Annotated in this window: 113 protein-coding genes (2 of these 113 only partly in view); 64 read left to right on the top strand and 49 right to left on the bottom strand. The window is 67.6% G+C overall.

The window, feature by feature from the left end; translation table 11 throughout:
• The 9 genes in view from OG804_RS21000 to OG804_RS20960 are tightly spaced (at most 60 nt apart) and all read left to right on the top strand, a layout consistent with a single transcriptional unit that may run on beyond the window.
• A protein-coding gene (locus OG804_RS21000) for an acyclic terpene utilization AtuA family protein (RefSeq protein ID WP_328389067.1) crosses the window boundary here: on the top strand, positions 1–1,173 show its 3' portion. Its footprint begins 543 nt before the window's first position; 1,173 of the gene's 1,716 nt are visible here — the last part of the coding sequence; its start codon lies off the left edge, out of view; it ends in the stop codon at positions 1,171–1,173.
• The gene (locus tag OG804_RS20995; RefSeq protein ID WP_328389065.1) at positions 1,170–2,321 is read left to right on the top strand and encodes an acyl-CoA dehydrogenase family protein; all 1,152 of its coding nucleotides are present in this window, start codon (positions 1,170–1,172) and stop codon (positions 2,319–2,321) included. Before OG804_RS21000 ends, OG804_RS20995 begins: the two co-directional genes overlap by 4 nt.
• Positions 2,318–3,916, top strand: a complete 1,599-nt coding sequence (locus tag OG804_RS20990; RefSeq protein ID WP_328389063.1) for an acyl-CoA carboxylase subunit beta — start codon at positions 2,318–2,320, stop codon at positions 3,914–3,916. The genes OG804_RS20995 and OG804_RS20990 overlap by 4 nt, the downstream gene beginning before the upstream one ends.
• 8 nt (positions 3,917–3,924) lie before the next feature.
• Complete coding sequence (locus OG804_RS20985) at positions 3,925–6,060, top strand: acetyl/propionyl/methylcrotonyl-CoA carboxylase subunit alpha (RefSeq protein ID WP_328389061.1); 2,136 nt, start codon at positions 3,925–3,927, stop codon at positions 6,058–6,060.
• A gap of 3 nt (positions 6,061–6,063) precedes the next feature.
• Entirely contained in the window at positions 6,064–7,224 is a 1,161-nt protein-coding gene (locus OG804_RS20980) for an acyl-CoA dehydrogenase family protein (protein ID WP_328389059.1), read from the top strand.
• Between the two features lie 60 nt (positions 7,225–7,284).
• On the top strand, positions 7,285–8,097 hold the full coding sequence (locus OG804_RS20975; RefSeq protein ID WP_328389057.1) for an enoyl-CoA hydratase family protein: 813 nt from the start codon (positions 7,285–7,287) through the stop codon (positions 8,095–8,097).
• Positions 8,098–8,103: 6 nt separating this feature from the next.
• A complete protein-coding gene (locus OG804_RS20970; protein WP_328389055.1) occupies positions 8,104–8,709 on the top strand; it encodes a TetR/AcrR family transcriptional regulator in 606 nt (201 codons plus the stop codon).
• A gap of 14 nt (positions 8,710–8,723) precedes the next feature.
• The gene (locus OG804_RS20965) at positions 8,724–8,933 is read left to right on the top strand and encodes a hypothetical protein (RefSeq protein ID WP_328389053.1); all 210 of its coding nucleotides are present in this window, start codon (positions 8,724–8,726) and stop codon (positions 8,931–8,933) included.
• A gap of 25 nt (positions 8,934–8,958) precedes the next feature.
• Positions 8,959–9,159 carry a DUF397 domain-containing protein gene (locus tag OG804_RS20960; RefSeq protein WP_328389051.1) on the top strand — a complete coding sequence of 67 codons (201 nt, stop codon included), beginning with the start codon at positions 8,959–8,961 and terminating at the stop codon, positions 9,157–9,159.
• Between the two features lie 150 nt (positions 9,160–9,309).
• Here OG804_RS20960 and OG804_RS20955 read toward each other — a convergent pair whose 3' ends face one another.
• Both OG804_RS20955 and OG804_RS20950 read right to left on the bottom strand, forming a co-directional pair.
• Positions 9,310–9,645, bottom strand: coding sequence for a hypothetical protein (locus tag OG804_RS20955; RefSeq protein ID WP_328389049.1), 336 nt, complete (start codon positions 9,643–9,645; stop codon positions 9,310–9,312).
• Positions 9,646–9,836: 191 nt separating this feature from the next.
• Positions 9,837–10,235 (bottom strand): hypothetical protein, encoded by a 399-nt coding sequence (locus tag OG804_RS20950; protein WP_328389047.1) that lies wholly within the window; start codon positions 10,233–10,235, stop codon positions 9,837–9,839.
• Between OG804_RS20950 and OG804_RS20945 the strand changes: the two genes are divergently transcribed.
• The gene (locus tag OG804_RS20945; RefSeq protein WP_328389045.1) at positions 10,198–10,512 is read left to right on the top strand and encodes a phosphopantetheine-binding protein; all 315 of its coding nucleotides are present in this window, start codon (positions 10,198–10,200) and stop codon (positions 10,510–10,512) included. The two genes, OG804_RS20950 and OG804_RS20945, sit on opposite strands and share 38 nt — an antisense overlap.
• Before the next feature lie 156 nt (positions 10,513–10,668).
• Here OG804_RS20945 and OG804_RS20940 read toward each other — a convergent pair whose 3' ends face one another.
• On the bottom strand, positions 10,669–11,394 hold the full coding sequence (locus OG804_RS20940) for a hypothetical protein (RefSeq protein WP_328389044.1): 726 nt from the start codon (positions 11,392–11,394) through the stop codon (positions 10,669–10,671).
• A gap of 102 nt (positions 11,395–11,496) precedes the next feature.
• Here OG804_RS20940 and OG804_RS20935 point away from each other — a divergent pair, with 102 nt between their 5' ends.
• Positions 11,497–12,024, top strand: a complete 528-nt coding sequence (locus OG804_RS20935; protein WP_328389043.1) for a DUF1990 family protein — start codon at positions 11,497–11,499, stop codon at positions 12,022–12,024.
• A gap of 146 nt (positions 12,025–12,170) precedes the next feature.
• On the opposite strand, the gene OG804_RS20930 is transcribed toward OG804_RS20935, so the two are convergent.
• Positions 12,171–12,581, bottom strand: coding sequence for a PPOX class F420-dependent oxidoreductase (locus OG804_RS20930; protein ID WP_328389041.1), 411 nt, complete (start codon positions 12,579–12,581; stop codon positions 12,171–12,173).
• 209 nt (positions 12,582–12,790) lie between these two features.
• Positions 12,791–13,684 (bottom strand): oxidoreductase, encoded by an 894-nt coding sequence (locus OG804_RS20925; RefSeq protein WP_328398573.1) that lies wholly within the window; start codon positions 13,682–13,684, stop codon positions 12,791–12,793.
• A 263-nt stretch (positions 13,685–13,947) separates the two neighbouring features.
• Between OG804_RS20925 and OG804_RS20920 the strand changes: the two genes are divergently transcribed.
• Together OG804_RS20920 and OG804_RS20915 are read left to right on the top strand one after the other, a co-directional pair.
• Entirely contained in the window at positions 13,948–14,355 is a 408-nt protein-coding gene (locus tag OG804_RS20920) for a hypothetical protein (protein WP_328389039.1), read from the top strand.
• A 114-nt stretch (positions 14,356–14,469) separates the two neighbouring features.
• Positions 14,470–14,793 carry a hypothetical protein gene (locus OG804_RS20915; RefSeq protein WP_328389037.1) on the top strand — a complete coding sequence of 108 codons (324 nt, stop codon included), beginning with the start codon at positions 14,470–14,472 and terminating at the stop codon, positions 14,791–14,793.
• A 126-nt stretch (positions 14,794–14,919) separates the two neighbouring features.
• Here OG804_RS20915 and OG804_RS20910 read toward each other — a convergent pair whose 3' ends face one another.
• The gene (locus OG804_RS20910; protein ID WP_328389035.1) at positions 14,920–15,687 is read right to left on the bottom strand and encodes an MBL fold metallo-hydrolase; all 768 of its coding nucleotides are present in this window, start codon (positions 15,685–15,687) and stop codon (positions 14,920–14,922) included.
• A gap of 71 nt (positions 15,688–15,758) precedes the next feature.
• Here OG804_RS20910 and OG804_RS20905 point away from each other — a divergent pair, with 71 nt between their 5' ends.
• The 7 genes from OG804_RS20905 (at position 15,759) to OG804_RS20875 (ending at position 21,466) form a co-directional block, all read left to right on the top strand.
• Positions 15,759–16,718: a GlxA family transcriptional regulator gene (locus tag OG804_RS20905; RefSeq protein WP_328389033.1), complete on the top strand. Its 960-nt coding sequence runs from the start codon at positions 15,759–15,761 to the stop codon at positions 16,716–16,718.
• A 139-nt stretch (positions 16,719–16,857) separates the two neighbouring features.
• On the top strand, positions 16,858–17,355 hold the full coding sequence (locus OG804_RS20900; RefSeq protein WP_328389031.1) for a VOC family protein: 498 nt from the start codon (positions 16,858–16,860) through the stop codon (positions 17,353–17,355).
• 178 nt (positions 17,356–17,533) lie between these two features.
• Complete coding sequence (locus OG804_RS20895) at positions 17,534–18,088, top strand: dihydrofolate reductase family protein (protein WP_328389029.1); 555 nt, start codon at positions 17,534–17,536, stop codon at positions 18,086–18,088.
• A 358-nt stretch (positions 18,089–18,446) separates the two neighbouring features.
• A complete protein-coding gene (locus OG804_RS20890; protein WP_328389026.1) occupies positions 18,447–19,331 on the top strand; it encodes a helix-turn-helix domain-containing protein in 885 nt (294 codons plus the stop codon).
• Positions 19,328–19,534, top strand: coding sequence for a DUF397 domain-containing protein (locus tag OG804_RS20885; RefSeq protein WP_328389024.1), 207 nt, complete (start codon positions 19,328–19,330; stop codon positions 19,532–19,534). Before OG804_RS20890 ends, OG804_RS20885 begins: the two co-directional genes overlap by 4 nt.
• A gap of 251 nt (positions 19,535–19,785) precedes the next feature.
• Entirely contained in the window at positions 19,786–20,889 is a 1,104-nt protein-coding gene (locus tag OG804_RS20880; protein WP_328389022.1) for a class II histone deacetylase, read from the top strand.
• Positions 20,890–21,082: 193 nt separating this feature from the next.
• Positions 21,083–21,466, top strand: coding sequence for a nuclear transport factor 2 family protein (locus OG804_RS20875; RefSeq protein ID WP_328389020.1), 384 nt, complete (start codon positions 21,083–21,085; stop codon positions 21,464–21,466).
• A gap of 129 nt (positions 21,467–21,595) precedes the next feature.
• Here OG804_RS20875 and OG804_RS20870 read toward each other — a convergent pair whose 3' ends face one another.
• From OG804_RS20870 to OG804_RS20855, 4 genes are all read right to left on the bottom strand, one after another.
• Positions 21,596–23,830 carry a glycosyltransferase family 39 protein gene (locus OG804_RS20870; RefSeq protein WP_328389018.1) on the bottom strand — a complete coding sequence of 745 codons (2,235 nt, stop codon included), beginning with the start codon at positions 23,828–23,830 and terminating at the stop codon, positions 21,596–21,598.
• Entirely contained in the window at positions 23,827–25,080 is a 1,254-nt protein-coding gene (locus tag OG804_RS20865; RefSeq protein WP_328389016.1) for a bifunctional glycosyltransferase family 2/GtrA family protein, read from the bottom strand. The genes OG804_RS20870 and OG804_RS20865 overlap by 4 nt, the downstream gene beginning before the upstream one ends.
• A 641-nt stretch (positions 25,081–25,721) precedes the next feature.
• Entirely contained in the window at positions 25,722–26,561 is an 840-nt protein-coding gene (gene thiD / locus OG804_RS20860; protein ID WP_328389014.1) for a bifunctional hydroxymethylpyrimidine kinase/phosphomethylpyrimidine kinase, read from the bottom strand.
• 137 nt (positions 26,562–26,698) lie between these two features.
• On the bottom strand, positions 26,699–27,256 hold the full coding sequence (locus OG804_RS20855; RefSeq protein ID WP_328389012.1) for a TetR/AcrR family transcriptional regulator: 558 nt from the start codon (positions 27,254–27,256) through the stop codon (positions 26,699–26,701).
• A 39-nt stretch (positions 27,257–27,295) separates the two neighbouring features.
• Here OG804_RS20855 and OG804_RS20850 point away from each other — a divergent pair, with 39 nt between their 5' ends.
• Positions 27,296–28,537: a KasA/KasB family beta-ketoacyl-ACP synthase gene (locus tag OG804_RS20850; RefSeq protein ID WP_328389010.1), complete on the top strand. Its 1,242-nt coding sequence runs from the start codon at positions 27,296–27,298 to the stop codon at positions 28,535–28,537.
• A 49-nt stretch (positions 28,538–28,586) separates the two neighbouring features.
• Here the strand turns inward: OG804_RS20850 and OG804_RS20845 are convergent, their stop codons facing one another.
• Entirely contained in the window at positions 28,587–28,940 is a 354-nt protein-coding gene (locus OG804_RS20845; RefSeq protein ID WP_328389008.1) for a nuclear transport factor 2 family protein, read from the bottom strand.
• 118 nt (positions 28,941–29,058) lie between these two features.
• Between OG804_RS20845 and OG804_RS20840 the strand changes: the two genes are divergently transcribed.
• The 3 genes from OG804_RS20840 (at position 29,059) to OG804_RS20830 (ending at position 32,159) form a co-directional block, all read left to right on the top strand.
• A complete protein-coding gene (locus tag OG804_RS20840) occupies positions 29,059–29,838 on the top strand; it encodes a helix-turn-helix domain-containing protein (RefSeq protein WP_328389006.1) in 780 nt (259 codons plus the stop codon).
• 123 nt (positions 29,839–29,961) lie between these two features.
• Entirely contained in the window at positions 29,962–30,585 is a 624-nt protein-coding gene (locus OG804_RS20835) for an NAD(P)-dependent oxidoreductase (protein WP_328389004.1), read from the top strand.
• Between the two features lie 302 nt (positions 30,586–30,887).
• Positions 30,888–32,159, top strand: a complete 1,272-nt coding sequence (locus tag OG804_RS20830) for an MFS transporter (protein WP_328389002.1) — start codon at positions 30,888–30,890, stop codon at positions 32,157–32,159.
• 261 nt (positions 32,160–32,420) lie between these two features.
• Here the strand turns inward: OG804_RS20830 and thiC are convergent, their stop codons facing one another.
• Entirely contained in the window at positions 32,421–34,049 is a 1,629-nt protein-coding gene (gene thiC / locus OG804_RS20825) for a phosphomethylpyrimidine synthase ThiC (RefSeq protein ID WP_328389000.1), read from the bottom strand.
• Between the two features lie 907 nt (positions 34,050–34,956).
• On the opposite strand from thiC, the gene OG804_RS20820 reads away from it, so the two are divergent.
• Positions 34,957–35,511, top strand: a complete 555-nt coding sequence (locus OG804_RS20820; RefSeq protein WP_328388998.1) for a Uma2 family endonuclease — start codon at positions 34,957–34,959, stop codon at positions 35,509–35,511.
• Positions 35,512–35,518: 7 nt separating this feature from the next.
• Here OG804_RS20820 and OG804_RS20815 read toward each other — a convergent pair whose 3' ends face one another.
• The 3 genes from OG804_RS20815 to OG804_RS20805 all read right to left on the bottom strand — a co-directional run bounded on the left by OG804_RS20815 (position 35,519) and on the right by OG804_RS20805 (position 38,495).
• Positions 35,519–36,334: an exodeoxyribonuclease III gene (locus tag OG804_RS20815; RefSeq protein WP_328388996.1), complete on the bottom strand. Its 816-nt coding sequence runs from the start codon at positions 36,332–36,334 to the stop codon at positions 35,519–35,521.
• A gap of 552 nt (positions 36,335–36,886) precedes the next feature.
• A complete protein-coding gene (locus OG804_RS20810; protein ID WP_328388994.1) occupies positions 36,887–37,915 on the bottom strand; it encodes an N-acetylglutamate synthase, CG3035 family in 1,029 nt (342 codons plus the stop codon).
• Positions 37,905–38,495 (bottom strand): peptide deformylase, encoded by a 591-nt coding sequence (locus OG804_RS20805; RefSeq protein ID WP_328388992.1) that lies wholly within the window; start codon positions 38,493–38,495, stop codon positions 37,905–37,907. The genes OG804_RS20810 and OG804_RS20805 overlap by 11 nt, the downstream gene beginning before the upstream one ends.
• 247 nt (positions 38,496–38,742) lie before the next feature.
• Here OG804_RS20805 and OG804_RS20800 point away from each other — a divergent pair, with 247 nt between their 5' ends.
• The 5 genes from OG804_RS20800 to OG804_RS20780 all read left to right on the top strand — a co-directional run bounded on the left by OG804_RS20800 (position 38,743) and on the right by OG804_RS20780 (position 43,810).
• Entirely contained in the window at positions 38,743–39,090 is a 348-nt protein-coding gene (locus OG804_RS20800; protein WP_328388990.1) for a DUF3263 domain-containing protein, read from the top strand.
• 645 nt (positions 39,091–39,735) lie between these two features.
• Positions 39,736–40,290 carry a LytR C-terminal domain-containing protein gene (locus OG804_RS20795; RefSeq protein ID WP_328388988.1) on the top strand — a complete coding sequence of 185 codons (555 nt, stop codon included), beginning with the start codon at positions 39,736–39,738 and terminating at the stop codon, positions 40,288–40,290.
• A 125-nt stretch (positions 40,291–40,415) separates the two neighbouring features.
• A complete protein-coding gene (gene sodC, locus OG804_RS20790) occupies positions 40,416–41,108 on the top strand; it encodes a superoxide dismutase[Cu-Zn] (RefSeq protein WP_328388986.1) in 693 nt (230 codons plus the stop codon).
• 25 nt (positions 41,109–41,133) lie between these two features.
• Positions 41,134–42,279: a glutamate--cysteine ligase gene (locus OG804_RS20785; RefSeq protein WP_328388984.1), complete on the top strand. Its 1,146-nt coding sequence runs from the start codon at positions 41,134–41,136 to the stop codon at positions 42,277–42,279.
• 88 nt (positions 42,280–42,367) lie between these two features.
• Complete coding sequence (locus OG804_RS20780; RefSeq protein ID WP_328398571.1) at positions 42,368–43,810, top strand: phosphatase PAP2 family protein; 1,443 nt, start codon at positions 42,368–42,370, stop codon at positions 43,808–43,810.
• Here OG804_RS20780 and mnhG read toward each other — a convergent pair.
• The 9 genes from mnhG to OG804_RS20735 all read right to left on the bottom strand — a co-directional run bounded on the left by mnhG (position 43,776) and on the right by OG804_RS20735 (position 53,184).
• Positions 43,776–44,117 carry a monovalent cation/H(+) antiporter subunit G gene (gene mnhG / locus OG804_RS20775; protein WP_328388982.1) on the bottom strand — a complete coding sequence of 114 codons (342 nt, stop codon included), beginning with the start codon at positions 44,115–44,117 and terminating at the stop codon, positions 43,776–43,778. The genes OG804_RS20780 and mnhG overlap by 35 nt on opposite strands.
• A complete protein-coding gene (locus tag OG804_RS20770; RefSeq protein WP_328388980.1) occupies positions 44,114–44,374 on the bottom strand; it encodes a monovalent cation/H+ antiporter complex subunit F in 261 nt (86 codons plus the stop codon). The genes mnhG and OG804_RS20770 overlap by 4 nt, the downstream gene beginning before the upstream one ends.
• Positions 44,371–44,913, bottom strand: coding sequence for a Na+/H+ antiporter subunit E (locus OG804_RS20765; protein WP_442941895.1), 543 nt, complete (start codon positions 44,911–44,913; stop codon positions 44,371–44,373). Before OG804_RS20765 ends, OG804_RS20770 begins: the two co-directional genes overlap by 4 nt.
• Positions 44,914–44,930: 17 nt before the next feature.
• Positions 44,931–46,526, bottom strand: a complete 1,596-nt coding sequence (locus OG804_RS20760) for a Na+/H+ antiporter subunit D (protein WP_328388976.1) — start codon at positions 46,524–46,526, stop codon at positions 44,931–44,933.
• On the bottom strand, positions 46,523–46,903 hold the full coding sequence (locus tag OG804_RS20755) for a Na(+)/H(+) antiporter subunit C (RefSeq protein WP_328388974.1): 381 nt from the start codon (positions 46,901–46,903) through the stop codon (positions 46,523–46,525). The genes OG804_RS20760 and OG804_RS20755 overlap by 4 nt, the downstream gene beginning before the upstream one ends.
• 73 nt (positions 46,904–46,976) lie before the next feature.
• Positions 46,977–49,766 (bottom strand): Na+/H+ antiporter subunit A, encoded by a 2,790-nt coding sequence (locus OG804_RS20750; RefSeq protein ID WP_328388972.1) that lies wholly within the window; start codon positions 49,764–49,766, stop codon positions 46,977–46,979.
• Between the two features lie 161 nt (positions 49,767–49,927).
• The gene (locus OG804_RS20745; protein ID WP_328388970.1) at positions 49,928–52,180 is read right to left on the bottom strand and encodes an AAA family ATPase; all 2,253 of its coding nucleotides are present in this window, start codon (positions 52,178–52,180) and stop codon (positions 49,928–49,930) included.
• A gap of 269 nt (positions 52,181–52,449) precedes the next feature.
• Positions 52,450–52,914 carry a hypothetical protein gene (locus OG804_RS20740; RefSeq protein WP_328388968.1) on the bottom strand — a complete coding sequence of 155 codons (465 nt, stop codon included), beginning with the start codon at positions 52,912–52,914 and terminating at the stop codon, positions 52,450–52,452.
• Positions 52,915–53,022: 108 nt separating this feature from the next.
• On the bottom strand, positions 53,023–53,184 hold the full coding sequence (locus OG804_RS20735; protein WP_328388966.1) for a hypothetical protein: 162 nt from the start codon (positions 53,182–53,184) through the stop codon (positions 53,023–53,025).
• Between the two features lie 199 nt (positions 53,185–53,383).
• On the opposite strand from OG804_RS20735, the gene OG804_RS20730 reads away from it, so the two are divergent.
• A complete protein-coding gene (locus OG804_RS20730; RefSeq protein ID WP_328388964.1) occupies positions 53,384–53,836 on the top strand; it encodes an SRPBCC family protein in 453 nt (150 codons plus the stop codon).
• On the opposite strand, the gene OG804_RS20725 is transcribed toward OG804_RS20730, so the two are convergent.
• Complete coding sequence (locus tag OG804_RS20725) at positions 53,811–54,857, bottom strand: beta-ketoacyl-ACP synthase III (protein ID WP_328388962.1); 1,047 nt, start codon at positions 54,855–54,857, stop codon at positions 53,811–53,813. The genes OG804_RS20730 and OG804_RS20725 overlap by 26 nt on opposite strands.
• A gap of 259 nt (positions 54,858–55,116) precedes the next feature.
• Between OG804_RS20725 and OG804_RS20720 the strand changes: the two genes are divergently transcribed.
• From OG804_RS20720 to groL, 6 genes are all read left to right on the top strand, one after another.
• Complete coding sequence (locus OG804_RS20720; RefSeq protein WP_328388960.1) at positions 55,117–55,377, top strand: GlsB/YeaQ/YmgE family stress response membrane protein; 261 nt, start codon at positions 55,117–55,119, stop codon at positions 55,375–55,377.
• Between the two features lie 143 nt (positions 55,378–55,520).
• A complete protein-coding gene (locus tag OG804_RS20715; RefSeq protein WP_328398569.1) occupies positions 55,521–56,246 on the top strand; it encodes a phosphatidylserine decarboxylase in 726 nt (241 codons plus the stop codon).
• Positions 56,246–57,139 carry a CDP-alcohol phosphatidyltransferase family protein gene (locus OG804_RS20710; protein ID WP_328398567.1) on the top strand — a complete coding sequence of 298 codons (894 nt, stop codon included), beginning with the start codon at positions 56,246–56,248 and terminating at the stop codon, positions 57,137–57,139. The genes OG804_RS20715 and OG804_RS20710 overlap by 1 nt, the downstream gene beginning before the upstream one ends.
• 58 nt (positions 57,140–57,197) lie before the next feature.
• Positions 57,198–57,965 carry a Clp protease N-terminal domain-containing protein gene (locus tag OG804_RS20705; RefSeq protein WP_328388958.1) on the top strand — a complete coding sequence of 256 codons (768 nt, stop codon included), beginning with the start codon at positions 57,198–57,200 and terminating at the stop codon, positions 57,963–57,965.
• A gap of 142 nt (positions 57,966–58,107) precedes the next feature.
• The gene (locus OG804_RS20700) at positions 58,108–58,401 is read left to right on the top strand and encodes a DUF222 domain-containing protein (RefSeq protein WP_030524663.1); all 294 of its coding nucleotides are present in this window, start codon (positions 58,108–58,110) and stop codon (positions 58,399–58,401) included.
• 699 nt (positions 58,402–59,100) lie between these two features.
• On the top strand, positions 59,101–60,726 hold the full coding sequence (gene groL / locus OG804_RS20695) for a chaperonin GroEL (RefSeq protein ID WP_328388950.1): 1,626 nt from the start codon (positions 59,101–59,103) through the stop codon (positions 60,724–60,726).
• A 97-nt stretch (positions 60,727–60,823) separates the two neighbouring features.
• Here the strand turns inward: groL and OG804_RS20690 are convergent, their stop codons facing one another.
• Positions 60,824–61,870 (bottom strand): SMP-30/gluconolactonase/LRE family protein, encoded by a 1,047-nt coding sequence (locus OG804_RS20690; protein WP_328388948.1) that lies wholly within the window; start codon positions 61,868–61,870, stop codon positions 60,824–60,826.
• Positions 61,871–61,948: 78 nt separating this feature from the next.
• Between OG804_RS20690 and OG804_RS20685 the strand changes: the two genes are divergently transcribed.
• The 3 genes from OG804_RS20685 to OG804_RS20675 all read left to right on the top strand — a co-directional run bounded on the left by OG804_RS20685 (position 61,949) and on the right by OG804_RS20675 (position 66,718).
• On the top strand, positions 61,949–62,437 hold the full coding sequence (locus tag OG804_RS20685) for a MarR family winged helix-turn-helix transcriptional regulator (RefSeq protein ID WP_328388946.1): 489 nt from the start codon (positions 61,949–61,951) through the stop codon (positions 62,435–62,437).
• Between the two features lie 273 nt (positions 62,438–62,710).
• Positions 62,711–64,603, top strand: a complete 1,893-nt coding sequence (locus OG804_RS20680; protein ID WP_328388944.1) for a vWA domain-containing protein — start codon at positions 62,711–62,713, stop codon at positions 64,601–64,603.
• A gap of 42 nt (positions 64,604–64,645) precedes the next feature.
• Complete coding sequence (locus OG804_RS20675; protein WP_328388942.1) at positions 64,646–66,718, top strand: prolyl oligopeptidase family serine peptidase; 2,073 nt, start codon at positions 64,646–64,648, stop codon at positions 66,716–66,718.
• Positions 66,719–66,729: 11 nt separating this feature from the next.
• On the opposite strand, the gene OG804_RS20670 is transcribed toward OG804_RS20675, so the two are convergent.
• Together OG804_RS20670 and OG804_RS20665 are read right to left on the bottom strand one after the other, a co-directional pair.
• Entirely contained in the window at positions 66,730–67,590 is an 861-nt protein-coding gene (locus OG804_RS20670; protein WP_328388940.1) for an alpha/beta hydrolase family protein, read from the bottom strand.
• A 46-nt stretch (positions 67,591–67,636) separates the two neighbouring features.
• Positions 67,637–68,269: a TetR/AcrR family transcriptional regulator gene (locus OG804_RS20665; RefSeq protein ID WP_328388938.1), complete on the bottom strand. Its 633-nt coding sequence runs from the start codon at positions 68,267–68,269 to the stop codon at positions 67,637–67,639.
• 245 nt (positions 68,270–68,514) lie between these two features.
• Between OG804_RS20665 and OG804_RS20660 the strand changes: the two genes are divergently transcribed.
• The 4 genes from OG804_RS20660 to OG804_RS20645 all read left to right on the top strand — a co-directional run bounded on the left by OG804_RS20660 (position 68,515) and on the right by OG804_RS20645 (position 72,661).
• The gene (locus OG804_RS20660; RefSeq protein WP_328388936.1) at positions 68,515–69,201 is read left to right on the top strand and encodes a ZIP family metal transporter; all 687 of its coding nucleotides are present in this window, start codon (positions 68,515–68,517) and stop codon (positions 69,199–69,201) included.
• 65 nt (positions 69,202–69,266) lie between these two features.
• Positions 69,267–70,589, top strand: coding sequence for an MFS transporter (locus OG804_RS20655; RefSeq protein WP_328388934.1), 1,323 nt, complete (start codon positions 69,267–69,269; stop codon positions 70,587–70,589).
• 46 nt (positions 70,590–70,635) lie between these two features.
• Entirely contained in the window at positions 70,636–72,039 is a 1,404-nt protein-coding gene (gene lpdA, locus OG804_RS20650; RefSeq protein ID WP_328388932.1) for a dihydrolipoyl dehydrogenase, read from the top strand.
• A 196-nt stretch (positions 72,040–72,235) separates the two neighbouring features.
• Entirely contained in the window at positions 72,236–72,661 is a 426-nt protein-coding gene (locus tag OG804_RS20645; RefSeq protein ID WP_328388930.1) for a hypothetical protein, read from the top strand.
• 119 nt (positions 72,662–72,780) lie between these two features.
• Here the strand turns inward: OG804_RS20645 and OG804_RS20640 are convergent, their stop codons facing one another.
• From OG804_RS20640 to OG804_RS20625, 4 genes are all read right to left on the bottom strand, one after another.
• On the bottom strand, positions 72,781–73,326 hold the full coding sequence (locus OG804_RS20640; protein ID WP_328388928.1) for a carboxymuconolactone decarboxylase family protein: 546 nt from the start codon (positions 73,324–73,326) through the stop codon (positions 72,781–72,783).
• Positions 73,327–73,456: 130 nt separating this feature from the next.
• Positions 73,457–74,173 carry a polysaccharide deacetylase family protein gene (locus tag OG804_RS20635; protein WP_328388926.1) on the bottom strand — a complete coding sequence of 239 codons (717 nt, stop codon included), beginning with the start codon at positions 74,171–74,173 and terminating at the stop codon, positions 73,457–73,459.
• Between the two features lie 50 nt (positions 74,174–74,223).
• Positions 74,224–74,601, bottom strand: coding sequence for an ArsR/SmtB family transcription factor (locus tag OG804_RS20630; RefSeq protein WP_328388924.1), 378 nt, complete (start codon positions 74,599–74,601; stop codon positions 74,224–74,226).
• A 23-nt stretch (positions 74,602–74,624) separates the two neighbouring features.
• Positions 74,625–75,281, bottom strand: a complete 657-nt coding sequence (locus tag OG804_RS20625) for an SRPBCC family protein (RefSeq protein WP_328388921.1) — start codon at positions 75,279–75,281, stop codon at positions 74,625–74,627.
• Between the two features lie 542 nt (positions 75,282–75,823).
• On the opposite strand from OG804_RS20625, the gene OG804_RS20620 reads away from it, so the two are divergent.
• On the top strand, positions 75,824–77,095 hold the full coding sequence (locus OG804_RS20620) for a helix-turn-helix domain-containing protein (RefSeq protein ID WP_328388919.1): 1,272 nt from the start codon (positions 75,824–75,826) through the stop codon (positions 77,093–77,095).
• 18 nt (positions 77,096–77,113) lie between these two features.
• Here the strand turns inward: OG804_RS20620 and OG804_RS20615 are convergent, their stop codons facing one another.
• Complete coding sequence (locus OG804_RS20615) at positions 77,114–77,968, bottom strand: patatin-like phospholipase family protein (protein WP_328388917.1); 855 nt, start codon at positions 77,966–77,968, stop codon at positions 77,114–77,116.
• Positions 77,969–78,129: 161 nt separating this feature from the next.
• Between OG804_RS20615 and OG804_RS20610 the strand changes: the two genes are divergently transcribed.
• The 8 genes from OG804_RS20610 to ramB all read left to right on the top strand — a co-directional run bounded on the left by OG804_RS20610 (position 78,130) and on the right by ramB (position 85,646).
• Entirely contained in the window at positions 78,130–78,507 is a 378-nt protein-coding gene (locus tag OG804_RS20610; RefSeq protein WP_328388915.1) for a VOC family protein, read from the top strand.
• 173 nt (positions 78,508–78,680) lie between these two features.
• The gene (locus tag OG804_RS20605; protein WP_328388913.1) at positions 78,681–79,550 is read left to right on the top strand and encodes a nuclease-related domain-containing protein; all 870 of its coding nucleotides are present in this window, start codon (positions 78,681–78,683) and stop codon (positions 79,548–79,550) included.
• 169 nt (positions 79,551–79,719) lie between these two features.
• Positions 79,720–81,543: an acyl-CoA dehydrogenase gene (locus tag OG804_RS20600; RefSeq protein WP_328388912.1), complete on the top strand. Its 1,824-nt coding sequence runs from the start codon at positions 79,720–79,722 to the stop codon at positions 81,541–81,543.
• A 227-nt stretch (positions 81,544–81,770) separates the two neighbouring features.
• A complete protein-coding gene (locus tag OG804_RS20595; RefSeq protein WP_328388911.1) occupies positions 81,771–82,976 on the top strand; it encodes an inorganic phosphate transporter in 1,206 nt (401 codons plus the stop codon).
• Positions 82,977–83,244: 268 nt separating this feature from the next.
• Positions 83,245–83,526, top strand: coding sequence for a hypothetical protein (locus tag OG804_RS20590; protein ID WP_328388909.1), 282 nt, complete (start codon positions 83,245–83,247; stop codon positions 83,524–83,526).
• 1 nt (position 83,527) lies between these two features.
• Positions 83,528–83,881 (top strand): DUF3349 domain-containing protein, encoded by a 354-nt coding sequence (locus tag OG804_RS20585; RefSeq protein ID WP_328388907.1) that lies wholly within the window; start codon positions 83,528–83,530, stop codon positions 83,879–83,881.
• Positions 83,882–83,883: 2 nt separating this feature from the next.
• On the top strand, positions 83,884–84,171 hold the full coding sequence (locus OG804_RS20580) for a DUF3349 domain-containing protein (RefSeq protein WP_328388905.1): 288 nt from the start codon (positions 83,884–83,886) through the stop codon (positions 84,169–84,171).
• A gap of 68 nt (positions 84,172–84,239) precedes the next feature.
• The gene (gene ramB / locus OG804_RS20575; RefSeq protein WP_328388904.1) at positions 84,240–85,646 is read left to right on the top strand and encodes an acetate metabolism transcriptional regulator RamB; all 1,407 of its coding nucleotides are present in this window, start codon (positions 84,240–84,242) and stop codon (positions 85,644–85,646) included.
• A 33-nt stretch (positions 85,647–85,679) separates the two neighbouring features.
• Here ramB and OG804_RS20570 read toward each other — a convergent pair whose 3' ends face one another.
• Together OG804_RS20570 and OG804_RS20565 are read right to left on the bottom strand one after the other, a co-directional pair.
• Positions 85,680–86,624 (bottom strand): hexose kinase, encoded by a 945-nt coding sequence (locus tag OG804_RS20570; protein ID WP_328388902.1) that lies wholly within the window; start codon positions 86,622–86,624, stop codon positions 85,680–85,682.
• A 106-nt stretch (positions 86,625–86,730) separates the two neighbouring features.
• Positions 86,731–87,732 (bottom strand): XdhC family protein, encoded by a 1,002-nt coding sequence (locus tag OG804_RS20565; protein WP_328388899.1) that lies wholly within the window; start codon positions 87,730–87,732, stop codon positions 86,731–86,733.
• Positions 87,733–88,691: 959 nt separating this feature from the next.
• On the opposite strand from OG804_RS20565, the gene aceA reads away from it, so the two are divergent.
• From aceA to OG804_RS20540, 5 genes are all read left to right on the top strand, one after another.
• A complete protein-coding gene (gene aceA / locus OG804_RS20560) occupies positions 88,692–89,981 on the top strand; it encodes an isocitrate lyase (protein WP_328388897.1) in 1,290 nt (429 codons plus the stop codon).
• A gap of 345 nt (positions 89,982–90,326) precedes the next feature.
• Positions 90,327–91,196, top strand: a complete 870-nt coding sequence (locus OG804_RS20555) for a 3-hydroxybutyryl-CoA dehydrogenase (RefSeq protein WP_328388895.1) — start codon at positions 90,327–90,329, stop codon at positions 91,194–91,196.
• Between the two features lie 148 nt (positions 91,197–91,344).
• The gene (metE, locus tag OG804_RS20550; protein ID WP_328388893.1) at positions 91,345–93,657 is read left to right on the top strand and encodes a 5-methyltetrahydropteroyltriglutamate--homocysteine S-methyltransferase; all 2,313 of its coding nucleotides are present in this window, start codon (positions 91,345–91,347) and stop codon (positions 93,655–93,657) included.
• 89 nt (positions 93,658–93,746) lie between these two features.
• Positions 93,747–94,802 carry an NAD(P)-dependent alcohol dehydrogenase gene (locus OG804_RS20545; RefSeq protein WP_328388891.1) on the top strand — a complete coding sequence of 352 codons (1,056 nt, stop codon included), beginning with the start codon at positions 93,747–93,749 and terminating at the stop codon, positions 94,800–94,802.
• Between the two features lie 535 nt (positions 94,803–95,337).
• Positions 95,338–96,462 carry a S1C family serine protease gene (locus OG804_RS20540; protein WP_328388889.1) on the top strand — a complete coding sequence of 375 codons (1,125 nt, stop codon included), beginning with the start codon at positions 95,338–95,340 and terminating at the stop codon, positions 96,460–96,462.
• Between the two features lie 11 nt (positions 96,463–96,473).
• On the opposite strand, the gene OG804_RS20535 is transcribed toward OG804_RS20540, so the two are convergent.
• The 10 genes from OG804_RS20535 to OG804_RS20490 all read right to left on the bottom strand — a co-directional run bounded on the left by OG804_RS20535 (position 96,474) and on the right by OG804_RS20490 (position 104,914).
• Positions 96,474–97,040 (bottom strand): vitamin K epoxide reductase family protein, encoded by a 567-nt coding sequence (locus OG804_RS20535; protein ID WP_328388887.1) that lies wholly within the window; start codon positions 97,038–97,040, stop codon positions 96,474–96,476.
• On the bottom strand, positions 97,037–97,783 hold the full coding sequence (locus OG804_RS20530; RefSeq protein ID WP_328388885.1) for a DsbA family protein: 747 nt from the start codon (positions 97,781–97,783) through the stop codon (positions 97,037–97,039). The genes OG804_RS20535 and OG804_RS20530 overlap by 4 nt, the downstream gene beginning before the upstream one ends.
• Before the next feature lie 138 nt (positions 97,784–97,921).
• Positions 97,922–98,767 carry a polyphosphate kinase 2 family protein gene (locus OG804_RS20525; protein WP_328388883.1) on the bottom strand — a complete coding sequence of 282 codons (846 nt, stop codon included), beginning with the start codon at positions 98,765–98,767 and terminating at the stop codon, positions 97,922–97,924.
• A gap of 12 nt (positions 98,768–98,779) precedes the next feature.
• The gene (locus tag OG804_RS20520; RefSeq protein WP_328388881.1) at positions 98,780–99,520 is read right to left on the bottom strand and encodes an ESX secretion-associated protein EspG; all 741 of its coding nucleotides are present in this window, start codon (positions 99,518–99,520) and stop codon (positions 98,780–98,782) included.
• On the bottom strand, positions 99,517–100,086 hold the full coding sequence (locus tag OG804_RS20515) for a hypothetical protein (RefSeq protein WP_328388879.1): 570 nt from the start codon (positions 100,084–100,086) through the stop codon (positions 99,517–99,519). The genes OG804_RS20520 and OG804_RS20515 overlap by 4 nt, the downstream gene beginning before the upstream one ends.
• Positions 100,079–100,507, bottom strand: a complete 429-nt coding sequence (locus tag OG804_RS20510) for a hypothetical protein (RefSeq protein ID WP_328388877.1) — start codon at positions 100,505–100,507, stop codon at positions 100,079–100,081. Before OG804_RS20510 ends, OG804_RS20515 begins: the two co-directional genes overlap by 8 nt.
• 186 nt (positions 100,508–100,693) lie before the next feature.
• Positions 100,694–101,380 carry a class I SAM-dependent methyltransferase gene (locus OG804_RS20505; RefSeq protein WP_328388875.1) on the bottom strand — a complete coding sequence of 229 codons (687 nt, stop codon included), beginning with the start codon at positions 101,378–101,380 and terminating at the stop codon, positions 100,694–100,696.
• On the bottom strand, positions 101,377–102,618 hold the full coding sequence (locus OG804_RS20500) for a saccharopine dehydrogenase family protein (RefSeq protein ID WP_328388873.1): 1,242 nt from the start codon (positions 102,616–102,618) through the stop codon (positions 101,377–101,379). The genes OG804_RS20505 and OG804_RS20500 overlap by 4 nt, the downstream gene beginning before the upstream one ends.
• 37 nt (positions 102,619–102,655) lie before the next feature.
• The gene (locus OG804_RS20495; protein WP_328388871.1) at positions 102,656–104,059 is read right to left on the bottom strand and encodes an ABC1 kinase family protein; all 1,404 of its coding nucleotides are present in this window, start codon (positions 104,057–104,059) and stop codon (positions 102,656–102,658) included.
• 135 nt (positions 104,060–104,194) lie between these two features.
• Positions 104,195–104,914 (bottom strand): TetR/AcrR family transcriptional regulator, encoded by a 720-nt coding sequence (locus OG804_RS20490; RefSeq protein ID WP_442941894.1) that lies wholly within the window; start codon positions 104,912–104,914, stop codon positions 104,195–104,197.
• 667 nt (positions 104,915–105,581) lie between these two features.
• On the opposite strand from OG804_RS20490, the gene OG804_RS20485 reads away from it, so the two are divergent.
• From OG804_RS20485 to OG804_RS20465, 5 genes are all read left to right on the top strand, one after another.
• Entirely contained in the window at positions 105,582–106,934 is a 1,353-nt protein-coding gene (locus OG804_RS20485; protein ID WP_442941587.1) for a DUF445 domain-containing protein, read from the top strand.
• A 452-nt stretch (positions 106,935–107,386) separates the two neighbouring features.
• The gene (locus OG804_RS20480; protein ID WP_328388867.1) at positions 107,387–107,878 is read left to right on the top strand and encodes a helix-turn-helix domain-containing protein; all 492 of its coding nucleotides are present in this window, start codon (positions 107,387–107,389) and stop codon (positions 107,876–107,878) included.
• Complete coding sequence (locus OG804_RS20475; RefSeq protein WP_328388865.1) at positions 107,875–108,555, top strand: heparin-binding hemagglutinin; 681 nt, start codon at positions 107,875–107,877, stop codon at positions 108,553–108,555. Before OG804_RS20480 ends, OG804_RS20475 begins: the two co-directional genes overlap by 4 nt.
• Before the next feature lie 69 nt (positions 108,556–108,624).
• On the top strand, positions 108,625–108,921 hold the full coding sequence (locus OG804_RS20470) for a DUF2516 family protein (protein ID WP_328388863.1): 297 nt from the start codon (positions 108,625–108,627) through the stop codon (positions 108,919–108,921).
• A 92-nt stretch (positions 108,922–109,013) separates the two neighbouring features.
• A complete protein-coding gene (locus tag OG804_RS20465; RefSeq protein WP_328388861.1) occupies positions 109,014–110,057 on the top strand; it encodes an alpha/beta fold hydrolase in 1,044 nt (347 codons plus the stop codon).
• Positions 110,058–110,074: 17 nt separating this feature from the next.
• Here the strand turns inward: OG804_RS20465 and purU are convergent, their stop codons facing one another.
• Entirely contained in the window at positions 110,075–110,965 is an 891-nt protein-coding gene (purU, locus tag OG804_RS20460; RefSeq protein WP_328388859.1) for a formyltetrahydrofolate deformylase, read from the bottom strand.
• Positions 110,966–111,057: 92 nt separating this feature from the next.
• A complete protein-coding gene (locus OG804_RS20455; RefSeq protein WP_328398562.1) occupies positions 111,058–111,603 on the bottom strand; it encodes a GNAT family N-acetyltransferase in 546 nt (181 codons plus the stop codon).
• 92 nt (positions 111,604–111,695) lie between these two features.
• Between OG804_RS20455 and deoC the strand changes: the two genes are divergently transcribed.
• Positions 111,696–112,364: a deoxyribose-phosphate aldolase gene (deoC, locus tag OG804_RS20450; protein ID WP_328388857.1), complete on the top strand. Its 669-nt coding sequence runs from the start codon at positions 111,696–111,698 to the stop codon at positions 112,362–112,364.
• 35 nt (positions 112,365–112,399) lie between these two features.
• On the opposite strand, the gene OG804_RS20445 is transcribed toward deoC, so the two are convergent.
• Both OG804_RS20445 and OG804_RS20440 read right to left on the bottom strand, forming a co-directional pair.
• Entirely contained in the window at positions 112,400–113,122 is a 723-nt protein-coding gene (locus OG804_RS20445; RefSeq protein ID WP_328388855.1) for an LmeA family phospholipid-binding protein, read from the bottom strand.
• A gap of 108 nt (positions 113,123–113,230) precedes the next feature.
• Positions 113,231–113,489 carry the 3' end of a class I SAM-dependent methyltransferase gene (locus tag OG804_RS20440; RefSeq protein WP_328388853.1) on the bottom strand. The gene runs 560 nt beyond the window's last position, so 259 of the gene's 819 nt are visible here — the last part of the coding sequence; the start codon falls outside the window, past its right edge — the gene reads right to left on this strand; its stop codon occupies positions 113,231–113,233.

Here is a 113,489-nt window from a genome sequence, read left to right as displayed (position 1 = left end):
ACGGATTACGACCGGCTCGCCGGGGCGGTGGTAGCCGGTCATGTGATCGAATGCGGTACCCAGGCCACGGGTGGGAACTTCGCGTTCTTCACCGAACTCGCCGACCTGAGCCGCCCTGGGTTCCCGCTGGCCGAAGTACGCGCGGACGGCAGCAGCGTGATCACCAAACACGCCGGAACCGGCGGCGCGGTCACCGTGGACACGGTGGCGGCGCAGCTCATGTACGAGATCCAGGGCGCGCGCTACGCCGGACCGGATGTCACCGCCCGGCTCGACACCGTGGAACTCGCGGCCGACGGCGCCGACCGGGTGCTCATCCGGGGAACCGTGGGCGAACCGCCGCCGCCGGAGTTGAAGGTCTCGCTGACCACCCTGGGCGGTTTCCGTAACGAGATGGAGTTCATCCTCACCGGCCTCGATATCGAGGAAAAAGCCGCGTTGGCCCGGCGGCAATTGGAATCCTGGCTGCCCGAACGGCCCGCCGAACTGGACTGGACCCTGGCCAGGCTGGACCGCGCGGACGCCGCGACCGAGGAGCAGGCCAGTGCGCTGCTGCGCTGCGTGGTCCGCGATCCCGACCCGAAGAAAGTCGGCCGCGCCTTCTCCAGCGTCGCCGTGGAATTGGCCCTGGCCAGCTATCCCGGCTGCAGTTTCACCGCGCCACCCGGGAACGGGGCGCCCTACGGGGTCTATCGGCCGGGCTACGTCGCCGCCGCGGAGGTCGCGCACACGGCGATGCGCCCGGCCGGTTGCCGGATGCTGGTGGGCGCGCCTTCCCGGACGCAGGCATTGACCGCCGTTCCCGAACCCGAACTCCCCGAACCGCTTCCGGTGTCTCCCACGAAGCGCGTACCGCTCGGATCGATAGCCCTGGCGCGCAGCGGTGACAAGGGCGGTGATGCCAATATCGGCGTCTGGGTGCGCACCGACGCCCAATGGCGCTGGCTCGTGCACACGCTCACCGTCGACCGGCTCCGCGAGCTGCTCCCCGAGACGGCGCCGCTGGAGATCACCCGGCATGTGCTGCCGAACCTGCGCGCGCTCAACTTTCTGATCACGGGTCTGCTCGGCGCGGGCGTGGCCTATCAGGCCCGTTTCGACCCGCAGGCCAAGGGACTCGGCGAATGGCTGCGGTCCCGTCATCTCGACATACCGTTGGAGCTGCTGCCGTGAGCACTGTCTGGAACACCCCGGAGCGCCGCGAACTACGCGCCACCGTGCGCGCTTTCGCCGAGCGCGAGATCCTGCCGTACCTCGACGACTGGGAGCGTGACGGCGAGATCCCGCGGGAGCTGCACAAGAAGGCCGGGGCCCTGGGTCTGCTGGGTATCCAATTCCCCGAATCCGCGGGCGGGTCCGCCGGAGACGGGATCGACGGCGCGATCGTCTGCGAGGAACTGCACTACGCGGGGGTCTCGGGCGGACTGTTCGCCTCCCTGTTCACCTGCGGTATCGCGGTCCCGCATCTCATCGCCGCCGGTGACCCCGAACAGATCGAGCGGTGGGTGATCCCGACCCTGGCCGGCGAGAAGATCGGCTCGCTGGCCATCACCGAACCCGGGGGCGGCTCCGATGTCGGGCACTTGACGACCACCGCCCGCCGCGACGGCGACCACTACATCGTCAACGGCGCCAAGACCTTCATCACCTCCGGCTGCCGCGCCGATTTCGTGGTCACCGCGGTCCGCACCGGGGGCCCCGGCTCGTCCGGGGTGTCGCTGCTGGTGGTCGAGAAGGGCACGCCCGGTTTCACGGTCGGCCGCAAACTCGAGAAGATGGGTTGGCGGGCCTCCGATACCGCGGAGCTGTCCTACCAGGATGCACGGGTTCCGGTGACGAATCTGGTGGGCCCGGAGAACAGCGGTTTCCTCCAGATCGCGGCCGCGTTCGTCAGCGAGCGGGTGGGTTTGGCGGTGCAGGCGTATTCGAGCGCGCAACGCTGCCTGGACCTCACGCTGGACTGGGTGCGCGACCGAGAGACCTTCGGGCGTCCGCTCATCAGCCGGCAGGCCGTGCAGAACACGGTCACCGAGATGGCCCGGCGGATCGATGTCGCCCGCGTCTACACCCGCGATGTCGCCGCTCGGGCGGCCGCCGGGGAAACCGATCTGATCGCCGAGGTCTGCTTCGCCAAGAACACCGCCGTCGAGGCCGGTGAATGGGTGGCGAACCAGGCGGTGCAGCTGTACGGCGGGCTGGGTTATATGCGGGAATCCGAAGTGGAGCGCCAGTACCGGGATATGCGGATCCTCGGTATCGGCGGCGGCACGACCGAAATCCTCACCGGCCTGGCCGCGAAACGATTGGGGTACCAGTCTTGACGACATTGCGCAGCACCCTGGACACCACCGCCGACGGGTACACCGCGGCGGCCGAGGCCATGACGGCCAAACTCGCCGAGGTCGAAGCCGAATTCGAGAAGGTGATCGCGGGCGGCGGCCCGGAGAAGCTCGCCCGGCATCGCAAACGCGGCAAGCTGACCGCACGGGAACGCATCGAACTGCTCATCGACGAGGACTCGCCGTTCCTCGAGCTGTGCCCGCTCGCGGCCTGGGGCAGCGAGTTCCAGGTGGGCGCGAGCACCGTCGCCGGGATCGGCGTGGTGGAGGGCGTGGAATGCGTGATCGTCGCGCCGGACCCCACCGTTCGCGGCGGCACCTCCAACCCGTGGACCCTGCGCAAAACCCTGCGGGTCAACGACATCATCCGGGAGAACCGCCTGCCGGTGATCTCCCTGGTGGAATCCGGCGGCGCCGATCTGCCCACGCAGAAAGAGGTGTTCGTACCCGGCGGCCGGATGTTCCGCGACCTCACCCAGGCGTCGGCGGCCGGTATCCCCACCATCGCACTGGTATTCGGCAATTCCACCGCGGGCGGCGCCTATATCCCGGGTATGTCCGACCACGTCGTGATGATCAAGGAACGCTCGAAGGTATTCCTCGGCGGCCCGCCGTTGGTGAAGATGGCCACCGGTGAGGAATCCGACGACGAATCCCTGGGCGGCGCGGATATGCACGCCCGGGTCTCCGGCCTGGCCGACTACTACGCGCTCGACGAGCAGGACGCGATCCGGATCGGCCGCCGCATCGTCAAACGGTTGAACTGGAAGAAGCAGGGCCCGGCGCCCCGGCCCTCGGCGCCGGCACCGCTGTTCGATTCCGACGAACTGCTGGGGATCGTCCCGCCCGACCTCAAGATCCCGTTCGATCCGCGCGAGGTGATCGCTCGGATCGTCGACGGCTCCGATTTCGACGAGTTCAAACCGCTCTACGGATCCAGCCTGGTCACCGGCTGGGCCGAACTGCACGGGTATCCGGTCGGCATCCTGGCCAATGCCCGCGGCGTGCTGTTCTCCGAGGAATCGCAGAAGGCCACCCAGTTCATCCAGCTCGCCAACAAGACGAACACACCGCTGCTGTTCCTGCACAACACCACCGGCTATATGGTCGGCAAGGAGTACGAGCAGAAGGGCATCATCAAACACGGCGCCCAGATGATCAACGCGGTCTCCAATTCGAAGGTCCCGCACATCTCGGTGCTCATGGGCGCCTCCTACGGCGCCGGGCACTACGGGATGTGCGGACGCGCCTACGATCCGCGGTTCGTCTTCGCCTGGCCCAGCGCGAAATCCGCGGTGATGGGCGGCGCGCAGCTGGCCGGGGTCGTCTCCATCGTCGGCCGTGCCGCGGCCGAGGCCCGCGGACAGGCGTTCGACGAAGAGGCCGACGCCGGGATGCGCGCCATGGTGGAGGCGCAGATCGAGGCCGAATCGCTGGCGATGTTCATGTCCGGGCGGCTCTACGACGACGGGGTCATCGATCCCCGCGATACCCGCACAGTGCTCGGAATGGCGCTGTCGGCCATCCACACTGCTCCTGTCCAGGGCGCCGAATCCTTCGGCGTCTTCCGAATGTGAGGCCGGTCGTGTCGAATTCGCAGCAACTCATCACCAGCGTCCTGGTCGCCAATCGCGGTGAGATCGCCCGCCGGATCTTCGCGTCCTGCCGCCGGATGGGCTTGGGCGCCGTCGCCGTGTACTCCGACGCCGACGCGGAGTCCCCGCATGTGGCGGAGGCCGACGCGGCGGTCCGGCTGCCCGGCAACACTCCGGCGCAGACCTACCTGCGCGCCGATCTGATCATCGCCGCCGCGCGGGCCGCGGGCGCCGACGCGGTCCATCCCGGCTACGGCTTCCTCTCCGAGAACGCCGAATTCGCGCGGGCCGTGGCCGCGGCCGGGCTGGTCTGGATCGGACCGCCGGCGAGCGCCATCGAGGAGATGGGCTCCAAGGTCGCGGCAAAGAAGATGATGGACGCGGCCGGGGTGCCGGTGCTGGCCGAACTGGATCCGGACGAGGTCACCGAGGAGCAACTGCCCGTCCTGATCAAGGCGTCCGCCGGCGGCGGCGGCCGTGGCATGCGGGTCGTGCGCACGCTGGCCGAGCTCCCCGACCAGCTCGCGGGGGCCCGGCGGGAGGCCGAATCGGCGTTCGGCGATCCGACCGTCTTCTGCGAGCGCTACCTCGAAACCGGCCGCCATATCGAAGTTCAGGTGCTGGCCGATTCGCACGGCACGATCTGGGCGGTCGGCGAACGCGAGTGTTCGATCCAGCGGCGACACCAGAAGGTGGTCGAGGAGGCGCCCTCTCCCTTGGTCGAGCGGATCGACGCTGCGCTCGACCCAGTGCTGGAGGCGGGAGCGGTGCGTGAGCTTGCAGGCTCCCCGCGTGCGGTCGGGGAGGCCGCCGCATCGACACCGGAGGCGGTCCGGGAAACATCGCCTCGCCAGGGAATCGGGATGCGCGCCCGGCTGTTCGACGCGGCTCGGCAGGCCACCACCGCGATCGGCTACACCGGGGCCGGAACGGTCGAATTCCTCGCCGACGAGACCGGGGAGTTCTACTTCCTGGAGATGAACACCCGGCTGCAGGTGGAGCACCCGGTCACCGAATGCACCACCGGGCTCGATCTCGTCGCGCTCCAGCTGGAGATCGCCCAGGGTGCCCGGCTCGATCCCGAACCACCCGCCACGCACGGACATTCCATCGAGATCCGCCTCTACGCCGAGGACCCGGCGCAGGACTGGCAGCCGCAGAGCGGCACCGTGCAGCGTCTCGAAATACCTTCGGTAGCAACCGAATTCGATCTCTTACAACGTCCCGGCGTGCGGTTGGACTCCGGTGTCGTGGACGGGTCGGTGGTCGGCGTGCACTACGACCCCATGCTCGCCAAGGTCATCTCCTACGGCCGCACCCGCGCCGAAGCGGCCCGGCTGCTGGCCGCGGCCCTCGAGCGGGCCCGGATCCACGGGCTGGTCACCAACCGCGACCTGCTGGTCCGGGTGCTGCGCCATCCCGCGTTCCTCGCCGGTGACACCGACACCGCATTCTTCGCCACCCACGGTCTGGACACCCTCGCCGCGCCGTTGCTCGACCCCGACGACGAGAAACTGTCGGTTGTCGCGGCCGCGCTCGCCGACGCGGCCGCCAACCGGACAAGCGCCACCGTAGTCGCGGGCACGCCCAGCGGCTGGCGCAATCTACCCGCGCAGTCCCAGCGCAAGTCCTATGAGAGCCGCACCACCGGTACGCACGAGATCGACTACCGGTTCACCCGATCCGGTGTGACCGTGGCCGGTTTCGAGGGGATCGAGCTGATCAGCGCCACCCCCGATCAGGTCGTGCTCGCGGTTCCCAGCGCGCAAGGACCGGTGCGGCGGCAGTTCGCGGTCGCCAGCTACGGCGATCTCGTCTGCGTGGATTCCGCGCTCGGCCCGGTGTCCGTGCGCCGACTGCCCCGCTTCACCGATCCCGCCGACCAGGTCGCGACCGGGTCGCTGCTGGCGCCGATGCCGGGCAGCGTCATCCGGATCGGCGCCGAGGTCGGCAGCACCGTCACCGCCGGACAGCCGATTCTGTGGCTGGAAGCCATGAAGATGGAGCACACCATCGCCGCGCCCGCGGACGGTGTGCTCAGTGCCGTCAACGTCGAGGTCGGCCGGCAGGTCGAGGTCGGCGCAGTCCTCGCCGTGGTCGACCCCGCCGCCGAAAACCAGGAGTGAGCAATGAGCTTCATCGAAACCGACGAACAAAAAGAGCTGCGGGCCGCCGTCGCCGCCCTGGCCGCCAAGTACAGCTACCGCGATTACGTGCTGCCGAAGGCGCGTAACAACGAACCGCTCGACGAACTGTGGGACGAGGCGGGGCGGCTCGGTTTCCTCGGGGTGAACCTCCCGGAGGAATACGGGGGCGGCGGCGCCGGTATGTACGAACTCGCGCTGGTGATGGAGGAACTGTCCGCCCAGGGCGCCGGTCTGCTGCTCATGGTGGTCTCGCCCGCTATCTGCGGCACCATCATCACCAAGTACGGGACCGACGAGCAGAAGTCCGAATGGCTGCCCAAACTGTCCGACGGTTCGGCCAAGATGGTCTTCGGTATCACCGAACCCGACGCCGGTTCCAATTCGCATCAGATCACCACCACCGCCCGCCGCGACGGTGACGACTGGCTGCTCACCGGCCGCAAGATCTTCATCTCCGGTGTCGACCAGGCCGAAGCGGTCCTGATCGTGGCCCGCACCTCCGACCACAAGACCGGCAAGCTCAAGCCCGCCCTGTTCATCGTCCCCACCGACGCGCCCGGGTTCGAGAAGACCCCGCAGGAAATGGACATCATCGAACCGGACCACCAGTTCACCTTGTTCCTGGACGATGTCCGGTTGCCGTCCAACGCTCTGGTCGGTACGGAGGACGCCGCGCTCATGCAACTGTTCGCGGGTCTCAACCCGGAACGGATCATGGGTGCGGCCATGGCGGTCGGGGTCGGCCGCTACGCCCTCGACCGGGCCGTGGACTACGCCAAGGAACGTACGGTCTGGAAGACCCCGATCGGTGCACACCAGGGGATTTCGCATCCGCTGGCCCAGGTGAAGATCGAGCTGGAACTGGCCCGGCTGATGATGCTCAAGGCCGCCACGCTCTACGACGCCGGTGACGAGATGGGTGCGGCCGAGGCCGCGAACATGGCCAAATACGCGGCCGCCGAGGCCAGTATCAAAGCACTCGACCAGGCCATCCAGACCCACGGCGGCGCGGGCCTCACCGCCGAATACGGTTTGGCCGCCATGCTCGGCGCCGCCCGGATCGCGCGCGTGGCGCCGGTGAGCCGGGAGATGATCCTCAACTTCGTCGCCCAGCACTCCTTGGGCCTGCCGAAGTCCTACTGAATACCGGGCGGGCCGGGCGCCTCGGCCCGGGCTCACTCCAGCAAGAAAGGCAGGACCGCCGTGACCGGAACCGATACCGCGGAACGTGTTGTCGGCTACGCCGTCGAGGACGGGTTCGCCACCCTCACCCTCGATTCCCCGCACAACCGCAACGCCATCTCCGCTCGTCTGGTGACCGAACTCCTGGCGGGATTGGATCGCGCCGCGGCGGACCCGCGGGTACGCGGTGTGGTCCTCACCCACACCGGCAACACTTTCTGCGCGGGCGCCGACCTGAAGGAGGCGGTGGCCGCCGACCCTGCCGCGGCCGCCGATATCCGCACCCAGTGGATGGTGCGGTTGCTGCGCGCGATCCTGGAACTTCCGAAACCGGTGATCGCGCGGGTGAACGGGAACGTCCGGGCCGGTGGCATGGGGCTGCTCGCGGCATGCGATATCGCCGTCGCCGGCCTGGCGAGCAGTTTCGCGCTCACCGAGGCCCGCCTCGGGCTGGCCCCGTTCGTCATCTCGTTGACCCTGTTGCCCAGGATGGCTCCCCGAGCCGCCGACCGGTACTTCCTGACCGGTGAGAAGTTCGACGCCGACACCGCTGAGCGGATCGGTCTGATAACCCTGGCGACCAGCGACCCGGACGCCCGGGTGGCCGAGCTGGTGGACGAACTGCGCAAAGGGTCGCCGCAGGGGCTCGCGGAGAGCAAGCGCCTCACCACGGCCGGGATCCTCGCCGAATTCGACCGATCCGCCGACGAATTGGCGGCACGCTCGGGAAGCTTCTTCGGGACCGAGGAAGTGATCGAGGGTATGACCGCGTTCCTCCAGCGTCGCCCACCCCGCTGGGCCGTCTCCGCCGCCGATACGCGCTCGGCAGAATAGCCCGTTATGGCGACACCTCACGAACCGAAACAGGACCGCAGCCGGGCCACCCGGCAGCGTCTCCTCGAGGCGACCATCGATTGTCTGGCCGAAAGAGGCTGGGCAGCCGCCACCGTGGCGGTGGTCGCCGAACGGGCCGGGGTGTCGCGTGGCGCGGCGCAGCACCATTTCCCCACTCGCGAGGATCTGATCACCGCCGCCCTGACCTATATGTTCGACACCCGGACCGATCAGGCGGTGTCGGCGGCGGTCACCGAACCCGGTCTGGCCCGCACCGAGGCGGTGGTCGCCGGGCTGGTCGAGTCCTACACCAGTTCTCTGTTCAAGGCCGCCCTCCAGGTCTGGACCCACGCCGCCGCCGATCCGGCACTCCGCGAACGCATCGTCCCGCTGGAGGCTCGCTTCGGCCGCGGCGCCCACCGCCGCGCGGTCAAGGCCCTCGGCGTAGACGATTCCGACCCGGTCACCCACCACCTGGTCCAAGCCACGCTGGACCTGGCCCGCGGGCTGGGCCTGGCCGATGTCCTGACCGACGATTCGGTCCGCCGCAAAGAGATCGTCCACCAGTGGGCGGTCACACTGCACGAAGCGCTGGAGGCCCGGCGCGGCTGAAACCGTCTCGGCGCGTGCGCATTCAGGTCCGCACGATCGATGTGCGCGCACTGTGCGAGCTGTACGAAGTGCCCCGCGAGGAAACCGTGCGCGCACTGGATCTGGCCGCACAGGCGAAGGTGACATCGTGGTACACGGCTTTCGCGGGGCTCTACAGCGATCCGACGTTCAACATGTACGTGGAACTGCTGCACACGATGAAATGCGCTCGCGGGAACTGCTGAGGCATGTTGCAAGGGAGTACGAGGCGTGACGACTGATCTATCCGGGACGAAGTGGTTCAAGAGCAGTTACAGCGGCGGGCAGACCGATTGTGTCGAGGTGGCATGGCTGACGGACGGGCAGGTCGGGGTGCGGGATTCGAAGAACTCTTCCGGCCCGGCCCTGGTATTCGCTCCGGCCGTGTGGGATACCTTCGCGAACAGCGTCCGGCAGCGCAGAGACTTCTGATTCCGAGAGGTCGTCGACCCAGCAATCCGTCGTAGACCTCGGCAATCCGTTGCAGTTCCGATCCGATGCCCTGATCGTGTCGGCGGAGCCGTGCGGTCTTCGGCGGGCGGGCTGAGCGGTCGTGTCAGCCCGCCCGCCGAGGTCCGACGGCTATTTGGCGACGCCCACCGCGCCGTAGAACCCGGCCGGGTGGGGCCAGCCGCCCAGGCCTTCCTGGACGTACACACACGTTCCGTCGACGATGATCCCTCCGGTCGCCGCGGCCGTGTTCGACGCCCAGGTTCTGCACTCCGGCTGGTTCGCGGTGACGCACGTGTGCGTGTAGCTGTTTTCATGTTCGAACACCCGGCTCGCGAGACACCCTCCGCCACCTGCCCCCGTCGCCGACGCGGTGCCCGCTCCGACAGCGACCGCACCCAGGCCCGCCACGGCTATCGCGGCGGCGGCGACTGCCCTGATGCCCACATGAATCGTCGACCTGATCATTTCCGGCTCCATCCGTTGATTCGTTCTGTACGAGTCGAGCCCGGTGGCCCCCTCGATAACTTGGATGCGGCTGGTCCGGAATCGGTTCCCGACGGCTACCCGCGATGACGGCGATACGGGGTCACGACAGTGCTTCCGGCGGTGGGTAACCCGGCCCCGGCCCGGCACCGGTTGCGCGAGTCGGCGTCACCTCAGGCGGCGTCGAGGGCCGCGGTGATCTTGCGGACCATCTCGGCGGTGACGGGGCCGGGCCGGCTCTCGTGGGCCCGGGCGGCGTCGATGGCGACGCGGACGGTGCCGCGGAAGTTGTCGGCCTCGGCCGGATCCTGTTTCTGCAGCAGGGCCACCGCCGCGGTCAGCGCGGGCAGGACCAGGTCGGCGAGTTCGGCGACGGTTTTGCCGGTCAGCTGGATGTCTTTGGACTTCGCGGCCAGCACGTGCCCGACCACACCGGTGGCCGAGTACAGGGCGGTGGAACCGTTGGTGGCGGTCTTGTGGGGTTTGTCAGCGGCGGCGGCCAGCAGGGAGACGGCGCCGTAGGCGGCGGTCCGGATGGTGGCTTTGTCCTGGTCGGTGAGGGTGATGGACATGGTGGTGCTCCTTCGGGAACTGTTGTGTGAAAGGGGGATCGGTCGAGCGGGCGGGTCGGCCGATGGCTGCGCGCCTGGGCTCGGGTGGTTGCTAGCCGGTGTGGTTCGCGGCGCCCTGATCGGCGGTGGGGTCACTCCCCGGGAGATCCTGATGGCGGGACTGTTCGTCGAGGTGCTGGGCGTACCGCAGGTGGGCGCCGACGACAGCTTCTTCGCCCTGGGCGGCGACAGCGTCCTCGGGGACGCCGGAACCGCCGGAATCGGTGACCGCCAGTAACGTGTCGTCGACCGGCACCGTGCCCGTCCACGCCGAGGCGGTGGCGGGAGCCGAGGATGTGCTGTTCTTCGTCATGAGACCAACTATCGGCACCGGGCCTGATACTCCCCTGACGCCGACCTGACACCGCCCCTGATACCCGGATGGGGGTAGTCGTCAGGTGCGGCCGGGTCGGGCCGTCCGGTGTCGCGCCGAATCGTATTGCTCGAAATATGACTCGCCCACCACGAACATTCCGCGTTGCGGCAGCCAGAATTCACCCAGCCTCGCCTGCTCGGCCAACGGCCCCGGTGGACCGATATCGATTCCATCGATCCGCGCGCGACTGTTCTCGACGGTCCACAGCATCCGCGGACTGGCCCGGAACCATTGACCGTTCGGTGAAGTGCCGCTGAGCCGAACCCGCCCGACACCCAGCGCTGGACCCGCGACTCGCGACATGAGCGACAGGACGGCGGGGTTGCGCCACAGCGCCGTGGGCAGCATGCGACCGAGCCCCGTCATCGCCGCCGTCGCCCCCGATCTGCCCAGTTCGAGATCCCATACGAGCCTGTCCGGGATCTCCACGGTGAGCGCGTAAGGGCCGGTCCAGGTCACCGAGATGTCTTCGACCCGCGAGTCTTCGAGCGCCGAACCGAAATAGCGGGCACAACTGGCCGCTGCGGGAACGCTGCTGTAGATCACCCAGGAGCCGGCCGGATCGCGATGCCATACCGCGTCGTACCCCGCACCGATCGAGCTGGCCGGGAAATGTCGGAGCGCCAGGTAGTGGCCGCCGGCGAACGGCATCCCCATCACTCCGTAGCCGGCGAACCGCTCCTGATCATCACCCGGTGGGAGGGTTATATCGTTTTCCGCGATCGAGCGTGGGCTGCCGGTCATCTCCAGCCTCCTCGGCGAGTGGACCCGTACCGACGATCCTACGCGGGTGAAGATTGTCGGCCGAGCCTCGCGCCGCAGGCGTCCGACGACGAGGATCGATGTATGAACGCTCGGTCCGACCCCTCTTCCTTCACCTACGCCGAGGTCGGCGCGACCCGCCGGGAGCTGCCCCCGGGGTACCACCACCTGCGGCTTCGCCGCGTGCTCGGGCACGGCGAAGCAGAATTCCGCCGGCTGGGTGCGGCGGTGCTCGAATATCGGATACAGCGCGGTCTGGGCATCCTCGAGGACGCGCAGACACCGAAGGCCGAACCGGGCGCCGAGGTCACCGTCGTGCTCGGGGTAGCCCGGTTCGGGCTCCGCGCACCGTGCCGGGTCGTGTACGTCCTGGACGAACCGGAACGGATCGGCTTCGCCTACGGCACGCTGCCCGGACATCCGGAGAGCGGCGAAGAACTCTTCGCCGTCGAATACGACACCGACACCGACACCGTGTACGGCGTGATCACCGCCTTCTCCCGTCCGGCGAGCCGATTGACCCGGCTCGGCGGTCCGCTGACCGGGCTGGCGCAGCGCGCGGCCGCGGAGGCGTACCTGCTGGTGCTGCGCCGGACTCCGCGTGCATCGTGACAGGTCGTCGCCGCCCGGACCGCCGTCCGTGAGCGTCGGCGGGTCTCAGCTCGGTCGCGGGGTGAGCCGGATCTCCCGGGTGGTCTTCTCCTGGTGTCCGCCGAACCGGGGCATGGCGGTGGTGCTCGTGCCCGGGTCGACTGTGCTCAGGCGGGGGTGTGGTCGGTGCGCCGCACCTGAATATCTCGGTCGGTGAAAGGGAGTCCGGCGAGATTGAAACTCCACGACACGGTGGGGGTTATCCGCATATAGGGGGCGGGCCCGAACTGTCCCTCGCGCTGCACGAGTTCGGCGGTGCCGTAGACCCGGAGGTACCGCGGGGTCCAGGGGTCGGTGGACACCAGATCGTCGATGACGACAGCCACTTTCGTGTTGCCGCGTTCGACATTGCGATACTTCCTGGTCCGCACCGGGTCGTGGCCGCCGATGTAGAGATGGGCGCCGTCGAACTCGTAGCCCACCGGGGAGACGTCGGGTTGCCCGTCCGGGTCGACGGTGGCCACTCGCGCGAGCGGCTGGGACCGCAGATAGCTGATCTCTTCTTCGGTGAACGACATCGGGAGCCTCCTTCTCGTGGTCGGGAGATCCCGTGCTGATCGCTGCGGCACGGTGATCGTCGATAGCACTCATTGTTCAACAGCGCGGTCACGCTCCGGCGCAGGCCGGACCGCTGTGTGTCCCGTTCGACGATCTCGGCGGATGACCGACCACGGGCCGGCGACCGCAGGCAGTCACCTGTACTGCGCACCGACTACGGCCGCCGGATTCAAGCCAGGCCGAACCGGACCCCGGTGAGATCCTCGGAGACGTCCCAGAGGCGCTGCGCGGTCTGCACATTGCTGGCCTGCGCCGAGCGGCCCACCAGAGTCGGGTAGCCGTGCAGTTCGTTGCGCCCGTCCGGCCCCACATAGCTCGCGCCGGGAAGATCCTGGGTGGCGGCGAAGAGAGTCGGCAGCGCCGCTTTCTCCGGGGGCTGCGCGAAATAGCGCCCCGCCAGGTGCACGATGCCGACCAGGTACTTGTTGCGGTCCCTGGTGCCGAGTTCGGTGGCCGCGTAACCGGGATGCGCCGCCAGCGAACGGACGGCCGACCCCGCCCGCCGGAGCCGCCGCTCGAGTTCGAGGGTGAACAGGAGATTCGCGAGTTTGGACCGGCCGTAGGCCTGCACCGGGCGATAGCCGCTCTCGGCGAAATCGAGGTCGTCGAAATCGATGGTGCCCACGCGATGCGCTCCGGAGGCGAGGTTCACCACGCGATCGGTGATATGCGGCAGCAGTCGGTTGGTGAGAGCGAAATGGCCGAGATGATTGGTTCCGAATTGCATTTCGAAACCGTCTTTCGTCCGGCCCTCGGGCACCATCGCGACTCCGGCGTTGTTCACCAGGATCGAGATCTCGCCCTCCCATTCCGCGGCGAACTCGCGGATCGAGTCCGAATCGGCCAGATCGAGCCGCCGGACCTCATTGCTGCCCCCGATGCGGCGCGCGGCGTCGTTTCCGCGGTCGATATCGCGAACGGCGAGCACCACATGCGCCCCGGCCCGGGCCAACGCGGTCGCCGTCCCGAAGCCGACACCGCTGTTGGCGCCGGTGACGACGACAGTCCGGCCGTCGAATTCGGGCAGATCGGCCGCGGTCCAGTGCGAAGAACTCATGCGCAGACCGTAGCGCGGTGCGCGGCTACCGGACCTCGAACGCCGGGAAGGTCGCGCGCTGCTCGCGGCGCAGCCGGCAACGTACGCAACCGGAACTGGGAAAACGGTCAGCGTCCGCGGGGACCGGCGGTAGCGTGATGGATGCGTTCCCGGGCAGGTCGCGAGTGTGCGCGAACCCCGGCTCGCGCTGTCCGCTCGATCCCGGCCGAATACTGCCGCCCGGGTGCCGGCGGTTCCGCTCGATCCGCTGTCTCCGGAAAGGATCGTTGATGTTGCGCTCCCGCAGGACCTTCCTCACCGCGTCGTCGGCAATCGGCGCGCTGACAGTCGCGCTCGTCGCCGCGGCGACCCCCGCGCCCGCCGCGATCACCGATTTCGAGTTGGCTCCGGGGAGCGGCTCGGGAAGTTCGTCGGCGCCCTACGGCACCCACTGCTCCTACACCGCCACCGCCACCGCGGAAGTCGGTGAATACGTCAGTTTCTATGACAGTCAAAAGGGCTCATTCGATCCACCCGGTGCGATACTCGTGGGGGATTCCGGTACGGCCACCGCGACATGGACCCCGGAGACACCCGGCACGCACAACCTGCATGCCGTGAATATCGACAGTGCACAATCCCTCCAGGTCGAGGTCGGCTCCGGTCTGGATCTCGGCTCGGCCTGCCCGGTGCTCTGACCAGCAGGATTCGCGTTATCGGCGTCACCCGATGTGTAGGACATTTCGGACTCTGAACAGCGGACACAGGCGCCGCCGCCGATGCTGCGGCACCGTAGCGAAAGGGGTTTGGGCATGGGATATACGCGTCGCTCGAGACGTCCGGGTGCGGCGGCTGTAGCCGTCGATCGCCTCGGCACTCTGCTGGCAGAAGGGCTGTTGCGCAACGAATTCCTGGTCGCCGCCGTGGTCTTGTCGTCGATCACCGCGGTGCTCGGCCTGACTTCGGACGGCGTCGTGTGGAAGGTCCTCTACTGCGCGGCCGGATTCGCGGGTATCGCCGCAACTTTCGTCGTGATGCGCAAGAACTGGCCCCTCCAGTGGCTGGCGTCGGTCGGGATCTCGGTGGGCAACCTGATCCTGCTGGTCGTCTACGGGAGGATGTCCGGGAACTTCTGATCTCGTGGCCGGCCGCGATCGGTCACGGCACATCGGGCGAGTTGTCCACGAACGGCGGCGGCAATAGGTGTTGTCCCCGCCGTTCGTATGCCCGGCCAGTGGTGAAAGCCGCGGAACCGGAAAGGCTCACAGATCGATGGACTCGCCCCGCGGTGGGACCACCAGTTGCGCGCGGCGGCCCGCGTGGTCGAATGCGCTGGCCAGGCGGTCGAGGGTCTCCGAGAAATGCGACCACCCTTCACCGTGCACCGCGACGATCACCGCCTCGTTCAGCAGTTCCGCGGCCTGTACCGCGGTCCGGGCATTGAGCGTGACATCGGTATCGCCGAACCGGCCGACATTGGCGGCGCCGACATTGAGCACCGCGATATCGATCCGTCCGACGCGTTCGACGATCTCGCGGACCACGTCCACCGAGGCGTTGTCGCCCGAGACGTACACCGTCGGCTCGTCCGCGGCCCGCAGCACGAATCCGGTGACGACACCGCTGAAGGGCTCGCAGCCCTCAGGTCCGTGCAACGCGGGCACGCCGGTCACCTCCACGCCACCCACGGTGACCGTCTCCCAATTGCGCAGTCCCCGAACATCTTCCATTCGTTCGGCGGCGTCCGGGGTGGACAGCACGGTCGGCACAGTGGTCAGGAACTCGCGTCCGGAGATGTCGAGGTTGTCGGCGTGCTGATCGTGTGAGAGCAGGACCACGTCGACCGTGCCGACCTGTTCCGGCGCTATCGCGGGGCCGTCGAGTTTGCGCAGGACGACCGAGCCCGGGTAGTCGCGGGGCGCGTCGAAGGTGGGGTCGGTCAGCCAGGTCAGGCCGGCGTACCGGAAGCGCAGCGTCGGTCCACCGATGTGCAGTGCCTCGATAGTGGTGCGAGCGATCGTGTTCGTCATGAGTATCAGTCTCGACGCCGGGATCGGTCCGCAACAGTGGCCCGGTGGCCATGTACCGCTAATATCGGGCCATGATCTCCGTGGCGGTTATCGCCTTCGACGGCATCAGCCCTTTCCATCTGTCGGTGCCCACCCTGGTATTCGGCCGGGCGGGCGTCGGCAAGGCCGTGGATTGGCCCTATGACGTCCGCATCTGCGCGCAGACACCCGGCATGCTCTCCACCGCGGCCGGATTCGATATCTCGGTGCCGAACGGCCTGGAGGCGGTATCCGGCGCCGATATCGTGATCGCTCCGAGCTGGCTGCGCGACGCTGTTCCGCCGGAACCTCTTCTCGACGCCCTCCGCGCCGCCCACGCCGGCGGCGCGCGCATAGTCGGGCTGTGCCTGGGGTCCTGGCTGGTGGCCGCCAGCGGGCTCGCCGACGGCCGGGAGATCACCACCCACTGGTCCGCCGCCGAGCGCTTGGCCCGCACGCACCCGGACGTGCGAGTGCGGGCGGATATGCTCTGGTCCGATCTGGGCGACGTCATCACCTCCGCCGGTGTCGCCGCCGCCCTCGACTGCTGCCTGCACATGGTCCGCACCGACCTCGGCAGCCGCGTCGCCGCCGAACTCGCCCGCGGACTCGTCCTCGCACCACACCGCAGCGGATCCCAGTCCCAGTTCATTCCGGTGGCGGTGCCCGAGGCCGCCGACGACGATCCCATCGAGCGAGCCATGGTCTGGGCGCGCACGCGGCTGGCCGAGCCGATCGGCCTGGACACCTGGTCACGCTCCGCGCTGATGTCGCGGCGCACTTTCACCCGCCGGTTCCGTGAACGCACCGGCGACAGCCCGCAGCAATGGCTGCTGCACCAGCGCGCCGATCGCGCGCGGCTGCTGTTGGAAACAACCGACGACACCATGGAGAGCGTCGCCGCCGACGCGGGCTTCGGGACCGCGGTGAATCTGCGGCACCACTTCCACCGCCTGCTCGGCACCAGCCCGGCCGCTCATCGCGCTCTCTTCCGCGCACGGACACCCGCGTAACTCGATCGTGACGGTGATCTGCGCCGGCTGCTGAACCGCCCCGCGACCTCGCTGCACGACGCCGTCGCCGCCGCACTCTGACAGACTCCTGCCACCACCAGTCCGCCTCGGCGGTACGCACAGACAGAAGGGTCACTCCATGGCCGTGCGCCGACTCAACCACGCTGTCCTCTACATCCGCGAGGTCGACCGCGCCGTCGACTTCTACACCGACACCCTGCAGTTCGTCGTCGCCCACCACATTCCCGGCCGGGCGGCGTTCCTGCGCGCGTCCGATACCGAGAACGACCACGACCTGGGACTTTTCGCACTCGGCGACGAGGCGGCCGGTCCGCAACCGGGCAACGTCGGCCTGTACCACCTCGCCTGGGAGGTCGGCACCCTCGGCGAGCTGGCCGAGACCGGCCGCCGATTGCAGTCGAGGAACGCTCTGGTCGGCGCCTCGGATCACCTCATGTCCAAGTCGTTCTACGCCAAGGACCCGGACGGGATCGAATTCGAGGTGATGTGGCGGGTGCCCCGTGCCGACTGGCCCGAATCCGGAGATATGCGGCCCCATCCACTGGACCTCGACGCGGCCATCGCGCACTGGGGTGCGGACTTGGCGACCGGTGCGGCCGCCGGCTCGCCCACCTGATCCCGGGCGATCCGTCCCGCCGACCGGCCGGCGGGACGGTCGCGTCCACCGAAATTTTCGCGCGACCGATGAATTTCTCCGGCCTGTCCCGTCGGGATGTACGGGGCGGCGGTCCGTACATCCGAGATACTGGACCGCCGCCCTGCTATCCGACGTACGACCGCTGCCCGGAGGCACTATGCGCACGCTCGCGATAACCCAGAACATCACCGTCGACGGTGCGATCGAGATGCTCGGCGACTGGTTCGATCCGCAGGGCCAGGGGGACAGTCAGGACCTGGTCGACGAGATCCACCGCCAGGACAGCGCCGCCGACGGGTTTCTGGTCGGCCGCCGGACCTTCGAGGATCTGCGCGCGTACTGGCCACAGCAGACCGAGGACCCGACGGGCATCACCGAATACCTGAACACGGTGCAGAAGTACGTGGTTTCCAAGACCCTGACCGACGCGGGTTGGCAGAACTCCACGATCCTCTCGGGTGACCCGGTCGCCGAGATCGCGGCGCTGAAACAGCGGGCGGGCAAGGACATCGTCGTCACCGGAAGTATCACGCTGTGCCACACCCTGATCGAGGCCGGTTTGGTGGACGAATACCGGCTGTTCGCCTACCCCGTGGTCCAGGGTGGCGGCCGCCGGCTCTTCCCGGACGGCTACGCCATCCCGGAGCTCCGGCTCGTCGACAGCCTGTCGTTCCGGTCCGGGATCACCTACACCTGCTACTCGGCCGAATGACGCGCACCGGCGGACGCCCGGTCGCGCCGGGCCACGCCCGGTAGGTCGCGATCCGGTGCCGCCTGCGGACAGGACGGTGCGGCTCCGCGCCGGGGCTTCGCCCTGTCGGGTCTCGGATAGTAGGTCTCCGATCATTCGCTGGGACAAGCATTTCCGCTGATCATCGATGCTGCTAGGTTGAGGGTGGATTCTCCGGGGGCGGCATCGGGTGAGCTTCAGCGAACCAGCTGTCCGGGAGCGAGGCGGTCATTGCGGTACCGCGCGACTCTTTTCGCGTAAACGCCCAGCATTTCTTCCGCGGCAGCGCCGATGCGTCACCCGTTGCGGGCCCCGGCCCGCCCGAAGGTGGGAGGATTCCATGCAGGACACCGGATCGACAGTGCCGCGACGCCAGCTCGGGCGCTATCTCCTGGACTGGCGTACCCGCGCCGGACTGACCCTGGTCACCGCGGCCGAGCTGCTCGACATCAGTCACAGCAGTTTGCACCGGCTCGAACACGGTCAGACCGGCCGGATCAAGATCGGTCAGGTCGAGGCGGCGTGTGAGTTGTACGGGGTGCCAGAGGAGTTGGCCGCCGCGTTCACGGGGTTGGCACGGCAGTCGAATGGGAAGAGCTGGTGGCACGAGTTCGGGGACCTCATCCCGAGAGATTTCGACGTCTACGTCGGACTGGAGTCCGCCGCGGTCGGTATCGCGACATTTCAGCCGGAGTTGATCCCCGGCCTGTTCCAGACCGGGGACTATGTGCGGGCGTTGAACCGTGCCGCGTTCCCGAATGCGAGCGAGGAGTTGCAGGACGCCTGGGTGCAGCTGAAATTGCGGCGACAGCACAGGGTGACCCGCAAACATCGCCCGGCGTCTGTCAGTGCCGTCATCGGCGAGGCGGCCCTGAGGAGGATCAACGGGAGCCCGAAAGTCATGGCGGTGCAACTGAGGAAGCTTGCCGATATGTCCACGCTGCCGAACGTCGAGCTGCGCGTGCTCCCGTTCCGGGCGGGTTTCCCCACCGGCCTCTGGGTGGGGCCCTGCGTGATTCTCGACTTCGGAATCACCCCGGCAGGTAGTCCGGTCGAGCCGCCGGTCGTCTTCATCGAGGGGAGCACGGTAGGGAATCTGTATCTGGAAAAACCGCACGATGTCGAGCGATACCATCGAACCTACGATCGCATCCGGCAACGGTCTTTGGATGCTGTGAGCAGCAGGAACCTGCTACGGCAGGTAGCGAAGGAGTACCTCGCGTGAGCGCCGATCCGATTTCCGCACAGTGGTTCACGAGCAGCCACAGCCAGGGCACCGGCGAATGTGTCGAGGTCGCTTTTCTGGGGGCGGGCGATATCGGGGTTCGTGATTCCAAGAATCCGAAAGCCGGGGCGCTGCGCTTCGCACCCGGCGAATGGGCCGCGTTCACTGCCGGAATCGCCGACGGCAGGTTCGATCGGGGCTGAGAACCCGTAGCCGGGCCGCCGCAGCGTCGAAACCCGGCGTCGGGTCGACACCTCCGTTTTCCGCTCCGCAGCGGGCGACGCCCCGGCGATCGGGTCGGGAGTACCAGGCGCAACTATGCCCGTACAGCTAACTGGTTCCGGTTGCACGCCGGCCCGGCTTATGGCTCCATGGGCTGGCGCGGTCGATCGATTGCGCGAGGTTTGCCGTCTGGCGCCCGCGGTGCGGGACGCCGACACCAAGGAGCTCGACCATGACAATCGGATACGTCTGGAACACGGTCTACGGATGGGCCGACACCGGTTCGGGGAGTCTGTTCCCCTCGGATGCGACCACCGGACTCCAGCCGATCGGGCATCATCTCGCCCACCCCGATACCAAACGTCGTTTCCACGAGCTGGTCGCCGTATCCGGGCTACTCGACCGGCTGCAACCGGTCCGGGCCGTACCGGCCACCGACGCGGACATACTCAGAGTCCACACCCCGCAGCATCTGGCCCGGATCAAAGCGGAGAGCCTGGAGCCGAAGGGCGGCGACGCGGGCGATGGTTGTTCGCCGTTCGGGCGCGGCGGATACGAGATCGCGGCGCTCTCGGCCGGAGGCGCGATCCAGCTCGTCGATCAGGTCGTCGCGCGCACCGTCGACACCGGGTACGCGCTGGTCAACCCGCCGGGGCATCATGCGCACCGCGCCGGTGGGATGGGCTTCTGCATTTTCAACAATGTTTCGGTGGCCGCCGCCTACGCCAAGGAAGTCCTGGGTCTGGAGCGGGTGGCCGTGGTGGACTGGGATGTCCACCACGGCAACGGCACACAGGACATCTGGTACAGCGACCCCTCGGTGCTGACGATATCCCTGCACCAGCATCTGTGTTTCCCGCCGAACTCCGGTTACCTGGAGGAGCGGGGCACCGGTGCCGGGGAGGGCTATTCGATCAATATTCCGCTGCCGCCCGCCAGCGGTGACGCCGCCTATGTGCACGCCATGGACCAGGTGGTCCTCCCGGCGCTGCGCGCGTTCCGGCCCGAGCTGATCCTGGTGGCCTCGGGATTCGACGCGAGCATGATGGACCCGCTCGCCCGGCAGATGGTCACCAGCGCCGGATTCGCGCAGCTCACCCGCCGCGTTCTGGATATGGCCGCCGAACTGTGCGACGGCCGTATCGCTTTCGTCCAAGAAGGCGGATACAGCCCGCACTACGTCCCGTTCTGCGGGCTGGCGGTGCTGCGCGAAATGCTCGGCGAACCCTTCGCAGCCGACCCCTATACGCCCATCGTGTCGTCGCAGGGCGGGGACGTACTGCTGGAGCACGAGGCCGAGGCGATCCGGGCCGCGATTCCGGCTGCGGCGCGGTGAGTCCGGCGCCCGGCTGACTCGCGACGGGCGATGCCGGGCCTCGCACAGGAAGGGACGGAACTCCGGGCGGGACGAGCCGCCGAGGGTTCGCTGGATCGCCGATGTCGGGCGCGCCGGGGCCGGATTTCCATTACCCTGGGCACGCGATACGAAAACCGTTCCCGTCCTGGGGATCTCAGCAAGGAGTTGGCTAATGACTTCCGTCCGGAAACTCGTGGAGGACTACTACGAGCACATCGACTCCGGCCGGCTGGCCGAAGCCGCGCAGTTGATGACCGACGATGTGTTGCTGACTTTCGCCAATGCCGAACCCGTGACCGGTCGCGACGCCGCCACCGCCTCCATCCAGTACGTGCTCGACCAGTGCACGAGTATCGAGCACAGTGTCTTCCACTGGATCGAGCCGCATCCGGCGGTCGACGGCACGACGGAGGTCCTGTTCGAGATCCGCATCCAGTACTACCTGAAGAGCGGTAAGGAACTGAACATCCCCGGGGCGGTGTACGCGACGGTCGACTCGGACAACAAGTTCACCGAACAGCGCCTCTACGGTGACCTCACCCAGGTGTTCGCCTGAGCTCGGTCCGTTCGCGTACGCCCGAGCTCATTCGCTCACGCACTCCGTGGGCTCTGTGCTCGGACACGACGGATACACCGATGGCCCGGACCTTTTCGAAGGTCCGGGCCATCGGCGTTCAGCGCACGATCACTTGGGGGCGGTCAGGTCGTAGAGCGTGACCCCGTCGACCTCCTTCGCGGTGAAGTTGTCCAGCACCCACTGCGATATCGCGGCGGTCGTGGCCTGGCGTCCGCCGGGGCCGCCACCGCTTCCGCCGAGGAAGTAGTGGATCTGCCCGGATGCGACATACTGCTGGAACTGTGCCAGCGTCGGCGAGGGATCACTGCCGTTGAATCCGCCGATCGGCATGATCGGGAGTTCGGTGGCCAACTGGTATCCGGCGGCTCCGTTGGAGGAGACGGTGGCCGCGGCCCAGGTGTAGGCGTCGCCGTTGTCCTGCAGCAGCGCTACCAGGGCAGCGCTGGGGGTGCTGGCGTTGAGGAACCCGCCGCCGGGACCGCCCCGCCGATTGCCGCCGTCGCGTCCGCCGTCGATTCCGGTAGTGCCACCGTCCCCGCCGTCGGGCATGCCGTTCGCGGCGCCGTCCGTACTGGGCATGCCGCCCGGCCCACCGTTGATCCCGGGCATGCCGCCCGGCCCGCCGTCCGTACTGGGCATGCCGCCCGGCCCACCGTTGATCCCGGGCATACCGCTCGGCCCGCCGTCCGTCCCCGGCATACCGCCCGGTCCACCAGGCATTCCGGGCATACCGCCCGGGCCGCCGTTCATACCGAACATTCCGCCCGGGCCCCCTGGTCCGCCCGGCATTCCACCGTCCATGCCGGCCCCGTCGGGCATCCCGCCACGCATACCCGGCGGGCGCATCCCGCCGAACATGCCGTTATTGGGTCCGGCAGTCGGAATCGACCCGGCATGGCCCGAATTCAGGGTGTCGACCGTGTAGGCGACCGGCCCGGCCAGGCCGACCGCTCCGGCGAGCAGCGCCGCGGCGACACCGGCTCGACCGGGCAGCGGAACCACGATCGCGAGAGTCGCGACGATCCCGGCCACCAGCACCGCCCAGCGCAGCCACGGCACGAAATCCGCGCTACGCGACAGCAGCATCCACGCCGTGGCGGTGGTGAGCCCGACCGCGACGGCCGCACCGGCGCGGACCCACCAGCGGGACCGGTTGCGCCAGTACAGCACCCCGCCGATACCCACCAGCGCGGCGACCGCGGGAGCCAGCGCCACGGTGTAGTACTGGTGGAAGATCCCGGCCATGAAGCTGAACACCAGGCCGGTGACCACCAGCCACCCGCCCCACAGCAGCACCTGGGCCCGGGGGCCGTCGGTACGCGCCGCGCGGCCACGGAGCAGCAGACCCGCCACCAAAGCGACCAGCGCCGCGGGAATCAGCCAGGCGATCTGACCGCCCTGCATCTGATCGAACATGCGGGTGATCCCGGTCTGCCCCCACATCCCGTTCCCGCCCGGCGGCAGTTCACCGCCCGGCCCGACGCTGCCGGTCTCGTTGCCGTTCAACCGGCCGAACCCGTTGTAGCCGAGTGTCAGTTCGATGATCGAATTGTTCTGGGAGCCACCGATATAGGGCCGGGAATCGGCCGGCCAGAGTTCCACCGCCAGCAGCCACCAGCCCGCGGCGACCACCATCGCGGCGCCCGCGGCGAACAACTGCGCGATCCGTTTACCGAGTTTCGGCGGACCCGCGAACAAGTACACCAGGGCGAGTACCGGCACCACCAGCATGACCTGCAGCTGCTTGGCCAAGAACCCGAACCCGATGAATGTTCCGGTGAGCACCAGCCAGCGCCACCGGCCGTCGTCTAGCGCGCGCACGATCGCCCACACCGCGGCGACCATCAGGAAAACCAGCAGCGCGTCGGGATTGTTGAACCGGAACATGAGCGCGAACACCGGGGTCACCGCCAGCGCCAGCCCGGCGACCAGCCCCGCCGCGGGGCCGAACGAGCGCCGCACGGTCACCCAGATCAGCGCCACCGTCGCCACACCGAGCAGGACCTGTGGGACCAGGATGCTCCAGCTGTTCAAGCCGAACAGGCGCACCGACAGCTCCATGAGCCACAGCGACGCGGGCGCCTTGTCCACGGTGATGGAGTTCGCGGCATCGGAGGAACCGAAGAAGAACGCCTTCCACGACACCGAACCCGCCTGGATGGCGGCGGAGTAGAAGGAGTTGGCCCAGCCGTTGGCGCTGAGGTTGTAGAGGTAGGAGAGGCCGGTCGCGAGCAGCAACACGGCCAGCGCGGGGTATTCCCAGCGGCCCGACCGCGCCGGTTCGGGCCCGGTCATGGTGGACGCGGGCACCGTGGTGTCAGGGGGAGTCGCGGTAACTGTCATCGGGCGGCCTCCTCGACGCCGAGGGCCGGACGGCCCGCCTCGCGGAACACCCAGCGCAGGCCGACGAACCGCATGAGCGTCGCGATCAGATTCGCCACGACCAGCACGAACAACTCCAGCTGAACCGGCGCACCGGGCGCCCAATGATGAAGGGTGAACAGCGAACCACTGGTCACCAGCAGCCCGAACCCGAAGATCAACAGACCCTGGAACTGATGCGACACCATCCCGCTCTGCCCGCGCACGCCGAAGGTGAACGCGCGATTGGCGGCGGTATTGGCGACCGCGGTGATCAACAGGGCGCCGAAATTGGCGACCTGCGCCCCGGCCATCGGTTGCAGCAGCAGATACAGCAGCACGTAGGCGAGCGTAGAAGCGACCCCGACCAGCGCGAACCGGATCAGCTGACCGACCATGCCGAGCGGCACACCGGGAACGAGCGGCTCCCGGCCCACAGCCCGGCGCAGCTCGGCCAACGGCAGCGAACCGGTGGTCAGCGCCCGGCCCATCCGCCAGATCCCGCGCAGATCCTTGCGAGCGGTATCGATGATGTCGACGCGGCTGTCAGGATCGTCGATCCAGTCCACCGGAACCTCATGGATCCGCAGGCCCGCGCGTTCGGCGATGACCAGCAGCTCGGTATCGAAGAACCACTCCCCGTCCTCCACCAGCGGCAGCAGTTTGCGCGCCACCTCCGTGCGGACAGCCTTGAAACCGCATTGGGCATCGGAAAAATGCGCCCGCAGCGAAGCCTTCAGCAGCAGGTTGTAGCAGCGGGAGATGAACTCACGCTTCGGCCCGCGCACCACACGGGAACCGGCCCCCAGCCGAGTTCCGATGGCCAGATCGGAATGACCGGAAACCAGCGGCGCGACAAGGGGGAGCAGCGCATCGAGATCGGTGGACAGATCCACATCCATATACGCGACGACCTGCGCGTCCGACTCCTGCCACACCGCCCGCAACGCCCGGCCGCGACCCTTGGCGTCCAGATGCACCACCCGGACCCCATCCAGTTCACCCGCCAAGATCTCGGCCACCGCCAAGGTGGAATCGGTACTGGCATTGTCGGCGATGGTGATCCGCGCCGGGAACGGGAACCCGCTGTCGAGATAATCGTGAAGTCGGCGCACACACACGCCGAGATCGGTTTCTTCGTTGTACACAGGAACGACCACATCCAGCACCGGCGGTGACAACGGGTCGTCCGTGAGTTCCGCCGTTCCGGCGAGGGTCACGGTCTCGGTCATAGTGACCAGAGTCGATCCGCGGGCTGGGGCCGGGCTCCAGGCAACCTGGGAGGTTGCTGTGTAGATGGCCCCGCCTCCGGCGGGGCGGGGTCGGGGCCCTCGTTAACCCCGGTTCTTCACTCCCGCCGGTCGGTCGCTGCGCTCCCTCCCTCTGGTCGCTCCAGAACCGGGGCGGGCCCCGACCGTGTGGGATTGCCCCGCCTGCGGCGGGGCGGGTCGGGGCCCTTGTCAACCCCGGTTCTTCACTCCCGGCGGTCGGTCGCTGCGCTCCCTCCCTCTGGTCGCTCCAGAACCGGGGCGGGCCCCGACCGTGGAAGCAGGCCATTCGACAGGGAAGTCGTGACGCGGGCCCGGACTCGGTGGTTTCCGGCTTTCACCTCAGCTGGTCGGTCGCTGCGCTCCTTCGAGCTGTCGCTGCAGAACTGGGGGCCCGACCGTGTGGGATCGGCTCGTCTGCTGCGGCGCGCACACGGCCAGTTGCGTGGAAACGTGCCATCCGGAAAGGCTGCGCGCCGGCCTTGCCGGTCTGGCGGGGTAACTACCGAACCTCGTTGTTCGCGTCGCCACGTCATTGTGGTGAGGTGTTCCGGAACACCACGAGTATGTACCCGGCCACCGACAGGTTCGGGACACGATCGCCGTCAGGCCAGACGCCACAGTGGTGAGACCGGGCCGTGGCCTTTGCCGAGGTCGTAGGACGCTTCCAGGCTGAGCCGGGTCCATTCTTTGGCGAATTCGAACGCGTCGGGCACCGAGTAGCCGTGGGCCAGCGCGCAGGCGAGCGCGGCGGCCAGGGTGTCGCCGCCGCCGTGGTCGTTGCCGGTGGTGATGCGGGGCGCGGTGAATTCCAGGAAGTGGTGCCCGTCGAACAGCAGGTCCGTGCTCTCCGCCGACGTTCGCAGATGTCCGCCCTTCACCACGACCCATCGCGGTCCGAGCGCGTGCAACGCCTCGGCCGCGGTCCGGGCGGACGCCGGATCGGTGACCTCGACGCCGGTCAGCAGCCGCACCTCGTCCAGGTTCGGGGTGACGATGGTGGCCAGCGGGAACAGGGTGTAGCGCACCGCGTCCAGCGCTTCGGCGTGCAGGAGTGGATCGCCGTGCATGGAGGCCGCGACGGGGTCGACGACCAGCGGAATCTTTCCGTCGTGGCCGATTCCGACCTCGCGGCAGACCCCGGCCACGGCCTCGATGATGTCGGTCGATGCGAGCATTCCGGTTTTGGCGGCGCCGACGCCGATATCGCCGGCCACCGACCGCACCTGATCCGCGACCACCTGCGGCGGGATCTCGTGGAAGCCGCTCACTCCCACCGAGTTCTGCACTGTCACCGCGGCCACCGCTACCAGGGCGTGCACTCCGCACAGGGCCATGGTCCGCGTATCGGCCTGTATTCCGGCTCCGCCGCCCGAATCGGTACCGGCGATGGTGAGCACCCGGACCGGGGTCTGCCCCGGGGGCGCCAACGGCAACAATCTCACGCCGTCACCCTACGTGGGGGCGGTCCGGGGCCGGCCGGGAAGGCGGGCCGCATCCGGGTGCGTATCGATGCCGGTCCCCGATGGCCTTGCGCGGTCGTGGGCAGTCGCCGGGCCGGGCTCGGGCGTTGCCGAACGGGTCAGACAATGGTCTGGTCGATCAACCGGCGGGCGGCCCGGTCGGTGCGCTCCACCTCGCCGGTGATCAGGCGGTCCTGCAGGATGCCGCGCAGGCCGGAGACCAGCAGCGTCGCCACCACCTCGGGATCGTCCACCGATTCGAGTCCGCGTAATCCGGCGGCCAGGGTCGCGACGAACACCGCGATCGCCTCGTCCGCGTACGCCGCGTAGGGGCTGTGCGATGCACAGGCCGCGCCCACGACCTGGAGCATCACCTTGACGCTGACCGCGCCGGGGCCGGTGGTGTTCGAGCGCCAGAATTGCCACAGTCGTTCGCGTAGCGCGTCGGCGTCCGCGGCCTCGGCGAAGACCGCGGTGAGGTCCGGACGCTGGGTCGCGAGTGCTTGGACCAGCAGTTCTTCCTTTGTGCCGAAGTAGTAGATCAGCATCCGGGAGCTGGTGCCCAGAGCTGCGGCGAGGGGGCGCAGCGAGAGGTCCGCGAGGCCTTGTTCGGCGATGTAGCGGACCACCGCGTCGAGGATTTCGGCGCGTTTGGCGTGGTCGAGTGGGCGGGCCATGGGTTGACTGTAGCGAACGCTACAGGTATTCATGACGTCGTGACTGTACCGATCGCTTCAGAAACTCGGGCCGCTCAGGTGGTCGTGACCGCCTACGCGGGCGCCACCTCGATCGCCGACGATATGGACGAGACCTGGTCCGGGCTGCTGCGCGGAGACACCGGCATCACCACCCTCGACGACGATTTCGTCGCCGAGTACGACCTGCCCGTACGCATCGGCGGCAAACTGAAATCGCACCCCGGGGCCGGGCTCACCCGGATCGAACAGCGCCGGCATTCCTACGTCGAACAGCTCGCGCTGGTGGTGGGGCGGCGGGTCTGGGCGGCGGCGGGGCGGCCCGAGGTGGAGGGCGAACGGCTCGCCGTGTGCATCGGCACCGGGCTGGGCGGCGGTGACGCCCTCATCGACGCGGTGGACGCGATGCGTGCGGGCGGCTACCGCAAGGTCTCGCCCATGTCGGTGCCCATGGTCATGCCCAACGGTCCGGCGGCGGCGGTGAGTCTCGAAATCGGTGCGAAGGCAGGCGTTTTCGCACCGGTCTCGGCCTGCTCGTCGGGCACCGAAGCTATCGCGCAGGCGTGGCGGCTGATCACCACCGGTGAGGCGGACGTGGTGGTCGCGGGCGGTGTGGAAGGCCATATCCACGCGGTCCCGATCGCCAGCTTCGCCATGATGCGCGCCATGAGCACCCGTAACGATGATCCGGCGGCGGCCTCGCGGCCGTTCGACCGCGACCGCGACGGTTTCGTCTTCGGCGAAGCGGGTGCGCTGGTGGTCCTGGAATCGGAGCAGCACGCCCGCGCCCGGGGCGCCCGGATCCACGCCCGGGTGCTCGGCGCCGGCATAACCTCCGACGCCTATCACATCGTCGCCTCTGATCCCGCCGGAGCGGGCGCGGCCCGCGCCATGCGCAAGGCGATCGCCGTCGCGGGACTGGACACCGCCGATATCCAGCATGTCAACGCCCACGCCACCTCGACGTCCATCGGCGACGCCTCGGAGGCGGCGGCCATCGGTGCGGTCACCCCGGACGCCTCGATCTACGCCCCCAAATCGGCGCTCGGTCATTCGATCGGCGCGGTCGGCGCCCTGGAGACCATCCTCACCGCGCTCACCCTCCGTGACCAGGTCGTCCCGCCCACACTCAACCTGGAGAACCCGGACGTGGACCTGGATATCGTCCACGGCAGCGCCCGGGCTCAGCGGATCGACTACGCCCTGACGAACTCGTTCGGGTTCGGCGGTCACAACGTGACCCTCGCGCTGGGGCGGGCCTGATCTCGCCCGCCCCGCGGGGCCGTCACCGTCACGACGACGGCCGTCCTGATCAGCCCGGCACTTTGTCCAGAAAGCCCAGCACTGTATCGATCCGGCCTTGCTCGTCGGTGACCAGAACGTCGAACCCGATGATCACGGGTTCGGTGCCGGCGGGCCCCAGGCCCCACTGGAAACGGACTTGGCCGTGGTGCGCGTCGGGCTCCCCGACCTGAGTGAAGACGAACCCCGGGAACTGGTCGTGCACCGCGCCGATGGTGGTGCCGATCGCCGCACGGCCCACGGCCGCGGCGAGCGGGTCGGTGTAGGAGGCGTCCGGCGCCCAGTGCTGGTCGAGCAGCGCGGTCCGGACCTGTGCGTCGGTGGTGTTCCAGGTCCGCAGGTAGGTGGCTACAACGTCGTTCATCGGGGTGATCCCTTCGATCGTGCTGAACAAGACGCACTCAGCATCACCGCGATTCGCCCTGGCGACGATTACCTCAGAGGTAATGAGATCGGTTACCGGACGGACTAGTATCCGAACTGTGGTGACAGTGGACGCGCAACCCTCGGTCGGTGGACTGCTGCGGTCCTGGCGGGAACGCCGGCGGTTGAGTCAGCTGCAGCTCGCCGCGCAGGCCGAAGTGTCCACGCGGCACCTCAGTTTCGTGGAGACCGGCCGTTCGCGGCCCACCCGGGAGATGGTCGAACGGCTCGCCGCGCATCTGGACGTGCCCCTGCGTGAACGAAACGAGCTGCTGCTCTCGGCCGGTTACGCCCCGAGCTACGGCCAGCGGGACCTGAACGCGCCGGAGTTGCACGCCGTCATGGACGCCTTCCGGATTCTGCTCGACGCGCACCTACCGCATCCGGCGCTGGTACTGGATCGCTGGTGGGATGTGGTCGACCGCAATTCCGCCACCGACGTGCTGCTCGACGGCTGTGCCCCCGAACTGCTCGAGCCACCGGTCAACGCCATCCGGATCTCGCTGCATCCCGGCGGTTTGGCGCCGCGCATCCGCAACCTCGGCCAATGGCGCGGACATCTGCTCAGCCAGATCCGCGGCCGGTTGGAAGCGACCGGAGACCTGCGGTTGAAGGCCCTGCTCGACGAGGTGTCGGCCTATCCGTGCCACGACGACGGCGGCCGGGCGCGCAACGATGTCGTGGTGCCGCTGCAACTGCGGGTCGGTGCGGCGGAGTACTCGTTCTTCAGCATCGCCGCGTCGGCGATATCGGCCACCGATGTGACGATCGACGAGCTGCACATCGAAGCCTTCTACCCGGCCGACGAGGCGACGGTGCGGTTGTTCCGCGCACTCTGACAGCCCGTCGGAATCCGTAGACGCTCGCTTATGTCGTCGAGCGTTCGAGCCATGGTTCGTCTCGTTGCTGGTTGGTGTACTGGATTCAGCAAACAGGCAACGGTTTTCGAGTCAGGAGCAACAATGCGAATCGCAGTTTTCGGAGCCACCGGCACGGTCGGGCAGCACATCGTCGAACAGGCGTTGGCGCGCGGATACGAGGTCACCGCGCTCACCCGGGATGCCGGCCGGATGGCCCGCACGCACGAACATCTGCACGTCGTGGAAGGCGATGTGCTCGACCCGGTCGCGGTGGAACGCGTGGTCGCCGGTCGGGACGCGGTCCTGGTGGCGTTGGGAAACGGGCGCAAAGGCGTAGTCCGGGCGGAGGGCACCCGGGTAGTGATCGAGGCGATGAACCGCGCCGGGGTGAAAAGGCTCGTCTGCCAGTCCACGCTGGGCGCGGGCGACAGTCGCGGCAATCTGAACTTCCTGTGGAAGTACATCATGTTCGGTCTCCTGCTGCGTCCGGCTTATGCCGATCACCAGCAGCAGGAGAACCATGTGCGGGCCAGTGATCTGGATTGGACCATCGTGCGGCCCAGCGCCTTCACCGACGGACCGCGCACCGGGGCCTACCGGCGCGGGTTCTCCGGCGACGAACCCGGCCTGACCCTGAAGATCTCGCGGGCCGATATCGCGGAATTCCTGCTGGATCAGGTGGCCGACCGCTCGTATATACACAAGGCGCCGGGTATTTCCAATTGAATATCGCTCGACTGTGATGCGATGTGCATCGTGCTGACCGAGGCGCCGGCGTGTAGATATATTCGATTAAGAGCCGCAGGGGAGTGCGAGCATTTCGGGGGAAGTAATGGAACAGTTTTCGACGACGTCGTCTTCGGTCTGGCGAGTCCCGACTTCTATATGCCATAGGACTTCTGTATGCCATAGACGGAAGCCGGTCGCGACTCGTCCGGAGCGCGCAACCGCCGCGCTCCGGACCTGTCCGTTGATGGACTGTTCGTGTACCGCACCCATTGGGCTGGGCTCATTACGAAAGCAGGACCGTGCCGCCGACCGTTGATGGAAAATCCGGAGACTTCGGTCTGTTCATGGCCGGACAGGTGTCCACCACCTTCGGCTCGGCGCTGACCGCTGTGGTGCTGCCGGTCATCGCCGTCGAGAAGTTCATGGCCGACGAATGGCAGATCGGCCTCCTGCACGCGTCGTCCGCGGTGCCGATGGTTCTGCTCGGTTTCCTGGTGGGAGTGTGGTCGGACCGACGAGAACGGAAGCGGTGGTGGCTGATCGCCGCGGACATCGTCTCGATGGTCGCGATCGGCGGCCTCTGCCTGGGGATCGTCTTCGATGTGGCCGGTTTCTACTGGATACTTCCGGTGACCTTCCTGTTCGGAATACTGACCCTCGTGGCCGAGGCACTGTACTTCTCACACCTCCAGACGGTGATCGGCAATCGGACGATCTTGCAGGCGCGGTCCCGGTTGATCGCCGGTGAGCGGCTCGGATCGTCGGCCGGTCGGGGACTGTCCGGTGCGCTCATCTGGGTCGGCGGCTATGTGTTTCCACTGGTGATCGATGTGCTGACCTTCGCGGTCAATGCTGTATGCCTCACGCTGATCAAGAGCCCGGACGGCGCGCGGGAGCAACGGCGCGAATCGACGATCCGAGAGGATATCGCCGCCGGATTCCGCCTCTTGGTTCGCATTCCGCTGCTGAAGGCATTCTCGACCTTCGGCCTACTCATTTCCGTGGCGGAGGCGATGGTCATGGCGATGCTGCCCATCCTCCTGTTGCGTCGGCTCGGCCTCCCGGAGTTCTATTACGGACTCGTGTTCATCGCGTCGAGTGGGACCGCGATCGCCGGTGCTTGGATATCGCCTCGCCTCGGTGATCGGTGGGGAATCCGGACGGTGAATCGTTTCGGTCTGGCGGGAATCGCGCTGAGCACGATGTGCATCGCCGTCGGGGCGACCCTGGGATCGGTCCCAGGTCTGATCTGGGCTGTCGCGGGTCTAGCGGTACTGGGCTTCTTCGGATCCGTCTGGAACGTCGGGCTGACGACCCTGGTCACCGCATCGGCGGATTCGGCAGTGCTCGGACGGGTCTCGATGAACATACGAACCCTGACGGCGCTCGCCGGGATCGTCGGCGCTGTATCCGCCGGAGTTCTCAGTACGGCTTGGGGAATCGTGAATCAGCTGTGGATCGCCGTCGTCGTGGTCGCGGTCGGCGTGATCCTGATGGCGCTGTCGATGTCGAAGCCCGAGCAGGCGGCGCCCCACGCCGTCGAGCGTCGCGTGAACGCCGATATCGACTGAGCGTTACGGGCGGAATACCACGCTCTCGAACGACCCGCTCGCCGGATCCATGGGCATCCCCTCGCAGTTGGGCCCGGGAAAGGATACGACGGGCATTCCGGTGTCGTTCGCGACGGCGCCCGCGGCGCCCGGGGTGTTGTGGCTGCAGTATTCACCATCTACCGCCGGAGGGGCGACGACCGACCCCATACTGCCGGTCATGGCGGTCCTCCCGGGAGAGTCGACGGCGGCCCACCGCCGCGGTGGGCCGCCGTCCGCCGATCAGGACACCACCGGCAGGTAGACCTTCTTCCCGGCGTCGGCGAACTCGGCCGACTTCTCGGCCATACCCGCCTCGATCGCGTCGATATCGGTCAGGTTGTTCTTCTCCGCATACTCGCGCACATCCGCCGAGATCCGCATCGAACAGAACTTCGGCCCGCACATCGAGCAGAAATGCGCCGTCTTCGCCGGTTCCGCGGGCATGGTCTCGTCGTGGTATTCCCGGGCGGTGTCCGGGTCCAGCGACAGCGCGAACTGGTCACGCCAGCGGAATTCGAAACGCGCCTTGGACAATTCGTCGTCGCGGCGCTGTGCGTGCGGATGCCCCTTGGCCAGGTCGGCGGCGTGGGCGGCGATCTTGTAGGTGATGACGCCGGTTTTCACGTCGTCACGGTTGGGCAGGCCCAGATGCTCTTTCGGCGTGACGTAGCACAGCATCGCGGTCCCGGCCTGCGCGATGATCGCCGCGCCGATCGCCGAGGTGATGTGGTCGTAAGCGGGCGCGATATCGGTGGCCAGGGGGCCGAGGGTGTAGAAGGGCGCCTCCTCGCACAACTCCTCTTCCAGCCGCACGTTCTCGACGATCTTGTGCATCGGCACATGACCCGGCCCCTCGATCATCACCTGCACGCCAAGCGATTTCGCGATCTTGGTCAGTTCGCCGAGCGTGCGGAGTTCGGCGAACTGAGCCGCGTCGTTGGCATCCGCGATCGAACCGGGCCGCAGCCCGTCACCGAGCGAGAAGGTGACGTCGTAGCGTGCCAGGATCTCGCACAGTTCCGCGAAGTGCGTGTACAGGAACGACTCCTGATGATGAGCCAGACACCAGGCCGCCATGATCGAACCGCCGCGCGAGACGATCCCGGTGACCCGTTTCGCCGTCAGCGGCACATACCGCAGCAGGACCCCGGCATGCACCGTCATATAGTCGACACCCTGTTCGCACTGCTCGATCACGGTATCGCGGTAGATCTCCCAGGTGAGCGCGGTCGGATCGCCGTTCACCTTCTCCAACGCCTGGTAGATCGGCACCGTGCCCACCGGGACCGGGGAATTGCGCAGGATCCATTCGCGGGTCTCGTGGATGTTCTTGCCGGTGGACAGATCCATGATGGTGTCCGCGCCCCACCTGGTCGCCCACACCATCTTCTCGACCTCCTCGGCGATCGAGGACGACACCGCCGAATTGCCGATATTGGCGTTGATCTTCACCAGGAACTGCTTGCCGATGATGGTCGGCTCCAACTCCGGATGCTTGTGGTTCGCCGGGATCACCGCCCGCCCGGCCGCGACCTCCGCGCGCACTTTTTCCGCCGGTACGCCCTCACGTGCGGCGATGAACCGCATCTCCGCGGTGACGATCCCGGCACGCGCCCACGCCAGCTGGGTGGGCGGCCCGGTGATATCCGGCTTGTCCCAGCCGTCACGCAGCGCGGGCAGGCCGGTTTCCAGATCGATGGTCGCGTTGTCGTCTGTGTAGGGGCCCGACGTGTCGTAGACGTCGAACCGGTCGCCGTTGGTCAGACCGATCCGGCGCACCGGGATGCGCAGACCGTCCACATCCTGATAGTGCTTGACGCTTCCCTCGATCGGACCAGTGGTCACAGAGTCGACAGGTGTGCTCGTCATATTTTCTCCCTACGCCGGCATTACCCGGTCAGGTTCATACGGTCGACAGCCCTGAACGCTCCCGCTGGAGCTAGCCGTCCTCTCAGCCCGCTGGTGCGAGCCCCCGTTGGCATGTGCGATTTTCCGCCGCCGACCATACTCGGCCAGGTCCGGATCCGTCGGTCGGCGGGTGGATTTCGTCGGTCCCCGGCGGCGGGCGACAGTGCGCCGAGGCGGACACCGGCGTTCGAGAAAGCCGCCATGCGCTTCACCACCACGGGGTCGAGGGTGTGCTCGAAACTCCGGTAGCTGTAGATCGTGAGTGCCGCGCCCCCCGGGAAGGGTGTGGGCCGAGGATCCAGGAAGCCCGCGGCGACCAGCGTCCCACCGGGGCGGGCCGCCGCCAGAAGATCGGTCGGGGCACGTTCGGTGCTGGCGACTGAGCAGCAGACGTGAAGATCCGGGGACGCCGGGCCCCGATTGGTGCCCGGGCGTTTTTCGGATGGAGCCTTTTCCTGGTTCGGGTGTCTACTCGGTTTTGGAGCGGTTGAGCGGCGGGAGTGAAGGCCGGGTCGCCAGGTGGTGATCGGTGCCCGGGCGTTTCCGTAGAATGGCCGCTTTCCTGGTCGGAGCCCCGCCCCGGTTTTTTGGAGCGGTTGAGCGGCAGGAATGAAGGCCAGGGATCACCGGGCCACCTCCCCACGCCCCGAACTTCCCTCCGAACGCAGCCCCCGAAGCTTGCTCCGCATGGTCCGCATCCATGGTCGGGGCCCGCCCCGGTTCTGGAGCGACGAAGCGAAGGAACGCAGCGACTGAGCGCAGGAGTGAAGAACCGGGGTTGACAAGGGCCCCGACCCGCCCCGCCGAAGGCGGGGCAATAGACACAGAGCGATAGGGTCTAATGGTGACCCTCTCGCATGGATCGCTGATGAGCGTCGGTGAGTTCGAAGAACTCGACGCCGCGGCACAGCGGATTTCCGAAGGGCTGCGGCTCGAATACCTGAACGGCCTGCTGGCCGCGAAGGCGCGCCCGGACACCAACCACACTCGGGTCGTGCAGTGGCTGGCACGATTCTTGGTGCCGCGCCGATCCGAACTGTGGCTTTTCGCCGATCGGGGCCTGCGCGCCGGTCGCGCCGGCGGTAGCCGGGTACGCCCGGACGCGATTCTCGCCCCGGCGTCGGCATTCGCCGGGGAAGGCGAATGGTCGGATCCCCAGCCGGTGTTCATGACCATCGAGATCAGTTCGCGGGCGCAGCACACCGAACTACGGGACCGGCTCGACAAGCCGTTCCTGTACGCGGCCACGGGCATCCCGCTCTACTTCCTGATCGATCGCGGTGCCGCGGAGGTCAGTGTGTACAGCGAGCCGGACGACGGCCGTTACGGCAGCAAGGTGACGGTGCCGTTCGGCACCGATATCGAGATCCCCGAGCCGCTCGGTGTCTTCCTCGCCACCGATCCGCTCGCCGACTGGATGTGAACCGGGCTCAGTCGGTGAACTCGGCGATCACCGGGGCATGATCGCTGGCGCCTTTGCCCTTGCGTTCCTCACGATCCACCCCGGCGTCGACGACCGTGGCGGACAAGGCCGGCGACGCGAGCACGAAGTCGATCCGCATTCCCTCTTTCCGGGGGAACCGCAGTTGGGTGTAGTCCCAGTAGGTGTAGACGCCGGGGCCCGGCGCGAAGGGGCGCATCACATCGGTGAAACCGGTCTCGGTGAACGCCGAGAACGCGTCCCGTTCCGGCTGGGAGACATGGGTTTTCCCGGCGAAGAACTCGGCCGACCAGACGTCGTCGTCGGTGGGGGCGATATTCCAGTCGCCGACGAGGGCGGTTCGGGTCCGCGGGTTCTCGGCGAGCCAGCGAGCGGCGTTGCCGCGTAGCGCGGCCAGCCAGGCCAGCTTGTACTCGTAGTGGGGATCGGTCAACGCGCGGCCGTTGGGCACGTACAGACTCCACACGCGGACTCCGCCGCAGGTAGCGCCCAGCGCGCGTGCCTCGACGGTCGGTGCGGTGATGAGGGTATCGGCGGCGTCACGGTCGAACCCGGGCTGATCAGGGAAGCCGATCTCCACATCGTCGAGCCCGACCCGGGAGGCGATGGCGACACCGTTCCACTGGTTCAGCCCCACATGCGCGATCTCGTATCCGGCCTCGGCGAACCGTTCGAACGGGAACTGATCGTCGCGGCATTTGGTCTCCTGCAGCGCCAGGACATCGATGTCCTGGCGGTCCAGCCAGGCCAGCACCCGGTCCTGCCGGGAACGGATCGAATTGACATTCCAGGTGGCCAGTCGCAACGAACTTCCTAACTGTGTTTATTGCCCCGCCTTCGGCGGGGCGGGGTCGGGGCCCTCGTCAACCCCGGTTCTTCACTCCTCCGCTCAGTCGCTGCGCTCCTTCGCTCCGTCGCTCCAGAACCGGGGCGGGCCCCGACCAGGGGGGTGATCATTCGGAGAGATGGTAGTGGGGGTGTCGATCCTGTCGGGCTATGGCTGAGTTCCTTCGCTCTGATGCGCAAGAACCGGGGCGGGCCCCGACCAGGGGGGTGATCATTCGGAGAGATGGTAGTGGGGGTGTCGATCCTGTCGGGCTGTGGCTGAGTTCCTTCGCTCTGATGCTCCGGAACTGGGGCGGGCCCCGACCGGGTTGGATTGTGTCGCGGGTCGGGGCCTGGTGGCCCGGTTGTGTTGGATTGCGTCGTCTCCAGCACCGCGGGCCGGGGCTCTGTCGACCCCGACCACGGAGCTGATCATCCGGGAAATGATGCGGGGTCTCCCTCGCTCCGGAACCGGGACCGGCCCACTACGGGCCGGTCATCCGGATGAAGTGACGTCGGTGCGGTCGTGGGGCTATTCCGGACGGCCATCGGTACGTGCGGTGGGCGCGGAACCGCCGGGGACGGCATAGCGGTAACTGTGGTGGTCGAGGAAGCCGAGCTCGCTGAACAACTTCATCGCCTCCACATTACCGGCCTCGACCTGGACATATGCGTGTGTTGCGCCACGGTCTCGGCCCCAGCGCAGCAGCTCGCCGCAGACCAGCGCGCCCAGGCCGTGCCGGCGGTGGGCGGCGACGACCGCGACACAGGTGAGGCCGACCCAGCGACGTCCGTCCGAGGCGGTGGTGAGTGCGCCGCGGGCGATGGCGATGGGACTGGGCAGGCCGAGTGAGGCGAAACCCAATTGTCCGTCGTGCACGGCGGAGAGCACCTCGGGCAGCGGGACCGTGGCGGTGTGACCGCTCGGTTCGTCGCCGCGATAGCGATGGATCTCCAGCCACGAGATATCGGGTTCGGGGGCGATACGCACCATGGACGGGCCCTGCGGGAGTACGGAATTCTCCAGGTCGATCCCGAGCACCCGGGTTTCTCCCCAGCTGTTCCAGCCCGGCGGCACCGTGGCCAGCCGGTCCGGCAGGGTGAGCTGCAGCGGCAGGCCCAGCGCCGCGTACCAGGCTCCGATCCGGTGCAGGGTTTCCGCTGTCACCCGCGCGGGCCCGTTCGAATCACCTATGGGTACAGCTGAATTGGCGCGCCGGGTATAGCCGTGGCCGGCGCGCAGCAGCCAGCCGTCGATCCAGGCGTACTCCGAACCGGGCCAGCCGAAGGCCGCCGCGGTCTCCAGTGCGCGGATCTCCGAGGTGCGAATCGTCCGGGGCGACAGCGATTTCAGCGCCACCACGCTGGCCGCCGGGATGAGTACCGGATGGCCGTCGGCGGCCAGAACGGTGAGCGGATTCGTCGACACCACCTCGCCGATCACATCGGTCAGCGGCGGGGTGCTGCCCTCGGGCAGGCGGTACCGCACCACCACCCGTTCGCCCACCGAGATATCGGCGAGTGCGGGATCGTCCGCGGGCTCGTGCGGTTCAGTCGTCATGTCCGAAGGGGTCCGGATCGATACCGGGTAGCCAGCTCTGGCCGGGGGCGCCCCAGCCGTTGCGTTTCACCGCCTTCTTCGCGGCCCGCGCATAACGGCCGGTCAGCACATCGATGTAGAGATGCCCGTCGAGATGACCGACTTCGTGCTGCAGCATGCGGGCGAAGAAACCGGTGCCCTCGATCGTGACCGGTTCGCCGTGCTCGTCGGTTCCGGTGACCCGGGCCCAATCGGCTCGGCCGGTAGGGAATTGCTCGCCCGGTACGGAGAGACACCCTTCCTCGTCGTCATCGGGATCGGGCATGGTCTCCGGGATCTCCGAGGTCTCCAGCACCGGGTTGATCACCGCGCCGCGCCGCCGCACGATCTGGTCCTTGTCCACGTGCTCCGGGCAGTCGTAGACGAAGAGGCGTTTGGACACTCCGACCTGGTTCGCGGCCAGGCCGACGCCGTTGGCGGCGTCCAAGGTCTCGTACATATCCGTGATCAGCCCGGCCAGTTCCGCCGGCGATTCGGTCACCGGCGCGGTGGGACCGTGCAGCACCGGGTCGCCGACGATCACAATGGGCAGGATTGACATGGACAAGAGCTTATTGGGGGCCGCCTACGGGTGTGAAAAGGGCCTGGTATGTGCGGCGTGCACAGCGGGTCGGGGCAGGTGGGGCGAGGCGTCGGCGAATTTCTGGTACTGCCGTCCAGGACACGCCGGGCGGACACGGCGACGGTTACCCGGACGGCGTGGTTGAATATCGCAGGGCAGTAACACGGTGACCCGATCGTGCCCCGACAAGGCGATCGCGTCCGGTGGTAACTCGGCGAGGAGCAAGATGGACGGCGCAGCAGCGCGGGATCTTTCCGCAATTCAGGGCAGTCCTCCGGCCAATACAGCGAATACGAGCCCCGAACCGGCCCATGATCCCGACAGCGGCCTGAGTCGTCGCGAACACGAGATCCTGGCCTTCGAGCGGCAGTGGTGGAAGTACGCGGGCGCCAAGGAGGAGGCCATCCGCGAATTGTTCGCGCTGTCGCCGACCCGCTATTACCAGGTGCTCAATACCCTCATCGACCGGCCCGAAGCGCTGGTCGCCGATCCGATGCTGGTCAAACGGCTGCGCCGGTTACGGGCGAGCCGACAGAAGTCACGCGCCGCCCGCCGGCTCGGCTTCCAGGTGTAGTTCCCGGCCCGAACATCGGACCTGGTCGCGACTCGCGCCCGGGTCCGAAACTATGAGGGTCGCTGGCACGGTCGACCGGCTCGCCGGGCGCGCGCCTGTGAATCCCGCGTATTTCTTCGGCTGGTCGCCTTCCGTCGGGCCCGCCCGGCCGGGACCGCGCGTGGCCGATGTCCGGGAGCAGGCGGGTTTCGAGCACCGGCATCCCGCGATCCTCCACAGGTGTTCACGGCCCGACCCCGGCCCCCTCACGCCTCTCCGGATGGTCACCATTCCGTGGTCGGGCCCGCCCCGGTTCTGGACCGACGGAGCGAAGGAGCGCAGCGACTGATCGCGTGCGCACCGCCGTCCATAGATCGGCGACCATCGACCACTGGCAGGGTCGTGAACCTACCCACGCCGGCCAAGAAGCACGTCCGCCAGCACCTCTCGCCTCGTCCGGAGGGTCCACCTCCGAGGTCGGGGCCCGCCCCGGTTCTGGAGCGACAGAGCGAAGGAGCGCAGCGACTGAGCGGCGGAGTGAAGAACCGGGGTTGACAAGGGCCCCGACCCGCCCCGCCGAAGGCGGGGCAAATAAACACAGACCCGCGGCGCCGAAGGCGCCGCCAATAAGCACAGCGCGACAGATCAGGCGCTAGGCTCGGGCGGGTGAGCAATTCGAACCCTGGCTCCGGTGGACCGCCGCTGCGTGCGACGGCGATGGTTCTGATCGCCCTGTCGATCGTTTTCGCCGGTCTGGGCGCGATGTCGCTGTCGAGCGCGGATTCCGACGGCTCCGATAACTCCGAGGGCGCGGGGACATCGACGACGACCGCACTGGCCGCGCCGCGCGCGACCACCCCCGCCGCGGTCGCGCCCACCACCGCGGCCGCGGATTCCACGACCACCGCCGCTGAACCCTCGACTTCGGCGGCGGCCGGTGAGGTGAATCGATCCGCACCGATCAAGGTGCTGAACAACAGCATGGTCGCCGGTTTGGCGGGCACGACCGCGAGCGAGCTCACGGCGCACGGGTGGACCAACACCACGACCGGTAACTATGCCGCCACCACACTCGCGGCCACCACCGTGTACTACGGTCCGGCGCCGGGTGACGAGGCCGTCGCCGCCGCGGTGGCGGCGGATATCGGTGCGGTCACCGCGCCGATGGTCCCGGGTCTGGGTGACGGTGCCGGCGTCATCGTGGTGGTGACCGGTCGGTGATCCCGCCCGCCGGAGGTCGGGGGCGTCCCGGGCGGATATGGGCGTCGTGGCATCATCTTGAGCGTCGAAAGATCGTTGTCGAAACGCTCTATCCGTAAACTCGGTACTCGTAAAGGAGTTCCCTGATGGCACCGTCCACTTCTCGTCGCTCGTCTTGGCGGAGCGTGACGCCGGTGCTGGCTGTCGCGGCTTTCGGCCTCGTTGCCTGCACGAACAGCCAGGAATCCAGCGACGTGACGGGAACGACTCCGCCGGTGTGGACCTCGTCCCAGGCGCCTGCCGGTGAAGGCGAACACGGCGGGCACGGCGAGGAGCAGGACACTCCGGCCGGTACCGGTACCGAGGTCGAGCTGAAGTCGCCGAGCGGCGCGAAGATCGGGACGGCGAATTTCGCCGCCGAGGGTAATCATCTGAAGATCACGATCGATGCCTCCGGCCTGACTCCCGGCTTCCACGGACTGCATATCCACCAGGAAGGCAAGTGCGAGCCGAACTCGGCGCCGCCCGCCGGTGGCGCACCCGGTGATTTCCTGTCCGCGGGCGGTCATCTGCAGGTCGGCGGGGCCACCGGCCATCCCGCCAGCGGTGACCTGACCTCGTTGCAGGTCCGTAAGGACGGCCACGGCTATCTGGTGACCACCACCGATACGGTCACGATGAGCGATATCCAGGGCAAGGCGCTGATCGTGCACGCCGGCACCGATAACTTCGCCAATATCCCGGACCGCTACACCCGGGAGGGTGGTACCGGCCCGGACCAGCAGACGATGAGCACCGGTGACGCGGGCGGTCGCGTCGCCTGCGGTGTCATCGAGTAGACAGACGCACGACGGAGGGGCCGATATGGGTGGGGCACGGATCGAGCCGGTGCCGTTCCGTGGGTCGCCTCGGCCGACCGTCGGAATCGAATGGGAGATCGCGCTCGTCGACAAGACGAGTCGCGATCTGTCGAATACCGCGGCCGCGGTATTCGACGCGGTCGGTGAACTGCGCGCGCACGACGGCACACCGCAGGTGTCCAAGGAACTGCTCCGTAACACCGTGGAGTTGGTCACCGGGGTGCACGAGACGGTCGGCGCCGCTGTGCAGGATCTGTCCGGCACGATGGACACCGTGCGCCGGGCCGCCGACGAACTCGGCGTGGACCTGTTCTGCGCGGGCACGCATCCGTTCGCCCAGTGGTCCACGCAGCAGCTCACCCGGTCCGAGCACTACGACGAACTGATCGAACGCACCCAGTGGTGGGGTCGGCAGATGTTGATCTGGGGGGTGCACGTACACGTCGGAGTTTCCCACCGGGAGAAGGTCTTTCCGATCCTGAACGCGCTGCTGCTCTCCTACCCGCATCTGCTGGCGTTGTCGGCGTCCTCGCCCATGTGGTCGGGATCGGACACCGGATACGCGAGCAATCGTGCGCTGATGTTCCAGCAGTTGCCGACCGCGGGGCTGCCGTTCCAGTTCGAGAACTGGGGTCAGTTCGAGCGTTACGCGCACGACGAGATGAAAACCGGTGTGTTCGAACAACTCGGCGGTATGCACTGGGATATCCGGCCCGCCCCGAAATGGGGAACCATCGAAGTGCGCATCTGTGACGGGATCTCCACCCGGGCCGAGCTGGCCGCGCTGGCGGCGTTCATCCACTGCCTGATCGTGCATCTGGACGAGCGGGTGGAGCGTGGTGAATCGTTGCCGACCCTGCCGCCTTGGCATGTTCAGGAGAACAAGTGGCGGGCCGCGCGCTACGGGTTGGACGCCATCGTGATCGTGGGCGATGACAATCGGGAACGTTTGGTCACCGATGACCTGGACGATCTGCTGAACCGGTTGGAGCCGACCGCGCGGCGGCTGGGCTGTGCGGATGAACTCGCCGCGGTGGCCGAGATCCCGCGCCGCGGAGCCAGCTATCAGCGGCAGCGGCAGGTGGCCGCGGCGGCCCAGGGGGATTTGATCGCGGTGGTGGACGCGCTGGTTCGCGAACTGAACTCCTGAACCGGCTGGTCCGCTGCTGTTCAGCAGCCCGGTGACCTGCCGTTCACGTGCCGTTTACGATAGGCGGGTGCTAGTCGAAAACCCGAATATGGGAGCTGGAGCAGCGGCGCTCGGATCCGTGCCGCGTCGGGGGGTTCGGGTCGTCGCCGTCGCCGCGGTTCCGGCGCTGTTGCTGGTACTGCAGGGCGTGGCGATGTGGCGGGGTTTCGAAGGGCCGCTGACGAGTCTGGCGCGGGACTACTTCGGTACCCCCAAGTCCATGACCGTGCCCTGGGCGGGTCTGGTACTCGCGCTGGTCGGGATATCGAACCGGCGCCGGGTGCTCGTCGTGGGCGCGGCCGTGGTGATCGATCTCGGCTACGCGGGGGCGCGGCTGTTACTGGGGGAGCCGTTCACCGTCGGCAACGGGCCGGTGCTGGTGCTCACGGCGTTGGCGCTGGTGGCCTGGTTGCGCTGGACGGGCACCGAGCGGCGGGACGCGTTGCACGCCGCGGCGCTGGGCGCTTTGCTGATCCTGGCCACGAAGGTCGGCGATGTCTGGCTGCACATCACCGTGGAGCTGCGACCGCAGGTGCTGGACCAGTACGTGATGCTGGCCGATCATGCGCTGGGCGACCCCGCCTGGGTGATGGGCCGCGTACTCGAAACCCTGGGACCGGTACCCGACGCGGTGCTGCACTGGGTGTACATCGAACTGCCCGCGGCGGCCATCGTGGTGGCGGTCTGGCAGTTGCGGTCGGTGGTGGCGAGCGGTCGGTGGCCGAACCACTACCTGGTACGCACCTTCTTGGTGCTCGGCCTGGTAGGCCCGCTGGTGTACGTGCTGTTCCCCGTGGTCGGGCCGATGTTCGCCTACGGGACGGACGGAGGCGGGTTCCAGGTGGGCAATTTCTGGCCCGGAATGGTGCCGCCACTGGATCGCGGTCCGGTACCGATGGACTTCAGCGCGATCGCGCCGCGCAACTGTATGCCGTCCATGCACACCGCGTGGGCGCTGGCGCTGTTCCTGCACACCCGGCGCAACGCCGACGGTTCCCTCGCCCCGACCTGGTTGCGCTGGGGCGGGATGTTCTGGCTGCTGTGCACCCTGACCGCGACCCTCGGTTTCGGCTACCACTACGGCGTGGACCTGGTCGCCGGGGCGGTGCTGTGCCTGACGGTGGAATCCGCGCTGCGGGAGCCGGAACGCGGCTGGGGCTGGTTCCGGGTGCGTCTGGTCGGCGGCGGGGCGACGGTGCTCGTCGCGTTGTTGCTGGGGTACCGGTACCTCGCGGTGCAGATGGCCGACTATCCGGTGGTGGCGGGTTCGATCGTGGCGGCGCTGCTCGCCGTGGTCGCGGCCGGGTTCCATGCCACCTGGTTCGCCCGTCACCGCGGCGCCCGCCCGGATCCGGCCGCGACGATCCCGGCCGGATCCGCGGATACGGTGGCCGGGGCCGCGGTCCCGCTCGAGATGGCCGCGGCAGAGGCCGGGACGCCCCGCCCCGAGGCCGCGACTATCGCTGTTCCGGCTCGTCCTCGAATTCGTTGACCACGAGCAGATCCTTGCGGTGCAGCTGCTCCCGGTAGGCGGTCCGGCCGATGAGGTGGGCGATCACGGGGGCGGTGAGCAGCGTGAACAGACCCACCAGCACCAGCATCCACACGTTCGGGTCGTCGTAGACCCGGATGCACGTGCCCGCCAGAACCAGGTTGAGCCCGATGACCTGGGGTTTTGTGGCGGAGTGCATCCGCAGCAGGATGTCGGGGAAACGGACGATCCCGATCGCCGCGGTGAGTGCGAACAACGCACCGAGGATGATAAGGGTGCCGGAAACCCAGTTCAGTACGGTGCTCATCGGCGATCCCGCACCCGGAAGCGAGTGACGGCGGCCGATCCGAGGAAACCGACCAGCGACAGTGCGACGATGGCGGGCACCACGCTCGTATCGCGACTGTAGGCCGCCCACACCGCGAGCCCGCAGATCGCCATCGCGATGATCGAGTCGATCCCGACCACCCGGTCCAGGGTGTCCGGACCGGCGAGTATCCGATACGCGGTGATCACCGCGGCCGCGCTGAGCAGGGCCGCGGCCACCACGGCCACGACGATCACTGGGACACCTCCTGGCCGGGGGACGGTGGAAGCGGGGTGGCGCGCCGTTCGAACGTGGCGATCAGCAGCCCTTCCACGACCCGGATGGTCTTGTAGAACTTCGCCACCGCCTTCTCGCTGCTGATATCGATGACGTGCACATAGACCACGCACTGTTGCCGATCGATTTCCAGCACCATGGTGCCCGGGATCAGGTTCAGCAGATTGGTGCACAGGACCAGCACGAGATCGGATCGGAACGCGAAACGCACCCGCAGCACCCCCGACACCGGCGGTGGTCCGGGGCGCAGGGCGAACCAGGCGACCTGAAGGCTGGATTCGAGCGCGTAGTAGATGCTGACCCCGACGAGTTTCACCAGGGGCAGCAACCGGAGTTGTCCGCTCACCGGTATCCGGGGCAGCGGGAGGGTCACCATGATCGCGGCGCCGACCGCGAGCCCGGCCAGCACGTTGGCGATGCTGATCCGGCCCCACAGGGCCACCCACACCACCGCCAACCAGATCAGGACGCCGACGCGGAGGATATTGTCGCGATTCACCAGTGCCGAACGGGTGCTCATTTCGTCCCCCCGCCGAGGACAGCGCCGATATAGATGCCGCGGTCCTGCAGTTCCACCGCGGCCCGGTCGGCGATGCCGAGCACCGGGCCCGCCCAGACCGTGAGCGCCAACCCCACTCCGACCAGGGCGGCGGTCGGCAGCACCATCATCGCCGGTAGCCGGCCCGGGTCGACGCGTTCGTCGTAGAGCATGTCGGTGTTGTCCTCCACCAGCGAGGGCAGGGTCGCGGACACCAGGTGGCCGTCGGGCGCCTGTTCGCGCGGCCGCCAGAACGCCTTGCTCCACACCCGTGCCATCACGTACAGCGTGAGCAGGCTGGTCAGCACCGAACCCGCCACGAGGATCCAGGCGAGCGAGCTGCCGTCCTGCGCACCGGCCTGCAGGAGCGCGACCTTGCCGATGAAACCGGAGAACGGCGGGATCCCGCCGAGATTCAACGCGGGGATCAGGAACAGCCCCGCCAGCAGTGGGCTGGCCGCCGCCAGCCCGCCGACCCGGCGCAACGAGGTGGAACCCGCCTGCCGTTCGATCAGACCGACGACCAGGAACAGCGCGGTCTGCACCAGAATGTGGTGCGCGATGTAGTACACCGCGCCCGCCAGACCGATCGTATTGGCGATCCCCACTCCGAACATCATGTATCCGATATGGCTGACCAGGGTGAACGAGAGGAGTCGCCGGATATCGTTTTGCGCGATGGCGCCGAAGATGCCGATCAGCATGGTCAGCAGACCGGTGACCAGTAGGAGGTTGTCGAAGCCGCCGTCGGGGAACAGCAGGGTCTGGGTGCGCACGATCGCGTACACGCCGACTTTGGTGAGCAGGCCCGCGAAGACGGCGGTGACCGGCGCCGGTGCGGTGGGATAGGAGTCGGGCAGCCAGTTCGAGAGGGGAAAAACGGCTGCTTTGATGCCGAACGCGACCAGCAGTACGCCGTACACGGCCTGGCGGATCCCGTCGGGGATGGCGTCCATGCGCGTCGCCAGCTGGGCCAGGTTCAGGGTGCCGGTGGCGCCGTAGATGACCGCGGTGCCGATCAGGAAGATCATCGACGACACCATCGACACCATCACATACGAGACCCCGGCCCGGATGCGTTCCGCGGTCGCGCCCAGGGTGAGCAGAACGAACGAGGCGACCAGCAGGATCTCGAAACCGACGAACAGGTTGAACAGGTCACCGGCCAGGAACGCCATCGCCACACCCCCGCTGAGCACCAGGTAGGTGGGCCAGAAGATGGAGGTGGGCTGTTTGACCTGCGCGTCGGCGATGTTCTGCCCCGCACCGTAGAGCGCGACCGCGAGCAGCACGATCGCCGAGACGAGCAGCATGGCGGCGGAGAGCCGGTCCACCACGACCGTGATGCCGATCGGGGTCTCCCAGCCGCCGACCTGAACCGCGACCGTTCCGTCGCGATCGGCGAGGTAGAGCAGCACGCCGCACACGGCGACGGCCGCGCTGAGCGCGACGGTCGCCAGCACGCGCTGTACCCGCGGGCTGCGCCCGACCACGAGGGTCGCGGCGGCGGCCAGCAGCGGAATGAGCACCGGTAGCGGCGCGAATGTGGTGAGCAGATCGTGCGAGAGGGTCATTCTTCGGGTTCCTCCGGCTCACGACCGGCGATCCCGATATCTTCCGGATCGTTCTCGACTTTTTCGCTCGTGGTCAGGATGTAGGAGCGGTAGGCCAGCGCCAGCACGAACGCCGAGACGCCCATCGTGATGACGATGGCGGTCAGCACCAGCGCCTGTGCCAGCGGGTCGGCCATGATGTCGTGCTCGACATCGCCGGCGCCCTGGATCGGCGGGGCGCCGTCGCCGCCGCCCATGGTGAGGATGAGCAGATTGACGGCGTTGCTGAAGAGCAGGATGCCGAGCAGCATCTTCGAGACGGTCCGTTCGAGCAGCAGGTACACCCCGCAGGCGATCAGGACTCCGACGACGATCAGGAGCGTGAGATTGGCGGTCATACTGTCACCTCGGCGGCGTTCGGTTCCGGCCCGGCCGCCGCGGCCGTGCCGAGTGCTCGCCCGCTGCGCTCGTTCATGACTGCACCAACTCGTCGTCGAGGCGTGCGCCGAGGCTGCGCAGTACATCCAGGACCAGGCCCACCACGATCAGGTAGACGCCGAGATCGAAGAACAGCGAGGTCACCAGTTTGATGTGGCCGAGCAGCGGCACCGTCGCCTCCACGATGACCGAGTGCAGCGGTGGTGCGCCGAACAGCAGCGGCACCGTCGCGGTGCCGGCGGCGAGGATCAGGCCGGCGCCCAGCAGATGCCCGGCGTCGACGGGTAGCGCTTCGCCCAGCTCGTACTGGCCGCCGGCGAGGTAGCGGAGCACCAGCGCCAGTCCGGCGATGAGGCCGCCCGCGAAACCGCCACCGGGAGCGTTGTGGCCGGAGAAGAAGAAGTACACCGAGACGACCATGACGGTGGGGAACACCAGCCGGGTCGTGATCTGCAGAACCATCGACCGGTCGCGGCGGTCCACCAGACGGCCCGCGGGCAGCCAGCTCACCTTGCCGGGAAGGTAGTTCGGGGCGTCGGCCGCGCGTGGCGGCAAGCCGAACCGGCGGCTGCGGAACACCAGCGAGGCGACACCGGTCGCGGCCACGACCAGCACCGATATCTCGCCGAGCGTATCCCAGGCGCGAATATCGACCAGCAGCACATTTACCGCGTTCTTGCCGCCGCCGAATTCGTAGGCCGCGGCGGGGATACGTTCCCAGATGGGCACGGTGCTGCGCGCCGCCCCCGCGAACGCCGCCAGCACCGGTACCGCGATCCCGACCGCGATGGCGATCGCGGCCCGGCCGACCTGGAACCCGGTCTGCCGCTCCGGGCCGACCTCGGCCGGGAAGGCCCGCAGCACCAGCACGAACACCACCAGCGTCAGCGTCTCCACCAGGAACTGGGTCAGTGCGAGGTCGGGGGCGCCGTGCAGGGCGAAGATCACGCCGCACCCGTAGCCGGTGAGTCCGACCACCAGCACACTGGCCAGGCGATTGCGCAGAACCGTCGCCCCCAGCGCCATGGCGATCATGATCGCGCCGATCACCAGTTGCAGCGGGGAATCCCAGAGCCGCAGTTCCACTCCGGTCCGGGTGCCGACGGCCAGGACGACCGCGGGCAGGATGACCAGGGTGCCGAGGATGACGGCCAAGTTCAGCGGCAGCGAACCGCGCTGTACCGAGCCGGTCATCCGCAGCGATATCCGGTCCATCGCCCGAAGTGCGGCATCGTAGCCGCGGTCGGCGTTGCCGAGCAGTGTCGCCGATTGACCGAACCAGTCGCGGACCGCGTACAGGGCCACGCCGCACGCGATGATCACGACGGTGAGCGCCAGTGGCCCGGTCAGGCCGTGCCAGAGTTGCAGATGCGCGGTCAGCTCGCCGGGCAGCGTCTTCGCGTACGGCGCGAGGACTCGGTCCATCCAGGGAGCCGTGAGCCCGGCGGCCAGCGAGCCCAGAGCCAACAGCGCCGGTGCGGCGATGAGCGAGACCTCGGGCGCGTGCCAGTCCGGTAGCCGGACGCCGGGCTTGTCGGCGAAAGCGCCCCAGAGGAAGCGCGCGCTGTAGGCGACGGTGAGCATGGATCCCAGCACCACGCCGGAGCAGAGCAGCAGGCGGGTGGGGGAGGAGAGCATATCGGCGTCGAGGACCGCGCCCAGCGCGGACTCCTTCGCGACGAATCCCCACAGCGGCGGGATACCGGCCATGCTCAGTGCGGCCAGCGCCGCGGTGCCGAAGAGCACGGGGGCGCGGCGGCCCAGCCCGGACAGCTCGCGCAGATCGCGGGTGCCGGCGCCGTGATCGATGATGCCGACCACGAGGAACAGGCAGGCCTTGAACAGGGCGTGCGCCACGATCAGCGCGATACCGGCGAGCGCGGCATCGGGAGTGCCGAGGCCGACCATCGTGACCAGGAATCCCAGCTGACTCACGGTGCCGAAGGCCAGGACCAGTTTCAGGTCGGTGACCTGCATGGCCCGCAGTCCGGCCAGCAGCATCGATGCCAGACCGAGGGTGAGTACGAGTGGACGCCAGACGGGTTCGTCGGCGAAGGCGGGCGCGAGGCGGGCAATCAGATAGACACCGGCCTTCACCATGGCCGCCGCATGCAGGTAGGCGCTCACCGGAGTCGGCGCGGCCATGGCGCCGGGTAGCCAGAAGTGCAGCGGCACGATGGCGGATTTGCTCAACGCGCCCACCAGCACGAGTACCAGGCCGGCCTGGACCGCGATCCCGCCCGGCGGGCTCTCGGCCGCGAGCAGGTCCGAGAGCAGGTAGCTGCCGTAGGACTGCCCGAGAATCACGATTCCGGCGAGCATGGCCAGACCGCCCGCGCCGGTGACCAGCAGTGCCTGGAGGGCGGCGCGGCGTCCGGGAACGCTGTCGGAATTATGTCCGACCAGCAGGAACGACAGCACCGTGGTCACTTCCCAGAAAGTGAACAGCAGCAGCATGTTGTCGCTGGTGACCAGGCCGAACATGGCACCGGAGAAGGCGACCAGCCAGGCGGCGAAGGAGCCGAGCTTCGGTTCGTCGTCGGTGAAATAGCGTGCGCAGTAGGCGAGTACGAGCGCGCCGACTCCCAGGACGAGGGCGCTCATCACGGCGGACAGTGAATCGAATCGCAGATCCAGGGCCAGGTGGATGGTGGGCGCCCAGGTCAGCCGGACCTCGACCACATCGTTCCAGCGGGCTATCACCCAGCCGAGGCATCCCAGCGGTACCAGCGCCAGCGGATAGAACGCGTTGCGACCGAATGCTCGCACGGCGGCGGGCGCGATCAGCGCGGCCAAGGCGTGTGCGAGCAGGATGGCGAGCAAGCGTTACCTCCGTCGGGATCGGGGCGGCGGGGTATTGCGCGCTCATCATATGCGAGCACGAACTGGGACAATCGTACAGGTTAACGATATTCGCCCTGCATCCGGCTACCCTCTGGCAACAGTTACACCAGGTCAGACATATCGGACAGGTCGGAAATCGATCAGTCCCGGGCGTCCGCGTACCGGCGCAGCGATTCCACCTGATCGGGGTCCAGCGACGGGCGTACCGCGCGGCGGGCGGCGGCGATATCGGCGGCGGTCACATCGGCGGCATCCACATCGCGGCGCATCGCGGCCAGGGCGGCTTCGCGCAGCAGCGCGGCACAGTCGGCGGCGGAGAAACCGGCCAGATCGGCGGCCAGCCGGGACAGGTCCACCGACTCCGCGAGCGGAACCGAACGGCCGGCCGTCCGCAGGATGGACTCCCGGGCGCCGGCGTCCGGCGGCGGGACGAACACCAGCCGCTCCAGCCGGCCCGGTCGCAGCAGCGCCGGATCGATCAACTCCGGACGGTTCGTGGCCCCCAGCACCACCACATCGCGCAGCGGCTCCACCCCGTCCAGCTCGGTGAGCAGGGCCGCCACCACCCGGTCGCCGACCCCGGAATCCGAACTCTGGCCGCGCCGGGGCGCCAGCGCGTCCACCTCGTCGAGGAAGATCAGCGACGGCGCCGAGTCGCGGGCACGCTGGAACAGATCCCGCACCGCGCGTTCGGAGGACCCGACCCATTTGTCCATCAGCTCCGCGCCCTTGACTGAGTGCACGCTCAGCTGGCCGGTCCCCGCCAGCGCTCGGACCAGGAATGTCTTGCCGCATCCGGGCGGGCCGTACAGCAGCACCCCGCGTGGTGGGTCGATCCCGAGCCGGGCGAAGGAATCGGGGTGCCGCAGCGGCCACAGCACCGTCTCGGTGAGCGCCTGTTTGGTGTCGGCCATATCGCCCACATCGTCGAGTCCGAGACTGCCGAGCGCCAACTCCTCGGTACCCGAACGCGACAGCGGCCGGATCACCTGCAGGGCGCCGCTCAGATCCTCCTGCTCGAGCCGTGGTTCGGAGCTCTCCCGGCTGGCTCGCGCCGCCGCGCGCAGCGCCGCCTCCCGGACCAGCGCGGCCAGATCGGCGACCACGAACCCCGGCGCGGCGGCGGCGATCTCGTCGAGGCGCAGCGCACCGGTCGGCACCCTGCGCAGTAGTTGTTCGAGCAGGGCCCGGCGCACTGCCGCCGTGGGCAGGGTGAGCGCCAGCTCCCGATCGCAGAGATCGGGCGCCCGCAGCCGGGGATCGATCGCCGCCGGATGCGCTGTGGTGGCCAGCAGCGCCACACACGGTTCGGCCACCGCCGCGCGCAACTGATCCAGGATGAGAGTGGCGACGGGCTCTGCCGGATCGGGCAGCAGCGCGTCGATATCGGTGATCAGCAGGATGCCGCCACAACCCGAACCCACCGCCGCCGCGGCGGCGGCGACCTCACGCAACCGGGCCCCGCTCTCGGCCGCACCCACCGACGGCCCGTCCAGCTCCACGATCCGCCTGGGCGCGGTGACCGCCCGCGCCAGCGTCGCCTTGCCCACTCCCGCCGGTCCGGTGATGAGCACACCCAGCCGCGGCGTCGCTCCGAGCGCTTTCAGCAACTCGTGTTCGTCCAGCGCCAGGCTCAGCCATTCGGTGAGTTTCGCGGCCTGCTGCTGTGCCCCCGCGAGTTCCTCCACGTTCACCTCGGTGGCCGGTGTGCGCGCCACCGGGACGGTTCCGGGGAGCTCGGCGCTGGTCACGGTATCGAGATGGCTCGGCACCATCGGCTGATTCGGGCCCGCGTGCCCGTTCACCCGAACCGCCGCCGGCTGGTCACCCGCCATCGCGCCCGCTGCCCACTCGACCGCCGTATTCGGTTGCACGCTGACCGGGCCCACGACCGGATCGGCGGCCACCACGGTGAGCAGCTCGGAGGTCCAGGCGATCCCGAACGCCCGCGACAACGCCTGGCTGGCCACCGACGACGGAATGTCGGGACCCAGATCCCGGGGCAGCAGCGAAACGGTATCGCCGACGGTCACGACCTTGCCGAGCAGTGCCTGCCGCAGCGTCGCCGCCGGAATCGACTGGGTGGCCTGCCTGGAGCCGCTCACCGAGATCTGGCGCGCCCCATACACCACGGCCGGGGAGACCACCACGGTGGCGTTCTCTCGCAGCCCGGCATTGGACAGGGTCACATCGTCGAGCAGCGCGGTACCGGCCGGGGTCCCGGCGGGAGCGCGCCCGACCACGGAGGCGGTACGCCGCGCACCCACCAGCGTGACCCCGTCCCATTCGCGTAGCCCGAGGGCGGTGAGCGCTTCGGGATGAAGCCGGATCACCCCGCGCCGGGCGTCGGCGGCGGACGGATTCAGTCGGACTGTCAACGCCAGTTCTGCCACGTATTCATTCTGCCGCCTTCAGCGACGGGGTCCAGGGCCCTGGCGGAACACCCGAGGGTGCACCGGCGCCGACTACCGCGCCCGGGTCGCGTTCGTATGCGACGCAACCGCCGGAGTCGAGTTCAGCGAGACACCACAAAGGGTTGAGGCCCGTCCCGGCGTTCAGCCCTCGAAAGCGCATGAGGCGAAGCCTCGAGTCTCGAGGGCTGAACGCCGGGACCAAGGGGGCCTCAACCCCGCGACGCCGCAGGCGGCGCCAAAAAACACAGCTACCCGTTGACGACGATCCCTGCGACCACTGCGACCTTCTGGTCCGCGGCGTTGCCGGAGTTGCACACCAGTTTCGCCGTCCCGAGGGCGGCGTTGGGGTTGCCGACGAACGTGCTGTCGGGATTGTCGGCGAGGATCTGTCCGATCAGTTGTTGTTGCTGCGGTTCGTCGAGCTGTTTGAACTGCCCGCAGGTGGTGTCGGAGGGGCGGCCGGAGGCCGGGGCGTCGTCGGCCGAATCGATCTCGGGTTCGGTGGTTTCCGAGGATTGCGCGGGTGCTCCGGCGTCTTCATCGGGAACAGCGGTTCCGGTGCTCGTTTCGGCTGCTGTCTGCGGCGATGTCTGCGCGGTCGCGGTGTTCTTCCGGAGACCGGCGGCTTCCGGTTCCTCGTCCGATGAGCAACCCGAGAGCGCCAGCGCCGCGAGGGCGGCAGCGGTGACGGCAATAGTTGAGATTCGCTTCATAACGCATTCCCCGGTGGTCAGCCACGCCGGAGCCTCCGGCGTGGCCAGCAGCGTACCGGGTGCAGCGCGGCGGCCCCGACCGCAGCCGGGGCCGCACCGATCGGGGGATCAGACTCGGTGCCGTAGCACCATATCGAGCTCGGTGGGGGTGAGCAGACGTTCCAGCCGTTCGTCGACTTCGTCGTTTCCAGAGGTGCCGTCAGGTTCGACGGCCGGTAGCTGTGGCAGTCCCGGTGCGGTCTGGCGGCGCAATAGCGAGCGAAGGTTCACGGCCCATCACCTTACGGTAGCTGGTTATTTGCTGGCGACGTGTCTTGCTTGCGGTGGCGTGTACGGAGACCGATTGGGTCCGGTATCGATTCTGCTTCCGGATCGGCGCTATCGATACTCGGCGGGGGAAAATGTGACCGAGCCGTCGCCAATCGCTACCCTTTCTGATACTTGGAGTTTCATCTACCTGGAGGCAGCGTTGCCGAAGAACTTGGAAACCAGCATCGAGATCGCCGCGCCGCCGGAGCGGGTCTGGGCGGTGCTCGCCGACCCGGCCCGGATGCCGGAGTTCAGCCCGCAGTGCGTCCGGATGGTCCCGATCGGCAAGCCGAAGGCGGGCACGCTCACGGTCAATCTCAACCGGGACGGATGGAAGTTCTGGCCCACCACCTCGCGAATCCTGCGCTACGAGAAGAACAGTTCGCTGGCGTTCCGGGTCAGCCAGAACCGCACCGTATGGACCTACACGCTGGAACCCACCGAGGCCGGAACCCGGCTCGTGGAACGCCGCGACGTCCCCAACGGCACCACCTGGGTGTCCCGCACCTTGATCAACGCCGTACTCGGCGGCGAGGCGGCGTTCGAGGAGAATCTGGTGCGCGGGATGGACGAATCCCTGGCGAAGATCAGGTCAGCGGCTGAGGCGGGCTGAACTTCGGCAGGGTGACGACCTGCGCGGCGTAGGAGAGTCCGGCGCCGAAGGCGATGAGCAGAGCGGTATCGCCCGGCTTCGACTGGCCGGTGCGCAGCAGGGTCTCCATGGCCAGCGGAATCGAGGCTGCTGAAGTGTTGCCGGCCTCCTCGATATCGTTGGCCAGCGCGCAGTTCTCCGGCAGTTTCAACACGCGCGCCATGATCTCGATGATCCGGCCGTTGGCCTGGTGCGGGATCATGGCGTCGAGGTCGTCGGTGGAGATTCCGGCGCGGTCGATGGCATCGCGGCACACCTTCTCCAGCGAGTGCGCGGCCCACCGGAAGACCGCGGTGCCCTCCATCGCCAGGTACGGGCGGACGGCGTCGGCGCCTTTCTCCTCGATCTCGGCGAAGAACTCCAGCCAGTCCTTGTCCTGGCGGATGACCTGGTGCTGAGTGCCGTCCGAGCCCCAGACGGTCGGTCCGATGCCCTGGTCTTCGGCTGGGCCCACCACCACCGCGCCCGCGCCGTCGGCGAACAGGAACGCGGTGCTGCGGTCGGCCGGATTCACCGTGTCGCTCAGCTTCTCCACGCCGATGACCAGTACGTGCGACGACGTCCCGGCGCGCACCAGATCCGAGGCCATCGCCAAGGCGTGACAGAAGCCGGCGCATCCGGCGGAGATATCGAAGGCGGCCGAGCCGTTGGTGCCCAGTGCGGTGGCTATGCGCGGGGCGACAGCGGGGGTCAGCAGCAGGTGGGTCGAGGTGGCGACGATCACGCAGTCGACCTGGTCGGCGGCGACTCCGGCGGATTCGAGGGCGCCGCGCGAGGCCGCGACACTCATCGAGTGGATCGTTTCGGTGTCGTCGGCGAAGCGGCGGGTGCGGATACCCGACCGGGTGCGGATCCACTCGTCGCTCGAGTCGATGGGTCCGGCTACTTCGTCGTTGGTCACGACTCGCGCCGGACGGTACACGCCCAGCCCCAGGATCGCGGTGTGCTGCGCCCCGGTTGTCTGGGCGATCTGAGTAGCCATGGTGCTTCTCCTATGTACCTGCGGCTCGGCCGCCGCGAGGGTTGACCCGATTTCGATGTGGATTCCTCACCCGCCGGCCGTGCGGTGGCGGCCACCGGGCAATCCGGAGACATGAGGCACCCTCATATTATCCTCATGTGCGCGGGACGGCACCCGCTTATCGGATATTCGCCGGGGTTATCGGAACCCGGTCCGGGTATTGCGGCGGTACACGTCCGCGGCCGCGGCGTGGAACCGGAGGACAAGCGAGGAACAACTCATGCTCGGTCTCGGAATAATCGGCTGGATCATCATCGGCGGTATCGCCGGCTGGATCGCTAGCAAGATCATGAAAACCGATGCGCAGCAGGGCATTCTGCTCAATATCGTGGTGGGTATCGTCGGCGGCCTGCTCGGCGGCTTCCTGCTCTCGGCCTTCGGCGTCGACGTGGACAGCGGCGGCTGGTGGTTCAGCTTCTTCACCTGCCTGGCCGGTGCCGTCATCCTTTTGTTCCTGGTGAAGTTGGTCGTGCGAAGGTAGCCGCTGATTCGACACCCGGTGCCCCCGGCCTGTTCGGCGTAAGGTGTGAACGCTTGCGCCGACAGGTTCGGCCGGGACGCCGCGCGGCAGTCCGGTCGCCACCCGAGTCCGCGCGGATCGAACCGAGTATGAAAGAGGAATCAGTGGCACGCCGTCCCACTCCGCCCGGCACACCCGAACCCACCGGTCTGGGTCATCTGGCCGATCTGGTGCGTAGCGCGATCCCGCCGATGCATCCGGCCGGATTGCCCTTCGTGGCCGTTCCGCTGGGCGTCGCGGTGCTCGGCCGCCGTCGCCGCTGGCTCCGCCGGACCGCGCTCGCGGCCGCCGCGGCGAGCGCGACCTTCTTCCGGCATCCGCACCGCGTCCCCCCGAATCGGCCCGGTGTGGTCGTCGCACCGGCCGACGGTGAAGTGGCGCTCGTCGACACGGCGGCGCCGCCGCCCGAGCTCGGCCTCGGCGACCAACCGCTACCGCGGGTGAGCATTTTCCTCTCGGTGCTGGATGTGCATGTGCAACGGACTCCCGTCTCGGGGGTGGTGCGCGAGGTGAAATACCGGCGCGGTGAGTTCAAATCCGCCGATCTGGCCGACGCGAGCGCGGTCAACGAGCGCAGCAGCATGCTGATCGACACCGCCGCCGGGCAGCAGGTGGTGGTGGTCCAGATAGCCGGGTTGCTGGCTCGGCGCATCGTCTGCGATGCCGCGGCCGGTGATCGGATCACCATCGGTGACACCTACGGCCTGATCCGTTTCGGCTCCCGCGTCGACACCTATTTTCCGGCCGGGACCGAACTGCTCGCGAATATCGGGCAGCGGACGATCGGAGGGGAGACGGTGCTGGCGGTCCTGCCGTCGGCCGACGCGTGATGGAGCAGGTCATCGAGGGGAGGCGGCGCCGGTCGATCCGGTTGCTGCCCAGTATCGTCACGATCCTGGCGTTGTGCTCGGGGCTGTCCGCGGTGAAGTTCGGCTTGGAGGGCGAACTGGAGATCGCGCTCGCCATGATCGGTGCCGCCGCGGTGCTGGATACGCTCGACGGCCGGCTGGCCCGGTTGCTGTCGGCGACCACCAAGATCGGCGCGGAACTGGATTCGCTTTCCGATGCCATCTCCTTCGGGGTGGCGCCGGCGCTGGTGCTGTACGTGGTGCTGTTCGACGGCGAGAGCAGCGGCTCGGGCTGGATCGTCGCGTTGTTGTTCGCGGTGAGCATCGTGCTGCGCCTGGCCCGGTTCAACACCCTGCTGGACGACGACACCCGGCCCGACTGGGCACGCGAGTACTTCGTGGGGGTCCCGGCGCCTGCCGGCGCGCTCATCGCGATGGCCCCGATCGCGCTGCAAGTGCAGTTCGGATCCGGTTGGTGGACGAGTTTCCCGGTAGTCGCGGCCTGGACCGTCTTCGCCGCAGCGCTCTGTGTGAGCACAATTCCCACCTTGGCCATGAAATCGGTATCGGTGGCCCCGCAGGCCGCCGCCGGGCTGCTGGTGCTGGTGGCGCTGGCCGGGGCCGCGCTCATCACCTACCCGATCGTGCTGCTGCTGGTGTTGATCGTGCTGTATCTGGGGCATATCCCGTTCGCCTGGTATTCGCAGCGCTGGGTGGCCGCCCGGCCCGAGACCTGGCAGTACAAACCGGCCGAGCGGCGCGCTCAGCGCCGGGCCGATCGCCGGTTGCCGGTGCTGCGCCGCCCGGAGATCAGGCGGCCGGTGGTGCGGGGCGATTCGCGGCTGCGGTTGCGCCGTCCCGGCGGTCGGAACTAGAACCTCCCAGCGTCAACCACTGGTTGACGATAGTCATGCGTCAACCTATAGTTGACGCATGACTTCACCAGTACGTTTGGACGACCTCATCGAGGTCATCAAGAAGGCCCGGCCCGACAATGCGCTGGAACAACTCGCCGACGCGGTGGTGACCGCGGGCCATCTCGGCGAGTTGGCCGACCATCTGATCGGGCATTTCGTCGACCAGGCCCGACGTTCCGGTGCTTCCTGGACCGAGATCGGCACGAGTATGGGCGTCAGCAAGCAGGCGGCGCAGAAGCGATTCGTGCCCAAACCGCCGGGGGATCCCGCCGCCGAGATGGACCCGAACGCGGGCTTCGGAAAATTCACCGAGCGCGCTCGGGTGGTGGTGGTGGCCGCGCAGGAGGCCGCCAACGGCAGCGGCAGCGCCGAGATCTCCCTCGCTCATCTGGTGCTGGGTCTGCTCAGCGAGGGCGACAGCCTGGCTGTGCGGTTGATCGTCGATCAGGGCGTCTCCACGGCGGATCTGGGGAACGCGGCGGTCGCCGCCGCGGGGGCGGAGCCGGGCGCGGCGATCACGCCGGAGGATCTCGCGGCCGCGACCGCCGCCCGGAAGATGAGCGGTCTGGTCCCCTTCGGCGCCGACGCCAAGAAGGCGCTGGAACTGACTTTCCGTGAAGCGCTGCGCCTGGGTCACAACTACATCGGCACCGAGCACATCCTGCTCGCGCTGCTGGAGCAGGAGAACGGCTCGGGAATCCTGACCGCCGCCGGACTGCGCAAGGATGCCCTCGAGGCCCGGCTCGTCGAGATACTGCAGCAGATCGTCGCCGCGAAGGAATGAGAAAGACCGCGGAGCTCTCGAGGGCTCCGCGGCCGCGCGACCTCCCGCTGCGGGCCGGGTCCTGCGCCCGGCGCGGCCGTGTCACCACTGGCGAAGGCTTCGGTGCGCCCGACAGGCGCCCGAGTCCCGGTAATCTATAGCAATGGCGGATGAAACGGACTCCGACCTGGTGGCCGGTGAGCACCGGGACGATCTGCTGCGCGCACTGACCTATGTCTCCACCGAATCCCTGTCGGACGGGAGTTATGTGGTCAACGGCGACCTACCGCCGGAAGTCGCGCCGCCGTTCATTCGCGCCATCATGCGGGTCGAAGCGGAGTTGCTGCTGCACGATGCCGAATTCGTCACGATCGACGAGGGGGAGCCCCGGACGCCGGAGGAGCGGCGCGCGGATGCCTTTCTCGCCCTTGCCCTACGGGTCACCGACAGCCTCTGAATCTCCGGCGCCGCTTCCGGCGTGGACGAGAAGCCTCGAAACCTGCACCTATCCCCCCGGATTGTTTGCCCCATGGTCGGGCCTGCCCGGGTTCTGGAGCGACGGAGCGGGGAAGCGAAGCGTGTGACGGTCAGCCGTCCGGAGGTCGGCGACCCCGAGATCATCGGAACCCCGGTTGCGACCTTCCCCCCCACGGATATCGAATGGCTCACCGAGGTTCATCGAGCACTGACATTGATGTAATCCTCCTCAGGTGATCGAGGGGGCGCGTCAGCACTCACCTTTCGCCTTCTCCGGATGGTCACCGTTCGTGGTCGGGGCCCGCCCCGGTTCTGGAGCGACAGAGCGAAGGAGCGCAGCGACTGAGCGGCGGAGTGAAGAACCGGGGTTGGCGAGGGCCCCGACCCGCGCCGCCGTAGGCGGCGCAAATAAGCACAGCCCGGGGTTGGCGAGGGCCCCGACCCGCGCCGCCGAAGGCGGCGCAATAAACACCGACCTTGCACTCGGCACCGGCGAGTGCTAAAAATGGCTTGGCACTCCCGATCGGTGAGTGCCAGGTCGGGACGGTGAGATCGGGTACCACGACACCCCTGGTCGTCCGTCGCGGGCACCGAGCCTGGCCACAAGCGTAGCTAAAGGGTGGCCCGACAATGCGGTCATCCTGTGTGTCAGCCTCATTACTTGGAGGATCTCACCGCAATGGCCAAGACAATTGCGTATGACGAAGAGGCCCGTCGCGGCCTCGAGCGGGGTCTGAACGCCCTCGCCGACGCGGTCAAGGTGACGCTGGGGCCGAAGGGCCGCAACGTCGTGCTCGAGAAGAAGTGGGGCGCCCCCACGATCACCAACGATGGTGTGTCCATCGCCAAGGAGATCGAGCTGGAGGACCCGTACGAGAAGATCGGCGCCGAGCTGGTCAAGGAAGTCGCCAAGAAGACCGACGATGTCGCGGGCGACGGCACCACCACCGCCACCGTGCTCGCCCAGGCGCTGGTGCGCGAGGGTCTGCGCAATGTTGCGGCCGGCGCGAACCCGTTGGGTCTGAAGCGCGGCATCGAGAAGGCCGTCGAGGCCGTCACCGCTGCTCTGCTCGGCACCGCCAAGGAAGTCGAGACCAAAGAGCAGATCGCCGCCACCGCCGGTATCTCCGCGGGTGACCCGTCCATCGGCGAGCTCATCGCCGAGGCCATGGACAAGGTCGGCAAAGAAGGCGTCATCACCGTCGAAGAGGCGCAGACCTTCGGTCTGTCGCTGGAGCTCACCGAGGGTATGCGCTTCGACAAGGGCTACATCTCGGGTTACTTCGTCACCGACCCCGAGCGTCAGGAAGCGGTCCTCGAGGATCCCTACCTGCTGCTGGTCGGCTCGAAGGTCTCCACCGTCAAGGACCTGCTGCCGCTGCTGGAGAAGGTCATCCAGGCCGGCAAGCCGCTGCTGATCATCGCCGAGGACGTCGAGGGCGAAGCCCTGTCGACCCTCGTCGTGAACAAGATCCGCGGCACCTTCAAGTCCGTCGCCGTCAAGGCTCCGGGCTTCGGTGACCGTCGCAAGGCCCAGCTCGCCGATATCGCCATCCTCACCGGTGGCGAGGTCATCAGCGAAGAGGTCGGCCTCTCCCTGGAGACCGCCGGCATCGAGCTGCTCGGCCAGGCGCGCAAGGTCGTCGTCACCAAGGACGAGACCACCATCGTCGAGGGCGCGGGCGACGCGGAGGCCATTCAGGGCCGCGTGGCGCAGATCCGCACCGAGATCGAGAACTCGGATTCGGACTACGACCGGGAGAAGCTGCAGGAGCGTCTGGCCAAGCTGGCCGGCGGTGTTGCGGTCATCAAGGCCGGTGCCGCGACCGAGGTCGAGCTCAAGGAGCGCAAGCACCGCATCGAAGATGCCGTGCGCAACGCGAAGGCCGCCGTCGAAGAGGGCATCGTCGCCGGTGGCGGCGTGGCCCTGCTGCAGGCTGCCCCGGCTCTGGATGATCTGAAGCTCGAGGGTGACGAGGCGACCGGCGCGAACATCGTTCGCGTGGCGCTGTCGGCTCCGCTGAAGCAGATCGCCTTCAACGCGGGCCTCGAGCCCGGTGTCGTCGCGGAAAAGGTTTCGAACCTGCCCGCCGGCAGCGGTCTGAACGCTCAGACCAACGAGTACGAGGACCTGCTGTCCGCCGGCGTCGCCGACCCGGTCAAGGTCACCCGTTCGGCCCTGCAGAACGCGGCCTCCATCGCGGCCCTGTTCCTCACCACCGAGGCCGTTGTCGCCGATAAGCCGGAGAAGGCCTCGGCCGCCCCGGCCGATCCGACCGGCGGCATGGGTGGCATGGACTTCTGAGTCCCGCCTCCCGGCACCTCTTTTCGAACCGAAGGCCGGTCCACCGTCAGGTGGGCCGGCCTTCGGCGTTGTCCCGCCGGTTGCGACGTTCGCGGGATCAGATTCCGGTCAGCGCCAGCACCCGGAAGGGCGGGGTCGGTGCGCCGGGCCCGAGCGGTCCGCCCTTGTCGAATTGTGAGGCGACCACGAGGGTGCGCTCGGAATCGTGGACCAGTGTGGTGGGGGTGTCGAGGGTCTGGTCGTGGTACTCGGCGGTCCGGGTCGCGGTGGACCCGTCGGCGGACAGGGTCCAGCGCGTGACCGTATCGCCGGTGTTGTGGGCCGCCCACAGCGTGCCGTCACGCAGCTCCAGGCCGTCGCCGAGGGTGAGTTCTCCGCCGTTGAGGACCACCTTCGTGATCGGGGAAGTGGAATTCGGTGTGAGATCGATGCGGTAGAGATCGCCGCCGGTGGAATCGACGGTGAGCAGGTAGCCGCCACCGGGGTCGGCGACGATGCCGTTGAGTGTGTAGGCCGCCGGGTCGTGCGGTTCCAGGGCGGACGCGAGATCGAAGGACGAATCCAGTAGGCCGTGTCCGTCCCCGTCCATGGCGCGCGTCAGATCGCCGGGTGTGATCCGGTAGACGCGATGTCGCCGGCTGTCGGTGAGATAGGCCGTACCGTCGGCCCCGAGGGCGATGTCGTTGACGAACCGGTCTCCTGAACCGGCGACGTCGAACCGGGCCAGCAGCCGCCGTGAGTCGATGTCATAGACGGATACACCGGCGGTGGAGTCGATGACCCAGAGCCGCCCGGCCGGGTCCACCCGCACTCCGTTCGCGGTGTGGCGACCGTCGGTTCCGGCTGCCAGGAAGACCTCGGCGCGGTCGGCGCCTGAGGTCGCCCGGTACACGGTGCCGTCGGCGAATGAACCGATATAGAAGGCGCCGGTGCGTTCATCCACCGCGATGCCCTCGGGATATACGCGTTCCCCGGGAAGTTCGAACGCCGTGTCGACCCGAGTGGCCGTGGAAGGTTCCGCGCCGGAGCATCCGGCCAGCGCGAGGCCGGCGGCCACCGTGAGGACCGCGGAGGACCAGCGCCGATGGGTGGTGTCGAGCATGCTGTGGCCTTTCTCGAAGCCAGAAATACGAAGCAACATCATGATGTGTTGGCTAACTTAGATTAGAGGTCTAACCCTCGTCAAGGCTCTAACTATCTGGCGAGTGGTTACGATGCCTGCATGACGTCCATGCCCGCCGAGGAGCGAATCGGTTCGTATGTCAAACGTGCCGAACAAGCGCGAATCGCGGCCAAGAGCGCCGCGCTCAAACCGATCGGCGTCACCGAGGCGCAGTACGCGGCACTGCTGTTCCTCAGCGACAACCCCGGCATCTCGGCCGCGGCGCTGGCACGGCTGTGCGGGGTGACCCCGCCGACCATGAACACGGTGCTGACCAACCTGGTCGACCGCGGTCTGATCGAACGCACACCCCACCCGTGGCACCGGAACATGCTGGAAACGCGGCTCACCGCGAAAGGCGAATCGGTGATGGGCGATGCCGACGCACGCGCGATCGCGGTGGAACGATCCGTCGGGGACGGGTTCTCCGACGCCGAGCGGGAGACCCTGTGCCGGCTGCTCACCCGGTGTGCCGATCTGTTCGACACCGCCCGCGCCGAGGTACCGGCACGCTTCGACACGGGTCGAGACCGCACCGATCGGAAGTAGCGCCCCGGACGCCCGGATCTCGCACCGGAAAACCGCGGGCGTCGAGTGCGGTCGCTGTTCGTGATCAGCTGTTGCTCTGGCCCACACCGCAATCCGATGCGGTTCTCACAGCCCGCCGGCGAGACAACGACGGCCCGGCGACATGCCGCCGGGAGAGTGGCCGTTACCGGGGATTTCCCACATGTGGCGGTACAGATGGAACTTCCCGTAGGGTCCGATCGGTCACGTTGTGCCGGACGTGACGGTCCTGGATGGAGGTCCGGCAGCGTGTCGATGGTGAAGAGAGTCCTGGTCGCGGCGGTGGTGGGGGTGATCGGCCTCGTGCCGGGTGCGATGCCCGCGCTGGCTCAGCAAGGTCCGGAACCGGCGACCGAGTACGCGCCGACCATGCTCGTACTGGACGCGTCGGGTTCGATGCTGGCCGCCGATCCCACCGGTGGCACGAAGATGGACGCGGCCAAGAACGCCGTGCGCACCTTCGTGGCGGCGGCGCCGGACGCGTCGAAGGTCGGCCTCACCGTATACGGCACCGCGACGGGTTCCTCGGATGCGGAAATGGCCGCGGGATGCCAGGACGTGAAGGTACTGCAACCCGCCGAGACCATCGACAAGCCGGCGCTGACCGCCGCGGCCGACCAGATCGTGCCGCGCGGCTACACCCCGATCGGCGCCTCGTTGCGGGCCGCGGCCGCGGCATTGCCGCAGCAGGGTCCACGCTCGATCGTGCTGGTCTCCGACGGGCTGGACACCTGCGCGCCGCCGGACCCCTGTGACGTCGCACGAGAACTCAGCGCGCAGGGCAACGAGATCGTCGTGCACGCGATCGGGTTCGGTGTCGACGATCCCTCCCGGGCGCAATTGACCTGTATCGCCCAGAGCACCGGCGGCACCTACACCGATGCCGTCGACGGTAAGACGCTCGAACAGGTACTGCCGCGCGTCAGCGCCGTCGCGCTGCGCAACTATGCCGCCACGGGTACTCCGATCACGGGCACACCGACCTACCGGGACGCCCCGGCCGCCACACCGGGGCAGTACGTGGACGTGCTGGAAGGGAAGAAGCCGCGGTATTACGCGGTCGACGTGCCCGACGGCGCGACCGCGTATTTCGGCGGCACGGTGTCGTTTCCGCGTGTCTATGGCACCGAGCGTTCGAACAATCAACTCGATCTGCACGTCTACGGCACCGACGGCCAGGACTGCTACGCCTATGAGTACGACGCGTCCACCAGCTCCTCCGATGGGGTTACCCTGACGGTCGGGAGCGCGTGGGCGGGGGCGGCCGAAGCCGAAACCGGGAGCCAGAGCACTGATAAGTGCAAGGGCGGGGGACGCTACTACTTCTCGCTGGAATGGGTCACCGTCGCCGACGACGCACCGGCGGAGCTGCCGATGGAAGTATCGGTCGGTCTGGAGCCCGGTGTCGCCGACCCCGGCGCGGCGGCCGAACCCACCCCGGTGACATTCACCGAGCCGAGCGGGGCGCCCGCGCCGGTGGTCGGCGGCGGGTCGTTCAATGTCGCGGCCGAGCTACCCGGCACCGGTCGATACTCGGATACGTTGCAGCGCGGCGAGTACGTCTTCTATCGGGTGAAGCTCGACTGGGGCCAAGGGCTGGCGTACCGGGTGCGGTTCGGTGCGAGCCCGTTGCGCGGTGTCGACAACCTCTCGAATGCCTGGACGACGCTCTACTCGCCCTATCGGGTGAAACTCGACACCGATTTCACCTCCTACAACGGCACCGAGAACATCCTCCCGGCCAATGACCCCGCGATGGCGACCGTTCCGATCCGCTATGCCAATCGGGAGGAATCCGATGGCGATATCGCGAACCAGGCATTGGCGGGCTGGTATTACATCGCGGTCAAACTCAGCCCGACCCTCAACGGCGAGCGCACGGTCGGACCTGTCCCGGTGGAATTGGAAGTCGACGTCACCGGCGACCCGGAGCCCGGGCCGCGCTACCAGGACAGCACCGGTGGCGACTCGGTGTTCGGTGCGGACGGGAAATCGCGCAGCGCGCCGGACGGGACCGCGCAGGCGGCCGACGCGGGCGACGAGGCCGGGATATCGCCGGTGATCTGGGCAGCGATCGCCGCCGGGGTCGTCGTCGTCCTCGCCGTGGTCGCGGCGGCGGTCCTGGGCATTCGCCGGACCAGGCGCTGACCACCGTCCCCCGTTCTCGCCCCGCCGGGTGAGAATGGTCGGATGAGCGACGCACCGGACAGCGGAACCGATCCCTATCTCTGGCTCGAAGAGGTCGGCGGTGAGCGCCCGCTGGCCTTCGCCCGGGCGCACAACGAGACGGTCGTCGAGCGGTTCGCCGCCGCCGACCGGTTCGATGGGTTGCAGCGGCGGATCCTGGACATGCTCGACACCGACGCCAAGATCGCGTTTCCGGGGCGGCGCGGGCAATGGCTGTACAACTTCTGGCGGGACGCGGCGCATCCGCGCGGCCTGTGGCGGCGCACCACCTTCGCCGAGTACGTGCAGCCCGAGCCGGACTGGGATGTACTCATCGACCTGGACTCGGTTGCCGCCGCCGAGGACGAGAACTGGGTGTGGGGCGGCGCCGGAGTATTGCGCCCGTCGCAGACCCGAGCGCTGATCAGCCTGTCGCGCGGTGGCGCGGACGCCAAGGTCGTGCGCGAATTCGATCTGGAATCGCGCGAATTCATCGACCCCGCCGACGGCGGCTACTTCCTGCCGGAAGCGAAGTCGCGAATCAGCTGGATCGATATCGATACCGTATATGTCGGAACGGATTTCGGTCCGGGATCGCTCACCGGGTCCGGATATCCGCGTATTGCCAAACGTTGGCTGCGGGGCACCGAACTCGATACCGCGGAAACGGTATTCGAAGGCGCGGTGACCGATGTCTCGGTGTCGGCGGGTTATGACCGGACCCCCGGATACGAGCGGCACTACATCGGCCAGGCCACCGATTTCTTCAACGAAGAGGTGTTCCTGCTCGGTGCGGACGGATCGCGGACCCATCTGGAAACACCGTCGGACGCGAGTGAGTCCTGGTACAAGGAATGGCTGCTGGTCCGGCTGAAATCACCGTGGGAGACCGGCGGGCGCACCTACACCGCCGGCGCGCTGCTGGCCACGAATTTCACCGGATTCCTTGCGGGTGAAAGGGAATTCGAAGTCCTCTTCGAGCCCGACGCGCACACCTCGCTGCACGGCTACGGCTGGACCGAGAACCATCTGCTGCTGGTGACCCTGGAGGATGTGCAGACCAAACTGTACGTTCTCACCCCGGGCGCCCAGGGTTGGCGGACCGAACCGCTCGCCGATACCCCGGCCATGGCCACCACCAGCGTCATGAATCTCGATCCGCTCGAAGGTGGGGACGATTTCATGCTGCTCACCAGTGGTTTCACCACGCCCACCACACTGCTGGCGGGTTCGGTGGGCGCGGCGGTGACCGAATGGAAACAGGAACCGGCCTTCTTCGACGCGGCCGGTATCGAGACCGAACAGTTCTTCGCCCGGTCCGACGACGGAACCATGGTCCCGTATTTCGTGATCCGGCATCGGGACAATCGCGGTGCGCCGGCGCCCACGGTGATGTCCGGTTACGGGGGTTTCGAGGTTTCCCGTACCCCCGGCTACAGCGGCGCCTCCGGAATGGGCTGGCTGTCCCAGGGCGGCACCTGGGTGATGGCCAACATCCGCGGCGGCGGCGAATACGGACCCGAATGGCATACCTCGGTCCAGAAAGCCAACCGGTACAAGGTGTACGAGGATTTCTCGTCGATCGCCCGGGATCTCGTCGACCGCGGGATCACCACCGCGCCTCAGCTCGGCGCGCTCGGCGGCAGTAACGGCGGGCTGCTGATGGGGGTGATGCTCACCCGCTACCCGGAGTTGTTCGGCGCGATCGTCTGTCAGGTCCCGCTGCTGGATATGCGCCGGTACCATCTGCTGCTGGCCGGCGCGTCCTGGGTCGCGGAATACGGCGACCCCGATAATCCCGAAGAGTGGGACTACATCGGTCGGTACTCGCCCTATCAGAAGGCGCTGGAAACCGGCGCGGAGGCGACCTATCCGCCGATTCTGCTCACCACGTCCACCCGCGACGATCGCGTGCACCCCGGTCACGCCCGCAAAATGGCGGCGGCCCTGGAAGCCCAGGGGCACCGGGTCTGGTACCACGAGAACATCGAGGGCGGGCACGGCGGCGCCGCCGATAACAAGCAGTCCGCGTTCCAGGCGGCCCTCATCTACGAGTTCTTCACCCAGATGCTCATCGAAGGCCGGACATCGAAGTGACCGGTGGACGGCTACCGGTCGTGTAGCCATTTCTCGATACGGTCGATCACGCTGTGCGGGTCCTGGATCCAGCCGTTGTGCCCCAGCGGCCGGGGCTCGTGCCAGGTGGTCGTGTCCGCTGCCTGAAGTTTGTCCAGCAGGTGGCGTGCCGCGGCGCGGGGGGTCAGTTCGTCGCCGGACATGGTGATGGACAGCACCGGCAGTTTCAGCCGCGCCAGGCGTTCCTCGTAGTCGATATCGGCGTCGGCGGGGGTGAAACGGCCGGTGCGGGCCAGCCGGGCCCAATCCGTGATGAGTACCTTCGACTGGCGGCCGAAACCGTTCGGTCCGAGTTTGTCCCCGGGCCAGACCCCGGCGAGGCCGGCGGTCAGCGAGACCGCGGCGGTGCCGACCAGCAGGCCGGGACCGAGCAGTCCGCGGAAGCCCCGATAGTAGGGGGTTCCGGACGCGACGAGGATCAGTCCCGCGAGGCGGCCGCGGATCCGTGCCGCGTAGAGCGCCGACAGATGCCCGCCCATACTGTGTCCGAGCAGGTAGGGGGTGCTGTCGGGGAAACGGTTGCGCACCACCTCGAATATCGCCGGGAAATCGACGGCGGCGAGTTCGTGGTACCCGTAGGTGCTCGACGAACTCGGTTTCGGCAGGCTGTCGCCGTTGCCGCGCAGTTCGCCCACCGCGACGTCGATACCGCGCCGGGCGAGCTCCCGGGCGAAGTACAGGTAGTACTCGCCGGGCACACCGAGTCCGGGTATCAGGACCAGCACCGGGCGGGGTGTGTCCAGCGTGACCGGATGCCGGTGCGGTCCGGCGGCGGGTAGCAGCCGGACCGGCACGGTACTGCCGTCCGGCATCTGGATCGGAACGGTCTCCATCGGGTCAAGGCTAGCCGCCGGTCCCTGCGGCCGGCGGCTGCTGCGATCAGGCCCGGATCGCCCCTACGATGATCCTGCTCAGCACCCGGATCACCTCATCGAGCGCCTGCTGGGGCTGTGCGCCGCTCCATCCGTCCACCACGTAGTTGACGGCGCCGATGATGGCGAGCATGCGCAGGTCGTAGTCGCCGGACGGTATCTCGCCGTGTAGGGCGGCGTCCTCGGCGGCCCGCGCCAGCACCGAACTCCAGGCGCGGCGCGATTCGCCGCGCATCTTCTCCACTTTGGTTCCGGCGCCGACCACTTCGACGAGCACGACCCGAGCCCGTCGCATATCGGTGCCGATGGATTGGACATAGGCACGGATCGCGGCGTCGATCCGTTCCAGTGAGCTCTGCTCGGCGCTGTCGTCGAGCGAGGTGAGTACCGCAGCCCGGGATTCCCGGTCTATGAGAGCGAAGAGTTCCAGAAGTAAGGATTCGCGGCCGGTGAACTCCTCGTAGAACTGGCGCGAGGACAACCCCGCGTCTTTGCAAATGGCGCCGACCGAGCTATTGGCATACCCGTCTCGGGCAAAAACCGTCAGGCCGGATTCGAGAAAACGCGCGCGCCGTTCGCGTTGCCGATCTTCTACGGGCTGGCCGGCATACCTTCGTCCCGAATTCGCTTCCTGTGACATCGCGCAGAACAATACCGAAAAGCCCGATCTTCTCGTCATCGATCGGGCCTTTCGTGGCATTCCGGCGGCGCGGTGGGGGTTTGCCGAAAGTTGGCTACCCGCAACCGGGTCGCCGTTGAAGCCGCCAAAACGGACAATACTTGGATCCGCGCTGGTCCGCGTTATTTTAGAGGGAGATTCTAGAATAATTTGTTTCGGCCGCGCACGACCATTGCAACAACGCGGCAACACATAGTGTTCACCTTATGGGAACCGCACTGCTGTATGGGCTGGGTACCGCAATTCCATTGCTGATCGGTGCGGCGATCGGTTTGCGCACCACATTGCCCAAACCATTGCTCGCCTCGCTGATGGCATTCGGCTCGGGCACCATGATCGCCGCGGTGTCCAACGAACTGTTCGAACCCGCCTTCCTCCAGGCGGGGGCTTTCACCGCCGGCCTCGCGCTCTTTCTCGGCGCCGCCGTGTACGTGGTGGCGAACCGGATCCTGGAGCGGCGGGAAGGCGCGACAGCGGTGGGGTGGGCCCTCATGCTCGGCACCGTGCTCGACGGAGTTCCGGAGAACACCGCGCTCGGTGTATCCCTGAGTTCGGGCGGCGGCATGGTGCTGCTGGTCGCCATCGCCGCGGGCAATATGCCGGAGGCGATCGGCGGTTCGGCGCTGCTGCACCGGGAACGTGATGTGTCCACCGGTAAGGCATTCGCCCTATGGCTCCTCACCGGTGCGGTGCTCGTCGTGGTGACCGTCGCGGGAGACGCGCTCTCCGATCACCTCGCCGCGACCCACATCAGCGCCATCCAGGCTTTCGCCGGTGGCGCCACTCTCGCCGTCCTCGCCGATTCCCTCATGCCCGAGGCCTACCGGGAAGGCGGCTGGTGGGTGGGGATGGCGACCGCCGTTGGATTCATCGTCGCCTTCTTACTCGGGTGAATCCCGCTACGACACCGGAAAATTCGATTCCGAAAACGCGCCGTTGAGAGCAGGATGCCGAAGGTATGGACCCCGCCGCCCTCCGCGTTCGCCTCGGCGGCTCGCTGCGCCCACTACGTGATCGGCCGTTTCGCGGAATGTTCGCGGGCGCGGTCTGTTCGGGTGCGACCGACGGAATCGTGCCGGTGGCCTTCGCCGTGTATTCGGTGCAGGCATTCGGCTCCGCCGCCTCGCTGACGATCATCCTGATCGCGTTGTGGGCCGGGCGCTTCGCCTGTACCCCGCTCGCGGGCATCGCCGCGGGCCGGCGCGATCAGTTCACCGTCATGATCCTGTCCGATGCGGCGCGGATAGCCGCGCAGGGTGGTTTGGCGCTGTTCTCGGTCGTCGCCGGCCGCGATTCTCTGCTCGCGATGTCGGTCTCGGCCGGGATCTACGGCGCGGCCACCGCTTTCTACGGGCCGGCCGTGCAGACCGCGCTCCCCCGGGTGGTGCCCGCGCCGGATCTGCGCACCGCGAACGCGCTCGTCGCCATGGTCGCCGACCTGAGCGTGCTGGCCGGCCCGGCGCTGGCGGTGGTGCTCCTGGAAACGACCGGGTTCGTCTGGATCCTGGTATTCGACTCGGTGACCTTCGCGATGAATCTGCTCGCCCTGATGTACGCCCGGCGCAGCGCCGGGGACCGGCCGGCCGATGCGGACAGTCCGGCGGGCGGCGAACCATTCCGGCGTGCCGGAAACGGGGGCGCGGTGCGCGCGACATTGGCGGAAATGCCCTGGCTCGGATGGTCGGTGGGATTGTGGTTCGCCGTATCCGTGGCCATCGGTGTGGTGGCGGTGGCGGGACCGGCGCTGACCGTCGCGCGGACCGGAGAAGGCGGGTACTGGGCCGCGCTGGCGACCGGTATGGCGCTGGCCGGTCTGGCCGGGTCGGTATCGGTGGCCGCCGGGCAGCCGCGGGCCGGATGGCGGTTCACGTCCTTCTCGCTGGGCGTCGCCGTCGCCGTGGAGCTGGTGGCGATCGCCGGCTATGCCCGCGGCAGCGCCGGTTACGCGGTGCTGTTCGCAGGTTGTCTGATCGCCGGGTGGGCGGTGTCGGTGGCCGGGATCATCTGGCAGTCCCTGGTCCAGGTCGCGTTGCCGACCCGGGCGCTGGGTGGTTTCAGCTCGGTCGAAGGTTTCGTGAACGCGGCGGGCGTGCCCGCCGGAATGATCATCGGGGGCCTCGCGCTCGCCGCCGGCGGATTCGGATTCGCGGCGGTGGCGATCGCCCTGGCGATCCTGGTGCTCGCCGGAATCGTCCGGGTGGTCACGCGGCCGGCCGAAGGCAGGCCGGAGGTGGTCGGCGGTGCGGTCCGGGCGGGCCGTGATCCCGCTCACCAGCGGTGACGGGTGGGGTGGGCCCGGCCACCAGGGGAGAGCTAGGCTCGACACCGTGACTTCCCACTACGATGTCGTCGTTCTCGGTGCTGGTCCCGGCGGTTACGTCGCCGCGATCCGCGCCGCTCAACTCGGCCTGCGAACAGCGATCGTCGAGCAGAAATACTGGGGTGGCGTGTGCCTGAACGTGGGCTGCATCCCGTCCAAGGCCCTGCTGCGCAATGCGGAGCTGGCCCATATCTTCACCAAGGAAGCCAAGACCTTCGGTATCACCGGGGAGGCGTCGTTCGACTTCGGAGCGGCGTTCGACCGGAGCCGTAAGGTGGCGGACGGCCGCGTCAAGGGCGTCCACTTCCTGATGAAGAAGAACAAGATCACCGAGTACGACGGCAAGGGCTCGTTCACCGGCCCGAACGCCCTCTCGGTCGAGCTCAGCAGTGGTGGCACCGAGTCGATCACCTTCGACAACGTCATCATCGCCACCGGCACGAACACCAAACTGCTGCCGGGTACCTCGCTGAGCCAGAACGTGGTCACCTACGAGGAGCAGATCCTCACCCGCGACCTGCCCGGCTCGATCCTCATCGTCGGCGCCGGCGCCATCGGTATGGAGTTCGGATACGTGCTGCGCAACTACGGCGTGGACGTGCGGATCGTGGAATTCCTGGACCGGGCGCTGCCCAATGAGGACGCCGATGTCTCCAAGGAGATCACCAAGGCGTACAAGAAGCTCGGTATCACCATCAGCACCGGTGCCGCGGTGCAGTCCATCGACGACGACGGTTCCAAGGTCACCGTCGCGATCAAGGACAACAAATCCGGCTCGGTCGAGACCGTCACCGTGGACAAGGTGCTGCAGGCCGTCGGCTTCGCGCCCCGGGTGGAGGGCTTCGGCCTGGAGAACACCGGTGTCGCGCTCACCGACCGCGGCGCCATCGCCATCGACGACAATATGCGCACCAATGTCGCGCATATCTACGCCATCGGTGACGTCACGGCGAAACTGCAGCTCGCGCACGTCGCGGAGGCGCAGGGCGTGGTCGCGGCCGAAACCATCGGCGGCGCGGAGACTCTGCCCTTGGGCGACTACCGGATGATGCCGCGCGCCACCTTCTGCCAGCCGCAGGTCGCCAGCTTCGGTCTCACCGAGCAGCAGGCGCGCGACGAGGGCTACGACGTGAAGGTCGCGACCTTCCCGTTCACCGCCAACGGCAAGGCGCACGGCTTGGGCGACGCGACCGGTTTCGTGAAGCTGATCTCCGACAACAAGTACGGCGAACTGATCGGCGGGCATCTGATCGGCCCGGATGTCTCCGAGCTGCTGCCCGAATTGACGCTGGCGCAGAAGTGGGATCTCACGGTCAACGAGCTGGCCCGCAATGTGCACACCCACCCGACCCTGAGCGAGGCGCTCCAGGAGGCCATCCACGGGCTGGCCGGGCACATGATCAACTTCTGACCAGATTCCGGTTTTCCCGGACCTGCGATATCCGGCCCGGCGCCCGATGCGACCTGCATCGGGCGCCGGGCCGCTTCGTATCGGCGGAAAACTGTGTCGACGGATCTGGTTCACGATATCGACGGCCTGGCCCGATTTCACCGATATGTCCCTATCTATCAGGACGCGCGACCCTCATCCGGGCTATATTCCGGCGGTGACCCCGGACCCCTTGCCGCCCGTACGCCGGGGGATACCCGGACTGCGCTGGATACTCGGCGTGACAGCGGCTCTGTTGTTGTTCGCGATCCTGCTCACCGCGGTATTCCTGGACACCCAGCTGGTGCGCACCCGGGTCGTGTGGACGCAATCCCAGCCCGCCGGCATCGAATACGACGGCGCGAACTATCACGCCGGTCTGCTGCGGCAGGAGAGCTGGCTGCTGCACCGCCGCCTGCCGGATGTGATCATGGTGGGCCGCGATCCGGGACTGGGGTACGGGCATCCGGTGCATTTCGAGATCACCGGCAACCGCGACCCGGAACTCGAGTCCGCGCGGTGGAGTCCGGAGGGTGTCGCGATCCGTTTCGACTCCGGACACGAGATCTTCTTGCCCGCGGCAGTGTTCATCGGCGGCCGCTGACCGCGCCGCGTAAGGCCGCAGTGGAACGGTCGACGCTCTTCACCAGCATGTCGTCGCGGATCGGACCAGCGTCACCGGGCGACAACGGAAGCTCGCGTGACTCCGGCGGTCGGGGCAGGTCAGAATTCGTCGCGGTGGATGCGCAATGTGGTGATGGTGGCGGCCAGTCCTTCGTACTGGTTGACCAATAGCACGATTTCGATGAGGCGGCGGTCATCGTAGTAGGTGGACAGATGATCCCAGGTCGCGTCGTCGATATCGCGGGTGCGGACCAGTTGGTCGACGGCGGTGAGCAGCGCCCGGTGTTTATCGGTCCATTCGTCCGCGTCGGCGCCTGCGCGAACCCGCTCCAGGATCTCCGGGGTGACTCCGGCACGGCGCCCTAGGCGGATGTGGTGATCCATCTCGTAGGCGCAATCACGCAGGTGCGCGACTCGCAGGATCACCAGTTCGCTCTCGTGGCGGCGTAACCGCCCGCCCGGCATGAGCATTCCGGAGTAGTGCAGCCAGCCGCGGAAGAGCCGGCCGGCTCGGCCGAGGGTGCTGAACAGTTGCGCGTCGGCGGTTCCGGACGCTCGGGAGAGCACCTGCCAGGCTGCCCAGTTGACCGGACCCAGCTCGCGGATACGGCCGGGGGCGATACGCGGTCGCGACTCCGAAACCATCAATCTGCACCTTTCGGGTGGAAACAATCCGTTCCGGCCGCGGCAGCGGATCGCGACTGCGGGTCGTGCGGCTCTGCGTCCGAACCTACCCGCCGATGCGGTCCATCTCACCCGAGCAGGGCCGGAGGGATCAGGAGCTGCCCGGGTCCGCGTGGCCGAGCAGGGCCGAGACCGTGACGAATCGGTACCCCTGCGCCCGCAGTTTCGCCGCTATCGGTCCGATGGCGGCCCGGGCGTTCGCGCCGCCGCCGAACATGGTGTGCAGCAGGATTATCGAACCGGGGCGTACCCGGGCCACCGCGTCGGCGACCATCGCATCGGTGGTGGTGTTGCCGTCCTCGGGTTCGACGTCCCAGGTGACCGTGGTGCGGTCGTGGTCGGCCAGGTAGTCCGGCAGCGTCCAGAGTTTCTTGCAGTAGGGCGGGCGAAAGGTGATCTCACCCTGATAGCCGGTCCGGCGGATCTCGACGTCGGTGCGCTCGATCTCGCCGGCGACCGTTTCGGGGGAGACGAACACCATCCGCCGGTGGGTGTAGGTGTGATTGCCGATCTCGTGGCCGGCCGCCACGATCGCACGGCCGAGTTCGGGTCGTGCGGCCAGATCGCGGCCGTTCAGGTAGAAGGTGGCGGGAACACCGGCGGCGTCGAGTAGGTCGAGCACTTCCCGAGCGTGCTCGGTGGGTCCGTCGTCCAGTGTCAGGGCGACCACTTTCTCGCGGGTGTCCACGCGGTCCACCAGCCGCCCGGACAGCTGGTGGGTCCGCGAGTTCATCAGGAAATAGCCGCCGACCACTACGATCAGGACGGCGGTCAGGCTGATCGCCGCCCCTGTCGTCCACCGTCGCATCTCAGCTGTATAGCAGGCGTGGGGCTGAGCGACCACTCGTTCGAGGACGGTCAGGCGGGGCGGATCTCGCGGCCGGTCGGCCGCGGATCGGCTGTCTTTTCACGACGTGCGCGTGTGCCCCGCGCGACCTCGGTGGCGAGGGCATCGAGGGGCTGAGTGAACTGTGCCAGTGGGTCCACCAGCCCGGTGAGCCATTCCCGCGCCACCGCGATTCCGGCCGGTTCCAGGGCATAGATTCGCCGGTTGCCTTCCGAGCGCACCTGTACCAGCCCGGCCTCGCGTAACACCTTGAGGTGCTGGGACACCGCGGGCTGTGAGATCGGCGCGTGCTCCCGGATACCGGAGACGAGGGTGCCGGCGGGTTGCTCACCATCGGCCACCATCTGCAGGATCGCGCGTCGCACCGGGTCGCCGAGCGCCTCGAACACTCGCTCCGGCGAAGAACGAGCCGTCAGGATCGCGGTTCTCCTTCGGGATCGACGGTATAGAACGCTGTGGTCGCTTCCGCGGCCGTTCGAGCGAGTGCCGGATCGTCGCCGTCGGCGATCGCCGCGTCGGCCCATCCGGCCGCGGCGGTGCGGACGAACAGGAGGCCTTCGGGCGTGCCCGGGAATTCCAGTGCCGCCGCCTGATCGACTCCGGCTCCGGTGTCCAGATGCAGTCCCAGACCCATCAGTGCCAGATCCCAGCCCACGCCCACGGCTCCCGGACCGAATTGCTTCCACATATCCGGGTCGACCGGTGCTTCGTGCACCAGTTCCAGAGTGGTTCCGCCGGCGGCGGGCTCGAGCCGGATTTCGAGCCAGGAAACCATGGGACCCATCTCCCAGGTCACGGCAAAACGTTCCGGTGGGTCGCATTCCTCGACCGCACCGCCCGCATTTCCTTCGAGCTGATACTTGCCGCCGACGCGCAACTCCCCGGTGATCGGCAGGAACCATCGCGGAATCCGGTCGATATCGGTGACCGCCGCCCACAGATCGTCCCGGTCGGTGGCATAGGAGCGCCGGGCGATCGCGATCCGGGTGGGGTTCCCCAGTCGTTCGCCGGTGCGCACCTCGCGGGTGACCAGCCCCGCGATGGCGGCAGGGTCGGTGAGCAAACCCATATCTTCCTCCTTGTATAAGTTTTGACTTATATTACTGCATCGTGTCCGGGGCAGCTACCGTGCGGGTGCGACCCGTATGGGACTCCGCGCGTGGGCGGGTCGAAATTCGTGTACGGCAACGATTCCGGGCCGGGCCGGCGCTGTCGGATGGGGCATCGAACCTGTTTCACCCGGCCCTTGTCGATATAGGGTGACGAGCGGACCGCGGGGTGGGATTCCGTCACGGTATTCGGTTATTCGGGGGCTCCCGCGCGGTCCGTTCCGGGGCGCCGCATCCGGATCGACAATGGATTAATTCACTACTCCGACAGTAGTGAATTACTGGTTAGCATTTGTGAAGAGCTGTAGTCCTCCGATCGGCCACGAGCCGGAGTCGCACCGAAGGAGCCAGATATGCGAGAACTGGTGCCACGCTTCGAAACGCACGACCCGATGAGTACGGCAACGCTCGACCCGGCGTCCGCATCCCGCCGGTGGGCTCCCGCCGCGCACCCGCACGGACGAGGCCGGCCTCCGGTCACGGCGCAGGTCGTGCTCGGCCGATGACCGACCACGATTCCGCGATCGGTCGCAAAATCGCCTACTACCGTGCGCGAAAGGGACTGTCCCAGCGTGATTTCGCGCCGCTGATCAAGCGATCCGAGGCGTGGGTGTCGCAAGTGGAGCGCGGTGTGCGCCCGGTCAAGGCACTCGACGTGCTCGAACGTATCGCCGACGTGCTCGATATGCCCGTCGCGGAGTTGGCGCCGACCGCGCCCACGGCCCGGGCTGAACAGATCCCTGCGGACGCCGTACCGCTGCGCCTGCTGCTGACCACTGATCACGCCCTGCGCGCAATGGTGTCCGGCGCCGGCCCCGAGCCGGACTTCGCGCGGTTCGCCCGGGACGCCGAATCCGCCTGGACGCTCACCCGGCAGGGCCGCTACGCGGAACTGCTGGACCTACTCGAGTCGCTGCTGCCCGCCCTCGTGGCGGCGGCGGTGCACGCCGACTCCGGCGCGGCCGGAGAACTGCTGGCCGTGACCTATCAGGCCTACGCGATCGCGCTGACCGATCTCCAGCAGTTCGATGCGGCCTGGGTGGCCGCCGATCGCGCGATGGCCGATGCTCAGCACGCCGCGGACCCGATTCTCATGGCAGCGGGCGCGCTGCGCCTCGCCGACGTGTTCCAGCGCTCCCATCGGCTCGACCAGGCGAAACAGACCGCCGCGTCCGCGTGCGAGGTGCTCGAGGGTTTACTCGGCCGGTCGGCGCCGCAGGCGCTGAGTGTGTACGGCGCGCTCACCCTCCAGCTCGCGATCATCGCGGCGTGCACGGAAGAGGCCGACGAAGCCTACGAGTTGATCCTGCGGGCGCGCCGGGTCGCCGGCGACCTCGGTGCGGACCGCGACGACCACCACACGGAATTCGGTCCCACCGCCGTGGACCTGTACGAAGTCGCCGCCGCGGTGGAACTCGGCGACGCCGGTACCGCCATCAGGCTGGCCGGAAAGATCGACCGGGAACGCCTGTCGCCCGCGAACCACGTCCGGTTGCTCATCGATACGGCTCGTGCCTGGGCTCAGCGCCGCAGTCCGGAGCGAGCCCTCGCCCTACTGCTGGACGCGGAGGCGCTCGCCCCCGAACGGCTCTATCGGCACAAGTCGGTCCGGTCGACGGTGGCGGATCTGCTCAGTATGGATCCGGCGACCCCCGGCCTCGGCGAATTCGCCCAGCGCATCGGTATCGACCCGGCGCTGATCCAGCCGTCCGCCGCTCGCTCCGGCCATTCCCGGACCGGATTGCGCGCCGCTCGCGGACCCCGCGCGATCTGAAGGCTCGGTCCGCGCCGCCTATCCGGCCGGGCGAGCGACGGGCCAGAATTCCTCGAGCTCGGCCGCGGCCCCGCCCGCCTGGCGGAGTCCCGATTCGTAGGCGGGGCCGAGCGCGGCATCGGCGAACAGGTCGGTGCCGAACGCGGCGATCGCGATATCGTCCGGTACCACCGAGACCTCCCGGGCGTTGCCCAGCGCGCGGTCCGCGCGGGTGCGCGGATAGATGTGCGCCAGCGGTTCCAGGATCACGATCGCGTCGTAACCGACGGCGAGGTCGGCGTTGACGGTGGAGCGCACGCCGCCGTCGATGTAGTGCCGGCCGGCGATCTCGATCGGCGGAAAGACTCCCGGGACGGCGGTACTGGAGGCCAGCGCCTGGACGAGGGTGGCCGGGCCCTCGCGGGTCCAGGCGGTCAGCGTGCCCGATCCGATATCGACGGCGGTGATCAGCAATTCGCGCTCGGGCCAGTCGGCGAATCCGACGAGGGATCCGATGCGGTCGATATGCGCGGCCGGGTCGCCGGTGTCGGCGCCCAGCGCCAGCTCGCCGACCCGTTGGAGCACCAGGTCGCGGTCCTGGTCGACGGCGCGCAGGAGTGAGGCGATCTCGAGTAGCGGCGTGTAATCGTGGCGGGCCGGTTCGCTACGCGGCGGCCGGGGGGTGAGCAGGGCGGAGAGGTCGGTTCCGGCCGCGATGATCGAACCCACGACTGCCCCGGCGGAGGTGCCGATGATGCGATCCGCCAGCGATATATCGATTCCGGCATCCCGTAATCCGAGAGCGAGGCCGCTCAGCCAGGCGATTCCGACCGGGCCACCGCCCCCCAGTACCAGTGCGATCGTGGGCTTCTCGGCCGGCCGAGCGTCAGACATGGCAAGAGGTTATCCAACGTGGGCCGGTTGTGCCCGGAACGACCGAGTGCGTGCGCACACCCAGACCATCGTGTGTGAAATGGATCACAATTCAAACTCCGGTAGCGAGCGGTACAAATTACTACGTACAGCATACGTAGTTTCTGGAACGTGGAGGTCACATGCGAATCACCGGCTCCGCTCTATCGCTCAATGTCGCCGATCCGGCCGCGTCGGCGGAATTCGTGACCGCGCACCTCGGCTTCACCGAGCAGATGGCGGCCGACGGTTTCATCTCCCTGGCCCATCCCGACTCCGGAATGAACCTCATCTACCTGCGCACCGGCCTGTCCACCTTCAAACCCGAGCGGGCCGCGGGCGCGGCTGGAGACGGGTTGCTGGTGGTATTCGTGGTGGACGAGATCGACGCCGAGTACGCGCGCCTGCGAGCGGCGGGCGCCCCGATCGTCACCCCGATCGAGACCGAGGAGTGGGGTGAACGTTACTTCCAGACAGCCGATTCGAACGGAATCATCTATCAGCTCGTGCAGTGGGTCTGAGGGCCGCCCACGCGGTCTGCGCTGTGTCGCGACCGCGAAATGCGGGCCGATGATTCCCGATTCGCCTGAGCCGCAGGTCAAATGAGTGGTACGAAAGTGGCTGGCGGGCCATGATCGACATGGGGGTCGGTGGTGGCATGAGGGGTAACGACACACGGCAGAGGTAGAGCGCGATGCTGGTGAAGGTCGACGATCGGGCGGAGCTATGCGCGGCCGAACAGGAATTCGTGACATGCCTGCGGCAGTTGCCGACCACCGGACTGGCCGTCGTGGACCTGCGGATCGGCACGCAGCGCGGAACCCGGCAGATCGGTGCGGTGATCTGGACGCCCCAGGGCGTGCTGGTGATCGAAGTGGTCGGGTTCCGGAGCAGGCAGAGCGGCGTGCTGGTGGTTTCCCAGGATCAGCAGTGGCGGGTCGGCGATCTCGCGGCCGATCTGGAACTGGAATTCGGGGTGAACCCCGTGCGGCGGCTGGAGACGGCGGTGCAGGAGGTGCGGCTGACATTCGAGCGCGCCGACTACGATCCCGGCCAGTTGTGCGGGGCGGTGGCCCTGGTTCCCATGCGGGGCGCGGTACTGCGCCCCGGGCGGGAAACGCTGCGGCCCGGACTCGACGTGGTGGTCGGGAATGCCGTCGAGTTCACCGAGCTGCGGATCTTCCTGGAGAATTTCGCGCCGGGACCGCCGCGCTGGACGCTGGGGCGGGTCTGCGCCGCGACCCGGGCGCTCATCGGCTGGGCGCCGGACCGGGCCGAACTCCTCGCTGCCGGTTTCGAGGAAAAGCTGCCGGAGCCGCCGAAGAAGCCGCGTGGGCGGCCGAGCTGGCGTCGCCCGGAAAGTGGTCGCGCCCAGGAACTCCTCGGCTGGGCCGTCCTGGGTGTCGCCGTGCTCGGCATGCTCATGGTGCTGGCCGCGATCATCGGATCCCTGCTGTCGGACGGTCCGGCCTCCGAACCCGCGGCACCCAGCAGCACCATCGCGCCGAGCATGCCCGCGCGCGGAGGTCCGGTGGAGTGCTGGCCGCTGCAACCGGACTGCTGAGCCCGGCGCGGGCCTGCCCCGGGCGCCGGCCGCACGCCGCGGAGCGGGACGCCGAGCCTACGGTTGCGTACCCCGTGCCGGGTCCGGCACGCTTCAGTTCGTACGATGTCAAAAAGCCTGTAACCATGCGGTCGGCTCGACCGCGACCGCACCGACCAGGAGGACGACCGTGGGTCACTACCAGGCGAATCTGCGCGATCTCGAGTTCAACCTCTTCGAGGTGTTCGAACTGGGCAAAATTCTCGACTCCGGCGCGTACGGCGATCTCGACACCGAAACCGCGAAGGAGATCCTGGCCGAGGTGAAACGCCTGGCCGAAGGGCCGGTCGCGGAGTCGTTCGCGGCCGCCGATCGGGACCCGGTGGAATTCGTGCCGGAGACCCATTCGATCACCGTCCCGGAACCGTTGGCCAAAACCGTGCACGCCATCCGGGAGGCCGGCTGGAACCGTCTCGGAAAACCCGAGGAAATGGGTGGTATACCCGCACCCGCGGTGTTGAACTGGGCGGTGAGTGAAATGATCACCTGCGCCAATCCGTCGGCGGTGTTCTTCGATATGGGCGGGATCATGGCCCAGGTGCTGTTCGGAATCGGCAACGAGCAGCAGAAGCATTGGGCCGCAGCCGGTTTCGAGCGACACTGGCAGGGCACCATGGTGCTCACCGAGCCGGACGCGGGCTCCGATGTCGGCGCCGGCCGGACCAAGGCGGTCCAGCAGCCCGACGGCACCTGGCATATCGAGGGCGTCAAGCGGTTCATCTCGGGCGCGGACGTCGGCGATACCGCGGAGAACGTCTTCCATCTGGTGCTGGCGCGGCCCGAGGGCGCGGGGCCGGGCACCAAGGGTCTTTCGCTGTTCTACGTACCGAAGTTCCTGTTCGACCCGCAGTCGCTGGACCTGGGTGCGCGAAACGGCGTGTACGTCACCAATGTCGAACACAAGATGGGCCTGAAATCGTCGCCGACCTGTGAGCTCACCTTCGGTGGCGAGAAGCCGGCCGTCGGATGGCTCGTCGGCGACTCCCATAATGGGATCGCCCAGATGTTCAAGGTGATCGAGAACGCGCGCATGATGGTGGGCGTCAAATCCAGCGGCACCCTGTCCACGGGATATCTGAACGCGCTCGCGTACGCGAAGGAGCGGGTGCAGGGCGCCGATCTGACCCAGATGACGGATAAGACCGCGCCCCGGGTCCCGATCACCCACCATCCGGATGTGCGCCGCAGCCTGGCGACCCAGAAGGCGTACGCCGAGGGGTTGCGCGCGGTCTACCTCTACACCGCGATCCACCAGAACGCCGATGTGGCGGAACTGGTCTCGGGTGTGGACGCCGAGACCGCGCACCGCGTAGACGATTTCCTGCTGCCGATCGTCAAGGGCGTGGGCTCCGAGCGGGCCTACCAGTACCTGACCGAATCGCTGCAGACCCTGGGTGGTTCCGGCTATCTGCAGGACTATCCGATCGAGCAGTACATCCGCGACGCCAAGATCGACTCGCTGTACGAGGGCACCACCGCCATCCAGGCGCAGGACTTCTTCTTCCGCAAGATCATCCGGGACAACGGGGCCGCGGCGGGGCACATCTTCGGTCAGATCACCCGGTTCCTGGACGAGCCCACCGGGCGGCTGGAAGCCGAGCGGGAGCTGCTGCGTGTCGCGCTCGGTGATGTCCAGGCCATGGCGGGATCGCTGACCGGGTACGCCGTGGCCGCCCAGTCCGAACCCACCGAGCTGTACAAGGTCGGGCTCGGCTCGGTGCGATTCCTGCTCGCGGTCGGTGATCTGCTGATCGGTTGGCGGCTGCTGGTCCAGGCGGAGGTCGCCACGGCGGCCCTGGCCGCGGCCGATGACCGTGATCGGCCGTTCTATACGGGCAAGGTGGGGGTCGCGCGCTTCTTCGCGAAGAATGTCCTGCCCACGCTCGGCGCCACGAAGGATGTCCTCGCCGCACTCGACACCGACATCATGGATCTGCCGGAGGAAGCGTTCTGACCTGATCACGGCCCGCGGGGGCCGCGGCCGATGGGCGGCCTCCCGGCGGCTGTGGTCAGCTGGGAGGCCGGTTCGCGCGCCCGGGTGAACCACCGCCGCCGAGGGCGGCGGCGACCGTCTGGCCGGCGATCGACACCGGCCGGGTTCCCACAGGTGATCGACACATTTTCGCAACCATGCGATCCCGCCCGCCGGGGCGGTGCCACCGATGACGCACAATGCAAGGCGTGACGGTTGAGCTGCTGATTCTTCTGGTCGTCATTGTCACGGCGTTGGCTTTCGACTTCACGAATGGTTTCCACGACACGGCCAATGCCATGGCGACCTCCATCGCCACCGGAGCATTGCGCCCCAGAGTCGCGGTCGCGTTGTCCGCGTTCCTCAATCTGGTGGGTGCGTTCCTGTCGGTGGCGGTGGCGGCGACGGTGGCCGAGGGAATCGTGCGATTGAACGAGGTATCCGGGCACGACCTGCTCATCATCGTCTACGCCGGACTGGTCGGCGGCATCCTCTGGAACCTGCTCACCTGGCTGTTCGGGCTCCCGTCCAGTTCATCGCACGCGCTGTTCGGGGGATTGATCGGCGCAACCATGGCGTCGCTCGGATGGAGCGGCGTGGTGTGGATCTCCGACGACGGCGGGGTGATCAACAAGATCGTGATCCCGGCTCTGCTGGCGCCGATCGTCGCCGGTCTGGTGGCCACCATCGGGACCTGGTCGGTGTACCGGATCACCCGGGGCGCCGATCCGGACAAGGTGACCACCGGGTTCCGGTGGGGGCAGGTCGGCTCGGCGTCGCTGGTATCGCTGGCGCACGGCACCAATGACGCTCAGAAGACGATGGGTGTCATCTTCCTGGCCCTGGTCGCCTACGGTGAGCTCGGCCCGGACTCGTCGATGCCGCTGTGGGTGATGGCCGCGTGCGCCTGCGCGATCGCCGCCGGGACCTATCTCGGTGGCTGGCGGATCATCCGCACGCTCGGCAAGAGACTGGTCGACATCGATTCGCCGCAGGGCCTGGCGGCGGAATCGTCCTCGGCGGCGATCATTCTGACCTCCGCGCATTTCGGGCTGCCGCTGTCGACGACCCAGACGGTCACCGGCGCGATCCTGGGCTCCGGCCTCGGCAGGGGCGCGGAGGTGCGCTGGGGAGTCATGGGGCGGATGGTCGTGGCCTGGCTGCTGACCCTGCCTGCCGCCGGGATCGTCGGCGCAGTCTGCTGGGTGATCGCGTACTACATCGGCGGGCTGGCGGGAGTGCTGGTGGTCTTCGCGCTGCTCATCGCGCTGGCGACCCTGATCTATCGGCGTTCGCTGCAGGACAAGGTGTCCAGCGGTAATGTCAACGATCCCCCCGCGGCCGATCCCGGGGCGGCCCATATCCAGCCCGTGCAGCAGCCGCCGGTCGCAGGGTCCACGTCCGAGGAGGCATGATGCGATACCTCCGCCTTCGCTGCGGCCTCCGCGGGCCGCATGTGCCGAGTTCGTTGGAGGCTTCATGATGCGGTACCTCCGCCTTCGCTGCGGCCTCCGCGGGCCGCATGTGCCGAGTTCGTTGGAGGCTTCATGATGCGGTACCTCCGCCTTCGCTGCGGCCTCCGCGGGCCGCATGTGCCGAGTTCGTTGGAGGCTTCATGATGCGGTACCTCCGCCTTCGCTGCGGCCTCCGCGGGCCGCATGTACCGAGTTCGATGGAGGCTCCATGGTCACGGTTCTGACGAATCTGAGATCACTCGGGCAGGTGACGCTGGCGGCACTGGTCCTGGGGGCCGGCCTGCCGATGGTGTTCGCATTCGGTGTGCGGTTGTGGTCGCTCTCGGAGACGGTGGCCCCGGATGGTTCGGTAAGGCGGCGCGCGGTGGCCCGGGTCGGCGCCTACACCTGCCTGTTCGCCGTGGTTGCCGTGGTGATCGCCGGGGTGCTGTTCGTGGCCAAGGCGTTCCTCGCGCACCGGTTCGGGATCCATCTGTTCGGGCAGGCCTGAGATGGCCACCGGAAGTGGGCTGCCACCGGAACGGTCGGGTCTGCTGACCCGGGTGCTCGCGTGGTTGCGGGCCGGATATCCCCAGGGAGTGCCGCAGTCGGACTATGTGGCGCTGTTCGCTGTGCTGCACCGGGATCTGACCGAGTACGAGGTGGTGCTGGTAGCCGAAGAGCTGGTGTACGACCGTGGTGACGGGGAGATCACCCACGACGAGGTCGAAGCCGCCGTCAGCCGCTACGCCCGCGAACAGGCCGGTCCGGAGGACATCGCCAGGGTGGCGTCACATCTGGCCGCCGGCGGCTGGCCGCTGGCCTCGCCGTTGGCCGAGATCGCGCAGTCGGACGAGGACCGCTGACGGTGCCCCATGTCCTCCGCTCGATCGTCGAATGGCTGCGCCGCGGGTACCCCGAGGGCGTCCCGGAATCCGATTACATCCCCTTGGTCGCCCTGTTGCGGCGTCGGCTCACCGATCAGGAGGTCCGGCATATCGCGGCCGAGGTGCTGAACTCGCCGATCCGGTCGGTCAGCCCGACCGATATCGAGGTGATGATCCTCGGGATCACCGACGAGATGCCGTCCGAGGTCGATCTGCGGCGGGTGCTGTCGCATATGGATCCACCGAGTTGGCCCATGGAATCGGACTGACTCCGCCCTCTGTGCAATTCTTGCTAACCCTGATATCGCATCGTGCGAACGCCCCCTAAACTGGACGCATGGCCAAGACTTATGTCGGCGCCCGGCTGCGGCAATTACGTACCGAACGCGGGCTGAGCCAGGTGGCGCTGGCCCAGCAACTGGAGATATCGGCCAGCTACCTCAACCAGATCGAGCACGATGTCAGACCGCTCACCGTGCCGGTACTGCTGCGGATCAGTGAGGTATTCGGGGTCGAAGCGACCTTCTTCTCCCCGCAGGACGACACCCGGCTCATCGCTGAACTGCAAGAAGTGGTGATGGACCAGGAGCTGGCCATCGAAGCCGACGCCCGGGAGATCGCGGAGATGGTGTCGGCGCATCCGAGCATGGCCCGGGCTCTGGTCAATATGCACAACCGCTACCGCAACACCAGTGCCCAGCTGGCCGCGGCCACCGAGGACCGGTTCGCCGACGGCGCGGGCAGCGCCACGATCAGCAAACCGCACGAGGAAGTGCGCGACTACTTCTACCAGCGCCAGAACTACATCCACGAACTCGATACCGCCGCCGAAGAGCTGGCCAACCGGATCCGCTTCCACAACGGCGACGCGCACAGCGAGATCCCGAAGGTGCTGCGCACTCACGGTGTGCGGATCGTGGAACGGATCGATCTCGGTGAGGGCGTCCTGCACCGGTACGACCCCGAACACCAGGTGCTCGAGATCGCGCCACATCTGTCCGGCGGGCAACGGTTGTTCAAATTGGCCGCCGAACTGGCCTATTTCGAATGCGACCGGCTACTGGACAAACTGGTGGAGGAAGGGAACTTCTCCGGCCCGGACGCGCGCAAGCTCGCCATGCTGGGCCTGTCCAATTACTTCGCCGCCGCCACCGTGCTGCCCTACACCTACTTCCACGAGGTGGCCGAGGATTTCCGGTACGACATCGAGCGGTTGTCGGCGTTCTTCGCCCAGAGCTACGAGACCATCTGCCATCGTCTGTCCACGCTGCAGCGGCCCGAACTGCGCGGGGTGCCGTTCTCGTTCGTCCGGGTCGACCGGGCCGGGAATATGTCGAAACGGCAATCCGCCACCGGGTTCCATTTCTCCTCCAGCGGCGGCACCTGCCCGCTGTGGAACGTATACGAGACATTCGCGTATCCAGGGAAGATCATGACGCAGATCGCCCAGATGCCGGACGGCCGGAAATACCTGTGGGTGGCCCGCACTGTCGAACGCCGGGCGACCCGGTTCGGGCAGCCGAGCAAAACGTTCGCGATCGGACTGGGCTGTGAGATCCGGCACGCGGCGCGGGTGGTGTACGCGGACGGGATAGATCTGGGGGAGGCCAACGCGACTCCGATCGGCGCGGGCTGCCGGGTGTGCGATCGTGCCAATTGTCCGCAGCGCGCCTTCCCGCCGCTCGGGAAAACCCTGGATATCAGCGAACACCGGAGTTCGGTATCGCCGTATGTCCTGAAATGAGTTCCGCGGCACTGGTTTCTGGCGTAGGCGGGTTCACCGGTCTGTATCCGGTTTTTCGAGTTCGGTGATCACCACGGTGGGCGCCAGGTGGCCACGCAGTCGTCGATCGATCTCCCCGGCGACCGGGATGACCACCGAGGCGGCCGAGGTCGCGACCGCGTCGACCAGTATCGCCGGCCAATCCGGGGCGTTCGTGGTGGCGAGGGCCGCGATGACCGCGGCGGCTACGGGATCGCCCGCGCCCGTGGGGTTTCCGGTCAAGGGTTCGGGCAGCCGTGCCTCCCACGAACCGTCCGGGGTGACCGCCACCATTCCCCGCGGTCCCCGGGTGATGATCACGGCGCCCACTCCGCGATCCACCAGCGGCCGGGTCGCGGTGACCAGAGCCTCCGGGGTTTCGGGACGGCAGTGGGTGAGCGATTCGAATTCGTCGAGACTGGGCAGCAGCACCACCCCCGGTACCCGGGCGGCCATCCGCAGCGCCGGTCCGTGCAGGTCGCAGACCGTGGGCACTTTCGCGGCCAGGGCGGCATGGGCGATCCGGGCCGGTAGCCCCGGATCGATGCCGTCGGGTAGTGATCCGGCGATCACCAGGCCGGAAATATGCGCCAGCATGCCCGATACCCGCACCTCGAGTTGTTCGGAAGCGTGCGGATTGGAAATGCGCGCGCCGGGTTCCCGCAGGGCGGTCGCGGTGCCGGTCTCGGATTCGCTGATCACCACCGTGCGCCGCACCCACGGCAGCGCGTGGACGAAATCCACCGGCATCTCCGCCTCCGCGGCCGCGGCGAAGGCGTGATCGGCGAACCCGGTGGCGCGGGCGTAGCGACCCAGCTGATTCAGCACCCGGGTGACATTGATGCCCTTGCCGCCGAGACGCTGCTCGACCGAGCGAACTCGATGCGTTCGGCCGCGGCTGAAATTCTCCACGCGGTATGTCACATCGTAGGCGGGATTCATTGTCACGGTGAGGATCACGAGAACCACTGTCCACGAGTGGCGGCGCGGCGCAAGATCGGGCGGCTGGTTCGCGGGGGTGATTTCGGTCGCCACACGAGCGGCGCCGGCCGCGGATGTGTCGCGCTCAGATGGCCGCCTCCGCCGGGAACGGGACCGTGATCCGGCCGAGCCGCCCGTTGCGCGCAGCCACCATTTCCGCGGTCACCGCGAGCGCTGTCTCGGTGGCGGTGGCCGCGCCGATATCCATTCCGGCCGGGGAATGCAGACGAGCCAGTTGCGCCTCGGCGAACCCGCTGGCGCGGAGATCGTCGAGGCGCCGGGCGCTGGAGACGAGTGAGCCGACCGCGCCGATATAGCCCATCTCGGGTAGTCGCAGCGCCACCGTGAGCAGCGGGATCTCGAACTGCGGATCGTGGGAGGCCAGCACGATCCCGGTGGAGGCATCGATCTCTCCCTCGGAGACCAGCACGTTCAGATAGCGGTGCGGCCAATCGCACACCACCTCGGCGCCGGGGAAGGATTCCGGCACCGCGAACGTGGGCCGCGGATCGCAGATGGCGACCCGGTAACCCAGCAGCTGGGCCTGCGCCGAGAGCGCCCCGGTGACGGTATTCGCGCCGAAAACGACGAGCAGCGGGGGCGGGGCGAAGGACGCGACGAAGATATCGGATTGCGGTAGCGACACCAATTCGGTCGCGTGCCGCTTATCGGTGATCAGATGCTGTCCGATCATTCCCGGTTCCGGATTCCATACGACCGTGAAAACAGTTACCCGCCGGTGCGCGGCGATTTCGGCGGCGATGGTCGGGAATTCCGGGAAATGCCCACGGGAGAACGGCTCGGTGAACACATCGATGATGCCGCCCTCGTCGGATCTGTCGCCGCCGGGCACGGTGAGCCGGTGCAGTGCGCGTTGCCCGGTCCGGGCCGATTGCACAGTCGACTCGTAGACGGTGTCCTCTATGCCGGTCGACGCCATGGTCCCGTAGATCATTCCGTCGGGGTCCACGAGTATGGCCGTCCCCACCGGAATATCTACTGGTCCCCCCGTGCGCACGATGGTGGCCAGCCCGCCGGTCCGGCCCGAACCCCACACCTGCAGCAGGTCGTCGACGATGTCGCGCATCAACAGCTCCGATCCCACCGTGCGACGGAGGGCAGGCGCTCACCATCGGCACCCGTCACCGATGACCGCGCACGTGACGGCCACACTAGCGCTGTTCTATGTGAATTTGGCACGCCTGCGAAAATCTCGTCGGACGAGTACATGAATGATCGGCCAAGAGTTGTGTGCCGACACAGTCCCCTTCTGGGCATATTGTGAAATTCTGCGGCTTCACCAGCGGCTTGTTCTCCCCGGCGGCGGGAAGAGAGGCAAGGGGGACTCCACGCGGACGTGTGGGGCGGGCCTTGTTCGGCCGACCCCGTGACCCGACCCCACCGTGTGCACCTCGGAGATCGCCGAGACGATTTCCCGCCGCGCACGGCGGCCTCGTGCACGGCACCCCGGACCCGGCCCGTGACCCCGCGGTCCCCCGATCCAGCCCGACGGTCCGCACCCCCACCCTCGCGGGCAAGCCCACGCCCCACCTCCGCGAGCCTCAGTCCTCAGTCCTCAGTCCTCAGTCCTCAGTCCTCAGTCCTCAGTCCTCAGCTCTCAGTCCCGGGCCACTGCCCCCCAGGTGCTGCCCAGCGACCACAGTCATGCGGCTCACATCTGATGGCGTGTGACCTCAGTTATGAAGGTGCTCACAAGCATGAAGTCGGGTCACGCATACACGCCCGCCCGGCCCCCACCGAAAACAGTACGAGCGTTACGCTAAAACCCCATGTCAGGGCTACTCGTGAGTAGAATTAACGGTGGCTATGTGCTGGCAACTTTTGCAGGCTTAACAAACGTGTTGCCGATCCTAGCTGAGATTCACAGAAGCAACAGGTAGACGACGTTTTCTCCGTATGTCATGGTGTGGAAGTACACCCACTGGGCATTGCAAGCCTGCAAATCGTCGTCCCAGCAGTGCGACGCGGAAACGCCTCGTCGACGCGGACCGACGGACCGACCGAACAAGGAAGTGGAGTCGCAAGATGTCGACCACCGGCACCCCGAAGACCGCCGAGGAAATCCAGCAGGATTGGGACACCAACCCGCGCTGGAAGGGCGTCACCCGCAACTACACCGCCGAGCAGGTTACGAAGCTGCAGGGCACCGTTGTCGAAGAGCAGACCCTCGCGCGGCGTGGCTCGGAGATCCTCTGGGATCTGGTGAACAACGAGGACTACATCAACTCGCTGGGCGCCCTCACCGGCAATATGGCGGTGCAGCAGGTCCGCGCCGGCCTCAAAGCCATCTACCTGTCGGGCTGGCAGGTCGCCGGTGACGCGAACCTCTCCGGTCACACCTACCCCGACCAGAGCCTCTACCCGGCCAACTCGGTGCCCGCCGTGGTCCGCCGCATCAACAACGCGCTGCTGCGCGCCGACGAGATCGCCAAGGTCGAAGGCGACACCTCGATCGAGAACTGGCTGGCCCCGATCGTCGCCGACGCCGAAGCCGGCTTCGGTGGCGCGCTGAACGCCTACGAACTGCAGAAGGCCATGATCGCCGCCGGCGCCGCCGGTGTGCACTGGGAAGATCAGCTGGCCTCGGAGAAGAAGTGCGGCCACCTCGGTGGCAAGGTGCTCATCCCCACCCAGCAGCACATCCGCACCCTGACCTCCGCGCGCCTGGCCTCCGACGTCGCCGAGGTCCCCTCGGTGATCATCGCCCGCACCGACGCCGAAGCCGCCACCCTCATCACCTCCGATGTGGACGAGCGCGACCGTGAGTTCCTCGACGGCACCCGTACCGCCGAAGGCTTCTTCGGTGTGAAGAACGGCATCGAGCCCTGCATCGCGCGTGCCAAGGCCTACGCTCCGTACGCCGACCTCATCTGGATGGAAACCGGCGTGCCGGACCTCGAGGTCGCCCGCAAGTTCGCCGAGTCGGTCCGCAGCGAGTTCCCGGACCAGCTGCTGGCCTACAACTGCTCGCCGTCCTTCAACTGGAAGGCGCACCTGGACGACGCCACCATCGCGAAGTTCCAGCGTGAACTCGGCGCCATGGGCTTCAAGTTCCAGTTCATCACCCTGGCCGGCTTCCACTCGCTCAACTACGGCATGTTCGACCTGGCCTACGGCTACGCCCGCGAGGGTATGACCGCCTTCGTCGACCTGCAGGAGCGCGAGTTCAAGGCCGCCGCCGAGCGTGGCTTCACCGCCATCAAGCATCAGCGTGAGGTCGGTGCCGGCTACTTCGACACCATCGCCACCACCGTCGACCCCAACACCTCGACGGCCGCGCTGAAGGGCTCCACCGAAGAGGGCCAGTTCCACTGAGTTACCGGCGCCGCCCCGGCGGCGCGGGGTTGCGGCCCCTCGCGGACCGCAACCCCTCTGTCCCCGGCCGGACTCGGGCCTGCGAGTCCGAGCCATCGGGACCGATCGTGGTCCTCCGTCAGATGGCGGAGACCCGGACCCGCTACCTCGGTAGGGGTGTACCGCCCCCTCGCAACAGCCCGGCGAGGGGGCTTCGGTCCTTTTGGTCGTGAAAGAAGCGCCGACCTCGACCGCCGCCCACGGCTTACGCTTCTCCCGGACAGCCTGCGGCGGAGTGAAGAACCGGGGTCGACAGGGCCCCGACCCGCCCCGCCGCAGGCGGGGCCAAAAGACACAGGAGCGGACGTGAGCAGCGAAAAGATTCAGCGCGTCGGGGTAATCGGCGCCGGACAGATGGGCGCCGGCATCGCGGAGGTGTGCGCTCGCGCGCATGTCGATGTGCTGGTGTACGAGCAGACCCGCGAACTCGCGGCGGCCGGCCGGTCGCGCATCCTGCGGTCACTGGACCGGGGCGTGAGCAGCGGCAAGATCACCGAACGCGAGCGGGAGCAGGCGGCCTGGCGGCTGCGGTTCACCTCCGACCTCGCCGATTTCGCCGACCGCCAGCTGGTGGTCGAAGCCGTTCTGGAAGACGAGAAGGTCAAGACCTCCATCTTCGCCGAACTCGACAAGGTGGTCACCGATCCGAACGCGGTGCTCGCCTCCAACACCTCCTCGATCCCGATCATGAAAGTCGCCGTGGCGACGAACAGCCCGGAGCGGGTCATCGGGATGCACTTCTTCAACCCGGTGCCGGTGCTGCCGCTGGTGGAACTGGTGACCACGCTCAAGACCAGCGCCTCCGTGTCCGAACGGGCCGAGAAATTCGCCGCCGAGATCCTGGGCAAAGAGGTCGTCCGATCCGCGGACCGTTCCGGTTTCGTGGTGAACGCGCTGCTGGTGCCCTACCTACTCTCGGCCATCCGTATGGTCGAATCGGGATTCGCCACCAAAGAAGACGTCGACAAGGCGATGGTGCTGGGCTGCGCCCACCCGATGGGACCGCTGGCGCTCACCGATCTGGTCGGACTGGACACGGTGAAATCGATCGCCGACTCGATGTACGGCGAATTCAAGGAACCGCTGTACTCGGCGCCGCCGCTGCTCATGCGCATGGTGGAGGCCGGATTGCTGGGTAAGAAAACAGGGGCGGGTTTCTACCAGTACAAGGCGTAGCGGGCGCACCGGCACGGGTCGGGGCCGCCCCCGATCCGCCGGCCGCAGGCGGGGCCGTGAACACGGCGGCAGCGCACGGACATTCGGGTTAGCACAGGGGTAACGATCCGCCCCGGCCGGCGGCGGGGCAATCGATACGGAGGTCGGCATGGTCAACGTCAGTGAAGGGTTCGGCTCGAGCGTTCTCGGATATCCGCGGATCGGCCCACACCGGGAGTTGAAACGCGCGCTCGAGGCCTATTGGCGTCAGGCGATTCCGCGCGAGGAACTGCTCGCGGTCGGGCGCGATATCCAGGAGCAGCAGTTCAACGAACTCGCCGCGACCGGGCTCACCCAGGTTCCGGGCAATACGTTCTCCTTCTACGACCATGTGCTGGACAACGCGCTGTTGTTCGGGGCGGTCCCGTCCCGGTTCGAGGAGTTCCGGGCGGATATGGATCCGCTGGACTTCTATTTCCTGATGGCCCGGGGCCGGCCCGATCTGCCGCCGTTGGAACTCGTGCGTTTCTTCGGGACGAACTACCACTACCGGCAGCCCGAACTCGATGCCGATACCGAATTCTCGCTGCATCCCGAGGCGCTGCTGGACGAATGGGATCGCGCGATGGCCGAGGGCATCGAACAGCGGCCCGTGGTGCTGGGACCGGTGTCGTTGCTGCTGCTTTCCAAAGCGGGAAGTGTGCCGGGTGAATCGGCAGGATTCGACACCATCGAACTGCTGGACCGGCTGCTACCCGTCTACGAGCAATTGTTCGAGATCCTCGCGCGCCGCGGGGCAACGTGTGTGCAGTTGGACGAACCCTGTTTCACCGCCGAGCGCTCCGCCGTCGAACTCGCGGAATTCGAACGCGTCTACGACCAGCTCTCCAAGGCGCCGTTGCGACCCCGGATCCTGGTCACCGGACAGTACGGGGATTTCGGGGAGGCGCTGCGGATCCTGGCGGGTACCGGGGTGGAGGCGATCGGCCTGGACCTGGCCTCCTACCGGATCCGGCCCGAAGATCTGGCGGCTGTTCCGGGTATCCGGCGCAAACGGCTGTACGCGGGCGTGATCAGCGGTACGAACGTGTGGCGCGCCGATCGCTACGTCACCTTGGAATACCTGAACGAACTCGCCGAGGTCTGCCCGGATCTGGTGGTCTCCACCGGGACCACGCTGCTGCATGTGCCCTACGACGTGCTCGCCGAATACGATATCGACGGAAATGTGGCCGACCGGCTCGCTTTCGCGAAGCAGAAAGTGGGCGAGGTCGTTTCCCTCGCCAAAGCGCTCACCGAGGGCCCTTCGGACAAATGGCGCAAACGTCCGGGTGAAGTGCATTTCAAACAGAAGCACGCGGTGCGGCAGCGGGTCTACGCGATCACCCCGCAGATGCGTGAACGCGAACCCTACGCGGTGCGCCGGGCCGCGCAGCAGGAGAAATTACGGCTGCCGCTGGTGCCCGCGGCGACATTGGGCTCGTATCCGCAGAGTGCCGAGGCACGCCAGGCCCGCCAGCAACTGGGCGAGGGTCGGCTGTCCTACGACGAATACCGCAAGAAGATCGAGGCGGAGATCGCGATCACCATCGCCCTGCAGGAGGACATCGGTCTCGATGTTCTGGTGCACGGCGAGCACGAGCGCAACGATATGATCCAGTACTTCGCCGAATTGCTCGACGGTTTCGCGACCACGCATTTCGGCTGGGTGCAGGTCTACGGGTCGCGCTGTGTGCGGCCGCCGATCATCTACGGCGATGTATCGCGCCCGGCCCCCATGTCGGTGGACTGGACCACCTACGCTCAGTCGCTGACAGATAAGCCGGTGAAGGGCATGGTCACCGGCCCCGTCACCATGGTGGCGCGCTCGTTCGTCCGGCAGGATCAGCCGCTGTACGAGACCGCCGATCAGGTCGCGCTGGCCATCCGTGACGAAGTGGTCGACCTGGAGCGGTCCGGGATCGGCATCATCCAGGTCGACGAACCGGCCCTGCGGGAGCTGTGGCCGGCCCGTCCGGAGGGGCGCGCCGAATACCTGCGCTGGGCGATCGGCGCCTTCCGCCTGGCCACCTCGGGCGTCGCGGCCCACACCCAGATCCACACCCACATTCCGTATTCGGGACGCACGGAGATCGTGGAGGCGATCGAACAGCTGGACGCCGACGTCACCGCCATTGTCGCGACCAGGTCCATCGAGTGGGTCCTCAAGGCGCTGGAAGAGGACTACGCCTCCGGGCACGGGCTCAGCCACGGTGTCGGCCCGGGCGTGTACGAGAGCCGTTCGGCCCGGATCCCCGATATCGACGAGCTGGACGAACTGCTCACCGCCGCGGCCGCCGCGGTCGGACCGGAACGGCTCTGGGCCAACCCCGACGGCGGCCTCAAGACCCGCCACCACTGGCAGCTCGACCCGGCGTTGCGCAATATGGTCGCCGCTGCCCGGCGCGTCCGCCGTCGTGCGCAGGCGGAGCAGGAGCAATAGTCGGTGTTCGTCGCCGCCGCCGATGAACACCGTCACTTGTACCGTCCGGACGTTGGCAAACGACGGCATGCGACGGTAGGCATGGACGCATGAGTACTGCTGTCGCCGCCTACGCCATGGCCGGACCCGACGTCCCGTTCGAGAAGGTCACCATCGAGCGCCGGGATCTGGGCCCCCACGACGTTCTGATCGATATCGCCTACGCGGGGATCTGCCACTCCGATATCCATACCGCGCTCAATGAATGGGGTGGCGCCGCGTATCCGTGTGTGCCCGGCCACGAGATCGCCGGGACGGTCGCGGCCGTCGGATCCGCGGTGATCCGGCACCGTGTCGGTGACCGTGTCGGTGTGGGCTGCATGGTCGATTCGTGCGGTGTCTGTGAGCCGTGTCTGGCGGGTGATGAGCAGTTCTGCGCCCGCGGCGCCGTGATGACCTATAACTCCCGGGTGACCGAGGACGTCCAGCCCGGCGGGCACACACTGGGCGGGTACGCCACGCAGATCGTGGTGAACGAGAATTTCGTGCTCGCGATTCCGGAGGGGATCGACCTCTCGGTGGCCGCGCCCCTGTTGTGCGCCGGAATCACCCTGTATTCCCCGCTGCGGCAGTGGGGCGCGGGGCCGGGCAAAAAGGTCGCGATCATCGGAATGGGCGGGCTCGGGCATATCGGCGTGAAAATCGCCGCGGCGCTCGGCGCCGAGGTGACGGTGCTGAGCCATTCCCTCAGCAAACAGGACGACGGGAAACGTTTCGGGGCGCACCACTACTACGCCACCAGCGATGCGCAGGTGTTCCGGGAACTGCGGAACCAGTTCGACCTCATCATCAATACCGTCTCCGCTGATCTGCCGATCAACGAGTACATGAAGCTGCTGCGACTCGACGGCACGCTGGTGGTGCTGGGGCTGCCGGAGCAGCCGCTCGCGGTGCAGGCCAAGGTGTTGGCCGGGCGCCGGAGGTCGCTGGCGGGTTCGATGATCGGCGGTATCGAGCAGACACAGGAGATGCTGAATTTCTGCGCCGATCATGGAATCGGGGCGGAGATCGAATTGATTTCCGCCGATGAGATAGACGGCGCCTATGAGCGAGTAGTGGCCAGTGATGTGCGGTATCGGTTTGTTATCGATGCCGCGACCATATGACGGTTTCCGTGGTGGACGCACCGGCGTAATTCGCGTGTGGACACGGAGGCCGGTATTCGATCGGTCACCGTCGAACAATGGGGTCCTGCCCTGTGCGTGGAATTCTCCACACTGTGGAGAAGGTTGTGGAAAACCGCGCACGGGGTTGTGGATGAACTCGGTGGGCTGTGGATGGATTGCCGGGTACCGCGGAAGCGGTACCGGTGAATCTATTGATTCGGTTTCCGCTGGATAACGAATGGGGTCGTTTTCCGGGAACTCCGGTTCGGCTCTGTATTCCGGTAGACGCCGACTACCGCGCCGGTTTCCGCCCGGGCCGCGGAAACAGCCGTCGCGATGCTGTGACGCGGACGTGACCGCGGCGGACTCCTGGTAACGATTCAACAGGCGCGGAACCGGTGCTTCCCCAGGCGGTCACCAGCCTGTGGATAACCCGGTATGCCTGTGGATAACTTTCACATGGACGAGAACCCTGACAATTGCGTGGAGATCCGCGCGACAATAGGGGTGTTCGGCTGCGGCGGCGGGAGACCCCTTGGACAACCAGTGGCAGGGCACCGGCTCAGGCGGTCCCACCGGCGGTAGCCGCGTGCTCGTAACGGTCTTCGCCGCAGTGCTGGCGCTGGCGGCGCTGTTCGGCTTCCGGGGCGAGCTACCCCAACTGCAACACCCCGGCCGGGGCGCGGTCGCGGTTCCCGCCCACTCGGTACTCCGGCCGCCACTGGACGCGGGCGCGCTGACCCGGGGCGTCTCGCCGGTACTGGTGAACATCACCGCCGCCGCCCGCCCCTTCGGCGCCGCGGCGGCCGGGTCCGGCATCGTCCTCACCCGCGAAGGCCAGGTGCTGACCAGTCATCACGTGGTCAAAGGGGCGAGAACGGTCCGGGTCACCCGGGTCTCCGACGGCGCCGTGTACACCGCCGAGGTGCTCGGCTACGACGCCCACGCCGATATCGCGCTGCTCTCCCTCACCGGGGCGTCCGGGCTGGCCACCGCGCGTATCGGCAGTTCGGCGAATCTGCGGGTGCGTGACGAGGTGCTGGCCATCGGCAATGCCGGCGGGAGCGGTTCGCCGACCGCGGTGACCGGGGAGATCAGCGACCTCGACAGCACGATCATGGCTTTGAATCAGCAGGATCTGTCCCGGCAGGCGCTCACCGGCATGCTGGAGATAGAGGCCGCGGTCAGTGCCGGGCAGTCCGGCGGCGCCCTGACCGATTCCACCGGCGCGGTGGTCGGGGTGATCGCCGCGGCTTCTGGATCACGTGATCCACCGCCGGGCCGCACTGTGGATCCGCCGAACGGTTACGCGGTGCCGATTGATTCCGCTATGCGGATCGTGCGGCAGATCCGTTCCGGCACTGCCACCGAATCCGTGCATGTCGGCCCCACCGCGACCCTGGGCGTCCTGATCTCGGACGCCGGGCCGAGCGGCGCCCGGATCGATATGGCGATCCGCGGCCTGCCCGCCCAGACTTCGGGCCTGGTCGCCGGGGACATCATCATTTCGATGGACGGCCGGCCCATCACCAGCGCCCGGGTACTGCGCGCGGCGATCAACATCCGCAAACCCAGCGAAACCGTGCAGCTCGGTGTGCTGTCGCCGAACGGGAGCAACCGGTTGGTCGCGGTGCGGCTGGCCGCCGGCACGCCGAACTGACGTTCGGCGGGTCAGAACAGGGACAGCCAGTAATCCTGGAATCGCAGGAAAACCAGCACCAGCACCACCGCGTAGAACACCGCGACGAACGTCCAGCGCCACTCCGAGACCACCCGCAGCGCACCCCGGTCACCGCCCCACAGTTGCTCGGTGAGCACGGCGAGCAAGGGTGTGATGATCGCCCACACCACCATGCAGTACGGGCACAGCGCGTTGATCCGGTAGAGGCTCTGGAAGATCAGCCAGCAGATGAACAAGGTCCCGGCAGCCGTCCCCAGCCACAGACCGGTCCAGATCCAGCGGGGCAGGCCGACACCGGCCACCGACAGCACACCGAGCGTCACCACCACCGAGAATCCGACCAGGCCGATCATCGGGTTCGGGAAGCCCAGCACCGCCGCTTGATCGGTGGCCATCACCGAACCACACGACAGCACCGGATTCAGGCTGCACGACGGCACATACCCGGGGTCGCTGAGCAGTTTGAAATCTTCGACCAGCAGGACGAACGCAGCGATCCAACCGGCCAGGCCGCACAGGAGCAGAGTCCAGGCGGCCGGCGGTGAAGTCCGGATCATCGGCCCGCGGCCGCCTGGATCGCGTCGGCCAGCGGGGCGGTATCGAATCCCTGCCCGGTCGCGTTCGCGGTGAGTTTCACCTGCTCGCCGTTGACGAAGACGGTCGGGGTTCCGTCGATGCCCTCGGACAGCGAGTCCTTGGATTCGGCGGCGACGAACCCGTCGAACTTCCGGTCGGTGATGCAGCCGGCGATCGTCGGATCGGTATAGCCGGCCTGCTGTGCGATCGCGATCAACTGCTCATCGGTAAGGCCCGCTCCGCCTTCGGGCGGCTGCTGTTCGAACATCAGTTTCAGCCAGGTCTGATAGTTGTCGGTCCCGGTATCGGCGACGCAGTAGGAGGCGTTGGCGGCTCGGGTGGAGTACTCGGTGCTGGACATCTTGTCCAGATAACCCACAATGTTGTACTCGACCGCGGCAGTGCCGTCGGACACCGATTTGTTCAGCAGTTCGGCGTGATCGATCTCGAACTGTTTACAGATCGGGCACTGCATATCGGCGACGATTCGCACGGTGGCCTTCGCATCGGGCTGCCCGATCCGGATGGCGCCGTTATCGGTCGCCACCGCGGGGACCGGGCCCACATCGTCGGAACCGGAGTTGCGCACCGCCAGGCCGATACCGATCGCCGCGACCAGTGCGACCAGCACCGCGGCCACACCGACCTGGATCGCGATCTTTCGGTTGCGATCCGCGCGCGCGGCCGCCGCCACCGGATTCGCCCGCCCGGGGTTTTTGCTCACCGTGCGTTCACCACGCCTTTCCTCACCTCGGAGCCCCGACTGATCGTAGGTTCGCCAGGGCGCGCCGGGGTCCCCGGCGCACCGCACCATCATTGTCCGGCTTGCTGAGAGTTTCCATAACTCGCCCGTACGCGCCGGTCAGGCGGTGTCGAGCCGCCGCAGTTCGGCGGCCGGATCGAAGTCGGCCGGCGGCCAGCGCAGGTCCAGTTTCTGGAGTGCCTCGATCAGCAGTTCGGTGACGGCCAGCCGCGAATACCACTTCGCGTCGGCGGGCAGGACGTACCAGGGGGCGTGACCGGTCGAGGTGCGGTCCAGAATGTCCTGGTAGGCCTGCTGGTAGGCGGGCCAGTACGCCCGTTCGTCGATATCCCCGGGGTTGAACTTCCAGTACTTCTCCGGGCGCTCCAGTCGCTCCCGCAGACGTTTCTTCTGTTCGTCCAGCGAGACGAACATCGCCACCTTCACCAGCGTCACCCCGGCCTCGGCCAGTTCCTGTTCGAAATCATTGATCTCGGTGTAGCGCCGCCCCCAGACTTCTTCGGGAACCAGGTCGTGCACTCGGACGACCAGTACATCCTCGTAATGTGAGCGATCGAAGACGCCCAGCTGCCCGCCGCGGGGGAGCGCCTTGCGGATCCGCCACAGGAAATGGTGCCGCTTCTCCTCGTCGGTCGGCACACCGAACGCTGCGTGATCGACTCCCTGCGGGTCCACCGACCCGATCACGTGGCGCACGATCCCACCCTTGCCGGCGGTATCCATGCCCTGGAGTATCAGCAGGACGCTGCGGCTGTCCCCGGAACGACCGTTGGCGTAGAGCTTCTCCTGTAGATCGGCGAGGACCTTGCCGCGCTCGGCCAGGACCCGTTCGCCGTCCTTCTTGTTGCCGCGGAACCCCGGCCGGGCCGAGGTGTCGATATCGCCGACGCGCAGGCCGTCGGCGCGCAGTGCGCGGCTCGCGGGAGTCTTCCAGTGCTCGGACATCCGACAGGACTATCACAGTCCGGGGGTGCTGCCGCGGATACGGGCCAGACTCTGCAGTTTGTCGGCGAACTGGGTATCGCTGACGGGGGCGAGAGCCAACATATCCGCGGTGGTCAGCAGATAGCGGCCGTCGTCTCGGATATCGAGCCAGCTGCGGTGCAATGTGGGCGGTGACATCGGGTCCTCGGGCGCCACGGTGACAGTGATGAAACCCCGGGAGTCGACGGGCTCGCGCAAGGTACTGCGGAATCTGGCGGCGTCGCCGTTGCCGTCCTGGGTGGGCAGCGGCGCGTCGGTGAGTACGGCCTCCTGATGTTCGAAGAACGGGCCGTGCGCGCCGGGGCGGGACGAGCCGATCAGCTGTACCAACCGGCCACCCAGGTCCTGGGCATGGCACATGTGGACCATGACCTTGCTGGGCGTGGCGTGCAGGACGGCGGCGTGGTGATCGATGACGGCGGCGTACCCGAGAATCTGCTCGGTGTGCGGCTGGTCGCCGTTGCGGGCGAGCGCCGAGCGCTCTCCAGAAATGGTGACGGCGGTGGCGTCCGGGCGGGCGCAGAGCATGAGCGCGGCTGCCAGATCTGGGTCGGCCTGTCTGGCGAACCGCTGCGGTAATCGCAGCGCGTCCAGTTCCGATTCGGTCCGCACGGCGCTCGCCGGAGCCAGATTCACCGGATACGGGCGGCGATCCAGGCTTGTCTCATTGGCCCAGGCGAAACTGAATTCGTCGGGGGTCAATATCCATTTCACGGGCGCGGACTCCCGCCGCCGGCGGGGGTATTCGGGAACCGGGGCACCCGATCCCCGGACGCGGGGAGGGTGGGGGTGTAGATGGTGGTCATCGCATCCTGCGCGTCGGCGGCGGCCGCGGCGGCGGCGATATCGTGGTCCATTCGGCGGCGGCCGCCGTGTACGGCCTCGGCGGCCGGATCGTCGAGCGGCCGATACGGCTGCGGTGGCGCCAGCGCCGACCGTAGTGTCTGTGCCGCTTCGGAATTGCCCTCCATGAGGTGCTGGATCGCGCGGCTGACGGCGTGGGTCCGGTTGCCGCTGTCGATGAATTCCCGTGTGGCCTGCCGGGCCGCGTCGGCGGTGTGACCCGACCAGCGGTCGAATTCGTGACGGGTGGTGTCGGCGAAGACCGCGAAAGCCTCGGATACCGAGTCGGCGTTCGCTTGCCACGCCGCGGCGGCCGCGCCGAGCGCACCGGGATCGAGCACGTCGTGGACCCGGTCCCAGATCTCCTGATGGGTGAAACTGCCGAAGCACTCCCGTTCCGGCGCGTACGGCGGATCGATATCCGCGGAATCAGCCATGGCCGTCCTCTTCGTGGCGGTCGCGGCCGAGGGCCGGATGAGCGGATACCAGCGTGAGAGCGGCCCGGTTGGCGAGGTCGGCTTCGGCGAATCTGCCGGCGGCGGCGAGATAGGCGGCTTTGAAGCAGAGTGCGGCTTCCTGGAGCGCGGTGAGGGTGTCGAGGTATTCCGCTGCCTTGTACCGGAATCCCGCGGCGAGCGCACGGCCGGTCGGCAGGTCGGGGAAACCTGCGGCGCTGTCCGTCGCGGTGATCTCGGATCCGCCGTGACGGGCGGCTTCCAGGTCCGCGACCAAGGTGTCGCAGGCCTGTGCCAGCCGCAGCGCGACGTCTTCGGCGAGTGTGAAGGAGTCGGCGCCGTCCCCGACGGCCGCTGTGTACAAGCGGCGTGCCACGCCCTGACCCACATCCGGTACCGACATCTGGAATCCCCCTTCCGGCCCGCGGGTACGCCCCGTGACTCTACCGACGAGTAGCCGCCCTCGGGTGAGAAAACCTGCCGGTCACAGGGATTCGGCTGTGAAATGGCGCACGCGGTGCGGACTACGCACGGCAACGGGGCAAGGGGCGTCAACAGGTCCAGCACTTCTCTCGCGCGGCAGGATCGGTCAGGCCCCGCGACCGGACGTGACCGGAAGGCCGGGCCGCCGCTCGGGGGTCCCGGCCGCGGGCCGGGTGGCGGTCACGTACTGGAAGAAGCGGTGCACCTGCTGATCGATATCGACCAGACCCGCCGCCGTGAACAGGTCGGGGAAGGTCCGGCCGCCGAACATCCGCAGACCGCTCACTCCGGCTGTGAGCCGCGTCAGCTCGCCCAACGGGTTGTCCGGCCGGTGGCTGGTGGTGATGGCGATCCGGCCGCCGGGCGCCAGCACCCGGACCATTTCCCGGGCCGCGATCAGCGGATCGGGGATCAGGTACAGCGCGCCGAAACAGCAGACCGCGTCGAAGGTTCCGTCGGCGAACGGTAGATACCGGGCGTCACCGCGCACGTATCCCGCCCGCGGTCCGGCATTGTCGGCGCGGGCGCGTGCCAGCATCGGCGGTGAGTAGTCGATCCCGGTGACGTATCCGTCCGCCGCGACGTGCTCACTCAGATAGCGAGTGAAATTGCCCGGGCCGCAGGCGATGTCCAGCACCCGCCGCGACCGATCGAGGTGCAGCGACTCCACCGCGAAACGACGGTCGGCGGCGGTACTGCGACCGGTGGCGAGGTAGAACACCGTCGGTCGCCACACCCGCTCGTACACCGCCGCCAAGGCCGGGGCGTTCATGGTGCGCCGGGCGAGGTTCATCCCAGTAGCTCGACGTCGACGGTGATCCCGGCCGCGCGCAGGCGTCCGGTCAGGGCGTCGCCCATGGCCGCGGCGGGGGTGAGTACACCGGCGATGTCCGGTTTCTCGTCGAAGGCCAGCGCGAGTCCGCTCTCACCGAGCATGACCGCGGTCGCCTTGTATCCGGGGTCGCCCTGTCCGGCGAAGGTCGCGAGATACCGTGCGCCCGAGGAGGTGCGCGTATAGGTGCGCATCCGGAACCACCCGCTCTCCCGGGTCGCTTCGCTCGGACCGGTGCCCGGCGCGGGCAGGATCCGGTCGAGCACCGCGCGACCGGCGCCGAACCGGGACAGCAGGCCGCCGGCGGCCATCCCGGCCACGACCCCGCCGGAGATCCCCGCGGCGATGACCGGCGCCAGCGGCGATCTCCCCGCGCTCATGGTCTCGCGGTAGCGGAAGTTCTTGCCGTACACCCAGCCCAGCAGGCCGTTGCTGCGACGCACGATCTTGGTGTTGTGCGCGGCCATGACGAAAGTGCTCACCCAGCCGTCCAGACTCGGGTCGATATCGCGCGCCCGCTGGAAGGTGAGATCGGACTGGCGGCCGACGTCGGGGTCCATGGCCTTGTCGGGGCTCAGCGAGTACGGATGGCTGAGGACCGCGCCCTTGGATTTGTCCGCGGCGACCGCCTCCATCATCGCGCGGCCGGAATCGACGGTGCCGCCGCTCACCCCGCCGCGCAGCGTGGCGATCAGGGTGGTGTCGCCGAGTTCGCCGGTGTTGTCGGCGACCGTCCGCCGATAGAGCTGATAGACGCTCAGGTCCGAGGGAACCGAGTCGTAGCCGCAGGAGTTCACGATCTTCGCGCCGGTACGCGCGGCTTCGTCGTGGTGGGCATCGATGGCGTCTCGGATGAACAGCGGCTCGCCGGTCAGATCCGCGTAGTGGGTGCCGGCTTTCGCGCAGGCGGCGACCATCGGCATCCCGTAGCGCAGATACGGGCCCACCGTGGTGATCACCGCCGTGGCGCGGGCCGCGAGGGCGTCCATCGACTCCTGGTCGGTGGTGTCGGCGACCACCGTTCCCCAGTCGTCGGCGCCGATTTCGGCGCGGACCGCCTCGAGTTTGTCCGGTGACCGCCCGGCGAGCGCGATTCTGGCGCCCGCGGGCGCGGCGCCCCGCAGGTACTGGGCGGTCAGTTTGCCGACGAAGCCGGTGGCGCCGAAGACGATCAGGTCGAATTCGCGTGTGTCCGTCATGGATTGAACCCCTTCGATTTGATCTGGCATCGCGGCGCTAACCCGAGCGCCGCCTACCGCGCTTGGCCGGACGGCGCTCGTCCAGCCACTCTCGATGGAGTCGGCCGAGTTCGGTGGCCGGTTCCTCGCCGTACAACCATTCGCGGGCGATGCGGTGCCAGTTGGCGGTGGCCTCGAGCTGGCCCAGCATGCCGAAGGTCAGGAAATCGGCGCGCCGCGAGAACAGATGTTCCGGCGGCAGATTCTGCTGTTTCATCCCGGAGAATTCGCTGGAACGCGGGTCCACGGCCAGCAGGAACGCCCCACTGGCCAATTCCGGCGTGATGGTGAGTTCCTGATCCACCAGACACCATTCCGATGCCGAGAGCACGTATTCCAGACACTCGTCGACCCCGATCTCGTCGGTCGAGTCGATGACCCCGCGCTGGATCATCAGATCGCGTAGATCCGCACCGCGGTCCTCGGCCGCCGCGCACAAGCAGATCGCCTCGAATCGGACGTGTTCGGGGTCCATCCGGTTGTAGAGCCCGAAGTCCAGGAAACCTACGCGACCGTCCTCGGCGAGCAGGACATTGCCCGGGTGCGGGTCGCCGCAGAACTCGTTGAAGTTGAACAGTGAGCCCACATAGAAGCGATAGATGATCTCGCCGACCCGGTCGCGTTCGGCCGGCGGCATCCGCCTGACGTCCTCGAACGCCGTACCACCCAGATATTCGGTGACCAGTACCCGTCGCGTGCTGTGTTCGAGCACGGGCCGTGGGACGACGACGAACGGGTGGTCGGCGTACAGGGCCGCGATATCGCGCTGGGTCTCGGCTTCGATGTGGTAGTCGAGTTCGGCTTCCATGTTCAGCCGCAGCTCGTCGAGAACCGCGGGTGTCACCCACGGCATCGCGGACTGCAGCACCCGACGGAACATCGACAGGTTCTTCAGATCCGCCCGGACAGCGGCGTCGATCCCCGGATACTGCACTTTCACCGCGACCTGCCGGCCGTCGTGCAGCCGCGCCAGATAGACCTGGCCGATGGAGGCGGCCGCGATCGCCTCGGGTTCGAATTCGGCGAACGCCGCGTCCAGCGGCTGCCCGTAATCCTCTTCGATCACGGCACGCATGGCCTCGAACGACACCGACGGCGCGGCATTGCGCAGTACCGCGAGCCTCTTCTGGAATCGTTCGCGATGTTCCGGCGGCACCAGGTCGAGATCGAGTACCGACATCATCTGGCCCAGTTTCATGGCCACACCCTTCATGGTGCCCAGCACCATGACGAGCTGCTCGGTACTACGCAGGATCGATTCTTCGGCCATCCGGGCGCGTACGGCCTCCGAGCGGCCGCGCATCGAGAGCCGGGCGCGTTGTTTGCGCACCATCGATCCGGCCGCGACGGCACCCAGTTTGGTGCCGCGGGCCAGCCGGGATGTCGGCACTTGTTTCGCCATCGAGGTACCTCCGTTGGTGCCGACGCGCGCCTACGACGACGAGAGAACCGAGAGAACACAGCCGGTTCTTCGTCACCGCACGGGAATCAGACTAACCAAAGAGGCGGGCTTGTCGAGCCCGGCGAGCTCGCTGGCTCAGACGGCCTGGTCGTCCGATGGAACCGGGGGGAGTACATGCTCCTGCTCGGTGAACCGGGTCCGGGAACCACCGGCGCGCGCCATGCCCTCGATCGCGCTCCACACCATCATGGTGAGGTAATCGATCACCTCTTCGCGGGGCAGCGTCTTATGGGTGGTCCACCAGTGAGTGGCGAGCTGGATACCGCCGACGAGCACATAGGACCACAGCATCACGCCTTCGGTCTCGATACCGCGCTCACTGCCGCGTTCGGTGATGGCGGCCGCGACCACCTCGGCGAACAGCCGCTCGAAATCGGCCAGCGCGGCCGGGTCGCCGGAACCGGTGCCCATGATGAACCGGTACACCTCCGGGTCCTCGTCGACCGCCCCCACATATTCGGCCAGCGCGGACCGCACGAGTTGGTACTCGTCGGCGTCCAGGCTGATCGCGCCGTAGACACGTGGCATCAGGGTGATCTCGATGAACCGCTGCATCGCGGCGTTGACCAGGTCGTTCTTATCGGAGAAATACCGGTAGAGGACGGTCTTGGACACACCGATCTCGGCGGCGATCTCGTCCATTCCGGCATTGCCCCCGCGAGTGCGCACCGCGGCCAGAGTGCCGTCGACGAGCTCTTCCCGCCGGTCGATCTTGTGCTGGCGCCAGCGGCGTTTACGGCCGTCGGTCCGCGCAGCAGTACGCACCGGCGCCGGTCGCTCGGCGGATTTCCCGATATCGAGCAGGTCTTCGGTGGACAGCGTGGGCTCCTCGGTCCGATCGGTTCGCGTGCGTTCCACTTTAGGCCCCATACCGACACGGGTGGTTCGTTTGGTCGTAGTGCGCGGGCAGACAGCCGTCCCTCCGCGGGTATCCACAGACCCGCCCCGCCCCCTCACGTCTCCCAGGATGGTGGCACCCCCAGGGGCGGGGTCCGCCCGGTTCCGGAGCACCGAGCCCTACCGCACAGCGACCGAGCATGCCGCCGACCGTCCGCGGAGGGTGACTCATCGAACAGCGACGTTGCTGCGCTCCTCCCCAGTTGTTCGCGGTCCGCGACCGACCGGGTGTCACGTTCGTCCGGCGGCCCACATCTTCGGTCGGATGCGCCCCGGTTCCGAAGCGACTGGGCCCGCGTACCGCACAACCTCCGAAGAACCGAGCCCACGCACGGCCGCGACCCTCCGCCGGTCTCCACAGCCGACCCTCGCCCCTCTCGTCTCTCCGGACGGTCACCATTCCATGGTCGGGGCCCGCCCCGGTTCTGGAGCGACAGAGCGAAGGAGCGCAGCGACTGAGCGGCGGAGTGAAGAACCGGGGTTGACAAGGGCCCCGACCCCGCGCCGCCGGAGGCGGCGCCATGAACACAGCAGGCGGCGCCATGAACACAGCAGAATGGGAGGTATGCAGAAAGCGACCGGCACTAGCGCGGTGCTCGATTCCGCTGCCGGGGCTCCCGGCCCCGGCGGCCCGGCGGACCCCCCGGGCGTCTTCGCCACCCTCACCGACGACGCGGCCAAACGGCGTGATCTGTGGCGGATGAAGGCCGTCGCCACCGGCCTGCTGGTCGTCGCCACTGTCATCTATCTGGTGTGCCGGTGGCTGGAGTCGCGGGGCGGGGTGGGCGGCTGGGTCGGCTATGTGCGCGCGGCCTCGGAAGCGGGGATGGTCGGCGCGCTGGCCGACTGGTTCGCGGTGACCGCGCTGTTCCGGCATCCACTCGGGCTGCCGATCCCGCATACCGCGATCATCCGGCGGAAGAAGGATCAACTGGGCGCCAGCCTGGGCGATTTCGTCGGCACCAACTTCCTGTCCCCTGAGGTCGTGACCGCGAAGGTGAACTCCGCGCAGATCCCGTGGCGGGTGGGGCGCTGGATGGCGAACCCCGGCAATGCCGCGCGGGTGGCCGACGAGAGTTCGACGATCCTGCGCGCGGTGGTGGGTGTGCTGCGCGACGAGGACGTCGAGCAGATCATCGACAACACGATCGTGAAACGGATCGCCGAACCGCAGTGGGGCCCGCCGATCGGACGCGTTCTGGCCGAGCTGCTGGCCGACAACCGGCAGCTGCCGCTGCTGGATCTGCTCGCCGAACGGGCCCACCAGTGGGCACTGGGTAGTCAGGAGACGATCGATCGGATCGTCATGGGCGAGGCGCCGCAGTGGGCGCCGAAATTCGTGAACGTGCTGCTGTCCGAGAAGGTGTACCGCGAACTGGTCGAGTTCACCTGGAAAGTGCGGTCCACCCCCGACCACGAGGTCCGGCTGGCCGCCAACCGGTTCCTCGAGGAATTCGCCCACGACCTGCAATACGACGAGATGATGATCGCCAAGGCCGAGCGGATCAAAACCGAGATCATGGGCCGGGAGGAGATCACCGGCCTCGCCGAGGCGACCTGGCGGGCGGCCAAACGATTGATCCTGGAATCCGCCGACGATCCGAACAGCACCCTGCGTCGCAAAGTCGCGGAGAATGTGCAGCAGCTCGGTGAACGGTTGCGCGACGACACCGGCACCCGCGCCAAGGTCGACAGCTGGATCGAGCGGGGCGCCCGCTATCTGGCGGCCAATTACGCGGACGAGATCGCCACGATCGTCAGCGATACGGTCGCGCGCTGGGATGCCGAAGAAGCGAGCAAGAAGATCGAGGTGCAGGTCGGGCGGGATCTGCAGTTCATCCGGATCAACGGCACCGTGGTCGGGAGCCTGGCGGGGTTGGTGATCTACACGGTGTCGCAGCTGATGTTCGGGGGGTGAAGGGGACCGCCGGGCCGCAACCTTTGTGGGCATCGCTGGACTCGGCGCAGGGAGGGTGCGACGGTTCGTGGAGGGTCGGCTGTCCGAGGTCTGGGTGGCGGTTTCGTAGGGCATGCGGGGCCAGATGTCCGAGTGGGAACCGTCGAGGTTGGAGGGGCCGGTCGCAGGGGGAATTGTTGAAGGCAGGGCCCGTTCTCGGTCTACCGATACTTGGTCCACCCAACCGCTACGGATAGAGGGGATCCGTATGTGTCCCGGGTCGATCGGAACGCGCTCGGCTGGACTCGGGTGGCCTTTCTGTCTTGGCCTTCGGATGGTCGGCGTTCGTGACCGGGGTTGATAGGGCCCCGACCCGCGACGCCGAAGGCGGCGCAATAAGCACTGCTAACATAGTGCTTGCAATAGCAAGCACCCTGACCTATCGTTGTATCTACAACGCCAGAAGGTGAGTGATGGCCGACCATCTCGAGGTTTCCGCCGAGCGCACCGACGATCCGGCAGCGTCTGCCGGCGCCGGCGACAAGGCAGCCCGCGTGGTCAACGCGGCGCAGGACATCGGAGGGTTCATCAGGGCGCAGCGCGAGGCCGCGCAGGTCTCGTTGCGTCAGCTCGCCCAGCTGGCGGGGGTCAGCAACCCGTATCTCAGTCAGATCGAGCGCGGATTGCGCAACCCCTCCGCCGAAGTGCTCACGCAGATCGCCAAGGCTCTGCGGGTGTCTTCGGAGGTGTTGTACGTGCGCGCCGGCTACCTCGAGCAGCGGCCGCACAGTCCCGTCCGGGACGCCGTGCTGGCCGATTCCGCGATCAGCGAGCGGCAGAAGCAGGTGCTCCTGGACATATACGAGTCGTTCCGCCGGGAGAACGGGCCGGAGGAAACGATCCCCCGGGACAGTGTTGTTCCACAACCGACTACCGACGCTCCACGCCAGGAGAACGATAAATGACCGAGAAGTACACCACTGCCAAACCACTGTTCGCCACCGTCGGCGCCACGGATGCCGTGTACGCCGCGGTTCTCGACGCCGTGACCCAGGTGCGTGAGCGCGCTACCGATGTCAACGGCCGGGTCGACGGGGCTCGTGAGCGGTTCGCCGGTCTGCCTGCCGACGTGCAGACCCAGTTCGAACAGATCCGGGCGCGGCTGTCCGAGCTGCCCTCGGAGCTGCCGGAGGATCTGGCCGAGCTGCGTGAGAAATTCACCGCCGACGAGCTGCGCAAGCTCGCCGAGCAGTACTACCGCCAGGTTCTCGATCTCTACGCGGATCTGGCCGTGCGCGGTGAGGAGACCGTCGACCGGCTCCGGGCGAATCATCTGGTCGAGGAGCAGGTCGGCCGGGTGGAGACCCTGTACAAGGACGCCAGCATCCGTGCCGAGGAGGTTTTCGGCCGGGTGAACGGGCTGATCGGCCGTACCGGCAAGACCGAGTTCGCGGAGGATGCTCCGGTGGCCGAGCCGGTGGCGCCCGAGGTGCTCGACGCCGAAGTGGTCGCGCCCGTATCCGAGCCGGCGCCCTTGCCCGCGCCGACGCCTGAACCGGTGAAGAAGGCGCCCGCCGCGAAGAAGGCTCCGGCCGCCAAGAAGACCGCCCCGGCGAAGAAAGCCGCGCCGAAGAAGGCCTGAACTGGGTTTTCCGGCATTGCGCCCCCGTGCATGTGAAGTGCGCGGGGGCGCTGCTCTTATCATGGTGGGGTGGAACAGGTGTATGGCTTGACCGGGTGGATCATGGCCGCGCTGTGGCTGCTGGCGATCAGCGCGACCGTTTTCGCGCTGGTGCACGCCGTGCGCCAGCGTTCCGACGCGTTCGCCGCGGTCGACAAACTGACCAAACCCATTTGGCTGGGGATCCTGGGGGTGGCGATATTGCTGCTGCTGGTGGATTTCCTCGGACTGGGTCTGCCGGCGTTCATCGCGATCATCGCGACGGGTATCTATCTGGCCGATGTGCGGCCGAAGGTGGACGAGGTCCAGCGCGGTCCGCGCTGGTAGTGGTCGTGCGCTGAACCGACGCCGGTGTGTGCGCTGGCGGGCATCGACTCCACGCGTTACTGTGTCAATCGGTAACACAAAGGAGTGGGTTGATGCGTGCAACGATGCCGAACGCCCTGAACGCCCTGGTCGAGCAGATCGACGGGCTGTTCGAGGTGCACCGTGCGGGGCTGCGCTCCCGCGGCGGATACCGCAATCCCGCATTGAACCCGCCGACCGCCCAGCACCAGGTGATCGATGTGCGCGCCGGGGACGGCGCCCGTCTCCGGGTGCACGCCTACGGTCCGGAAGACGCCCAGCCTGTTGTACTCGTGCACGGCTGGACCTGCTGTCTGGAGTACTGGAACCCGCAGATCAACGCGTTCGCCGGGGAGTACCGGGTCATCGCCTTCGACCTGCGCGGGCACGGTGAGAGCGATTTCGGCGATCCGGCGCAGCTGGACTGCCACCTGCTGGCCGACGATTTCTCCGCGGTGCTGGACGCCGTCCTGCGACCCGGGCAGCGGGCAGTACTGGTGGGACACAGTCTCGGTGCGATGACCTTGCAGGCTTGGGCCGGTAAATATCCGCAGCGAGTCGTCGACCAGGCAGTGGCGGTCCTGCTGGCCAATACCGGGCCGCATTCCCTGGTCGCCGAGACGACCGTGGTGCCGTTCTTCAACCGGCCGCTGCCCCTGCTGAACCGGAAGGTTCCACTGCCGTCCTGGCTCGGCCGCAACGGGCTCAGCGCCCGGATCGTCTTTCCGCCGCTGGCCGCGGTCCGCTGGATTTTCGCCCGCCAGATCATGAGCCCGTCCGCGGACCCGGAGTCGATCGAGTTCGGAATGAACATCGTGCGTTCGTGCCGGGCCCGGATCCGGTCGGAGTTCGGTCTATTGCTGGCGGAGATGGACCTGGGGGATGCGGCTCGCCACTTGGTGGTGCCGACGACCGTGGTGGCGGGAACGGCCGACGATATGACCCCGGCGGTGCACGCCGAGCAGATCGCCGCCTGGCTCCGGCAGACGGGCAGTCTCGTGCAGTTCCTCCTGCTGCCCACCGGACATCTGGGCAACCTCGAGGAGATCGATCGGTTCAACGAGATTCTCGAGCAGGTGCTCACCTCGGTGCGCGAGCCCGTCGAAGCCGTCGGCTGACGGACGGCCGCGCCGTCTCAGGAGAACACGACGGTGCGGCGCCCATGGACGAGTACCCGGCTCTCCAGATGCCAGCGCAGGCCGCGGGCCAGCACGACCCGCTCGATATCGCGGCCCTCGCGGACCATATCGCTCACATTGTCGGCGTGGTCGACACGGATGACGTCCTGCTCGATGATCGGACCCGCGTCCAGTTCCGCGGTCACGTAGTGGCAGGTCGCGCCGATGAGTTTGACGCCCCGGACGAATGCCTGGTGGTACGGGCGGGCGCCGACGAACGAGGGCAGGAAACTGTGGTGGATATTGATGGCCCGCCCGGCCCAGTGTTCGCACAGATCTCTGGGTAGCACCTGCATGAACCGGGCCAGGACCACCGCGTCGGGGTCGTGGGAGTCCACGAGTTCGCGTACCCGCTCGAAGGCCGGTCCGCGTTCTGCCGGATCTTTCGGGAACGGCACATGGTGGAACGGGATGCCGTGCGCCTCGGTGATCGCGGCCAAGTCCAAATGATTTCCGATCACCGCGTCGATCGTGGCCGGCAGCTCCCCGGAGGTCGCACGTCCGAGCAGATCGTGCAGGCAATGGGCCTCTTTGCTCACCAACACGACCACTCGGCGCCGCACCCCCGAGTCGTGCACCCGCCATTCGGTCTCCGGGCCGAGTTCGGTCGCGACCCGACGGAACCGGTCGCGCAACTCCGCCACCCCGAACGGCACCGTCGCGGCCTTGATGGACTGCCGGGTGAAGAACCAGCCGGTTTCGAGATCGGAGTGGTAACCGGCTTCCAGAATCGAGCCCCCGAATTCGGCGATGAACGATGTGATGGCGGCGATGATGCCGGGGCGGTCGAGGCAACCCAAGGTGAGCACGTAGCGGCGGTCGTCGGCGACGGGAGCAGCGGAAACCATGAGGTCATCCTGACAGGGGCCGCGGACCGCGCCGAGCGCGCCTCCGTCGGCCCGGGCAGGTTCGGGGCCTCAGTGTGGGCAGGACGGCCCGGTCACAGTTCGTAGAAAGGAGCGGCGTAACGGAATTCGCCGAGAATTTGCGAATCGTATGCGGTGAGCGGGCGGATCTGGAAATGGCTCGCCCAATCGGGTCGGTCGGGGACTATGCCCAGACGCTCGCCGGGCTGGAAGCCGAACCGCGGGTAGTAGTCGAGGCTGCCGAGCAGACCGATGAGCGGTTCGTCGAGCGCGTCCGCGGCGCCGACCACGGCGTGCATCAGCGCCGAACCCGTGCCCCCGCGCTGACGCTCGGCGAGAACCCCGATCGGGCCGAGAGCCAGCACCGGAAAGGGGCCGACGACGGCGCGGGTGACGCAGACATGGCCGATCACGGTCTCGTCGGCCACCGCGACCATGGACAGCGTCGGGATCCAGCCGGGGTCGGTGCGCAGCCGCGCCAGTAGCGCGACCTCCGGCGGTGTATCCACCAGGGCGGTTCCGGCCGCGCGACCGCCCGGCGCGTAGTGCGGGGCGAAGGCGCTGCGGTGCACGGCGGCGACAGCGTCTGCGTCGGTGGCCCGTTCGCGGCGGATCAGCAACGTCGTCCTCTCGTCGGAAGGCGATACGAGTGTGCGCGAGGAGTTCGAGGTGCGCAACGGAATTCACCGCGGGTATGCCAGACTCTGGTCCCATGGCCGATTCCATGTCGCTGACCAGGTCCGAGGTGGCCGCAATGATCGACCACACGCTGCTCGCTCCGGAGGCGACGCCCGCGGATGTTACCGCCGCGGTGGCCGAGGCTCGTGAACTCGGCGTCTACGCGATCTGTGTCTCCCCGGCCGCACTGCCGGTCCGGGCGCCCGGGATCGTGGTGGCCACCGTCGCGGGATTCCCTTCCGGGAAGCATCATTCGCTGGTGAAGGGAGCCGAGGCGCGGCTCGCGGTGGATCAGGGTGCGGCCGAAGTCGATATGGTCATCGATATCGGGGCGGCGATCGCGGGCGACTTCTCCGCGGTACTCGCCGATATCATCGCGGTGCGGGAGGCGATTTCGGACCGCGCCGTGCTGAAGGTGATCATCGAATCGGCCGCCCTTTCCGACGCGGCGATCGTCGAGGCGTGCCGGACGGCCGAGCGGGCCGGCGCCGATTTCGTGAAGACCTCCACCGGATTCCATCCCGCCGGGGGCGCCGACGCGCACGCGGTGGGATTGATGGCCGAGACCGTCGGCGGGCGGCTCGGGATCAAGGCGAGCGGCGGTATCCGCACCGCGGAAGCGGCCGCCGAGATGATCGCCGCGGGCGCCACTCGGCTCGGGCTGTCCCGGTCCCGTGCGGTCCTCGACGGGTTTCCCGCCTGAAGGAAAGACCCGGTCGCGGGATCGGCCGCGCGGGCTCAGCAGGACCCATTTCCCTCGGCGGCGGGCAGCTCTGCCGGGCCGCCGTCCAGGTCGACTTCGATACCGTTATCGGTCACCCGGAGCGAGGTCGGCTGCAGGCCCAGCGGGTAGGTCTGCAGGCTTTCGGTCATCAGGTCGACCACACCCTGGGCCAGATCGTCGGGTACACCGATGCCGAGGAACTGGGCCTGGGCCACCTCGATATCGACTTTTCCGTCTTTGATCTGCGGGGTGAGCTGCATCGCGCCGAAGCCGCCCAGCACCTTCATGGTGAGCTGACCGGTATCGGGGTCGGACTGGACGTCGCTGACCATGCCGTTCAAGGTCTGCGAGATACCGGCGTTGCTCCAGCTGACATCGGCGTTCGAACTGCCGATCGAGCTGCCGCTGTTACTACCCTTGGGCATCTCGATGTTGTGGAACTGGGCGTGCACCTGCATATCGACGGCCGGTCCGAATTCGTCGCCTTTGCTGTCGACATCCATGCGGGAGACTTTTCCGTCGATCCAGGTGACGAGTAGGGGCTTCGCTCCGAAACCGACATTGATCTCGGAGCCCATCTCCTTTTCGAACTGTGAACTGATACAGCTCGCGATTCGGTGGCGCGCATAGGCTTCGCCACCGATCAGCGCGGCCGCCACCAGCACGATCACGGTGACCACGGCGATCACGGTGGTCCGGCGGCTGACCTTCGGGACAGACAGGGACTTGGTGGGCATGGTTGAGATTGTTCACGATGATTCTGTGCCCGCTATGAGGTCAGCTTGTGGGCGCATGGTGAAGGTTGCGACGTCAGGGCAGCCCGGGCCATGTAATTGTGAATTGGATCACATAAATTGTTCCGCCTGTCCGGTGGGCGCGACCGACGACCACGGAACACTGAGGATGTTGTCGCGGAGTCGACGGCGGAAATCATGGATCGGAAAACCCTGTTCCCGCAGCAGGTTCGCCGCCGCCCGCCAGCGCTCTCGTGGTCCGAAGACGGCCAGGGGGGCGGTGTGCGCCCACGCCCGGTCGGCGGCGGTGAGCAGGGAATGGACACGTTCGCCGGGAACATTGCGATGGATCAGCGCCTTCGGGAGGCGC

It is taken from the genome of Nocardia sp. NBC_00416, from assembly GCF_036032445.1.
Classification (GTDB): domain Bacteria; phylum Actinomycetota; class Actinomycetes; order Mycobacteriales; family Mycobacteriaceae; genus Nocardia.
Note: the sequence above shows the minus strand (reverse complement) of the source record. Positions and strands in the feature narration are given on the sequence as shown.

Coding starts and splice junctions, on each gene's coding strand:
- OG804_RS20980 (WP_328389059.1), top strand. CDS start 6,064: ATGAGCTTCATCGAAACCGACGAACAAAAAGAGCTGCGGGCCGCCGTC.
- OG804_RS20970 (WP_328389055.1), top strand. CDS start 8,104: ATGGCGACACCTCACGAACCGAAACAGGACCGCAGCCGGGCCACCCGG.
- OG804_RS20955 (WP_328389049.1), bottom strand. CDS start 9,645: ATGATCAGGTCGACGATTCATGTGGGCATCAGGGCAGTCGCCGCCGCC.
- OG804_RS20945 (WP_328389045.1), top strand. CDS start 10,198: ATGGTGGCTTTGTCCTGGTCGGTGAGGGTGATGGACATGGTGGTGCTC.
- OG804_RS20950 (WP_328389047.1), bottom strand. CDS start 10,235: ATGTCCATCACCCTCACCGACCAGGACAAAGCCACCATCCGGACCGCC.
- OG804_RS20940 (WP_328389044.1), bottom strand. CDS start 11,394: ATGACCGGCAGCCCACGCTCGATCGCGGAAAACGATATAACCCTCCCA.
- OG804_RS20935 (WP_328389043.1), top strand. CDS start 11,497: ATGAACGCTCGGTCCGACCCCTCTTCCTTCACCTACGCCGAGGTCGGC.
- OG804_RS20930 (WP_328389041.1), bottom strand. CDS start 12,581: ATGTCGTTCACCGAAGAAGAGATCAGCTATCTGCGGTCCCAGCCGCTC.
- OG804_RS20920 (WP_328389039.1), top strand. CDS start 13,948: ATGTTGCGCTCCCGCAGGACCTTCCTCACCGCGTCGTCGGCAATCGGC.
- OG804_RS20915 (WP_328389037.1), top strand. CDS start 14,470: ATGGGATATACGCGTCGCTCGAGACGTCCGGGTGCGGCGGCTGTAGCC.
- OG804_RS20910 (WP_328389035.1), bottom strand. CDS start 15,687: ATGACGAACACGATCGCTCGCACCACTATCGAGGCACTGCACATCGGT.
- OG804_RS20905 (WP_328389033.1), top strand. CDS start 15,759: ATGATCTCCGTGGCGGTTATCGCCTTCGACGGCATCAGCCCTTTCCAT.
- OG804_RS20900 (WP_328389031.1), top strand. CDS start 16,858: ATGGCCGTGCGCCGACTCAACCACGCTGTCCTCTACATCCGCGAGGTC.
- OG804_RS20895 (WP_328389029.1), top strand. CDS start 17,534: ATGCGCACGCTCGCGATAACCCAGAACATCACCGTCGACGGTGCGATC.
- OG804_RS20890 (WP_328389026.1), top strand. CDS start 18,447: ATGCAGGACACCGGATCGACAGTGCCGCGACGCCAGCTCGGGCGCTAT.
- OG804_RS20880 (WP_328389022.1), top strand. CDS start 19,786: ATGACAATCGGATACGTCTGGAACACGGTCTACGGATGGGCCGACACC.
- OG804_RS20875 (WP_328389020.1), top strand. CDS start 21,083: ATGACTTCCGTCCGGAAACTCGTGGAGGACTACTACGAGCACATCGAC.
- OG804_RS20870 (WP_328389018.1), bottom strand. CDS start 23,830: ATGACAGTTACCGCGACTCCCCCTGACACCACGGTGCCCGCGTCCACC.
- OG804_RS20865 (WP_328389016.1), bottom strand. CDS start 25,080: ATGACCGAGACCGTGACCCTCGCCGGAACGGCGGAACTCACGGACGAC.
- OG804_RS20855 (WP_328389012.1), bottom strand. CDS start 27,256: ATGGCCCGCCCACTCGACCACGCCAAACGCGCCGAAATCCTCGACGCG.
- OG804_RS20845 (WP_328389008.1), bottom strand. CDS start 28,940: ATGAACGACGTTGTAGCCACCTACCTGCGGACCTGGAACACCACCGAC.
- OG804_RS20835 (WP_328389004.1), top strand. CDS start 29,962: ATGCGAATCGCAGTTTTCGGAGCCACCGGCACGGTCGGGCAGCACATC.
- thiC (WP_328389000.1), bottom strand. CDS start 34,049: ATGACGAGCACACCTGTCGACTCTGTGACCACTGGTCCGATCGAGGGA.
- OG804_RS20820 (WP_328388998.1), top strand. CDS start 34,957: ATGAGCGTCGGTGAGTTCGAAGAACTCGACGCCGCGGCACAGCGGATT.
- OG804_RS20810 (WP_328388994.1), bottom strand. CDS start 37,915: ATGACGACTGAACCGCACGAGCCCGCGGACGATCCCGCACTCGCCGAT.
- OG804_RS20805 (WP_328388992.1), bottom strand. CDS start 38,495: ATGTCAATCCTGCCCATTGTGATCGTCGGCGACCCGGTGCTGCACGGT.
- OG804_RS20800 (WP_328388990.1), top strand. CDS start 38,743: ATGGACGGCGCAGCAGCGCGGGATCTTTCCGCAATTCAGGGCAGTCCT.
- sodC (WP_328388986.1), top strand. CDS start 40,416: ATGGCACCGTCCACTTCTCGTCGCTCGTCTTGGCGGAGCGTGACGCCG.
- OG804_RS20785 (WP_328388984.1), top strand. CDS start 41,134: ATGGGTGGGGCACGGATCGAGCCGGTGCCGTTCCGTGGGTCGCCTCGG.
- OG804_RS20780 (WP_328398571.1), top strand. CDS start 42,368: ATGGGAGCTGGAGCAGCGGCGCTCGGATCCGTGCCGCGTCGGGGGGTT.
- mnhG (WP_328388982.1), bottom strand. CDS start 44,117: ATGAGCACCGTACTGAACTGGGTTTCCGGCACCCTTATCATCCTCGGT.
- OG804_RS20760 (WP_328388976.1), bottom strand. CDS start 46,526: ATGACCCTCTCGCACGATCTGCTCACCACATTCGCGCCGCTACCGGTG.
- OG804_RS20755 (WP_328388974.1), bottom strand. CDS start 46,903: ATGACCGCCAATCTCACGCTCCTGATCGTCGTCGGAGTCCTGATCGCC.
- OG804_RS20740 (WP_328388968.1), bottom strand. CDS start 52,914: ATGAAGCGAATCTCAACTATTGCCGTCACCGCTGCCGCCCTCGCGGCG.
- OG804_RS20725 (WP_328388962.1), bottom strand. CDS start 54,857: ATGGCTACTCAGATCGCCCAGACAACCGGGGCGCAGCACACCGCGATC.
- OG804_RS20720 (WP_328388960.1), top strand. CDS start 55,117: ATGCTCGGTCTCGGAATAATCGGCTGGATCATCATCGGCGGTATCGCC.
- OG804_RS20710 (WP_328398567.1), top strand. CDS start 56,246: ATGGAGCAGGTCATCGAGGGGAGGCGGCGCCGGTCGATCCGGTTGCTG.
- OG804_RS20705 (WP_328388958.1), top strand. CDS start 57,198: ATGACTTCACCAGTACGTTTGGACGACCTCATCGAGGTCATCAAGAAG.
- OG804_RS20700 (WP_030524663.1), top strand. CDS start 58,108: ATGGCGGATGAAACGGACTCCGACCTGGTGGCCGGTGAGCACCGGGAC.
- groL (WP_328388950.1), top strand. CDS start 59,101: ATGGCCAAGACAATTGCGTATGACGAAGAGGCCCGTCGCGGCCTCGAG.
- OG804_RS20690 (WP_328388948.1), bottom strand. CDS start 61,870: ATGATGTTGCTTCGTATTTCTGGCTTCGAGAAAGGCCACAGCATGCTC.
- OG804_RS20685 (WP_328388946.1), top strand. CDS start 61,949: ATGACGTCCATGCCCGCCGAGGAGCGAATCGGTTCGTATGTCAAACGT.
- OG804_RS20680 (WP_328388944.1), top strand. CDS start 62,711: ATGGTGAAGAGAGTCCTGGTCGCGGCGGTGGTGGGGGTGATCGGCCTC.
- OG804_RS20675 (WP_328388942.1), top strand. CDS start 64,646: ATGAGCGACGCACCGGACAGCGGAACCGATCCCTATCTCTGGCTCGAA.
- OG804_RS20670 (WP_328388940.1), bottom strand. CDS start 67,590: ATGGAGACCGTTCCGATCCAGATGCCGGACGGCAGTACCGTGCCGGTC.
- OG804_RS20665 (WP_328388938.1), bottom strand. CDS start 68,269: ATGTCACAGGAAGCGAATTCGGGACGAAGGTATGCCGGCCAGCCCGTA.
- OG804_RS20660 (WP_328388936.1), top strand. CDS start 68,515: ATGGGAACCGCACTGCTGTATGGGCTGGGTACCGCAATTCCATTGCTG.
- OG804_RS20655 (WP_328388934.1), top strand. CDS start 69,267: ATGGACCCCGCCGCCCTCCGCGTTCGCCTCGGCGGCTCGCTGCGCCCA.
- OG804_RS20640 (WP_328388928.1), bottom strand. CDS start 73,326: ATGGTTTCGGAGTCGCGACCGCGTATCGCCCCCGGCCGTATCCGCGAG.
- OG804_RS20635 (WP_328388926.1), bottom strand. CDS start 74,173: ATGCGACGGTGGACGACAGGGGCGGCGATCAGCCTGACCGCCGTCCTG.
- OG804_RS20625 (WP_328388921.1), bottom strand. CDS start 75,281: ATGGGTTTGCTCACCGACCCTGCCGCCATCGCGGGGCTGGTCACCCGC.
- OG804_RS20620 (WP_328388919.1), top strand. CDS start 75,824: ATGACCGACCACGATTCCGCGATCGGTCGCAAAATCGCCTACTACCGT.
- OG804_RS20615 (WP_328388917.1), bottom strand. CDS start 77,968: ATGTCTGACGCTCGGCCGGCCGAGAAGCCCACGATCGCACTGGTACTG.
- OG804_RS20610 (WP_328388915.1), top strand. CDS start 78,130: ATGCGAATCACCGGCTCCGCTCTATCGCTCAATGTCGCCGATCCGGCC.
- OG804_RS20605 (WP_328388913.1), top strand. CDS start 78,681: ATGCTGGTGAAGGTCGACGATCGGGCGGAGCTATGCGCGGCCGAACAG.
- OG804_RS20590 (WP_328388909.1), top strand. CDS start 83,245: ATGGTCACGGTTCTGACGAATCTGAGATCACTCGGGCAGGTGACGCTG.
- OG804_RS20585 (WP_328388907.1), top strand. CDS start 83,528: ATGGCCACCGGAAGTGGGCTGCCACCGGAACGGTCGGGTCTGCTGACC.
- ramB (WP_328388904.1), top strand. CDS start 84,240: ATGGCCAAGACTTATGTCGGCGCCCGGCTGCGGCAATTACGTACCGAA.
- OG804_RS20565 (WP_328388899.1), bottom strand. CDS start 87,732: ATGCGCGACATCGTCGACGACCTGCTGCAGGTGTGGGGTTCGGGCCGG.
- aceA (WP_328388897.1), top strand. CDS start 88,692: ATGTCGACCACCGGCACCCCGAAGACCGCCGAGGAAATCCAGCAGGAT.
- metE (WP_328388893.1), top strand. CDS start 91,345: ATGGTCAACGTCAGTGAAGGGTTCGGCTCGAGCGTTCTCGGATATCCG.
- OG804_RS20545 (WP_328388891.1), top strand. CDS start 93,747: ATGAGTACTGCTGTCGCCGCCTACGCCATGGCCGGACCCGACGTCCCG.
- OG804_RS20535 (WP_328388887.1), bottom strand. CDS start 97,040: ATGATCCGGACTTCACCGCCGGCCGCCTGGACTCTGCTCCTGTGCGGC.
- OG804_RS20525 (WP_328388883.1), bottom strand. CDS start 98,767: ATGTCCGAGCACTGGAAGACTCCCGCGAGCCGCGCACTGCGCGCCGAC.
- OG804_RS20515 (WP_328388879.1), bottom strand. CDS start 100,086: ATGGCTGATTCCGCGGATATCGATCCGCCGTACGCGCCGGAACGGGAG.
- OG804_RS20510 (WP_328388877.1), bottom strand. CDS start 100,507: ATGTCGGTACCGGATGTGGGTCAGGGCGTGGCACGCCGCTTGTACACA.
- OG804_RS20505 (WP_328388875.1), bottom strand. CDS start 101,380: ATGAACCTCGCCCGGCGCACCATGAACGCCCCGGCCTTGGCGGCGGTG.
- OG804_RS20500 (WP_328388873.1), bottom strand. CDS start 102,618: ATGACGGACACACGCGAATTCGACCTGATCGTCTTCGGCGCCACCGGC.
- OG804_RS20495 (WP_328388871.1), bottom strand. CDS start 104,059: ATGGCGAAACAAGTGCCGACATCCCGGCTGGCCCGCGGCACCAAACTG.
- OG804_RS20485 (WP_442941587.1), top strand. CDS start 105,582: ATGCAGAAAGCGACCGGCACTAGCGCGGTGCTCGATTCCGCTGCCGGG.
- OG804_RS20480 (WP_328388867.1), top strand. CDS start 107,387: ATGGCCGACCATCTCGAGGTTTCCGCCGAGCGCACCGACGATCCGGCA.
- OG804_RS20475 (WP_328388865.1), top strand. CDS start 107,875: ATGACCGAGAAGTACACCACTGCCAAACCACTGTTCGCCACCGTCGGC.
- OG804_RS20465 (WP_328388861.1), top strand. CDS start 109,014: ATGCGTGCAACGATGCCGAACGCCCTGAACGCCCTGGTCGAGCAGATC.
- purU (WP_328388859.1), bottom strand. CDS start 110,965: ATGGTTTCCGCTGCTCCCGTCGCCGACGACCGCCGCTACGTGCTCACC.
- deoC (WP_328388857.1), top strand. CDS start 111,696: ATGGCCGATTCCATGTCGCTGACCAGGTCCGAGGTGGCCGCAATGATC.
- OG804_RS20445 (WP_328388855.1), bottom strand. CDS start 113,122: ATGCCCACCAAGTCCCTGTCTGTCCCGAAGGTCAGCCGCCGGACCACC.